The organism is Pelagibacterium nitratireducens (genome assembly GCF_037044555.1).
Lineage (GTDB): Bacteria > Pseudomonadota > Alphaproteobacteria > Rhizobiales > Devosiaceae > Pelagibacterium > Pelagibacterium nitratireducens.
Genome location: NZ_CP146275.1, coordinates 1,170,990 through 1,283,476 on the forward strand (window position 1 = coordinate 1,170,990; position 112,487 = coordinate 1,283,476).

The window sequence follows — 112,487 nt, forward strand, 5'->3', positions numbered from 1 at the left end:
TGGCCATGCCGCTGGCGATGGCGCGTTCGAGAGCGACGGCGCCAATGCCCGAGAGCATGAAACCGGATGCAAGCTTGACGTAGGATTTCATCGGATGGGTCCGCTATACGACTGACAGTGAAGCTAGCATATCGTTCCGGCGCGGGGAAAAAGCAAGATGGCCGGAGCGGTGAACGCTCCGGCCCCTTGTTACGGTTTGGAACCGATCAATTGCCGATGCAGAAATAGCCGTTGGGACCGTTAAAGCACACCTGGCTGTCGGGCCGGGGACGCGGGGGCGGGCCCGGGTTCCAGAGCGGAGGCCGCGGATTGTTCCAGTGCGGCGGGCGGGGCGGATTGTTGCCCCAGAACGGCGGGCGCGGCGGATTGGGGTGCCAGCTCGGCGGCGTGGGGCGCGGGGGCTGCCAGCTGGGCGGGTTGGGCCGGGGCGGCGTCCAGTTGCCGACTTCGCGCAGATAGTTCTGCGACGCCCAGCCGGTGCGGCCGTAGCGGCCCGTATCGAGAAAGCACCAGCCCGAGCGGCAGTACTGCACATCGACGACCTGATTGCGCTGGAGGGTGGTCACCACACCATAATTGGTGCCCGGACCCGAGCGCACGTTGAGGGCGTTTGTCGCGTAGGCTTCCCAGGCAAACGCGCCTGCGGTCATCATCGCGACCATGAGAGCGGCAAGGCCGCCCTTTATTGCTGTTTTTCCGAGAGCCATAACGCTTCTCCCATCGAGTGTTGCCGGCAGGTTTTCCGTCTGCCTTGGCCCTCAATAAAGCCCATTCAAGCTGAACCTTAACTGAATGTAATATTTAGGTTAGAGCCGGGTTTTCCCCGTCTCGCCCATGTCGATATCGCCACCGGTCGCCGCGGCGAAGAGGAGCTTGGCCTTGGCGACGGCGCTGCCGGGGCCGTCCCAGAGTTCGCCGCGCGAGGGGGTGACGGTGAGGAGGCGGATGGCGGGGTCGTTTTCATCGTCCCACCAGGCCTTGGCGAAGTTGGAGAAGATTTCGGCGATCTTTGCGCGGTCGTTGGAGAGTTTGGCTTCGCCGGCGATCACCACGTAATCGTTGGCGCCCTTGTCGACGAAGGCGCAGGAGACTTCGGGGTATTTTTCGATCTCCTCGTTCTTGTGACCGGATTCATCGACGAGGAAATAGAGCGCGTGCACGTCGCGGTCGACATGCGCGGAGAGCGGGCGGGAATGCTGCTCGGAGCCGCTCCAGGTGGTGAGCATGCAGATCCTTATGTCGTTGGCGAGCTTCCAGATCCTGTCTTCGGTCTCGGCGGGGGAAAGCTGATCGGCCTGTTCTGTGTGGTGGGACATGAGCAAACTCCTTTTTGTGTTCGGGGAGAACGGCGTGTGCGCTGAAAAAGTTGCCCGATGGTTCGCTCTTGCTCCCGCGCGTCATCCTCGGGCTTGACCCGGTGATATGCAACGCCGCCACGCTGACGGAAGCAGTGAAACCCGCAATGCCGTCGTCGAAAACGCCTTCAGCGGCTTCCCCACCAAGCGGATCCCCGGGTCAAGCCCGAGGATGACGGTGGGGGAGGTCGGGGTGCTCACCATAGAGGACGGTGGCAGTCGTCAGAACGCGCGGAAGCGGCCGACGGCCGGAAGGCCTCGGGGGACAAGGGTGGGCGATGAACGGCGAAGCAAGCTTCATCCGATTTTTTGTAGTGTGCGAAGCCAGCTTCGCCGTTCATGACCGGGGTTTTTGGCTTATGGCGGCGTCTCGGGCTGGGGTTTGTCGGGATAACCCCATCGCTGGCGTTATCCACGGTGCCCCTCCGGGTTGCCCCGGTATGACGTGGACTCCCATCCTCGCCTGGCCATCCGTCCGCTTTGGGCCTTCCCCGCAGCGACCCGCGAGGAACCCGGACCGACCTGTCGGTTGGGATCGAAATGCCCGGAGGCCGATGCGACATGGGCTCGGTCGCATGCTCCCCCTTTTTCCAATCCCGCCCTCACCGGAAGCTCGTATGCATCTTCGCCCTGGTGCGGTCGTGAGCCAAGATTAGGCGCAGCGGAGAGGGCGGGGATAAGTTTTCGGGCGCGGCCCGGTCTTACCAATCGTTGCCGATGTCGATGCCGTGGCCGAGATAGGCTTCCATGCGGGCCACGAGCGCCGTGTGGGCATCGGAAATGGCCCGGCGTTCGGTCTCGCGGTCCGGGTCGTCATCGGGCACGGGGCAGAGATAGCCGTCGCGAATGCCACGCAGGATGCGGCCATTCATCATCCGCACGAGATCCTCGACGTTCCTTTCATGCTGTGCCTTGGCCTCGGCATCGGCCACGGGCCTGTCGAACCCCTTGCGCCTGCCGAACGCCATGAAGGCGTGATGGGCCTGGGCAAAGGCGATGGTGGCTTGCGAGAAACTTGTGGGCTCGCCGGCGGGCAACACAGGCAAGCCGCGCGCCTCGATGGCGCGGGCCATCAGGCGTGCCATCTGCGCCATGAGATCGACGGCCATGCTCAGGACGGGCTCGGGCATTTCGGCGGTGGCGCGGGTTTTGGCCTGCGCGGAGAGTTCGGCCTGAAATGCAGTGAGCCGCGCCATCAGCGCGGCATAGGCGGCGTGGGTGTCGTGTCTGGAGTGAGGGTCGGCGTGGGCGGGTTTCTTGTGGCGCGGCATGGGCCGGTCTCCGTGTCAGGTCTGGCTCCGGCGGGGCGGAGGGTGACAGGAGAGGATAGGGGAGGTGGGAGGGGTGGGGATAGAGGACCAGGAATTAAAATCGCTAAGAGCGAACTTTAGTCTTGAAAAAACAAATTTTGCTCGCTATATGTATTCTCGGTCTAACGGAAGAACGTCGTTATCTGAAGGTCGGGCTCTATTATCCCGACCGTGGAGGGGTGACCCTCTATCACTTCCCCCAAGAGGCCCCGGTGGGACGGGGACCGACACGGGCGAAGCAGCCGCGATCAACGACTGATCGCGGCTAGAATGAAGGTGAAGTTGCTGTTTCCGACCTCTGTTTGAGACGACCCTAGAGGACTTCCCCTCTAGGCAAACAGAAGGAGAACACCATGAGTGTTTCTGAAGACCAACAGCAACGGCGGCGGTGGACGCGATGGTGCATCTGGCAACGGATGCGCAACCCCAAGGTCCTGACGACGATTATCAGGGCATCATACGCGCTCTATCGGCTTATTCGCTTTATCTTTGAGTGCTTCTGCACTGGGGGATAAACCGCCAACCCAAATTCTATGAAAGGAAAGAGAACATGCTGCAGGAAGCATTACGGCTTATTCGAGTTTTTCACGATCTCAAACAGTTTGAGGTTGCCGAAAAGATCGGAGTATCTAAGTCTTATATTTCTGAACTCGAAAATGGATCGAAGGCGCCTAGCTTGGAGGTGCTCCAAAGGTATTCATCCGAGTTTGGCATTCCAGTGTCATCGCTAATGTTTTTCTCAGAGCAAATAGACGCTGCCAAGAGTGGTGAAAAGGTGCGAACAACTATTGCTTCTAAGGTGATAGACATCCTAAAATTCATCGAAAACAAGTCTAAGGCGGACGCTGCCTGATGAAGGCTGGCCATCGGATTGTCGATAGCGCCCTGTACAAGGTGCGAACCCGCCGGCGGCTTGCTGAGTTACTTTTCACCGAAGTTGGATTTCTTGAAAGCCTTGAGAAAAACCAGCCTAAGTATGTGGTGAAGTACAAACCTAAGTACGATGACAAGGCTCCCTGGCTCGCGATGCCGCCTCCTCCAGAGCTGGCAGATAATTACCGGCCCATTAGCCTGCCTCCCTCTGCCTTGAAGCGGCTGCAAGCTCGTTTGGCCAAGCTACTTGGCATGATAACGGTGCCACCATATGTATTTAGCTCCGTAAAGGGCGTGTCATACGTCGACAATGCCGCCGTTCACGTTGGTGCAAGGGCATTTTGGCTCCTCGATATAGAGGCGTTTTTTCCTTCTTGCACCGCAGAGCGTTTAACGTGGTTCTTTAGGGATAAGTTACAGTGCAGCCCGGATGTAGCGGCGATACTGGTGGAAATTGTGACGTTTGATGGATGCTTACCCCAAGGGTCGCCATGCAGTCCCATTCTTTCATACTTCTGCAATGCGCGAATGTGGTCTGATATCTATCAGCTTGCCGGGGAATACGGTTGCACTCTAAGTATCTACGCCGACGATATTACCCTCTCTGGAGCAGTGGTCCCGAAAAAATTAGTTTGGCGAATAAAAGAAGTATTGAAGAACAATGGATTTAGAACGAGCCGATCCAAGGAAGTCAGCCTGGTCAACGCGCCCGCAGACATTACGGGCGTCATTGTTCGTGACAACAAGCTCTTTTTGCCGAATAGACAATTCAAAAAGCTGAGGGTGGAGCTGGCAAAAAGGCGTGACGCTAAGACGTCGATTGAAAAGCGGAAAATCGACAATCGCATTGCTGGACGCAAAGCGCAGGCCCGCCAAATTGAGAAGCATTCCAAGAGCGGCAGATGATGCCGGTCACGCCAGTTAAGTTTGGCGCTTTCGATCAATTGGATTTTCCGACTACTCCCTCGCTGTCCTAGTGAAAACCAAGGTGTATGTGCGGATGCCACTGGCTAGAGCGGCTGGGAGAAGCCGCTGGGACCCGTGTCGAGCACGGGACAGCGATGGTGGGGGACGAGAGGGTCGATACAATCGCCTTCGCTTCCCCGGCGAAAGCCGGGGTCCATGAGCGGATGCCGCGGGCGACGGGGGCTTTGGGGGGCTGCTGGGTCCCGTGTCGGGCACGGGACAGCGATGGTGGGGTAGTGCGGCGTGGGCAATGAATTTGGTCGTCGTTAGATCAGGGTTTCGGTGAGGTCGCGCCAGTTGGGGTTGGTGGTTTCGATCAACTGGATTTTCCAGGCGCGTTTCCACGCCTTGATACGCTTTTCGCGGAGGTAGGCGCTGTCGAGGGTGGGGTGGGTTTCGTACCAGACCAGACGGGCAATATCGTATTTGCGGGTGTGGCCGGGGACGGCTTTTGAGCGGTGGTCGTGGATGCGGCGGGCGAGGTCGTTTGTCATGCCGGTGTAGAGGGCGCCGTTCTGGTGCTTGGCGAGGATGTAGACGTAGTATTGGCGTTGTTCGTACATCGCGTGTTTTCCCCCAAAGCGGAGTGGATTTTGGGGCGGGGGCGCGGGGAGTGCAAGAGGGGCGGCGCGCACCATCGCTGCCCCGGTGAAAACCGGGGTCCATGTGAATTTCCACTGGCGACAGGGGCTTGGGGAGGCTGCTGGGTCCCGTGTCGGAGCACGGGACAGCGATGGGGGTGGGGGTGCGTTGGGGAGTGACGCTGGGGCTGTTGGCGTGGGTGGGATGCGCGGAGGTACGCGGTCTGCACATCGCTGCCCCGGTGAAAACCGGGGTCCATGTGCGATGCCGCTGGCGACAGGGGCTTGGGGAAGCTGCTGGGTCCCGTGTCGGGCACGGGACAGCGATGGAGGTGGGGAGAGGGCGGAGGACGGAGGACCGGCCCGAGAGGGGCCGGGCGCCGGGGATTAGCCGCCGGGGCCTTCGAGGGTATCCAGCTCCATCTCCCGCAGCTTCTTGATCTCGTCGCGCAGCTTCGCCGCTTTCTCAAACTCCAGATTGGTGGCGGCTTCGCGCATCTGGTGTTCGAGGTCTTTGATGACCGCGGCGAGGTTGGCGCCGACGGGGACGGTGTCCTTGCCGTCCTTGCCCGGGCGGATTTTGACCGAGACGTGGTCGCGCTCATAGACCGAATCCACGATGTCGTTGATGCGGGCCTTGACCGATTGCGGGGTGATGCCGTGTTCTTCGTTGTAGGCGAGCTGTTTTTCGCGGCGGCGGTTGGTTTCGGCGAGGGCGCGCTCCATGGAGCCGGTTTCGCGGTCGGCGTAGAGGATCACCTTGCCATCGACGTTGCGCGCGGCGCGGCCGATGGTCTGGATCAGTGAGGTTTCCGAACGCAAAAAGCCTTCCTTGTCGGCATCGAGAATGGCGACGAGGCCGCATTCGGGGATGTCGAGGCCTTCGCGCAACAGGTTGATGCCGACCAGCACGTCGAAATTGCCCAGGCGCAGATCGCGGATGATCTCGATGCGCTCGATGGTGTCGATGTCGGAGTGCATGTAGCGCACGCGAATGCCCTGCTCGTGCAGATATTCGGTCAGATCCTCGGCCATCTTCTTGGTGAGGACGGTGAGCAGCGTGCGGTAGCCCTTTTCGGTGGTTTTGCGGATTTCATCGACAACGTCATCGACCTGAGTGGTGGCGGGGCGGGTTTCGACGACCGGGTCGATCAGGCCGGTGGGGCGGATGACCTGTTCGGCAAACACGCCGCCGGTCTGGTCGAGCTCCCAGGCGCCGGGGGTGGCCGAGACGTAGACCGTCTGCGGGCGCATGGCGTTCCATTCCTCGAACCGCAGGGGGCGGTTGTCCATGCAGGAGGGCAGGCGGAAGCCGTATTCCGCCAGCGTTGCCTTGCGGCGCAGATCGCCGCGATACATGGCGCCGAGCTGGCCGATGGTGACGTGGGATTCGTCGACGAAGACCAGGGCGTTGTCGGGGAGGTATTCAAAGAGCGTTGGGGGCGGCTCGCCGGGCTTGCGGCCCGAGAAGTAGCGCGAATAGTTCTCGATGCCCGCGCAGGAGCCGGTGGCTTCCATCATTTCGAGATCGAACAGGGTGCGCTGTTCGAGGCGCTGGGCCTCAAGGAAGCGGCCCATGCCGTTGAGCTCCTGCAGGCGGGCGTTGAGCTCGCGCTTGATCTCCTTGATGGCCGCATTCATCGTGGTGCGGGTGGTGACGTGGTGGGAATTGGCGAAGACGCGGACGGCAGTCAATTCGGCCGATTTCTTGCCGGTCAGGGGATCGAATTCGGAAATGGATTCGATCTCGTTGCCGAACAGGGTGATGCGCCAGGCGGCGTCGTCATAGTGGGCGGGGAACACTTCGATGGTGTCGCCGCGCACCCGGAACGTGCCGCGCACGAAGCCGATGTCGCCGCGCTTGTATTGCAGGGCGACGAGTTCGTTCAATAGGGCGCGCTGGTCGATCTTCTGGCCCTTTTCGAGCCAGATGGTCATGGTGGTGTAGTCTTCCACCGAGCCGATGCCGTAGATGCAGGACACCGAGGCGACGATGATGACGTCGTCGCGTTCGAGGATCGCGCGGGTGGCCGAGTGGCGCATCCGGTCGATCTGCTCGTTGATGGTGGATTCCTTCTCGATATAGGTATCGGTGCGCGGGACGTAGGCCTCGGGCTGGTAGTAGTCGTAATAGGAGACGAAGTATTCGACCGCGTTGTCGGGGAAGAAATTCTTGAACTCGCCATAGAGCTGGGCGGCCAGGGTCTTGTTGGGCGCCAGGATGAGGGCCGGGCGGCCGGTCTGGGCGATGACCTGGGCGGCGGTAAACGTCTTGCCCGAGCCGGTGACGCCGAGCAGGACCTGGTCGGTTTCGCCGTTGTTGGCGCCTTCGAGCAGTTCGGCAATGGCGGTGGGCTGGTCGCCGGCGGGGGTGTAATCGGTCTGGAGGCGGAAGGGGATGCCGCCCTTGTCCTTTTTCAGCGCGGCGGGGCGGTGGGGCTTCCACGCATTGGTGCCCTCGACCTCCTTGCGGCCCTCGGCGATGATCTTTTCGAGCGCGGCGACGGTGGCCGATACGCCGGCCGAGGAGTTGGTCACATCCGATGGCGTGTGAAAGCCGGCCTGGGGGGCTTCGGCGAAGCCATCGAGATTGGTGGGGCGCTCGACGGAGTTGGCCTTGGATTTGGGGGCCTTGAGCGACATGCCTGTGGCGGCGCTGCGTTTGCCTTTCGCATCGCTGGCCTTGCGGGCGTTGGCTTTGGCGTTGTCCTTGCCCTTGCCGGCGAGGCGCTCGGTTTCCTGGGATTCGGCGGCTGCTTTTTGGTCCGCACGGTCGAGCGCCCGCTTGTTGCGCATGCGCTCGGCGTAAAGGGGCTTTGAAGCCTGGGCATCCTCGGCCTTTTCGATCTCCTTGATGAAATCATCAATGGAGAAATCGGCTTTGCCGGGGCGACCGGCGGAGGGGGATTTTTTCTCGGAGGTCATGGAGCACCATATCGGGCCGCGGGGGGACTGATTCAATAGAGCGGGTCGCGCGGTCGAACCGAAAAAGTCTGCAACTTTGTCTGACCGCACTCTTACCATCAACGGAACGGAGTGTGAACAGTTGCTGCTGACAGGATGTGTCAGGAGAGGGCCGGTCCGCGATCCTTCTGCTGGGCGGCGCGCTCCTCCCATTTCTTTCGGGCGTAGGCCTGCAGATCGGCGATGGAGTCGCCCTCGTCGACGATTTCCTCGCCCAGCAGGGTCTCGATCAGATCCTCGAGGGTGACGAGCCCGGCGGTGCCGCCGAAATCGTCGGTGACCAGCGCCATGTGGCGGTCCTTGTGGACGAGGGTGTCGAACAGCTCTTCGAGCGGGGTGGTTTCGACGACGCTGGTGATTTCGCGGCGGAAATTTTCCAGCTTGCGGTCGAACTCTTCCTCGAGCGCAAGATTGAGGATGTCGGTCTTGAGCACGAAGCCGGTGGGTGTGTCGATCGTGCCGTCATACACCGGGATGCGGCTGAAATGGAGCTCGTTGCGGCGGTCGATGGCTTGGCGGACCGTCGTCTGCTGGTCGAGGGCGAAGGCGACGGTGCGCGGGGTCATGATGTCCTTGACCGTGAGGCGGTCGAATTTGAGCAGGTTGGCGACGACCTTGGAATCGCCACGGTCGATGATGCCTTCGCGCCGGCCGATATCGGCCAGGGCAACGATCTCCTCGCGGGTGACCGGGGGCTGCGGTTTGCCGCGCGAGAGCAGAACGGTGATCAGTTGGGACATCTTGACCAGAGGCCACATGACCCAGATCAGCACCGGAAGGATGCGCGAGGCGGCCGGGGCAAAGGATTGCCAATAGAGCGCGCCGAGGGTCTTGGGAATGATCTCGGACAGTACCAGGATCAGGAAGGTCAGGACCGCCGAAAACACCGTCACCGCGGCATCGCCGAAAACGATCTGGGCCTGCGCACCGGCGCCAGCAGCGCCGACGGTGTGGGCAATGGTGTTGAGGCTGAGAATGGCGGAAAGGGGGCGGTCGATATCGTCCTTGAGCTGCCTGATGCGGCTGGCAACGCGCGGCTTTTTTTCTTCGATGGTGGCTGTGAAGGTGGGGGTGATGCTGAGCAGCACCGCTTCGAGCATCGAGCACAAGAACGAAATGCCGATGGCCAGCGCGATGTAAAGTATCAGAAGCGTCATTGGCGCCCTTCCATAGTTTCGCCGCACATGCGGCCCTGGCAAGAGGCAATGTCCGGCGGGTGGCATGGTTCCGGCCCAGGACAATTCCGGACACGCTGCATCGGGGGCTGGCGGGACATATATCGGGGATTTGGACGGAGCCAAGGTGTGCTCCGCCATGACACATCTGGGGTCGAAAGAGTTCAGTTCAAGAATTGGCATCGATTTGGTTGGGCGTATTGTCCGGCGCTCTGGTGAGAGCAAGAGGGGAAGGCGGATGACCGAACATGCTGTGGTAATTGCCGGGGGCGGGCCGACGGGGCTGATGCTGGCGGGAGAGCTGGTCCTGGCGGGGGTGAATGTCGCGATTGTGGAGCGGCGGGCGAACCAGGATATGCCGGGCGCGCGGGCCGGCGGGCTGCATGCGCGCACCATCGAGATCATGGATCAGCGGGGCATCGCCGAGCGGTTTCTGGCCGAAGGCACGGCGCTACAGGTGGCAGGGTTCGGTCCGGCGCGGCTCGATATCAGCGATTTTCCGACACGGCACAATTACGGGCTGGGCCTGTGGCAGAACCATATCGAACGCATATTGGCCGGATGGGTCCAGGAGCTCGGGGTGCCGATCTATCGCAGCCGCGCGGTCACTGGATTTGAGCAGGACGAGAACGGGGTCGATGTGGTGCTCGATGGCGGACAGGCTTTGCGGGCGCATTATCTCGTGGGGTGCGATGGCGGGCGGAGTCTGGTTCGCAAGCTGGCGGGGATCGAATTTGCCGGCTGGGAGGCCTCGGTCAGCAGCCTGATCGCCGAGGCGGAGCTGGCCGAGGCGGCCGAATTCGGCCTGCATGCCGACGAGGTGGGCACCCAGGCGATGGGGCCGATGGGCGAAGGGAACAAGGTGCGGATCGTTCTGACCCAGCGCTATGCGGGGCAGAGCGATCCGACGGTCGATGACCTCAAGGCGGGGCTGGTGGCCGTCTTTGGCAGCGATTATGGCGTGCACAACGTCACATGGCTTTCGCGGTTTACCGATATGGCGCGGCAGGCTGTGGCCTATCGCGACGGCCGGGTGTTGCTGGCGGGCGATGCTGCGCATGTCCATTCCCCAGTGGGTGGCCAGGGGCTCAATATCGGGGTTCAGGACGCGGTCAATCTGGGCTGGAAGCTGGCGCAGGTGGTCAAAGGGATCTCTCCCGAGCGGCTGCTCGACACCTATCACGCCGAACGGCACCCGATTGCGGCGCGGGTGTTGCGCAACACGCTGGCGCAGATCGCTCTGGGGCGGGGCGACGAGCGGACCAAGGCGCTCAATGAGATCATGGGGGAGGTGCTGGCCATGGACGCGCCGCGCAAGCGGTTCGCCGGGATGATGTCGGGGCTCGATGTTCACTACGATCTGGGCGAAGGGCATCCGCTGCTGGGGCGGCGCATGCCCGATCTCGACCTGGTGACCGCTGATGGCGCGATCCGGCTCTACAGCCTGCTGCATGAAGCGCGGCCGGTGCTGATCGGGTTCGATGAAAATGGCTGGTCCGACACTGGGCCATGGGCGGATCGGGTGCAGGCGGTGAGGGCCGATTGTAACGGGACATGGGAGCTTCCGGTGCTTGGGACTGTCGAGGCGCCGGGCGCTGTGTTGACCCGGCCCGACGGCTATGTCGCGTGGGTCGGGGATGGAAAGGGGGCTGATCCAACCGGCGCGCTGGAGACCTGGTTCGGACCGCGTTAACCCGGCCTTGGTCCTTGTACTCCTACGATGGGGAAAATTCCCTAGACGCGGGGGAGGGCAGGATGAGCGGATCGATACGGTTGGCCGAGGTGCTTGGGGCACTGAGCCGGGCCCTGGACATGACCGAGGGGCAACCTCCCGGCCATTGCATGCGCTGTTGCTGGACCGGGGTGCAGGTGGGCCGGGCGATGGGCATGGACGAGGCGGCGCTGCGCGATCTCTATTATGCGCTGCTGCTCAAGGATCTGGGGTGTTCGTCCAACGCGGCGCGGATCTGTGAATTGTATCTGGCCGACGATCTGACCTTCAAGCGCGACTTCAAGCATCTCGACGGCAGCCTGCCGCAGGTTCTGCGGTTCGTCCTGTCGCATACGGGGGCCGAGGCGGGGCTGGCCGAGCGGTTCCGCTCGGTGGTCAACATCATGCGCAATGGCGGCGAGATCGTCACCAATCTGATCGAAACCCGATGCCAGCGGGGGGCCGAAATTGCCCGCCAGATGCGGTTTTCCGACACCGTGGCGCAGGCCATTCTCGATCTCGACGAGCAGTGGAACGGTGGCGGCAAGCCACTGGGCAAGGCGGGCACCGACATTTCGCTGTTTTCACGCATCGCGCTGCTGGCGCAGGTGGTGGACGTGTTCTTCATGTCCGGGGGGCCGGAGGCCGCGATGACCGAAATCACCTCGCGTTCGGGGACGTGGTTCGACCCGGCGGTGGTGTTCGCGTTTTCCGACGTTGCCGCGGACGAGACGTTCTGGGCGATGCTGGCGCGCGATGACATCGAACAGGTGGTGCTCGATCTCGAACCGGGGCAGGAGGTGCAGAGGGCCGATGAGGGCTATCTCGACGACATCGCGCGGGCCTTTGCGCGGGTGATCGACGCCAAGAGCCCGTTCACCTCGGGCCACAGTGAGCGGGTTGCTGTGTTTTCCGATCTTATCGCCGAGGAGATGGGGTACAATCCGGCCCGCCGGCGCTGGCTCAAGCGCGCAGCGCTGCTGCACGATATCGGCAAGCTCGGCGTTTCCAACAGCGTGCTCGACAAGCCGGGCAAGCTCGACGATGACGAATGGGTGGCCATGCGCGACCATTCCCGGCTGTCGGAAGACATTTTATCGCGCATCGGGGCTTTTGCCGATCTGGCCGTGGTGGCGGGCGCCCATCACGAGCGGCTGGACGGCAAGGGCTATCCCAACGGCAAGACGGCCGACGAACTCGACCTCGACACGCGGATCATTTCGACCGCGGACGTGTTCGACGCGCTGACCGCCGACCGGCCCTATCGCGCGGCAATGCCGGTGTCCAAGGCGATGGGGATCTTGTGGGAGGGCGCCGGGGCATCGCACGACCCTTTGTGCATCGAAGCACTGGAACGGGCGCTGGCGCGGTCGGAAGAGGCGGTGGCTTAGGCTTTCTTATCGCCCAAGGTAGACAGCCGCGATCTCTCACCACAAAGTCTGCCTGATCCGTTGGGTTGACCCTACCAGTTTCCGGTTGACCTGTGGCGTTAAATTCTGGAACATAATAAGAACACGTCTTGATTCGTGTTACTTTACGTGACGAACTCTCGGTGTTGTGCCAATCCAAGGAGATTGAGATGGCCAAGAATACTGGTGACGGTTACAGGCGCGGCGCGGTTACTGGCCGTACGCAATTTCAGCATGAAAATGGCAATTGGCAAAAGCGCGACGAGCGCACGGGTCAGTTCATGGACCGGAAGCAGAGTGATGGACCGTTCAAGGGTGTCGCTAAAGAGCCGGACGGACGGGATACTCCGAACGCCTGAGCGACCCTAAAGCGCAGTCTCAGGTACTGCGGTGAGTGGGGTGCTAGCCGCCTCACGTCGTCCCATCCCCCGCCGTGGCGGCGTTGACTACGTCGTCGGGGATGTCGTCGAAGCTGGAGTAGTTCATGGTGTAGAGGCGGGCGTAGAGGCCGTTTTTGGCCATGAGCTGGTCGTGGTTGCCCTGTTCGATCAATTCGCCGTTCTGGAGCACGATGATGCGGTCGGCGCCGCGGATGGTGGCGAGGCGGTGGGCGATGACGAGGCCGGTGCGGCCTTCGAGCAGGGTTTCGAGCGCCTTTTGAATCTGGCGTTCGGTGTAGCTGTCGATATTGGCGGTGGCCTCGTCGAGGACGAGGATTTTGGCGTCGGCGACAAGGGCGCGGGCGAAGCTGAGCAATTGGCGCTGGCCGAGCGAGAAGTTCGAGCCGCGCTGTTCGAGGACGGTATCGTAGCCATCGGGCAGGCGGGTGATGAACTCGTGGGCGCCGACGGCCTTTGACGCGGCGATGACGTCATCGAGTGTGGCGGATGCCTTGTTGTAGCGGATGTTTTCAAACACCGTGCCGGTGAACAGGAACGGCTCCTGAAGCACCATGGCGACCTGTTCGCCTAAGGATTCCTGGGTGATGTCGCGCACATCGTGGCCGCCAACGCGGACGGCACCGGATTGCACTTCATAAAAGCGATGCACGAGCGCCATGGCGCTGGTCTTGCCCGAGCCGGTGGGGCCGACAAGGGCGACGGTTTCGCCGGGATTGACGTGGAAGGAGACGTTTTTGAGGACAGGGCGCTTGGGATCGTAACCGAAGGCGACATTGTCGAAATCGACCGACCCATCCATGTCGCGGGTGAGGGTTACCGCGTCTGGCTTGTCGGCGATGGAGACGGGGACGTCGAGCACTTCGGTGATGCGGCGGCCCGAGGTCATGGCGCGCTGCATGATGGAATATTGCATGGTCAGCGAGCGGATGGGATCGAAAAAGCGCTGAATGTAGAACAGGAAGGCGACGATGATGCCGATCTGCATGGAGCCGTTGAGCACAAGCGAGCCGCCGACCACGATGACGGTGGCCATGGCGATGCCGGTCAAACTGTCGACGATGGGGACCATGACCTGGGCGTAGCGCGAGCCGGTCAACTGGGTTTTCAGGTTCGACCAGGCCTTGTCGTCATAGAGGTCGAAATTGACCTTCTGACGGTCGAGGTTCTGGATGGTGCGCACGCCGTTGATGCCTTCGGCCATGGCGCCATTGGTGGCCGAATTGGTCTCGTGGGCGGCCCAGAAGGCGCGCTTGGCGCGCGGCAGCCAGAAGATGCGGACGATGAACAGGGCGGGCATGGTGGCGAGGGTCAAAAGCCCCAGGCCCCAATCGAGGCTCAAAAGCACGACGACGATACCGCACAGCAGGACCAGATCGCCGATGGAGACGATCGAGGTTTCGAGAAATTCCTGCATGGAATTGACGTCGCCCTGCAGCCGGCTCATCAGGCGCCCGACTTCGGTCTTGTCCATGAAACCGAGCGCAACGATCTGCAGGCGCGCGAACATGGCGCGGCGCATGTCGAACAGCACGTTTTCGGCGACGTTTCCGACCTGTTTTTCCTGGATCCAGGAGGCGGCATAGTTGAGGGTGACGACAATGGCGAAGATCGCAACCGACCAGATCAGGCCACCTCCGCCCGCGAGGGGATCGACCAGCGCGGTGTCGATGGCATTGCCGACGATCAGGGGAATGGCGAGCTGGGTGGCGGTAAAGATCAGCACGGCGATGACCGAAAGATAGATGCGCAGGCGATAGGGATGCACGAAGGCCCAGATGCGCCGGATGGTGCGCGGGTCGTAGGCCTTGCCGAACACTTCCTCCTCGATATGGGCGCTGCCCACGGTGGCGCGGGGCGGGCGCTGGCCGGGGAACGTGGCGGTGTCGTGTTCGTCGTCGAGATCGGTCGCGGTCATTGTCCGGCCTCTTTTAGTTCGATGTCTTCGGTGGGCCGGGTCTGGAGATCGTAGAGGGCGCGGTAGCGGCCGCCCAGCGCGAGCAGTTCGTCATGGGTGCCGCGCTCGGCGATGGCGCCGTCCTCGAGGAAGAAGATGGTGTCGGCGTCCATGAGCGAAGAGAGGCGGTGGGCGATGATGATGGTGATGCGGTCCTTGGCAAAGCGGCGGATGGCCGAGCGGATGCGGTGTTCGGTGCCGGCGTCGATCGCGGCGGTGGAATCGTCGAACACCATGACGGCGGGCTTGAGAACCAGGCTGCGGGCGATGGAAAGGCGCTGGCGCTGGCCGCCCGAGAGCGAGACGCCGCGTTCGCCGACGACGGTATCGTAATCGGCGGGCAGGCCCATGATGTAGTTATGGAGTTGGGCGCTTTCGGCGGCCTTTTCGATGCGGGTTTCCTTGGCCCAGGGGTTGCCGTAGGCGATGTTGTTTTCGATCGTGGTGGTGAAGAGGAACGTATCCTGCTGCACGACAGCCACGCTGGTACGCAGGGATTTCAGCGTCACGTGGCGGACATCCTGGCCGTCGATCTTTATGCTGCCTTCTGAGACGTCGTAAAAGCGGGCGATCAGATGGGCGAGGGTGGATTTGCCGCTGCCGGGGGCGCCGACGATGCCGATGGTCTGGCCCTTGCGGGCGGTGAAACTGACGTCCTTGAGGGTGGGGTGGGCGGCACCGTCATAGGTGAAGCCCACATGCTCGAAGCTGAGCGTGCCGTCGGTGACGGCAAGATCGGTGGCGCCGGGCTTGTCCCTGATATCCACGGGGGCGTCGATGAAGGCAAAAAAGCGCGTGCCACAGGTCGAGGCGCGGGCAAAGGAATTGACCATCAGCCCGAGCTGACGCACCGGCATCTGCAGGATGGTCATGAAGGTGAGAAAGCTGGCCAAAGTGCCCACGCTGATTTCGCCGGCGATGACCTTGTTGCCGCCCACCCAGAGCACCAGCCCCATGGCGGCAAAGAAGGAAAAGGTCATCATCGAGGTGTTTTTCACCCGGATGTTGGTGCGCTGATGGGCAAGGCCCAGGGCATCGTCGGAGGCGGTATCGAACTTTTTGAGCTCGTGCTTCTGGCCCGAAAAGGCGCGGACGACGCGGATGCCGCCGAGGTTTTCTTCCATGATGCGGGTGAGCACCGAGAGCTTTTCCTGCAGGGTCAGCCAGGTCTTGCGCAGGGTCAACTGGGCCACCGAGGAGCGCCAGGCGACGAAGGGGACAAAGCTGAGTGCGAGAAGGCCGAGCACGATATCGGTCGAAATCAGCATCCAGGCGCCGACACCGATCAGGATGGTGAGCAGGACGACGCGGATCAGGCCGGTCGAAAAGAACATGCGGATGCCGTCGAGATCGAGCAGGCCGATGGTGATCAGATCGCCCGAATGGACCTTGTCGTGATAGGCATAGGGGAGGCGCTGGACCTTGTCGTAGAAGGCCAGGCGCAACTCATAGCCAACGTGATGGCCCACCGATTCCGCGAAATAGTTCTGGAGCAGGGTGAAAACGCCGCGCAGGATCGAGACGACGAGCAGGGTGATGGCGCTGGCCCAGAGGGCCCGTTCGGCATCCTGGCTGGAGACCGAAAGGATATTTTGCGCCTGATCGATGGCCTGGCCGAGAAGGCGGGGAATCGAAAGCTGGAGCAGGGCGGCGACAATGGTCGCGACGACGGCGATCGCCACCTGCCAGTGGTGGCGGAAGGCCAGAAGGGCGATCCGCAGCAGGGGCCGGCGATTCTTGCCGGAATGGGCGGCTGCAACATGGGCCCTGGCGTCGCCACGCGAACGCTGCCGGCCAGCCGTGAGGGTGGTCACTTGGGTATCCAGACATCAAAAAGCGCCCGATGGTGACGCGGGAATCGGTCTTGAGGAAAATCGGGCAAATCACTCGCCGGTGTATTCAAGGCCGATTTGTAACATGTTGCAAGATGTTACCGGCTGCCAAAGGGCAATTTGACACCACTGAAGCGGCCAACCCGCCGACGAAAAATCAAAAACCCCGCCGGGGAGGATCGGCGAGGGTCTTGATGCATGGGAATGAATGAGTGAGCTTGCCGGTCAGGCGAAGGCGCCGGTGAAGGCCATCACTGTGACCATCATGGTGACCATGACGGCGCCAGCGGCGGTTCCGATGCTCATCTGAATAAGGGTGCGGGCCATTTTCAGCCTCCAGTGTTTGATGCCTCTGTACCGTCCTTAACGAGGCCGATCGATGTTTGGTTTCATCGTTGACGGTTTCGTGTGCGGTGAGGCGATAAAATCATGTGCCGGCTGAACCGGGACTGAATGGTCGGTTCAGGCGGGGCATGAGGGTCGCGGGTTTTGCGCGCCCGGGCGCAATGTGTCGAAAATTTTAAGTATTTCTGCCTAGGGTCGCGACAGCTCCGGCGGTGATCAGGGACGGCATTGGCCGGGGCAACGGGCGGATTGCGCGTTTGGCTGGCACTGTGTTGTCCCTGGCATTCAATCCTCCCTCTCAAAGACAACCTCTCGTCCAGAAGGGCGGAAGGGCTCAGGGCTCGAATTACGGATTGAAAGACAGAATGGTTTCGAAACTCAGCGTTAAATTCAGGGTTTATGGCGCCTTTGGCGTTCTCATGGGATGCCTTGTACTTGTCGGTCTGGCTGGCCAGTTCGGTGTGCAGGCGATGAGTGGACTTCTCGACGGATACCAGAAAAGTGCCGCCAAGACCCAGGAAATCAACGATTATGTTCGCGACCTCGAGGCCGCGCGGCGGCTCAATTTCGACTTCCGGCTCTCTCCGTCCGCAGAGACGGCCGAAGCATTGGTGGTCATGATCGAAGATGTGGCCACCAACGACGCCGACGGGCTTGCCCACTTTGCCGGTGACCCGGAGGCGCTGGCCACGATCGGTGAAGTCGAAGTGCTCGCCCAGCAATACCTGACCGCCGCCGAAGAGATGATTGCCGCCCAGGAGGCGATGAATGTCACGGCGCAGGTCGCCGCAGCACGCACGCTCGATGAGCTGGGCCCGCAGATGCAGTCGCTTTACGACCGTCTGTCCGACCAGGTTACCGATCAGCAGAATGCGCTGGGCGCGCGGATCGACGGCGAGCAAAGCTATTACATGACGATCCTGATCGCCGAGATCGTTGCGGCGCTGCTGATCGGCACCGTGTGCGCGTTTGCGATGGGCCGCTGGCTCTCGGGCGCGATTTCGGGCATGACAGCGATGATGCGGCGTCTGGCCGATGGCGATTTCAATACCGACATTTCGGGAAGCGAGCGCGAGCATGAGCTGGGCCAGATGGCCAAGGCGCTGCAGGTGTTCCGCTCCAACGGGCAGGCCATGGAAGCGGCGGAGGCCGAGCGGCTGCTCAATGCCAGGACCGCCGCAGAGCGGGCCGAGATGATGGAGCGGTTCCAGACGGCGTTCGACGCGGTGATCGAGGCCTGTGTTGCAGGCGATTTTACCAAGCGGATCACCGAGACCTTCGGCGATGAAGACATCGACCGTGTGGCGGCCAATTTCAACGCGATGCTCGAAACGGTCAATGCGGGGCTGGGCGAGGCGGGGCATGTGCTTTCGGCGCTGGCCCGGACCGATCTGACCCAGCGCATGGAAGGCCAGTATCAGGGCGCCTTTGCGGCGCTGCGTGATGACACCAATTCGGTTGCCGAAAAGCTGACCGAGATCGTGGCGCAGCTCAAGACGACGTCGCGCGGCCTCAAAACGGCAACCGGCGAAATCCTGGCCGGAGCCAACGATCTGTCGGAACGCACGACGCGGCAGGCGGCGGCGATCGAGGAGACCTCGGCAGCTATCGAGCAGATGACCTTTACGGTCAAGGGCAACGCCGACAAGGCCGAAATCGCTTATGGCAAGAGCCAGGCGGCGGCCGAACTCGCCAATGCGGGCGGCACGGTGATGGTCAAGGCAACGACGGCGATGGAGCGCATCACGACGTCTTCGGGCAAGATCTCCAACATCATCGGCATGATCGACGACATCGCTTTCCAGACCAACCTTCTGGCGCTCAACGCTTCGGTGGAAGCGGCGCGGGCCGGGGATGCGGGCAAGGGCTTTGCCGTTGTCGCCGTCGAAGTGCGCCGGCTGGCACAATCGGCGGCGTCCGCATCGGCGGAGGTCAAGGCGCTGATCGAGCAAAGCGCCAATGAAGTCGATGGCGGATCGAAACTGGTGGCTGAGGCCGCGTCCAAGCTCAGCGATATCCTGGCGGCGGTTCGGGAAAATTCCGAACTGATGCAGGGAATTTCCGAAGCCAACCGCGAGCAGACAACGGCGATTGGCGAAGTGCGGACCGCCGTCCAGCAGATGGACGAGATGACCCAGCACAATGCGGCGCTGGTCGAGGAAACCAACGCGGCGATCGAGCAGACCGAGGCGCAGGCTTCCGAACTCGACCGGGTGGTGGAGATTTTCACTATCGATAAAAACACCGCGATTGCCAGCGAAACCGCCGCGCCGCAAGCGCGCAAACCTGAAGTGGCCAAGGCGGCGCGCTCGTATCTGACGCAGGGCAATGCCGCGCTCAAGGATGACTGGTCGGAGTTCTAGAGCCGTTCAGGATTTGATTGACTCAAATCCTTGGCTCTAAACCCTTGTCTTGTCGCGTGTCCGAACGGCAAAACCGTTTCCATCCCCGATCGCGTCGAGGACATGTTTTTGCTGGACACGCTTTAGACCGCAGACATCATTGTGAAGAGCCCGCGCGGTAAGCCGCGCGGGCTTTTGCCTTTGTCAGGCTTGCGCGGGGCCGGCTTTATAAATATGAGTTTTGAAATCATGTTATAGCCGTCGCGATCGAAGGAGTTTTGCGGTGAGGATTGCAATCAGAACAGTGTTGGTGCTGTCGATGTGTGGTGTGCCGGCAGGCCCGGCGCTGGCGCAGGATTTTCCGGTGACCATCGCGCACGCCTATGGGCAGACCACCATCGAGGCGCAGCCCGAGCGTGTTGCGACATGGGCGTGGGGAAACACGGACGCGGTCCTCTCACTGGGCGTCAAGCCGGTGGCCATTCCGTTCATTTCCTATGGCGGTGGCGATAACGGCATCCACCCCTGGGCGGAAGAGGCACTGGACGCGATGGGCGGAGAAATGCCCGCTATCCTGGCCGAGGGCGACGAGCCGCCTTACGAACAGATCCTGGCGGCTGATCCCGACATCATCATTGCGGCCTATTCGGGAATCACCGAGGAGCAGTACGAACGGCTGAGCCAGATCGCGCCGACCATCGCCTATCAGGATGCTGCCTGGAGCGCGCCATGGCAGGATGTGACCCTTACGGTGGGGCAGGCACTGGGGCAGGCCGAGGAGGCCGAGACGCTGGTGGCAGAGACCGAGCAATTTGTCGCCGACACCGTCGCCCAGCATGAAGGGCTGGCGGGCACCACATTTATCGGGCTCAACGATTATGACGGCTCGCTGGCCATCTATGCCGGGCTCGACTCGCGGGTGAAGTTCCTGACCGATCTGGGACTGGTCTATGCGCCGAGTCTGGATGCGTTGGGCGGGGACGACGAGAATTTCTATTTCTCGGTCAGCTATGAAAATGCCGACCAACTGGTCTCGGACATTCTGGTTTCCTATTATGAAAACCAGTCAGATTCCGATGCGTTCTTTGCCGAGCCCTACATTGCGCGTCTGTCCCAGACTCAGGCGGGGGCCTATGCGTCGATCGTGGGGATCGAACAGGTGGCCGCCGTCTCGCCGCCTTCAGCGCTTTCCTTGCGCTGGGGACTTGAAGACTATGTCGCGCAACTGGCGGCAGCCGCCGAGAAGGCCGAGTGAGATTGGCCCTAGAGCCGTTCAGGATTTGATTGACTCAAATCCTTGGCTCCAAACCTTTGTTCTGTCGCGTGTCCGAACCGCAATACCGCTTCCATCCCCGATCGCGTCGAGGGCATGGTTTTGCTGGACACGCTCTATGCCGCCAGGGCGCCGGTGACGAAAAGAACCATGGTGAACAGGGCGCACAGCGTTGCGCCCGTCAGGGCGGCGACGGACATCGATACCAATTTCTGGGTCGTCATCTTGTGGGACATGGACAAGCCTTTAGTTGACCGGTTGGCGGACCAGCCAAGGACGTAAACCGCGATGCCCGCGCGCAATTGGCGCAAGCACCGCATTCAATACAGCCCCCAAACCGGCGTGTGCGCATGTCGCCAAACATCCCGCACAACGCCGGCGGCATTTCTGCCGCGGCCGCAAGTGCATCTCAGGAAATGTCCTTGCGGCACCCAGACTATGCGCGGTTAACAGGACGTTTTGGGGAAAACTCAAATTGTCGGTAAATTTTTGGTTTCGGTCTGCGCCCCTCTGTGGAGAACAGGGCGACGCGGTGGCAAAAGCCCAATAAAAACAGGGCGCTCCGGAGGTTCGGAACGCCCTGTGGGAAACCGCTTTGGGCCGGGAAAAATCAGCCGATGACTTCGACGGTAACCTTGGCGGTGCCCGAATTGATCATGTCAATCCGGTTGGCCGCTTCACGCGAGAGATCGATGATGCGTCCACCGGTGAAGGGGCCGCGATCATTGATGCGAACCACGACGCTTTCGCCATTGTTACTGTTTGTCACCACCACTTCGGTGCCGAACGGCAGGTAGCGGTGGGCAGCGGTCAATGCGTGCTGGTTGTAGGTTTCGCCATTGGCGGTTTTTCTGCCGTGGAACTTGCCGCCATACCATGATGCGGTGCCTGACAGGGTCTGAACGATGGCTATCGTGTCCTGTGCGTTGATGGCTGAGGTGGCGAGGGGGAAAGCTCCAAGAGTGAGTGCTGCAACCAGCACTGCAGGCTTGATGAATTTCATGAGGGTCCTGACCCGTTTTGTTTGGCGACGGGAAAGGGTTCTACACGAAGATGTGACAAGAACGAGGACCGAATCGGTCAAAAAATGGGCAGAGCCGTTTCTGCGGCAATTGGTCAGGAACCGTGGCTTTTGGGCAACGCCACGAGACGGGTTGGCAAAACTGCATGCAAAACCCGCCCGGACGGACCGGGCGGGTCTGGATCACGTTGGGTCCGTTGCGATCAGCGGCGGCCCAGATAATAGGACGAGATGTCGTCCGAGAGCATGCCCAGATTGCGCACCGAGCGATCGATCACGGCGCAGCGGCCATTGAAGTTGGAGCTGGTGCAGACCGTGGCGCTGACATTGCCTTCGACGCGGGCCGAGCGGATACGGTCGTTCCAGAAATTGCCCAGAAAGCGCTCGTTGTCGTTGTCCGCTGCGCAGAAGCTGCGGCCGGCGTAATTGTATTCTTCGTAAAAACACACACGGCCGTCGGGGGCGGGTTCGGTCGGGCGATTGTTGCCGATGGTCACGTTGAAATTGGGTGTGTTGATGGAAAAGCCGATATCGGGCTGATTGGGCGCGGGTGACGGAGCCGGCGCCGGTGCGGGCGAGGGGCGTCCGTCATTGACCGGACGCAGATATCGCGCAGAGGCCCAGCCGCGGATATTGGTGGCGGTCACCTGGCACCAGGTGTTGGCGTTGTTGCATCCGGAAACCTCGACAACCTGATTGGTCGAAAGCGCGGCGATGACCGGATAATTGGTGCCCGGTCCTGTGCGCACGTTAAGGGCCGTCGTGGCGAAAGCCTGATAGGCCTGGGCGCCGGTGACAGTTGCCAAAACGCCGGTCACCGCGATGATCGCCGCGGCAGCAATTTTCCTGAAATTCATATTGCTCTCCCTTCGAGAGATTGGGGCTTTGTGGCAAAAATCTGCCAGTGGCCCCTTTGGTTCCATTTGTCCCTGCCGATGCGCGGTTTACCGCGAGGGGGATGCTCGGTTACACAGATTGACGATTTCACTTGAACCGCGAATGAACGGGGTTGATCGGCGAGATGTCTCAAATGCTCCTCGAAAGCGTCAATGTCGGCCAGCCGGTCGCTCTGGATGCCGGGCGGCCGGACAAGCGCACCGGGATCTGCAAGCAGTCCGTGGCGGGGGCGGTGCGGGTGCACGGTCTGGGCCTCGAAGGCGATGCGGTTGTGGACACAAGACACCATGGCGGTCCGGGACAGGCGCTTTATCTCTATTCGCGCGAGGATTACGCGTTCTGGGCGGCGCGCGATGTTGCGACCGGTCCGGGGATGTTTGGAGAAAACCTGACCGTATCGGGGATCGAAAGCGCAGATCTGTGCATCGGAGACCGGCTGGCCGTCGGGGATGTGGTGCTCGAGGTGACCTCCTCGCGCATTCCGTGCGCGACTTTCGCCAGGCGAATGGGCGATCCGGGGTTCGTCAAGAAATTCCGCGATGCGGGCCGGCCCGGTGCCTATCTGCGGGTTGTCGCAGAGGGGTACCTTGAGGCGGGACAGGCGATTGAGTTGATCCCGTTCGCGGGGGACAGGATTTCGCTGGGCGAGCATTTTGCCCTGGTGTTTATGGCAATGAAAAAGCCCCTGCCGCGCGAAATGATCACGCGGCTGCTGGCGCTGCCGCTCGCCGAACGCGATCGGGCCGACAATCTCGAACGGCTGGCGGCGCTTTAGGGCCGAGGATTTGATTGAATCAAGTCCTCGACTCCATACCCTTGTTTATCGCGTGTCCGAACCGCAAAACCGTTCCCATCCCCGATCGCGTCGAGGACATGGTTTTGCTGGACACGCTTAGGACCTGGTTTCGCCAACCAAGCGCTTTTTTCCGTCGTCGGTGAGCGCGACGTAAATGAAGTGGCCCTCGGTCACTTTGGTGCGCAGGGGCAGATCGCGGGACTTGGTCCAGGCTTCCATGCCGACCTTGATGGAGGTGTTTCCGATCCTGTCGATCCAGGTATAGACGCAAAACACATCGCCGACCTTGACCGGGGCGATAAAGCTCATGGCTTCAACGGCGACGGTGGCCACGCGTCCGCCCACGTTCTCGACGGCACAGATCGCACCGGCGATGTCCATCTGGCTCATCACCCAGCCCCCGAAGATGTCGCCGGCAGCGTTTGTATCGGCGGGCATGGGCATTGTGCGGATGGTCATCGCGCCGCGGGGTTGGAGTGTATCGTCTTGCATGGTCATGGTCCTTTTACCGGCCAGCGGCCGACAGCTTCTTCCCAGTGTTTGCGACAGAGCGAAAGGTATACCGATTTTTCGATGGAAACCTGATCGCCGTCGGTCAAGACACGCCCGTTCATATCCTGACGCACGACCATTGTCGCCTTGGCGCCGCAAGTGCAGATGGTGCGGATTTCGCGCAGGGTGTCGGCGGTGGCGAGCAGTTCCATGGAACCGGGGAACAGCTTGCCCTGAAAATCGGTGCGCAGGCCATAGCACATCACGGGAATGCCGAGCCGATCGGCGACGCGGGCCAACTGCCAGACCTGATCGCGGGTCAGAAACTGGGCCTCGTCGACGAGAACACAATCGACTTTGGATTCCTCCTCATGGTCACGGACCGACTGATAGAGGTCATCATCCTGCCCGTAGAGCAGGGCCGGTTCGGCAATGCCGATGCGCGAGCGGATCAGCCCGATGCCGTCCTCGACATAGAGGGCGGATGTGTAGAGCAGGGGGCGCATGCCGCGTTCGCGATAATTGTGGGCCGCCTGCAAAAGCAGGGTGGACTTGCCCGCATTCATCGCGGCATAGGAAAAATAGAGCTTGGCCACGGGGCCGTTCCGGAAACTGTGATCGACAGGCGCTTGTAACCCGAGCAGGCGCCGATGGCGGACCTGTCGGTGGCCTCTTCCACAGGAAAAGAAAACGGTCGCCGGGGTGGGCGACCGAAAAGGTGGTGCCGAATGGGGTATCGGCGTCGGGCGGACCGGCGGGGTATGCCGGCTGCAAGGACAACCCTATTGTCGTCTCATGACGCTGATATGACGGCGGTGCATGGGATGCCGGTTCATCTGATGTTCAGTTGAACCACGCCAAAAAGATCCGACATTGACATATCTCAATCCTGGTGGAGTTTAGCCTCAATGGCGCGTTGTTTTCGCACCCTTCTCAAGCTGGTTCCCTTTGCTCTGGCGATCATGGCGACCGCGCCTTCAATGGCGCAGGACCAATTCAATCCCATCGGCCTGTGGGAGCCCGACAACAGGGAATCGCGCTACGAGTTCACCTATTGCGGCGAAAATGGCGACCGGCTGTGCGCGGAACTGGTGTGGATCCAGCAAGACAAGCAGGACGCGCGCAACACCAAATATCTCAACACCTACATGTTCAAGAACGCGCGGCATGTCCGGCCCAACCGGTGGCAGGGGACCGTAACGCTTGAAGGCTTCAATATCGGGGGCACGGTGACCCAGACCGACAACAATACCATGCAGCTCGAAGCTTGCGCGCTGTTCGTGATCTGCGAAAACATCCGGCTCAGGCGGATCGAGTAGCTCTCGATCGCCCGTTCCAGGCCGCTTGCGGCCGGTGCGGCACCCCTTGTCCGGGTCAGCTCGATATGTATTCGCGCAGCGCTCCGGCTTCCTGCTCGGCCTCTTCGATCTTGCGCTTGACCACATCGCCAATCGAGATGATGCCGATCAGTTCGCCGTTTTCGACGACCGGCAGGTGGCGGAACCGGCCCTGGGACATGATGTTCATTGCCTGATCGACGGTGTCGGATCTTGAGCAGGTCTTGGGCGCACGGGTCATGAGCGTGGAGACGGGCTTGGCCCGGAAGCCCTCGGCGCTGCCGGCAAGATGGCGGACGACGTCGCGCTCGGAAATGATGCCTTCGACCTTGCCATTGTCGACCACGACAACGGCGCCGATGTTGTGCCGGGCAAGCGTGGCGACCAGATCACCAATGGTGGAGTCCGACGGGACCGTCACGACGTCGCTGCCCTTGATGGTCAGGATCGATTCAACAAACATGGCCTCTACCTCCTCATCGCGAACGTTCAGCTTGCCTTGTGCCGGACAAACGCGCAAGGGCCCGGAAAGGTCGACGAATTGGCGATTGACACTGCCGGTGGCATGGCGAGGTTCGCAATCACGGGCTATAGAATGGCACCGTTGGCCATTTAGATAATAGAGAAATGTCATGGGACTTATTTCTGACGCCCTCTCGCGCGTGCAGCCGTCTGCGACCGTGGGGATCAGCCAGCTTGCGCGCCAGATGGCGCAGGCCGGAAAGGACATCATCGCGCTATCGGCCGGTGAACCCGACTTCGACACCCCCCAACATGTGCGCAAGGCGGCAATCGACGCCATCGAGCGGGGGGAAACCCGCTATACCAATGTCGAGGGCATTACCGAGCTCAAGGAAGCGGTGGCGGCCAAGTTCGGGCGCGACAACGGGCTCGATGTGGCGGCCGAGGACTGTTTTGTCTCGGCGGGCGGCAAGCAGATCATCTTCAACGCGCTGATGGCGACGCTCAATCCCGGTGACGAGGTGGTGGTGCCGGTGCCCTATTGGGTGAGCTATCCCGAAATCGTGCGGCTGGCCGGCGCGGAGCCGGTTTTCGCGCAGGCGAGCCAGGAGACGGGATTCAAGCTGACGCCGCAGGCGCTGGAGGCGGCGATCTCGGACAAGACCAAGTGGCTGATCCTCAACACCCCATCAAACCCCTCGGGCGCTGCCTATACCGAGGCGGAACTGGCCGGATTGGCGGCGGTGCTGATGAAATATCCACACGTCCATATCCTGACCGATGATATTTATGAGGTGCTGGTTTACGACGGGCGCCGTTTTGCAACGATCGCTCAGGTGGAGCCAAAGCTGATGGCGCGGACGCTCACCATGAACGGGGTGTCGAAGTCGCATGCCATGACGGGCTGGCGCATCGGCTATTGCACGGGCCCCAGGGAAATTCTCAAGGCCATGCTCAAGCTCCAGAGCCAGTCGACGACCAACCCGCCTTCGATCTCGCAATGGGCGGCCGTGGAGGCGCTCAATGGGCCGCAGGGGTTTCTGGCGGACTGGCGGGCGACGTTTCAGAAGCGGCGCGACTATGTGGTCGGGCGCCTCAACACGTTCGCAGGGCTCGATTGCCTGACGCCTGAAGGGGCGTTCTATGTGTTTCCGTCATGCAAGGGGCTGATCGGCAAGACCAGCGCCGGTGGGCGGGTTCTGGCCACCGACGAAGACGTGGTGATGGCGCTGCTCGAAGAGAATGGCGTGGCGCTCGTCCATGGGTCGGCGTTTGGGCTGGCCGGCCACTTCCGGATTTCCTATGCGGCCTCGGACAGCCAGCTTGCCGATGCGATGGACCGGATCGAAGCGTTTTGCTCGGGCGTGCAGTGAAAAAAAAGAGGCTCCGTCCGAAGACGGAGCCTTGATCGAGGGCAAAGCCCTAATCTCTCAGTTTACGACCCTGCCGAGGGAGGAGGAGACGGCTCAGGTCGGTTGAGCGAAGGATGTGGGAGGAGGATACATCATTCGCTCGGTTGCCGGGAGCGAGGGGCCTAGGGAGGAGGAGAAGGCGCGTCGCTCATCGACAAGCCGAATATGGCCCGCGCCGGCCCGAGCAACAACAAGCAAAAGCGCATACCAGCTATGCATTAGGCACGTTCGTGCTGCTGGTGAAAATTTAGGCAGATGTGGATCCCCCAAAACGAGAGAAGCCCCACCGAGGAGGATCGGCAGGGCTTCTGATCAGTCGGCCGCATTCGAGGGAGGAGGATTCGAATTACGGCCTTAGGAGCGTTCAGGGAGGGAGGAGGAGGAACCCATCCCGCTCTTGTCGTCACGACACAGGGGGCTTTGGGAGGAGGAGGAAAAGCGCGCCGCGTCAGTGACGGTTCGTATATGCCATTCTAATCACGACTTGAAAAGTCGTCTAATGGCATGGCAGCCATGCATTTTGCGCAAGCCCTGCTGGGCGGTCTGCACAAAGGGTGGGCATGGAAGGCGTTTGGGCAAAAAAGAAGCCCCGCTCGAGGGGAGAGCGGGGCCAGGACGAGAAGCAAGCTTCTCGTTAGGAGGGAACATCAAACGCGCCCAAAGGGAGGAGGAAAGACGCGCAATGTCTGGCTGGTAGGTAGAGATTAGACGGCATCTCAACAACCCCATTCCGGTTATGTCAGCCATGCATTGGATGCATGGCAATGCCTATTTGGCGGGCAATGTGCCTGTTTTCCTTACATTATTTTGTATGCACCGGCGCGCGGCGGGTGCCAAAAAAATTCCCGACATCGACGTTTTTTGCCTGTTTGTGCGAAGCGCAGCGGGCTTTGCCGAGGTCCAGGCCGCTCGACAAGCGTCAATAATGCTTTTTCCGCGCGGAATCGGATCGATTTGCTCTGAATGCTTCGCGGCGATTCCGGTTGGAACCGCAGTCGCTAGCTCGATTTGAGCGCAATGCCGATTGCTGCGGCGCGAGCGGTTTCGCGCCGGCGCTTCTAGAGCCGTTCAGGATTTGATTGACTCAAATCCTTGGCTCCAAACCCTTGTTTTGGCGCGTGTTGCGAACCGCAAAACCGTTTCCATCCCCGATCGCGTCGAGGACATGCTTTTGCTGGACACGCTCTAATATTGCCAGTCGCGGGCCTTGTCGACGAGAAAGTCGCGGAACACCCCGACGCGCTTGGAGCTCTTGAGGGCCGGAGGATAGACGAAATAGGTCTCGAACTCGGGAAGGTCGATATCGTCCAGAACCCGCCTCAGGCTTGGCTCTTCCTCGGTGATGTAGTCGGGAAGCATCGCGATGCCGATTCCCTGACGGCAAGCCTGCATCATGCCGTAGATGGCGTTGACCTTCAGCGTGGTCCGCCGGGGCGAGTTGTCGGGGCGCCCGATTCGCTCGAGAAAGTTCACATCGCCCAGATAGGAGGGCGAGGGTTCGCCAAAGGTGATGATCTTGTGGCCATCAAGGTCTTCGATCGATCCCGGAGTACCGTTTTCGGCAAGATAGCTTTCGGAGGCGTAGATGTGGAAGTGGACGGTGAACAGCTTGCGCTGGATCATTTCGGACTGATTGGGCCGGTGCAGGCGTATGGCCACGTCGGCCTCGCGCATGGCCAGATCGAGTTCGGCGTCGTTGAGTTTGATTTCGAGCTGGATGGTTGGATAGAGCGTCACGAATTCGTGGATACGCTTGGTCAGCCAGGTCGAGCCGAACCCAACGGTGGTGGTGACCAGAAGGGGCCCGGTGGGTACGTCCTGGCTTTCGGTCATCTGGGCCTGAACCGACTGGAGCTCCCAGGCCATGCGATGGGCGGTGCGAAAAAGCTGTTCACCCACCTCGGTAAGGACGAGACCGCGGGCATGACGGATGAAGAGTTTGAGGCCGAGGTCTTCCTCCAGCGCCGAAATCTGGCGGGAAACGGCGGACTGGGACATTCCAAGCTTTTCGGCCGAATGGGTAAAGCTTCCCGATTCGGCGGCGACATGGAATATGCGCAGCTTGTCCCAGTCGAGCATCCCCCACGTCCCCTCTTTGTGGCGCCGTTCGCGGGGGATCCGCGAGCGGCGATCAGTCGTTGTGGTTCGCCGCCGTTATTCGGCGGCTTCGGCCATTTCATGGGCCGCGAGATAGCGTTCGGCTTCGAGCGCGGCCATGCAGCCCATGCCGGCGGCCGTTACGGCCTGGCGGTAGATATCGTCGGTCACATCGCCCGCCGCGAACACCCCGGGCACCGAGGTTGCGGTGCTGTCGGGCGCGGTGACGATGTAGCCGCCATGCTTCATCTCGAGCTTACCGTTGAAAATCTCGGTGGCAGGAGCGTGGCCGATGGCAACGAAAATGCCGTCGACCTCGATTTCGTGGGTCTCGTCGTTCGTAACGTCGCGCAGGACGGCGCCGCGCACCGAGGGGGGCATGTTGTCGCCCTTGACCTCGTCGAGCACCGTGTTCCAGCGCACCTCGATCTTGGGGTGCTTGAACAGGCGCTGCTGCATGATCTTTTCGGCGCTGAACTGGTCGCGGCGATGGGCGATGATGACCTTGGAGGCGAAATTGGTCAGAAACAGCGCTTCCTCGACAGCGGTATTGCCGCCGCCGATCACCAGGACCGTCTTGTCGCGGTAGAAAAATCCATCGCAGGTGGCGCAGGCCGAGACGCCGAAGCCCTTGAATTTTTCCTCGGTCGGAAGGCCGAGCCATTTGGCCTGGGCGCCGGTGGCGATCACCACGCTATCTGCGGTGTAGGTCTTGCCGCTGTCGCCGGTGAGGCGGAAGGGGCGGATGTTGAAATCGACGTCGACGATCAGATCGTTTTCGATTTTCGTGCCCATGTGTTCGGCCTGGGCGCGCATCTGTTCGACCAGCCATGGCCCCTGGATGGGATCGGCGAAGCCGGGATAATTTTCGACGTCGGTTGTAATGGTGAGCTGACCGCCCGGCTGGATGCCGGCGATCATGAGCGGTTCAAGCATGGCGCGGGCGGCGTAGATGGCGGCCGTATAGCCGGCCGGACCCGAGCCGATGATTATGGTCTTGGCGTGCATTGTATCGTGCCGATCAATTTGCGTTCGAAACAAATATGGCACGGTGCCCCGCGGTTACAAGCGCGCGTGCCACTTGGCAGGGGAAAACCCGGTATGCTGAGGCGAAATTGCATCAAGGGACGGGCGGACCTGCGATCAAGTCCGCCCGGCCCGATCAAATGAAGACAATCTTGAGGATTTCGTAGCCGCGCGCGCCGCCCGGAGCGGTCACTTCAATCGAATCGCCCACCGACTTGCCGATCAGGGCGCGGGCAATGGGCGAGGAAATCGAAATGCGGCCGGCCGAGGCATCGGCTTCGGCATCGCCCACGATCTGGTAGGTCTTTTCCTCGTCGGTGTCCTCGTCGACCATTGTCACGGTCGCGCCGAACTTGACGGTCGAGCCCGAAAGCTTGGAAACGTCCACCACTTCGGCCATGGCCAGCATGGATTCAATCTCCATGATGCGACCTTCATTGTGGCTCTGCTGTTCCTTGGCCGCGTGATATTCGGCGTTCTCGGAAAGGTCGCCATGGGCGCGCGCTTCGGAAATCGCGTCAATGATCGCGCGGCGTTCGACGCCGGCGCGGCGTTCGAGTTCGGCTTGGAGTGCGGCGTGTCCCGCCACTGTCATGGGGACCTTGTCCATTTCGGCCAATCCCTCCTATCAATTATTAAATACGTTGAAGCGCATATCGAGATCCTCGCTGACTTCACGCCAGCGGACTCGACCTACGCTTTCGGGAAACTTACCTGCGAGAGGTTGCCCGTACCGGCCATTGTGGTCAAGGCCAATCGGTGGGCATTCTCCCGCGCCTCCGCTGTGCACCGGCACATATGGGGCTTTGTGCGGCGGCTGCAAGTGTCCCTTGAAATTCCTGTTTCCCAAAGAAAAGAGCGCAAACCCGCGGTCTGCGCCCTGTTTCCGTTGCCCGGCCAATGAGCCGGGCTAAGCTCATTTGGCGGATGCCGAACTAGTCGGCAGCGACCAGGTTGCCGGCGGCCGATTTGCCGGTGCGCTTGTCCTTGACGATCTCGTAGGAAATCTTCTGGCCTTCATCGAGACCGGTCATGCCGGAATTCTGAACGGCAGAAATGTGAACGAAAACGTCAGCTCCGCCTTCGTCGGGCTGGATGAAACCATAGCCCTTTTGAGTGTTGAACCATTTGACAGTGCCGGTTGCCATGGCTTTGTCCTTTCACGTCGTGCTGTCTGGAGCTCTATCCGGCCCGATTGGTCCGGAGCTCCAAGTCCTTGTTTTGCCGAGGGCGAACCGAAAAAATCGGTAATTTTTCTGGCCGCACTCTGATGGGGGTTTGCCGCCCCCGGGTATATCGAAGTCTTGGTTCAGGACGTCAGCAGGCGTTAAAGACGCACGGCTAGATCAGTCGGCCGCAATTTCGATCCAGTTTTTTTAGAAGAAATGGCCGAAATATTCAAGTACTTGTCAGAATCAGGGCCGGTAAAAAAATTTCGATGGCGATAACACTGTAGTTAGGACTGCAATCGGGTGCCGGCCGGCTGACATGTCAGTATTGCATACCTTTACGATAGAGAAGAGCGTGAGGCCCAAAGTATATCGGCTGGAGAGGCCGGTGTTCAAGTTGGGATGCGGGCGGTTGGCGGCGAACACCGGACGCGCTAAGCATCGGCCGCACTATCGACCACGGGTTCTCAAGGCAAACAGATGACGACCAGACGCTATGATTTTCGCTCCGATACGGTGACACGACCCGATGCGGGCATGCGCGCGGCGATGGCCGACGCCCCGGTTGGAGACGATGTCTATGGCGAGGACGAAACCGTCGCCGCGCTCGAAGCGAAAGTTGCCGAACTGACGGGTAAGGCGCGGGGCGTGTTCCTGCCCTCGGGCACGCAATCGAACCTGATCGCGCTGATGAGCCATTGTGGGCGGGGCGATGAATTCATCGCCGGGCAGGATGCCCATGCCTACAAGTATGAGGCGGGCGGGGCGGCGGTTCTCGGCTCAATTCAGCCCCAGCCGATCGAAAATGGCCCCGATGGCTCGCTGCCGCTCGACAAGGTCGCCGCGGCCATCAAGCCAGAGGATATCCATTTTGCCCGCACGCGGTTGCTGGCGCTCGAAAACACCATTGGCGGCAAGGTGCTGCCGCAGAGCTATGTGGCCGATGCGGTGGCGCTGGCGCGGCGGCATGGGCTTGCCACCCATCTCGACGGAGCGCGGATCGTCAATGCCGCGGTGGCGTCGAACCGGAGCGTCAAGGAGTTGGCCGAGGGGTTCGACAGCGTTTCAGTGTGCCTGTCCAAAGGGCTTGGCGCGCCGGTCGGATCGGTGCTGGTGGGCGATGCCGATTTCATCGCCAGAGCCAGGCGGTTGCGCAAGATGCTGGGCGGCGGCATGCGGCAGGCGGGCATTATCGCGGCGGCGGGACTTTATGCGCTCGAGCACAATGTGGCCCGGCTGGCCGATGATCACGCGCGGGCCCGGCGGCTGGCCGAGGGCTTGGCGCGCCATGAGGCGCTGACCGTGGAAATGCCGCAGACCAATATCATCTTTCTCACCGCCGATGCGTCGGTCGCAAAGGGGTTTGCCGATCACATGGCGGCTCAGGGGATACTGGTTTCGGGTCGCTACGGCCAGCAGCGCTGGGTGACGCACAAGGATATCGGCGACGATGCGATAGAGGCGGTTCTGGACGCAGCGGAAAAATTCTTCGCGGGCCTTTGATCTTGCCGCTTGCTTTTTGCCACGCGCGGGCGCATTTCCCCGCGCGCCGGTATTTGCCGGTTTTTGCGGGTCGCAACACAAATTGACAACAACTTTCCTGTCTTCGGGCGACCTCATCGTCGATCGCCGGGCCCATTATGCCCAGATGCTGGCCGAGGCCGGCGAATTTTCATCCGCCGCGGATCTGATGGAGCAGGCGCTCAACGATGCGCCGGGCTGGGCGGCGGGCTGGATGATGGCCGGGGACTACCATCTCAAGGCCGATGCCTTGGGTCGTGCGATTGCCGCCTGGCAGCGGGCGGCGGAACATGATCCGGCAGGTACGCTCGGCGCACAGATGCATCTGGCGGCGCATGGGGTCGGTGAAGTAGAGCCACAGGCGCAGGCGGCGTATGTCGAAGCGCTGTTCGACCAGTATGCCGGCCATTTCGAAGAAGCGTTGTTGCAAAAGCTCGACTATATCGTCCCGGGCCGGCTGGCAGACCTGGTTGGCGGCACCATGGAAGAGCTCGGCATCGAAGGGTTCGCGCGTGGTCTCGATCTGGGGTGCGGTACCGGATTGATGGGGGAGCGGCTGCGGCATGTGGTGTCGCATCTGAGCGGTGTGGATATTTCGGCCGCCATGGTCGCCGAAACACAAGGCAAAGGGATCTATGACGGGGTGGAACGGGCCGAATTGCTCGATTTTCTCGGAGCGCAAGGACGCATCGCCGATATCGTGACGGCGGCGGACGTCTTCATGTACTGCCCGGCATTGCCACCGATTTTTGCCCTGGTCAGTCAGGTGTTGCGGCCCGGCGGGATTTTTGCGTTTTCTGTGGAGCGCCATGATGGGGCGGACAGTCAGTGGCTCCAGGCTTCGCTGCGTTTCGCGCATAATGGGGAGGCGATCCGGGCCGCTCTTGATGAGGCGGGGCTGGACATCGTGCGCGTGAGCGAGGAGACGATCCGGCGCGATCGCGGCCAGCCTGTGACCGGACTTTTGTTCGTGGCACGCAAGCCCGAAAACATCGAGGGGCTGGAGGTTTCGGACATCGATCTGGGCGTTGAAATGCCGGTGGTGCCGATCAATTGAGCTGGTCCCCGGGGATCGGTTGCGACCCCCGGGGAGGGCTTGTCAGAAGGTCAGGTTGCACGCCTTGCGAATGGCGATCTGGACCGGCGAAGGGGGCAGGGCCGGATCGAAGTCGTGTGCGGGCATCAGCGGTGGCTGGGCCATGAACTTGACGCGGCTCCCCCTGTTGGGCTGGGCTGCGTGAACCAGGAACGGGTGGCACAGATAGACCGTCCCGGCGGGGCCGGTTGCCAGCGCTTCAGGACATTTTTCCGTACCGGCAAAATTGGTGGCCATCATCTGGTGCATGGTCGCCCCTTCCTCGCCGAAGGGCAGGAGAAAGCGGGCCATATCCCTATGCGAGCCCACGCGGATGCGGGTGGGGGCATCGTCTTGTGCGACATCGGAGAACAGGAACAGCATCAGGAGGGCCCGGCCCTTCGATTTGATGTTGGCCCGGATCGAGAAGAAGTCGTTGGGATCGTCGGTCGGCAGCATGTAGCTGGCGTCGATATGCCAGCCATCGTCACCCGGCGCCTGGTCCGAAGGGAAGCGGATCGGGAATGTGCCCAGGCCCTGCGGTGAAAGCCAGCGGCCTTCGCCCACCAACTGGTTGTATGCGAAATGGAGCCGTTCGGTGTTGGCCGCTTCCCGGAAGGGCGCATCGGCATAGCCGCCGAGGCGGATCACCGGTTTTGTCCAGGTCGAGGGGTCGTCGGGGTCGCAACCGGTGTCGCGCCAGAGGATGGCGCGGCCCTGAGCGGCCAGATTTGCGGAAAAGGCATTGTCGATTCTGACGAAACCGTCGGTGACAAAGGTTTCGATCTGCGCCGGGGTCAGCGCGTTTTCTGTTGCAGGCATTTGGAAAGTCCATGAATTCGCAGTGCTGCACGAGGCAATTTGCGGGCCGCCAAGCGGCCCGGCTCAAATGCTTCCGGACGGGAAGCGCCAATCAGGCGCTCAGGAAGACTGCGAATGTGTTGGACATCATCATCATGAGCGCAACATTATCGAATTTGTGATTTCCGTCAACGCTCGACGCCGGCTTGCATCAGGTACACCTGGCCAGCGATTTCGAGGCGGCGGAACAGCATTTCGGAAAGGGCGTCGTCGTTGACCAGTGTTTCGCGCCAGACGCTGTCGATCATTGCGTCCTGGCCCAGATCACGGTCGATGCCGATGAAGCGATAGGGCTGGAAATTGCGGGCCGCTTCGGGATGTTCGCCGCCGGTCCACTGATAGGTGCCCGATTCTGCGCTGGCCCAGAAGCCCATGACGGCCAGTTCCGCAATCGTGTGCGCTGGCGTGGACAGCCCATCCACCGCGTCAGGATATTGAGCCGGCCAGTCGGGCAGGGTGCCGCTCATCTCCTGCCAGTCGGCCATATCTTCAAATGAAGCGTAGGGATCGAGGCAGGGACGACCGGTGCACTCGTCATCGGCAGCGTCTTCGGGCGAAATGATGCGGTTGGAGACCTCGCGTACCATCGCTGCATTGTTCATCAAGGGCGTGAAGACGAAACGCCAGGCCATGTGATAGCCGGTGCCGAAGTCGTCGGGCGAGCCCACATTTTCCGCTCCATAGGCCTCGATTGTATCATTGCGAATTTGCGGACCGAGATTGTAGTGGCGCAGTTCGATGAAGCTGACTGTCCCGGCGTCCCGGTCGATCATCTCGCCGTATGAAATGGCGGTGCGGGTCCGGGTCGAGGGGATGGCGCTGGTGGCCGTCAGCACGGCCTTTTCGATAGGCCCGATCGGGCCGCCGGGGGAAATCGTTTCCAAATCGAGCCAGAAGGCGTTGAGGTCCTGTTCGGTGGTTACAGGATCGAGGCGTTCAAAGCCGGGGGCTCCAACGAACTTGATGACGGCGTCGGAGACCTCGCTGCTCTGGGCGAAGGCCGGTCCGGTGAAAAGCAAAATCGCGATGGCCGAAAGTCGTTTCATTGCGCGTCCCCTGTGCATGAAAACCGGGGCCGACTATTCAGCCTGCCCCGGCATGTGGTCAAGGTCCGGGGCGAAGGTCCAACAAAAAAGGGCGCCGAAGCGCCCTTTGGAAACCTTTGGATCAGGCTGCGAAATAGTCCTGCAGCGCTCTCACCGAGAAATTGCCGCTGCGGTAGGCGAGGATGCCCTGGACGGCCGCAACCGTGCCGGGGATGGTCGTGTAGTAGGGCACCTTGCTCATCAGAGCGGCGCGGCGGATGTCACGGCTGTCGGATACGGCCTTGACGCCATCGGTGGTGTTGATGACCAGTTGGACCTCACCGTTCTTGATGGCATCGACGATGTGCGGGCGGCCTTCGAGCACCTTGTTGATCTTGGTGCATTCGATGCCCTGTTCGGCCAGGAACCGTTGGGTGCCGCCGGTGGCGATGATCTTGAAGCCGGCATTGGCCAGGTCGCGGATAGAGTCGACGATGGTGGCCTTGTCCTCGTCGCGGACCGAGACGAACACCGTGCCTTCACGCGGAACCTTGGTGCCGCTGCCGAGCTGGGATTTGGCAAAGGCGGTGGCGTAGTCGGTGTCGAGACCGATCACTTCGCCGGTCGATTTCATTTCCGGGCCGAGAACCGTATCGACGCCGGGGAAGCGGGCGAAGGGGAAGACTGCCTCCTTGATCGCGATGTGCTTGATTTCGCGTTCTTCGAGATTGAAGGATGCGAGCTTTTCGCCGGCCATGATGCGCGCGGCGATCTTGGCGATCGGGTAACCGATGACCTTGGCGACGAAGGGCACTGTACGCGAGGCGCGGGGGTTCACTTCGAGGACGTAGAGGGTGCCGTCTTTCAAGGCGAACTGCACGTTCATCAAGCCACCGACATTGAGTGCGCGGGCCATTTCGGCGGCCTGGCGCTTGAGTTCGGCGATGATTTCGGGGCTGAGCGAATGGGGCGGGAGCGAGCAAGCGCTGTCGCCCGAATGGATGCCCGCCTCCTCGATATGCTCCATGATGCCGGCAATGAACACGTCCGTGCCATCGCACAGGCAATCGACGTCGATTTCGACGGCGCCCTGAAGGTAGCTGTCGAACAGCAAGGGATTGGCGGCGAGGACCGAATTGATCTGGCCGGTCTTGTCGTTGGGATATTTGTGCCGGATTTCGGGCGGGACCAGTTCAGTCAGGGTGGACTGGACGTAGCGCTCGAAATCATCGGCGGAATGGCAGATGACCATGGCGCGGCCGCCCAGAACGTTGGACGGGCGGATAACCAGCGGGAAGCCCAGCCCCTCGGCGATGATGCGGGACTGCTCGAGCGAATAGGCGATGCCGTTGCGCGGCTGGGTGAGATCGAGCCGGTTGAGAAGCTTCATGAACTGGTCGCGGTCTTCGGCTAGGTCGATCTTGTCGGGCTGGGTGCCCAGGATCGGGATGCCGGCGCGTTCGATGGCATTGGCCAGCTTGAGTGGGGTCTGGCCGCCGAACTGGACGATGACGCCGTGCAGCGTGCCGTTCTGCTGTTCGGTCTTTAGAATTTCGAGAACGTCTTCTTCGGTCAGCGGCTCGAAATAGAGGCGGTCAGAGGTGTCGTAATCGGTCGAGACGGTTTCGGGGTTGCAGTTGACCATGATGGTCTCATAGCCGGCATCGGACAGCGCGAAGGCGGCGTGGCAGCAGCAATAGTCGAATTCGATGCCCTGGCCGATCCGGTTCGGGCCACCGCCAAGGATGACGACCTTTTTTCTGTCGGTGGGGTTGGCTTCATCGGCAACCGCACCGGCAAACGGGGTTTCGTAGGTCGAATACATGTAGGCCGTGGGCGAGGCGAATTCGGCAGCGGACGTGTCGATACGCTTGTAAACCGGGCGCACGCCGAGGGTGTGGCGATGGGTGCGCACGTCCTTTGACGTCTTGCCCGACAATTCGGCAAGGCGAGCATCGGAAAAACCCATGGCCTTGAGGCTGCGCATCTGGCCTTCGGTTTCCGGCAGGCCGTGTTCGCGGACCTTGGCTTCGGTGTCGACGATGGCCTGGAGCTGCTCGAGGAACCACGGGTCAATATGGCAGGCATCAAAGATCATCTGATGGTCATAGCCGCGCCGCATGGCTTCGGCGACCCAGAGCAGGCGGTCGGGGGTCGGCGTGCCCAGAGCGGCCTTGACCGCGTTCTTGTCGTCGCCTTCACCCAGACCGGGGATGCCGATTTCGTTGAGACCGGTCAGGCCGGTTTCGAGCGAGCGCAGGGCCTTTTGCAGCGATTCCGAGAAGGTGCGGCCAATGGCCATGGCTTCGCCGACCGACTTCATCGATGTGGTCAGGCGGTTGTCGGCGCCGGGGAATTTTTCAAAGGCGAAACGCGGGATCTTGGTGACGACATAGTCGATTGTCGGCTCGAACGAGGCCGGCGTGGCGCCGCCGGTGATGTCGTTTTCGAGTTCATCGAGCGTGTAGCCGACAGCGAGGCGCGCGGCGACCTTGGCGATGGGAAAGCCGGTGGCCTTGGATGCCAGCGCCGAGGAGCGCGACACGCGGGGGTTCATTTCGATGACGATCAGGCGGCCATCGGCCGGATTGACGGCGAACTGAACGTTCGAGCCGCCGGTTTCCACACCGATCTCGCGCAGCACCGCCAGCGAGGCGTCGCGCATGATCTGGTATTCCTTGTCGGTCAGCGTCAGGGCCGGGGCGACGGTAATGGAATCGCCGGTATGGACGCCCATGGGATCGATGTTTTCAATCGAGCACACGATGATACAGTTGTCCTTTTTGTCGCGGACAACTTCCATCTCGTATTCTTTCCAGCCGAGGACGGATTCCTCGATCAGGACTTCGTTGGTGGGCGAGGCGTCGATGCCGCTTTCGCAGATGGCGAGGTATTCCTCGCGGTTGTAGGCGATGCCGCCGCCCGTGCCGCCAAGCGTGAAGGAAGGGCGGATGATGGCGGGCAGGCCGATATCTTCGAGGGCCTGCAGGGATTCGATCGTGTTGTGGGCGAGGCGCGAGCGGGGGGTATCAAGCCCGATCTTGGTCATCGCGTCGCGGAACAGCTCGCGATCCTCGGCCTTGTCTATGGCTTCGGCGTTGGCGCCGATCATTTCGACGCCGAATTTTTCAAGCACGCCCATCTTGTTGAGCGAGAGGGCGCAGTTGAGCGCGGTCTGGCCGCCCATGGTGGGGAGCAGCGCGTCGGGGCGTTCCTTTTCGATGATCTTGGCAACGACTTCGGGGGTGATGGGCTCCATATAGGTGGCATCGGCGATGTCGGGATCGGTCATGATCGTCGCCGGATTGGAGTTCACCAATATGATGCGATAGCCTTCTTCGCGCAGCGCCTTGCAAGCCTGAGTTCCCGAGTAGTCGAACTCGCAGGCCTGGCCGATAATGATCGGTCCAGCCCCGATGATGAGGATGGATTTGATGTCTGTGCGTTTGGGCATGTGATACTTCTCGTACGGCAAGCGCGCGGCAGAAAAGCTGTCGCGCGTCGGACGGGGTATGGATTCTGTTGGCTAAGCGGTCTCCTTAGAGCAACCTTGTTCCGATTTCCAGCGTTAAGGAGCGGATTCTTTTACTCCTGATTGCCGCAGGGCGATTTTGCACGCGATCGGGGTGGCACAAACGGGCCATCGCGTTACACTGCCACCGACCCTCCCAACGCCGTGAGTTCGATTGCGGCGCATCATTTTCATATCGAAGCAAGGAGCGCCGCCATGACGCAGCAGAGCTTTATCGAACTTTCCGATGGCAACACGATTCCACAGGTCGGGCTGGGAACCTGGAAGCTTGACGGCGCGAACATGCAGAGTGTGGTGGAAGCGGCCATTGGCGCGGGGTATCGCCATTTCGATACGGCCTATGCCTATCGCAACGAAGCGGCGCTGGGTGCCGCACTCAAGGCGTCCGGCGTTGGCGCGGACGAAGTGTTCATCACCAGCAAGCTGCCGAGCGGGCGGCACGGGTACGACTCGACGCTCAAGACCTTCGATGAAACCATGGTCAATCTGGGGGTCGATGTGCTCGACCTCTATCTGATCCACTGGCCGATGCCCAAGACCGGCAATTTCGTCGATACGTTCAAGGCGTTCATCAAGCTCAAGGAGGACGGCCGGATCAGATCGATCGGGGTGTCCAACTTCCATCAGGCCCATCTGGAAAAGCTGATTGCCGAGACCGGTGTGACGCCTGTCGTCAACCAGATCGAGCTTTCGCCCGCATTCCAGCAAAAAGAGCTCCGGGCCTTTAACGAAGGGCTGGGAATCAAGACCGAAAGCTGGAGCCCGCTGGGCCGGGGCGATGTTCTGGAAAGCTCCATGATAAAGCAGATCGCACAAAAGCATGGCAAAACGCCCGGTCAGATCACCATTCGCTGGCATGTCCAGAACGGGCTGATCGTCATTCCGAAATCGGCCAATCCGCAGCGGATTGCAGAAAATTTCGCCGTGTTCGATTTCGAGCTCGACGCCGAGGATATGGCAAAGATCGAAGGGCTCGACAGCGCGGACGGCCGGACGGGGGTCAATCCCGACGGGGCCGAATTCCTGCAGGTCTGATCCTGTTCAGATATAAAGCTTGAAACCTTCGTGGCTTCTGGAAAAGCCGAGGCGCTCGTAAAAGCGATGCGCGTCGGCTCTTTTCTTGTTGGAGGTGAGTTGCACCATCGTGCAGCCCCGTTCCTTTGCCTTTTGGACGGCCCAAGCCATCATCTTTTCCCCGATCCGCCTGTTGCGGTGATCGGGGGACACGTGAACGCCCTCGATGGTACAGCGCCAGCCGCCGCGGCGGAAAATGCCCGGGGTAAATGTGAGCTGGAAGGTTCCCACCGCCGCAGCGTCGAATTCGGCGATCAACAAGAGCTGGTTGGGGTCCGCAGCGATGGCCTCAAAGGCCGCCAGATAGTCCGGACCGTGCGCATCGGCGGGGTCGTCGATGCGGTCCAGCACCGTATCGTGGGCGATCAGGCCGACGATGAAAGGCAAGTCGTCGGTCGTGGCGTTGCGAATGGCGAGGTCGGACATGAGGCATCTCCCGGATAAGGCGCCCATGTTTCATGATTCGGATCAGCGGGGCAGCTTGCGTGTTGAACGCTATGTTAACCCTAATGGATGATTACTGCGGGCTACACAGGGCGTTGTTGTTCTGCGTTTTTGGGGGTTTTTATGAAAAAGACGGTATCCATATTCACGCTCGCCTGTGGGCTGCTGCTGACCAGCGCCATTCAGGCGGCCGACGTGATCTATCCAGAGTATGATTTGCCCGTTGCGCCTGTTGCGGGCGGGTTCGATTGGGACGGGTTTTATGCCGGCGTTGGCGTTTCGGGCTCTGTGTGGGGCGGTGGTGCGCGGAGCATTGGTGGCGCTCTGTCGGTTGGCGGCAATGCGACGTTCGACAATTTCCTGGTCGGCATCGAGGGCTCGGCCCATTACGGCTATTCCAACGCCACCAACGACTGGGGCTATGTGCTGGGACTTGAAGGCCGAGCCGGCTATCTGGTGGCGCCAGAGGTTCTGGTTTACCTCTCGGGTGGTGCGGCCTATCTCGATCCGGCGCCGTCCGACTGGTACGCGACGGCGGGTGGCGGTGTGGAGTTTGCCGTTACAGACCAGATGTCGGTCGATGTGCAGTACCGCTATCTTTGGGCAACCGGAAGTTCGGCCAATTCAATCGGCGTTTCCGCTCTCTGGCACTTTTAGTCCGGTTGGCTTCAGCCGTTTGCGATTTCGAGTATGAGCGCCCTTTCGGGGCGCTCTTTTTTGTTTTGGATCAGCGGGGCAGCTTGCCGATGCCCATGCGGGAAAGAAGGCCGTCTCGGCGGATGAAATGGTGGTAGAGCGCGGCGCCGATATGGATGGCCAGCAGCGCCATGAACAGCCGCGCCAGCACCCCGTGGATATCGCGGGGGGCGATGTCGTCGAGATCGGGAATGGGCGCGCCCGTTGCAAGGGCCGGAATGACGCCGCCGATGATGTTGGTGGCAATGCCGGTCGATGCCAGAAGGATGATGAACACGTAGGCCAGCACATGCACCGTGGCGGCAATACGCGACTGGAGGGGCGGGATGCCGGCCAGTTCGTCCGGACGCCGGTCGGCGAAGACCCACCAGAAAATGCGAAATATGGTCAGCGCCAGTACGGTCAGGCCCAGTGCGATATGGGGGATCAGGAGGGCGCGCTTTGTGGCATCGGTATCGGCGTCCGCCGCGTTGAGGCCCAGAACGATAAGCGCCAGGACCAACAATGCGGTCACCCAGTGAACGACGATGGCGATTGTTCCGTAGCGGTCGGGTGTGCTCTTGAGGCTCATGATCGCACCTTGTGGCTGAGCGATTGAGGGGGTATATAGCATGCTATGATTATTAAATAGCATGCTATGGATACCGATGCAACGCCGTGATTCCGAAGGCTATCTGACAAATCGTGCGGCAAGGCTGTTCATGCAGGCCATGACGCGGGCCATCCGGCCGCACGGGCTGGCGAGTGCCTATGTGCCGGTGCTGTACGCGCTGAGCGAGATGCCGGAAATGACGCAGGCCGAGCTCACCGATTTTGCCGGGATCGAGCAGCCCACCATGGCGGCGACGCTCGGCCGCATGGATCGCGACGGGCTTTTGACCCGGCGCCCCGATCCGCAGGACAGGCGTAAATTGCTGATCGGGCTGAGCACTTCCGGACGTGAGAAAGTTGCCGCCATGATGGAAGCCGTCGTGCGGATCAACGGGTGTGCGGCGACGGGACTGGACGCGCAGGAACGCAAGCGGCACCGCGAACGCCTGAAAACGATGATCGGCAATCTCGAGATCCTGCTCGCTGAGGAAAAAGAATAACGATGTGCCTCTGGCCCGTCGGCCAAACACTCCTTCCCGTCGGAACCAATGGTCCCGCCTTTCCGTTTCGATGCCACAACAGACTGTGAGGACGGAAAATGGTCGAACGCGAACGCGAAACGGTTGTGGTCAATTCCGGTGGTGGGGGCGGCGGAATGATCTTTGCGGTGATCGTCGCGCTGGTCGTGGTCATCGGCGTCATCTATTTCGTCAACGTCAATTCCGGTGGCGAGGGCGGAACGGTTTCCGTCGATGTTCCGGCGGTGGACGTCACGCAATAATGGCCGGGACGGGCGTCATCGAACGGCTGATCCTGGAGGATGACGGGCGTTTTCCCAACAGCACGCTTGCCGTTCTGGTCTATCGCGCCGCGATCGAACAGGGGTCCTCCGCCGAGGCATTCAAAACCCTGTTGTCGCGAAATGGGTGGCCGGCCCAATGGGTCGGCTCGATCTTTCAATATCATCACTATCACTCGACCGCGCACGAGGCGCTCGGCGTCGCCAGCGGCAGCGCGCAAATCGCTCTGGGCGGCCCGCGCGGTGTTACTGTGAGCGTGAGCGAAGGCGATGCGGTGGTGATCCCGGCCGGGGTCGCACACAAGCTCGAAAGCGCCAGCACCGATTTTGCGGTCGTTGGAGCATACCCGCCGGGTCAGGATTGGGATATCCTTACCGGCGAGCACGGTGAGCGCGAGACAGCGCTTGCCAATATCTCGAATGTTCCGGCGCCCCGAACCGATCCGGTGCAAGGTGAAACCGGACCATTGCTTGAGGCGTGGAGCGAGGAATAATCCATGAAATGGCGGGGGCGTAAGCGATCGTCCAATATCGAGGATCGACGCGGCGCGAGTGGTGGCCTGTTCCGCCGTTCGTCGGGTATGGGCGGATCGGGGTTCCGCATTCCCACGGGCGGCCGATCCGGTGGCATGGGGATCGGGTTCATCGTCCTCATTCTCATCGTCGGGGTCGCGCTCGGCATCAATCCGATGTCGCTGCTCGATGGCAGTCTGGGGACGGGAACCAGCGGTTCGGGTTCGGTCTCGCGGCCGCTGCCCGAGGCGGGGGAGGATGATCTTGCCGATTTCGTCGCGGTGGTCGTTCAGGACACCGAGGATTTGTGGACCGAGGTGTTCATCGAAAACGGCATGACCTACGAGCCGGCCACCGTGGTGCTGTTTACCGACACCGACCAATCAGCCTGCGGGCTGGCCGACGCGCGCACCGGACCGTTCTATTGTCCGGGGGACCAGAACGTTTATATCGACCTCTCGTTCTATGAAACGCTGCGCAGCCAGTTCGGCGCGCCGGGGGATTTCGCGCAGGCCTATGTGATCGCCCACGAGATCGGGCATCACGTGCAGAACCTGGTGGGGGTGCTGCCGGAATATGCGCAGGCCATACAATCGATGAGTGAAGAAGAGGCCAACTCCTATTCGGTGCGGATCGAGTTGCAGGCCGATTGTTATGCCGGCATCTGGGCGAGCTATGTGGGCGAAGAAAACCTGCTCGAGAACGGGGATATCGCGGAAGCGATCAATGCGGCCGAGCAGATCGGGGATGACGCCATCCAGCGCCGGACGCAGGGTGCGGTCGTTCCCAAGACGTTCACGCACGGCACCTCGGCCCAGCGCCAGGACTGGTTCGAGCGCGGATATTCATCGGGCAATGTGGGGGAATGCGACACGTTTTCGGGCGCTATCTGAAAACCGCACCTGATCCGAAAAGTGAAGGGCCTCAAGTTCTGATTCAACTTGAGGCCCGCCTTTCATGTTGAGTCCGGAACGCGGGCCAAGCCCCTGTTCCAGAATCGCTTTCCCTTAGAGCGTTATGCGATAGACGCCGAAGCCCGCTTCGCTGGTTTCGCCGGTCGGCTCGATGGTGACTGCGGTGACATCGGCCAGGTGCTGTTCGGCGGCGGGGCCGGTTTCAAACAACACGGTGGTGTCGCCCAATTCGGCCAGCGACCAGTTGCTGTCGGCGGCCGGATCGATGGTGCCCTGTTCGACGATGTAGCGCACGATCAGGTCGCGGTTGGTGTCGGGTCCCATGAAGATGATCTTGTCGGGGCCGACGCCGGGGAAGCCACCACCACCGCCAGCGCGGTAGTTGTTGGTTGCGACAACGAACCGGGCCTCGGGATCGATGGGTTCGCCGTCATACATCAGATCGACGATGCGCTCGGCCTCGGGGTTTTCCAGAGCGCCGCCATCGGCGGCATATTTGGACGGCTGGGAGACGTCGATCTTGTAGGTCACGCCGTCGATCACGTCGAAATTGTAGGACGGGAAGGACGGATTGATGAGCGTGGCATCGCTCGAACCGGGTTCGACCTGATTGAAGATACCGGCCGAGCGTTCGAGCCATTCCTTGACGTCGGCGCCGGTCAGCAGCACTGCCTGGATGGTGTTGGGATAGAGATAGAGATCGGCAACGTTGCGGATGGCAACCGGGCCGACCGGGACATCGGTATAGTATTCCGGGCCGCCGCGACCACCGGCCTTGAAGGGGGCTGCCGCCGAGATGATCGGAATGCCTTCCCATTCGGTACCGGCCATCATCTGCTCGAGATAGGCCTTCTGGGCGATGTTAACGATCTGGACCGAGGGATCGTCGGCCACCAGCGCGAAATAGGAATGCAGCGGTGCAGCGGTTTCGCCGACCGGGCGGCGGACATAATCCAGCGTTGCCTGGTGTTCTTCATCGACCGCCTCGGTGACGGTGTCTTCGGATTCGACGGTCGGGGTAACCGCTCCATCGACACGCTCATAGATGGGGCGCGCTTCGGAGGTGTGGGACAGGACCGACCAGGTGCCTGCATCGTCGACTTCGAGCAGCAGGTCGACAAGGCCCATATGGCTGCCCCAGAAACCGGCCATGACGGCGGGCGTGCCGTTGAGCGTGCCGGCTTCGATATCGACGCCTTCGATGCCTTCATAGTCAGGGCCGGGGAAGACGAGGTGCTGGTGGCCGGCGAGGATCACATCGATGCCCTCGATCGCGCCGAGCTGGAGCGAAACGTTTTCCATCATCGGGGAGGCTTGGCCACCCTCGATGCCGCCGTGGTTCATGGCGACGATGATATCGGCACCTTCTTCGCGCATGATGGGCACGTAGTGCTCTGCGGTTTCGATGATGTCGCGCGGGGCGACCTTGCCGGACAGATGCGCGGAATCCCAGGTCATGATCTGGGGCGGGACGAAGCCGATCAGGCCGATACGGATTGTGCGGGTTTCGCCAGCGCCGTCGGTCAGTTCCTTTTCGACGATCACATAGGGTTCAAACAGCGTGTCGTCATCGGCAATGTTGTCGGGAAGGGTCTCGCCGCGCACGATATTGGCGAGGACGACGGGAAATTGCGCACCGGCAATGGCGGCTTCAAGAAATTCGAGGCCATAGTTGAATTCGTGGTTGCCGATGGTGCCCGCGTCATAGCCCAGTGCGTTCATGGCCGCGATGGTGGGATGGATATCCTCGTCGTCCACACCGCGCTCGTAAGCGACATAGTCGCCCATGGGGCTGCCCTGGAGCATGTCGCCATTGTCGAGCAGGATGGCATTGCCGGCCTCGGCGCGGATGTTTTCGATGATCGAGGCGGTTCGCGCCATGCCGAGGGTGTTGTCCTCGCGGTCCGCATAATAGTCGTAGGGCAGCAGGTTGACGTGAATGTCGGTGGTTTCGAGGATGCGCAGATGGGCCTGATTGGCCTGCGCCATTGCTGCAAAGGGATGCATGACGATAGCGGCTGCGCCGACCGAAGCCGTGCCCGCAAGAAAGGCGCGGCGGCTGATTGAAAGGTTATGATGCATGATGTCCCTCCGAAAGGACGCTGGGGTTTGTTGAATCACCAAGAATGATGCGAGGCGCTCGTCTCCCCATTGCCGCAGTTTTCTGACGGCCCGATGACGGACGCGTGAATAACGTCCTCCTTTTTTATCGTTTGGTCAAATTATGACAGCGCACTCTGTGGAAATTTCCACTGGGCTGCTGACACCGTGTGTCACGGCCTCGCGCTAAATTCGCCTGAACACCAAGCGGAGAACATCAATGAGCGTGAAAACCTACCATGGCAGTTGCCAGTGCGGAGCGGTGCGGTTCGAGGCCGAAATCGACCTCTCCGAGGGCACGGGGAAGTGCAATTGCACGAGCTGCAGGAAGCGGCGGTGGTGGAGTGCGAGCGTCAAACCGGAAGCGTTCCGGGCATTACAGGGCGAAGAGACGATGGTTCCCAATCGCATGGGAACGGCGATGTTCTGCCCCGGGTGCGGGGTCACGCCGTTCGGGCGGGTTGCCAAGGCGGAATGGAACGATGGAGAGAGCGTTTCGATCAACGTCGCGTGTCTGGACGACGCACCGCCGGACGAACTGATCGCCGCGCCGGTCACCTATTATGACGGACTGAACGACAATTGGTGGGCGGTGCCGAGCGAAACCCGGCACCTATGAAAACTATTCGGCGAGCACTTCCATACCCTTCTGTTCGCGCACCAGGTTGATGAAGCGCTTGAACAGGTAATGGGCGTCGTGGGGGCCGGGGGAAGCCTCGGGGTGGTACTGGACCGAAAAGATCGGCTTGCCTTCCACGGCGAGACCGGCGTTCGATCCATCGAACAGCGAAGTGTGGGTTTCGACGATCCCGGCGGGCAGGCTGTCGCGGTCGACGGCAAAGCCGTGGTTCATCGAGGTGATCTCGACCTTGCCGGTGGTCAGGTCCTTGACCGGATGATTGGCGCCATGGTGGCCCTGATGCATCTTTTGGGTCTTGCCGCCGAGGGCGAGGCCCAAAAGCTGATGGCCGAGGCAGATGCCGAAAACGGGCTTGCCGGACTCGATGATTTTTTTGATGGTGGGCACCGCATATTCACCTGTGGCCGAGGGATCTCCAGGGCCGTTGGACAAAAATATGCCATCAGGATTGTGGGCCATGATGTCTTCAATAGTGGCGGTGGCCGGAACGACAGTCACGCGGGCACCCTGATCGGCGATGCAACGCAGGATGTTGCGCTTGGCACCGTAGTCGATGGCCACGACATGGAAATCGGGGTTTTCGACGCGACCATAGCCTTCACCCAGCCGCCAGCGGGTTTCGTCCCATTTATAGGTCTGGGTGGTCGAGACGTCCTTGGCGAGGTCGAGACCTTCGAGGCCCGGGAACTGGTCGAGTTCGACCTTGAGGGCGGCGTCGTTGAAATTGCCGTCCGGCGCATGGGCGATCACGGCATCGGCCATGCCCTTTTCCCGGATCAGGGCGGTCAGGGCGCGGGTGTCGAGCCCGGCGATGCCGATGATGCCGCGCTTCTTGAGCCAGGCGTCGAGCCGTTCGGCGGCGCGGTAGTTGGACGGGCTGGTGACGTCGGCCTTGATGACGGCGCCGCGGATGCCCGAGGCTGCGGCCATGTTGACGGTCTCGATGTCTTCGTCATTGGCGCCGACATTGCCGATATGGGGGAAGGTGAAGGTGATGATCTGGCCGGCATAGGAGGGATCGGTCAGAATTTCCTGGTATCCGGTCATGGCGGTGTTGAAGCACACTTCGCCGACGGCCGTGCCCACAGCGCCGATGCCCTGGCCCTCAAGGCGCGTTCCATCGCGCAGGATGAGGACTGCGGTGGGGGCGGATTCTTTCCAACCGGACACGGGGCTTCTCCATTTTTCGTACATCAGGTCAGGCGCGCGGAACCTCCGGCCATGATCGCCGTTTGGTGGTTCTCTTCCGCCCTATATTGAATTTGCGCGAACCTATTTGAAGGGCAGGGCGCGGTCAACCGAGTCCTTTGCAATTGAAAATATTGCAAATCAATGACTTAGCGGAAATTGAGCGGGCGATTGGCTTTGCGGATACGCTTGGGCTATAGGAACGGCACCAAAACAGGACAACAAACCTCAAGGGAAACCGATCATGCGCGATCAGATCAGTGCTGCCATGAAGGACGCCATGAAGGCGCGCGACGGCCGCCGGACGACGACGCTGCGACTCATCAATGCCGCCATCAAGGACCGCGAAATCGCGGCGCGGGGCGAGGGTAAGGATGGTATCGGGGACGAGGACATCCTTGCCATCCTGCAAAAAATGGTCAAGCAGCGCGAGGAATCGGCGGCCCTTTATGGCCAGAACGGGCGGCCCGAGCTCGAAGCGCAGGAGCGCGAGGAAATCGAGATCATCAAGGAGTTCCTGCCCAAGCCGCTGACCGAAGCCGAAGTCGATGCGGCGATCAAGGCAGCCATTGCCGAAACCGGGGCCGAAGGGCTGCGCGACATGGGCAAGGTGGTGGGCGTGCTCAAAGCGAAATATCCCGGGCAGATCGATTTCGGGCAGGCCTCCAAGCAGGTCAAGGCACAACTGGGCGCCTGATCTTTTCTCCTTTAGATATCAGGCGTATTGTTCCCGGGTTGTTGCGGCTTAGGGGACTATCATGGCTGATGAAAAGAAGTCGTCTCGCTTTCCTTCTATTCTGACCGGGCTTCGCGGCGTATTGATGCTGCTCGCGGGGATTTATGCCGTGCTGTTTCCCGGCGCGGCTCTTTTGGTGCTTACCACCTTTGCGGCGGCGCTGTTCGTCATCGACGGCGCGCTGGGGCTCTGGGCGATCACATTCGGGGGCGGCAGGACCGGCAATTTCTGGTTCGACGTGGTGCGCAATGCCCTCTCGATCGTCGTGGGCATTCTGATCCTTATCTCGCCGCTGCTGGGTGCGCTGGTTACGGCGACGTTCCTGGTTTATCTCGTGGCCTTTCAGGCCATTTTCGTGGGCGCCATGGAAATCGTCGTGGTCGTCCGCGAACGCCAGCTCTACGCCAAGATCTGGCCAGTGCTGCTCAGCGGCGCTCTTTACTTCCTGTTCGGGCTGTTGCTCGCCTTCTGGCCACTCGAGGCAGCAGTGGCCCTGGTGATGGTTGGCGGGGTGCTGATGATGGTCTTTGCCTTCGGCCTGCTTGGGCTTGCCTGGCGGCTCTGGCAAGCGGGTCATTGAGGCTGTGAATAAGGAGGAAAAGCGCGGCAACAGGTGACAAAGCGCCAACCAGCGCTTACCTAAAACGCATGCGCTTTTCCGATCATTTTCTGGACGAGATTCGAAACCGCCTGCCAATCACGCAGGTGGTGGGCGAGCATGTTGTCTGGGACAAGCGCAAATCCCAGCCCGGCAAGGGCGATATGTGGGCCTGCTGCCCCTTCCACGGTGAAAAGAGCCCCAGCTTTCACGCCGATGACCGGCGGGGGCGCTATCACTGTTTCGGGTGCGGGGCGAGCGGGGATCATTTCCGCTTTCTGACCGACAAGACCGGGATGAGCTTTCCCGAGGCGGTGGAACTCCTGGCCGGACGGGCCGGCGTCCCCATGCCGGCGCGGGACGAAAAGGCGGAAAAGCGGGCCGAGGCGAGACGGTCGCTTCACGACGTCATGGAACTGGCGACAGCCTATTTCGTCGAGGCGCTGGCCCACAATGTGGGCGCACGGGCGCGTGGCTATCTGCTCGAGCGCGGCGTATCCGGCGCCATGCAGCAGCGGTTCAGAATCGGGTTTGCACCTGACAGCCGCAACGGGCTGAAAGAGTTTCTTGCGGCGAACGGTGTTTCGGCAAGGGAAATGGCCGAGACGGGGCTGGTCGTCCATGGTGAAGACATTTCGGTGCCCTATGACCGGTTCCGCAACCGGCTGATGTTTCCCATTACCGATTTTCGAGGGCGGGTTATCGCGTTTGGCGGGCGGGCGTTGAGCGCGGACGTGGCGGCGAAATATCTCAATTCGCCGGAAACCGAACTCTTTCACAAACGCCAGACGCTCTATAACGGGCAGGCGGCACGGCAGGCCGGATATGACGGCAAGCCGCTGATCGTTGTCGAAGGCTATCTCGATGTTATCGCTGCGGTCGCGGCCGGGTTCGAGGGGGCCGTGGCGCCGCTCGGGACGGCGCTGACCGAAGATCATCTCAACCTTCTTTGGCGTATGACCGATATTCCGGTGCTGTGTTTCGACGGCGACAGCGCCGGGATGCGGGCGGCGGAGCGCTCGGTCGATATCGCGCTTCCCCTGCTCAAACCCGGAAAGAGCGTTTCGATCGTCACGCTTCCCGGTGGGCTCGATCCGGACGATCTCATCAAGCAGCAGGGGCGGCAGGCCTTTGCCGATCTTGTCGCCGGCGGCCGGTCACTGGCCGATGCCGTATGGGCCATGGAGACGGCAGGGGGCATTCCCGAAGCGCCCGAGCAGCGTGCGGCGCTGGAAGCGCGGCTGCGTGAACGGGCAGCACGGATCGCCGATGTTTCGGTGCGGCGCCATTACAGCCAGGCGTTCGATGAAAAAATTTCGTCGCTGTTTATCTCGACGCGCGGGCAGTATCGGCGCGACGGGCGAAACAATGGATATGAGCAGCGGCGCACCGGTCAGCGCGGCAACCCCAAGATGCTCGTCTCGGACACGCTGCGCAATTCACGGCTCTTGAAGGGCGCCGCGACGCCCGGTGTGATCCCCCGCGAAGCGGTGATCCTGATGAGTCTGGTCAATCATCCCGAACTGGCCCAGGCCCGGCTCGAGGCGCTGGCGGAAATCGAATTCCAGTCCTTGCCGGCGCGGCAGGTTCTGGCGGCCTTTCTCGACCTTGTGACCGTCCACCCGGACCTGGGACCGAACGGGATCGCCGAGGCGCTGATCGCGCGCGGGCATGGGCCGGTGCTCGACAAAATGCGCAGCCAACTGTCGCGGCAAGGGATATGGCAGGCCGATGCCGAGACTGCACAATCGGACGCTGAAACAGGATTAAAACACTCGCTGGCCTTGCATTACAAATCCGTTCAACTAAATAGGGAACTCAAAGCAGCCGAACTGGCGCTAGGCGAAGACCTGAGCGAAAACGCATTCGAGCGGCTGCGTGACATCCAGAATCAGATTTCCAGTGTCGACGGTACTGAGGCATTGATCGAGGGATTTGGTTCGCTATCCGGGCGTGCGACGCGGAGTCTTTGAAAAAAAGATGATTCGTGTCTGTGCGCTTTTGCGTGTATGGAGCGCTCCTGCAGCAAAAGGATTCGAATCAGAATCAGGGTTGTTTCGCATTACCTAAGCGATTTGTTAACCCTGTGATGTCTTTCAATCCCAGTTCCAGTGCGATCATCGGGTGATGACACCAGTGCCGCAAACCATGGTGCGGCTCAGGAGAGCGAACTATATGGCCACCAAGGCAGCCAACCAGACCAAGACCGAGACCGACAGCAAGCCGGAATCGCAGACCGAAGCACCCGATGGGCCGCTTCTCGATCTTTCCGATGCCGCCGTCAAGAAGCTCATAAAGACCGCCAAGAAGCGCGGTTATGTGACCTATGAAGAGATCAATGCGGTTCTGCCTTCGGAAGAAGTGACCTCCGAGCAGATCGAAGACATCATGGCCATGTTCTCGGACATGGGCATCAATGTCGTCGACGAGGACGAGGTCGAAGAGGCCGAGGCCGACAACAGCAGCGACGACGAAGGCGGCGAGATCGCGACGACGGGGACCACCGCGGTCGCCAATACGTCCAACGCCAAGTCCGGGTCCGACAGGACCGACGATCCGGTGCGCATGTATCTGCGTGAAATGGGATCGGTCGAACTGCTCAGCCGCGAGGGCGAAATCGCCATCGCCAAGCGCATCGAGGCCGGTCGTGAAACCATGATCGCCGGGCTGTGCGAGAGCCCGCTGACCTTCCAGGCCATCATCATCTGGCGCGACCAGCTTGCCGAAGGCGAGATCTTGCTGCGCGACATCATCGATCTCGAAGCCACCTATGCCGGGCCGGATGCCAAGATCGCCGACGCGACCGCTGGCAATGACGACGATGACGAAGACGAGGATGCTCCGGCTCCCGCTGGTGTATCGTCGACAGCTTCCGCTGCCCCGGCAGCGCGCACCGAACGGCCCGGACGGGCCGAGGGTGGCGAAGAAGATGGGGCAGCGGCCAGCGGCGAAGGCGGTCAGACCGACGACGATGACGATGACGACGAGTACGAGAACAATCTCTCGCTCTCGGCCATGGAGGCTGAACTCAAGCCCCAGGTCGTCGAGACATTCGATCGGATTGCCGAGACCTATGGGCGGATGCGCAAGGTCCAGGATCAGCATGTCGAAGACCAGCTTGCCGCCAAGTCTCTGGACGTCGGCGAAGTCAAGGAACTCGATGCCTGGCGCACCCAGGTGATCTCGGACGTCAAGTCCCTCTCGCTCAATGCCAGCCGTATCGAAAGCCTTGTCGAGCAGCTCTACGACATCAACAAGCGTCTCGTGCGCAATGAGGGCCGTCTGCTGCGTCTTGCCGAGAGCTACAAGATCAAGCGCGACGATTTCCTCAACGCCTATTACGGGTCCGAACTCGACCCCGATTGGGCCGACAAGGTGTTCGGGCGGTCCGAAAAGGGCTGGGCGGATTTCGTGTCGCGCGAGCGGGCAACGATCGATGAGCTGCGTGCTGAAATCCAGACGCTGGCCACCGAAACCGGGCTCGATATCGCCGAATACCGCCGCATCGTTTCCAAGGTGCAAAAGGGCGAGCGCGAAGCGGCCATTGCCAAAAAGGAAATGGTCGAGGCCAATCTGCGCCTCGTGATCTCGATTGCCAAGAAATACACCAACCGCGGATTGCAGTTCCTCGATCTTATCCAGGAAGGCAATATCGGGCTGATGAAGGCCGTCGATAAATTCGAATATCGCCGCGGCTACAAGTTCTCGACCTATGCCACGTGGTGGATCCGGCAGGCGATCACCCGCTCGATCGCCGATCAGGCGCGCACCATCCGTATTCCGGTGCACATGATCGAAACGATCAACAAGATCGTGCGGACCAGCCGCCAGATGCTCCATGAAATCGGTCGTGAGCCGACGCCGGAAGAGCTTTCCGAAAAGCTGCAGATGCCGCTCGACAAGGTGCGCAAGGTTCTCAAAATCGCCAAGGAGCCGATTTCGCTCGAGACGCCGATCGGCGACGAGGAGGATTCGAACCTCGGGGATTTCATTCCCGACACCAACGCGATCCAGCCGATCGACGCGGCGATCCAGTCGAACCTGCGCGAGACCACGACCCGGGTTCTCGCCTCGCTGACGCCGCGTGAAGAGCGTGTGCTGCGCATGCGCTTTGGTATCGGCATGAACACCGACCATACGCTCGAGGAAGTGGGCCAGCAGTTCTCGGTCACGCGTGAGCGTATTCGCCAGATCGAAGCCAAGGCGCTTCGCAAGCTCAAGCATCCCAGCCGCAGCCGCAAGCTGCGGAGCTTTTTGGACAACTAGTCCGCTTGGCGTTAGGCTAGAGACAAATCGGGGCGGCCATTGGCCGCCTCGTGCATATGGAGGGTTCGAGATGTCGTTTTGGAAAAATCTGTTCGGCGCTGGCGGTGACAGGCAGCCGGCCGCGGCCAGCATCGACGCTCAGGAAGAATTCGAAGGCTATCTCATCAAGGCGACCCTGATGAAATCGGGCGGCGAATATCAGGTCGCGGGCACCATCGAGAAGGAAATCGATGGAGAGACCAAGACCTATTCATTTATTCGCGCCGACAAATTTTCCGACAAGGACGATTGCGCAGCGGCCACCCTGGGCAAGGGCCGGCAGATCATCCGCGAACAGGGCAAGTTCCTGTTCGATTAAGTCGGCTTTACCGCAAAATCAATCATGGGCTGTCGCCTCGGCGACGGCCCTGTTCAGTTTCAGATTGGATTTATCATGGCCAGAAAGCCAACCATGCGCACGGAATTCGTGCTTTTCGACATCGTTTATGAGGATGGCAGCCAACGGTCCAACCGCAAGGTCGACGCGAGCCTGCTCGGTGGCCTGGACGGCGACGAGCCCGCACTGACCTCCATCATGGATCAGGATCGGGCCATTTCGGAGAAATCGGGCGTGCCGCCGCTCAAGATCACCTCGATCAAGCGCAGCGGCAAAAAATAGGGAGCTTGACGGTCAGGACGTGCTGACTGTCGGTTCGGGAACGATTTCCGGGCGGCCTGTCGAATCCTCGCTGCCCACCGTTAGGGCAAACCACCCAAAGGCCAGGACAATAACGATTGCTGCGACCCGCAGCACGATAGAGCCCGCGCCTGCGTGGCGCGTCTGGTCGGGTTCGAGATAGGTCATGGCAACCTCCCGCTTCCGTGTTCGGTCAATGTTAAGCGTAAAGCCGGCGATTCGTTCCCCGAAAATTTAGAGCCGTTCAGGATTTGATTGACTCAAATCCTTGGCTCTAAACCCTTGTTCTGTCGCGTGTCCGAACCGCCAAACCGTTTCCAATTTTACTGGACACGCTCTAGCGTGCGGCAGCCTTGTGAATCTCCGTGACCAGAGCGTCGGGCAGGCTGAGCCGGTTGGCCAGAGTTTCGAGATAGGCGCGCTCGGTTGCCGTATCGGCCTCGATAGCCACCAGCGATGCCGCATAAATTTCGGCGGCGTGTTCGGGCGTATCGGCACCGCGCACCACCGCTTCGATGTCGAGCGGGGTTGAAAGTTCGTCAAACACGAACGCCTTTTCCTGGGCCGAGAGCTTCATGTCCTCGAGCCGCTGGAAGATGCGCTCCTTTTCATCGGCATCGATGCGGCCATCGGCTTTGGCGGCCGAGATCATGGCGCGCACAAGCGCCTTGCCCAGCGCTTCCTGCGCGGTCTCGTCGGACGGGGCGGGCATGAAGGGGCCTTCGGGCGGGGTTTCGACATCTGGGGCGGTGTTGTCCTGCCGGCTTTTTTGCCAGGCGTTATAGGCAAGACCACCGATTGCTGCGAGGGCGCCGTATTTGGCGATCTTTTTGATGCCTCCGCCGCCCAGCAGCATACCCGCAGCAAGGCCCGCTGCGCCTGCACCCGCGGTGCGCTGCATGTTGGGGTCGGTCTTGAGGGCCGTTACGATCTTGTCGATGTCGAACATTGCGTAAAAAGAATCTCCGATGATTGCCGAAGCCCACAGATGGGGATTGCGGGCAAACTGCGCAAGAATTCTTTCCAATCTTTAAGGGTGGCCCGTATCGTGGCGATGGGACGAGTAGGGAATCTGCAATGGAAAAGGTCGACTTCAAAAAACAGCTCAAAGCGTTGTACGGCCCGACCAGATCCAGGGGCCTCCACGTCGTCGAGGTGCCGACCATACGGTTCCTGATGATCGACGGGCATGGCGACCCCAATGCGGCACGGTCCTATCGTGAGGCGGTCGAGACGCTTTTTGCGGTCGCCTACACGCTTAAATTTGCTTCCAAGACACAGCTCGGTCGGGACTACACCGTTCCGCCGCTTGAGGGGCTGTGGTGGGCAAAGGACCTGCGCAGTTTTGCCGCCCGCGACAAGGATAAATGGCACTGGACCATGATGATCATGGTGCCCGACTGGATCGGTCCGGCCATGATCGCGGCGGCCATCGAAACGGCGCGGGCCAAGAAAGGGCCGGCAGCGCTCGATCTCCTGCGGGTGGAGGCGCTCGAGGAAGGCAGGGCCGTTCAGGTGCTTCATATCGGCCCCTACGATGACGAAGGGCCGATCCTGGCCCGGATGCACGAGCATTACATACCCGACAATGGCTGGGTGCCGACGGGCAGGCATCACGAAATCTATCTGGGCGATCCGCGCAAGAGCGCTCCGGAGAAACTCCGGACCATATTGCGACAGCCGGTAAAGGAAAGGCCGGGGATTAGCCCCGGCCTTGTTGCTTGATCGGTATGGGTCGTGCTTATCCGGCGGCGCCGTTCATCGGGGTGATGAGCGGGGTAATGCGGCGGATTGTAACGCGACGGTTGGTGCGCTCGGCGGCCTGAGTGTTGACCTTGAGGTAGCGCTCGCCATAGCCCTGCGTGGCAAGGTTTTCGGCGGGAACGCCATAGACGCGGGTCAATGCATAGGCAATTGCCTCGGCACGGCGATCGGACAGGGCCAGGTTGGAGACGTCCGACCCGACGGCGTCGGTGTGGCCTTCGATCAGGAAGGTTTCCGCAGGATTTTGCCTGATCAGCGCCAGCATGGCGTTGGCGGTGGCCGAGAGCGTGCCGATCTCGCTTTGCGAAATGTTGGCGCTGCCGGTCTCGAAGGTCAAATCGGCAATCTCGAGACGACGGACCATGTCGCGCAGACGGGACGAGCGCTTGACCTCGTCGATCGTGTAGTAACGCTGGATGGTCTCGACCGGCGGCTGGTCGAGGAAGGTCGCGACCTGCTGCTCGTTGGCGGCCGAAGCGTTGAGCACATATTCACTGGGCGGAATATTGAGCTGCAGCGGCGGCAGTTGACGGCCCGGATCGATCCAGCGGCCCTGTTCGTCATAACGGCGATAGCTGGGGTCGACATAGACGAGCAGGATTTCACGCCCATCGGGTTCGATGCGCGAGCGGCGGATAACATCGCCATACCGGTCGCGGATCGTTACGATGCGGCTGCCATCGGCCCGCAGGATGGTTTCGCGGGTGCGGTCATCGGACAGGTTCTCGACATAATACTGCTGATCGTCGGGATAGATGATCCGCGGCGTGTCGGGCGTGTTGATGAACTGGTTGGCGCCAATTGCAAAAATCGTGGCCAGACCGATGGTGGCGATGACCTCTGCATTGGATGGGCCTTCACGAACCGGGCCAACGAGAACGCCACCCTGCTGATTGGCCTGTGGCTGGCCCGACCCTTCCTGGAGCTGGGCACTGGCCGAGGCCGATTCGGCTTCTTCGACCTCCTGGATCGAGACTTCCTGGCGGCCCTGACCTTCTTCAGTGTCGATCGAGGGAATTTCGGTCACGTCGAGCGGCTCGGCAGCAGGGGCCGGCTCTTGAGGGGTTTCGCTCTGGGCTTCAGCTTCAGCTTCGGCCTCAACGTCGGCTTCGCCTTCACCCTCAGCCGCCGGCTGGTTCTGCTCGTCGTCCATGACGCCCGAGGCCGTGTCCTTGTCGCTGTCGAGCAGCGGGGCGACTTCGCTTTCGTTGGTGCCTTCAGGAACAATCTCGCCCTGAACGTTGCCTTCGAGAACGATATTGTCGTCCATTTCCTGGGCCGGCGCTTCACCTTCGAGCGGCGCTTCACCTTCCGCGGGCGCTTCCTCTTCAGGGGCAGCGGGCGTTTCGGCCATGCCGTCGAGCTCTGCCTGAACGTCGATGATGTCGAGTTCGATGTCAAAGCCGGTCAGGCACGCATCGAGATCGGTTTGTCCAAGTGCTTCACAGATGCCCTGGAGTTCGGCTTCGGCATCGGTCACGGCCTGTGCGGCCGCGCTGGTATCGCCACCAGCGGCAACCGCTGCTTCAAATTCAGCAACTGCGGCTTCGTATGCGGTTACCGCTTCAAGCAGGGAGGCAGGGGCCGAGGCGTCCGCGTCGGCAGCAGGCTGTTCGGCAGGCGTGGCGGGCTCGGCTGCAGGAGCTTCGGGAGCCGCCGGTTCAGGCTCTTCCATGGTTTGGGGAGCAGGAGCGGGCTCTTCAGCCGGAGCAGGTTCGGGCTGAGGGGCGGACTCTTCAGCCGGAGCGGTGGGTGCTTCTTCGACCGGAGCAGGCTCTTCAGCCGGTGCTGGTGTCGGTTCCTCCGCCGGAGCGGGTTCGGCTTCTGCGGGAGCGGCCTCGGCCTCGGCGGGAGGAGCAGGCTCCTCTAAGGGCGCGGGTTCCTCTACGGGCGCTGGTTCTTCAGCGGGCTCCGCTTCAGGTGCCGGGGCCTCAGGTTCAGCGGCGGCTTCTGCTTCGGCTTCGACCGCCATTTCAGCCTCGGGGGCCGGAGCGGCAGGTGCTATCTCGCCACTTTCGAACATGGCGATGCAGGCATCGATATCGGCTTGTCCGATTGCGGCGCACAGGGCGCCCAGTTCATCGCGTGCGGCGGCCAGAGCTTCCTCGGCTGCGGCGGCATCACCGCCAGAGGCCTGGGCTGCCTCAACGGCGGCCTGGGCCTCGAGATAGGTCTGGATGGCGCCGGCCAGGGCCGGAGGCGCGGCCTGAGCCACGGTAAGGTCGGCATTGCCGCTTTGCGCAAAAAGCGGCGCCACAGGGGTGCCGAGCATGAGCATAGCGGTACTGGTCAAGAGCAATTGTTTGAGCTTCATGGGATTTTCTCCTCTGCCCCCCGGCAAATGATGTGGCCGCTCACGCGGTCACACGAAAGGGATGGATAACATCGTCAAAATGACGCCAAGCTGAACAAGAAAAGGGGCGTGCCGTAACGACACGCCCCAAAGTCTGAAATCTTACTGGGCAGGAGCCGGCTCTGCGGGAGCAGCTTCGGCAGGTGCGGCCTCAACAGGGGCAGTTTCAGCCGGAGCCGATTCCACCGGTGCGGTGGCCTCGGGGGCCGCTTCGAGTGCCGGAGCGGGTTCGGTTGCCGGCGCCGTTTCCGTCATGGGTGCGGGCTCGGTCGCCGGAGGCGTGGTTTCAACAGCGGTGGGAACGGTGTTGACGGGGGCGGGTTCTCCGCCGCTCAACGCAATAAAGCCAATAATCAGCACCGCGAGAACAAGCACGCCGCCGATCCACCAGCCGGCGCTGCCGCCGGAATTGACTGCATAGACGCGCTCGCGCTCGGTGCGATTGCGATCCGTGTAGTCGCGATCAATATCAGCCATTTTCTATCTCCATTCATTTCAACACCGAAGGCGGATGGCCGCGATAGGGTGTCTGGGGTCGAGCGCGTGCCGTTCAAGGGCATTGCAGAAGGGGCAGTGCAAACCCACGAGACGGCACGCGCTCGAGATGTCACAAAAACGCGATCAACCCGTTTGGGTTCCGCGCCGCCTTTGCGATAGGGTTGCGCGGACGATTGGAGACGGTGTGCAATGCAGCAATCGAGCGAGATACTGGAGATCACCACGCGCGGGCAGGGACTTTATGAATTTACGCCCGATATCGGGCGTTTCATGGCATCGAATCCCGTTCGCGACGGGCTGTTGACGGTCTATTGCCGGCACACCTCATGCTCATTGCTGATCCAGGAAAATGCCGATCCCGATGTCCAAACCGACCTCAGATCGTTCTTTGCCCGGTTGGTGCCGCCCGGTATGGACTGGGTCGTCCACACAACCGAGGGGCCCGACGACATGCCCGCCCATATCAAATCGGCGCTGACCCAGACCTCGATATCCATTCCGGTGATCGATGGCCGGCCGGTTCTGGGGACGTGGCAGGGTCTCTATCTTTTCGAACATCGCAACGCGCCGCATCGGCGACAGATCGTCATGCACGTCCTGGGAGAAGGCTAGACGGGCTCTGCGCCCGGGGTCGACAGATGCCGACAAGTGCCCGATAGTCTCTGTGTCCGGTCGACGGCGACAGAGTCGGGCGGCCATCAATTTCTTGCATCAGGGCGCATGACTTCCCCGCGCTCAGGAACAGACGTCCTTGTCCGATATCATCACACATTTTCTCCCCTTCGCCATTGGGTTGGCGCTGACCGGGGCGGTGTCCGGCGTCATGGCCGGCCTGCTCGGCATCGGAGGCGGGATCATCATGGTTCCGGCCATGGTGCTTGCCTATCAACTGCTCGGCTACAGTCCCGAAATCATCATGCATGTGGCCGTCGGCACCTCGCTGGCCGTCATCATTCCCACCGGAATGCGCAGCGCGCGCGCCCATAACAAAAGGGGCGCCGTGGACCACAGGATCGTCAGGCTGTGGGCACCCTGGATCGTTGTTGCCTCGCTTCTGGGCGGGCTCATGGCAGGGCTCTACAGCGCTGCGGCGCTCAAGATCATTTTTGGCGTGATGGCGTTGTTCATAGCGCTCAACATGGCGTTGCCGGTTCAGCGCAGGCTGATGGAATCGCTGGCGGGCGTGCCGATGGTCAATCGTATCTCAGCGGCGGTGATCGGCTATATATCGGCACTCATGGGAGTTGGCGGCGGATCGCTGACCGTGCCGACGCTTACGGCGTTCGGAACGCCCATTCACACCGCGGTGGGAACCAGTTCGACGCTCGGCGTCATCCTTGCCGTTCCAGCGGTCGTCGGGTTCGTCATCTCGGGATGGGGCGCGGCGGGCACACCACCCTTTAGTGTCGGCTTTATCAACATCCCCTCGTTCATTCTCATTGGCGGCCTTGCGACACTGACCGCGCCGATTGGCGTGGCGCTGGCCCACAGGCTCGATGCGAGGCTGCTCAAGATCGTGTTTGCGATCTTCCTTGTGGTTGTGGGCGGGCGGATGATCCTGCAGGCGCTCGGCGTCTGACAAAAAAGGCCGGATCCAGAGGACCCGGCCTTTTTCAATGGTCCATGGTATTGGACTATTGGTTGTCGTCCTCGATTTCCCATTCGATGGTCGCAGTGATCGAATAGGACATTTCGCCCGCTTCCACGGGGACCGACCCATCGGCGGCCATTTCCATGGCCTGGGCACGATACATCGGCATGGGCGGCTGCTGGGCATCCATTTCGCGGATCGACTCGATTGAACCCAGGCGCAATCCTGCTGCCCCGGCATAGGTTTCCGCCTTGGCCATGGCATCGGCGAAGGCCAGCTTGCGGGCTTCCTCCTCAAGCTTGGTCACGTCATCGACGGCGAAAACAATACCGTTGATGGTGTTGGCACCCACGGTTACGGCCTGATCGAGGACGGATCCCAGCGCTTCAAGGTCACGCACCACGATGGTGACGGTGTTGGACACCTGATAGCCCTGAATTTCGGGCGGCGGGGTGTATCCATTGTCATCGCGCCGGTCCGAATAGACATATTGCGGGCTGACGGAGAAGTCCGAGGTCTGGATGTCGCGATCTTCCAGGCCCGCTTCGCGCAGGGCGGCGACCAGATCGGCCATGGCAGCCGAATTGGCGTCGAGCGCTTCGCGCGCGGTCTCGGCTTGCGTTGTCACGCCGGTGTTGATGGTTGCCATGTCGGGCGCGGCGCGCACGGTACCTGTGCCGCTCAAGCTCATGGTGTCGGCAAGCGCCGGGCTTGCGAGCAGCACGGCCATCGCAATGGGTGCAAACGTCAGGGGAAAGCGCATGAATAGTCTCCTGGAAATCTCGTTCGTTGGAATTGGTTGTGCCCCAAGCAGAACACTCAAGTTTTCCTGATGCATTGAGACGGATTTGCGGCAGCGGGCAAAGCCGCCGGAAAAAACGGTAAACAGATGCAAAACCCCATGGACCTCAAAGCGTCGACCCGCTAGGAGAACGAAGCGTGGGCCTGTAGCTCAATTGGTTAGAGCCGACCGCTCATAACGGTCTGGTTTCCGGTTCGAGTCCGGACGGGCCCACCATTTTCACCATGGCTTGATGCGACCAAAAAATGTTGAGTCGATTTAAGCCCGGAAATCCGGGAAGCGACCAAAAGTTTTGAGTCGATCCGACCGGGCAACATGAATCTCGTTGCGAGATGGTTGGCCACAGGATCTCGGCAGCATGGGCTGGTAGCTTGCCAGATGCTATGCCATCTTCAGGAGGGAGGCGGCGCTGTGACCCCTAGGGCGTTCTCTTGGATCAGTTAGCGTGAAGTGACGCATGGTAGGATGAGATGGGCGGCAAGCTCACATATAGAGATGATATTCTGCTGCTCTCCGCCAAGGGGCTGGAGCGCTTCGTTCACCGCTGGGTCGCAACGCGCCTGACCGACTATGTCGACCATCACGAATTCGGTGATGCGTCGGACATGGGCCGTGACGTCGGCGGATTCATCAGCAGCGCCAAGCACGAAGGCCCTTGGGACAATTTCCAGTGCAAGATGCTGGCCAAGCCCCTCGATGGCCCCACCATGTTTGAAGAAGTCGGCAAGATCCTCCACTTCGCGTCGGAAGGCCATTTCACCGCACCGCGGAAATATGTGTTCGTCGCCCCCAAGGGCTTCAATCGTGGGGCCGAGCAGCTGCTGCACAATCCCGAGCGCTTTCGGTCGACGATGCTCGCCGAATGGGACGCGCGCTGCTCCCGCAAGATTAGGAGCAACGGGGATCCGGTCCCGATGACGCCAGCACTGCGGCAGTTGATCGAGGAGTTCTCGTTCGCCGACATCGAAGGCTGGGACGTTGACAAGATGCTCGCGCTGCCCGGTATGAACCTCGTTCTGGCCGACACGTTCGGCGATGACCCCGGCGACGCGCCCAAGGGCATCATACCTGGCACCGTGGCCGACGAGGAATCGGTATATGTCGGGCAACTGGTCGTCATTTATTCGGAGCGCGCCGGCGTGCCGTTCGCCGATGCAGATGCGGTACTGGCCGATGCCGAGCATGGCATTCATCTGACAATGCAACGCCGGCGGTACTACGACACCGACGCCTTCCGCCGTCACTTCCGGGACAATCTTGAGCCCGAGCATCTGCAGCTTTTCAACGAAGAAGTGCATGCGGGGGTTTTCGAGACTTATGCCAGTACCAGCGGATTCGAACGACTGACGAGGGTGATTGACCGTGCAGGCAGGGTTGAGGTCACCGGCATCTTCGGTCGGCATCGGCGGGCGTCTGTCCAGGTTCGCCAGGGCACATGCCATCACTTCGCTAACGAGGGGGTCATGCCGTGGACGAAGATGTGACCGCCACACCACGCCTCTTCAACGGCAGCGTCGAGACTGGCGTGCGATCTCTGTTGATCCTCGAGGCTTGTTATCCGGCTGCCCTCGATCTCGACACCATGTCACTGTTTGACTTCTTCGTGGTCCACACGGCCGATATCGGCGGCCCGGTCAGCCTGCATCCAGCCATCGGATCGCGGGTGGGCGAATATCATGTGCGCAGGCGCGTCATCCAGGACGGCTTGGGCCTAATGCGGCGCGCCAGTCTCGTGGATGTGGTCGAGGCCGACGACGGTGTTCGCTTCGCCGCGTCCGAGGACGCGCCGGCCTTCGTCAGGCTCATGGGCACCGACTACAACCGCGACCTCTTAGACCGCTCCAAATGGTTGGCCGAACAGTGGCAGGACATTGGCGACGAATTCCTGACGCGGTTGCGCGCAAGTATCGAGCGCTGGAGTCTTGAGTTCCGGGAAGAAGGCGGTTCTGCGGATGCCTGAGCCTATGCTTGCCAAGCTCCGGCTGGAGCATCTCACGTTCGTCGGCGATGGCCAAGAACCGGCCGGAATCGAGTTCGCGGAAGGTTTGACCCTCATCTACGGCGGATCGAACGCCGGCAAGTCCTATTCCCTTAAGGTGATCGACTTCATGCTGGGCGGAAAACCCCCCGACATCCTGAAGAACCACGGATCGGAATATACAAAAGTGCTGCTCGGGTTGACGCTCGGAAACGGCCGGCAGGTGACCCTCGAGCGTGCGCGCAAGGGCGGTGGCTTTAAGGTCTACGAGGGTTTGGCAAAAGATGGTAGGCTCGCCGGCGGGACTGGCGTGGTGCTGTCCGCCGATCACGGCAAGGGTAAGACGGGCAGCGTCTCCGAATTGCTGCTCGAAAGCATCGGCATCAAGGATGCCAGGATCGCCTCGACCGAGGCGGCGCAGCTCGTCCCGTTCTCCATCCGTCATTTCATGCCTTACGTCACTGTAGACGAGGACCGGATGTTTTCGGAGGACAGCCCGACCATCGTGAGCCCGAAGAACGGGCCCACGCTAAACAAGAACGTCTTTCGATTCATCCTGACTGGGCAGGACGACGGCGACGTTATCGAAGTGCCCAATGAGAAGGCAATCAAGGCCAGTAACAATGGCAAGGTCGAACTTCTGGATGAAATGATCGGGGAGATCGACCGCGAACTCGGCGACGTCGATCTGGCCAGCCTCGATGCCGAAGTCGAACGGCTGACTGCACAGCTAGAGGATTTTGGAGGCTCGCTGGCCGAGCTTCAGCAAGACCTCGACACCGCCACGCGGGAGCGCCGCGGCCTCATGGACACAATGGATGCGGACCGCTCTAAACTCGGTCAGCTGGTTGCAATGAAGGCTCGCTTCCTTGAGCTTCAAGACACTTACCGCATCGATATTCGGCGGCTCGAGGCCATCGAGGAAGGCGGATTCCTGCTGCAGCGCTTCGAGGACCAGCCATGCCCGATGTGTGGTGCGCTGCCCGGCGATCAGCACCTGCCGCACGAGCTCGGGGACCTTGATCGCCAACACGCAACAGCCCAAGCCGAGATCACCAAGATTCGCCGCGACATGCGCGGTCTGGAAACCGCCTTGGCCGGTATCGACGCCGAGCAGACCGCCCTCGACTTGCGGCTGGAGTTCACGGCGAAAGAGATTCGCGCCCGCGAGGCGACGATTTCCCGCCTGAGACCGCAGGAGGCGTCGGGACGCCGGGACTACCAGGCGGCGGCCGAACGACTCGCCCGATTCGAGAACTTATCGGAGATGCGCTCTCGGCGATCGGCAATGCAGGTCAAGCGGGATGCAATATCCGCCTCAACGGTGGGACGCCAGAAGGCCGACGGTCTGATCATCGGCATCGACGGGCCGACGGGTCACGATTTCGCGCAGGTGGTTCGGGACGTTCTCAAGGCATGGGAGTATCCTAGTGTGGAAGCAGTCACGTGGGACGAGAAGCGGCAGGACATTGCCATCAACGGCCAGCCGCGGGGCCAGAACGGCAAAGGCGTCAAGGCGGTGTTTCACTCCGCTTTCGTGGTGGCGGTAATGATCTATTGCCGCACCAACCGTCTGCCGCATCCGGGTTTCGTGGTCTTGGATTCCCCGCTCGTGACCTATCGCAAGCCGGTCCACTACGAACGTCATGGGGAATTGGAGGCAGACGAGAAGGCCATCGCGAGCACAACGCTGGACCAAGCGTTCTACAAGCACCTCGCCGGTTTGCGCGAAATCGGACAGGTCTACGTGATTGAAAACAACGATCCGCCAGGCTCGATGCCGGACGGCGTCAAGATCGAGCTGTTCTCTGGTGAATCCGGTGATGGCCGGCAAGGATTGTTCCCCGTTCGCCGACGTTTGGCGTCGACCTGAAGTCGAAACTTGGCGAGCCATTCCTCCATTTGCGCGATCTCACTCTTTGCCAGGAGAAGGTTGGAACGCCGGAAAGGGGCTTGGCTGCAGGTTAGCAGCGACGTGGCAACGGGGTGGTCGTTTAGCAGCCGTCGTCGCCGCCTCCGCGCCATCGCCGAACTGAACGTGCTGCCACATGGATATGCCGCTTCTGGTAGTCTGATGATGTAAGGCGAGGGCGAATGTCACCGCCGGCCAGGTAAGCCGACCGGAAAGAGTCCGGAAACAACAATTGCGACTTTCGTTATTAAGGGTTATCGTTAAAACCGTTCATAACGAAAGCTTCTGCTATGGTTTTTGGGTCTTTCTTCCTCGATGAGAACCGTGCCTGCTATCGACCCGGTGTGCCGGTCGTGCCTGCCCTCGAAGACGTGGTGGACGGTCTGCAGACGACCACCATTGCATTGGCTGAATTTGACCGTCGGGTATCGAAACTTGGAGTACAGGGTTCCATTGGCCGACTCTTCGCGCGCCTCGATGCCGTACATTCCTCAGGGGCTGAGGGCAGCACGACGACCTTCACCGACCTCATGGAATACGAGAGCATTCCCGACGCAGCGTCAGATCCGGAAGATGCCAAGGTCGTGGCTGCATGCGCCTACGCATTCGAGGCATCGCTTGACACCCCAGACCCGCTGCAGGCCGTTCTTGCAATCCATCGGCGCCTGTTCGAGAGGGATACGAATGCGTTCAAAAAAGGTGGCGCCGGCGCATTCAAGTCGTTGCCTAATTCCACCTATGACCCTGAATCCATCGGCGGACTGTTCTTTTATACCCATCCTTCCCAACTGCCAGATGCGCTGCAAGAGTGGCTCGGATTCACCATGCAAGTCGACTCCCGCACGCCCGAGCTCATCCGGCAGCTCTGCTCGCACTGGATGTTCGAGAGTATTCATCCCGTTACGGACGGCAACGGCCGCATCGGCCGACTGCTCCTGCCGTTGGTGATGAAATGGAAAGGGGCGACCCGTTCGGGTTCCACATTCATTGGCGAAGCCGTCCATGCCGACAAGGATATCTACATAGATGCCTTAAAAGATGTGCGTCGGACTGGGGATTTCACTCGGTGGTGCAACATCGGGTTATCGTTCGTTCGCCAAACGGCCGAAAGCAATATCGAGCGGCTGGACCGATTGTCTGAAATCACCAGCGAATGGAATGGTCAGTTAGAGGGCATTCGCAAGGACAGCGTCCTTCACCGTATGGTTCCGTGGATGCTCACCAAGCCGGCCTTTACGGTCAAGGATGCGAGTAGCGAACTCGGTGTATCGTTCCCGGTGGCAAACAACGCTATCCAGATGCTTGTGGAAAAGAAGATCGTCACCCTAGCGGGGGAGGGTCGTCGAAACCGCTTATTCCTCGCCGGTGACGTGCTCGATGCATTTGATCGGTTCAGAGCTCCTGAGCCCAATAACACTTCCTTTTACCGGTGATTTTGGCAGTCCGAGAGAAAGGGCTTCCAATCTGATACTGCCAAAGCAAGGTAAACGAGACGGCATAGTCTATTCAAAACCGCGTCGGCCCTGCCAATGTCTTGAACGCGCCCTCGCTATATTGGCGCTCAAGCTCCATCAGGAGGTGGTTCAACCTCATTCGCAGGGCCTCTTGATCCGTCTCATCGTCGGTTGCGATGGTCAGGATCGCCTCGGCGATGACACCGGCCGCACCGACATTTCGCCCTCGAGCACTTGGGATCTGGGTCCGCCGAGACTTGCCCTCAATCTCTACTGGTCCAACAGCATGGACAATCCGCATCATCGTATTGCGGATTCTGGTGGCAGATACCTTGGATTCCTCGCTCAGTGCCGTGCCAGGGTTCGCCTTACCCGCGTCCCAATATAGAGCAGACAACCGCGCGAGCACGAGCAGATCCCCGATCGACACATCGGGCTCGAATATAGTCTCTTTTGCCATGCTTCACCTCAGAGGCAAAATGGCAGCTTCCTGATAACAAATCCCTAAATTGAAGTTGTGTGGCCACGGCGCAATGGCAATGTGCCATCGGCGAGAACGGGCAAGCCATTAGCTGATGGCTTATGAGGGCCAAATTCGAGGAAGTATGCACCTCAACATACTGGCTGATGGCCTCAACCAAACAGCTAATGGCGTTAAGCCATCAGCCAGTGTTATTGAAGCGACAGGTAATGGCCTGGAGCCACTGGAAGATGGCGGTAGCGCGATCGGCACTGACGCTCAGGCGAACAGGTATTTGTGCTTCGGGAGTCACGGCGATGATGGGAAAATCCGATCGCAGCCATCCAAGCGCCGGTCGGTGCAGCGGCATCATTTCTTTTCAGATCCGTTCGGACCGACACTTCGCAAACTGTGCCGTCCGTCGAAATCAACAACGTCCTGTGCCTCGCTACGCCGATCGCTTGCTTCGGTTATGGAAAAGTTGTCAGGCGGCACCTGTATTGCTGGCCCAAAATGCAACGTATTTGGCCCTCCGTGCCCCCGAGAACCTCAGGTCGGTCCGAGACGATAAAAGCGGGAAAACGTCCTTGCCCATCCGGCCGCGTGATCAAGGGCATAGACTTCGGACGTCACGATCGGCCCATTGTCCAAATAGGGATGTGCTTGAACGGTCGTAAGCGAGAAGCCCACCCCGTCTGGTGACGGCCGACATCCGGCGGTATTGGCACCCGAGAATTTGTGATGGGTGTTATGTTCTATGTCTACGACTATGCCTGGAGATGGAAGTTTTCATATGATCGAGGCGGTGCCTGATCGTATGGAGGGCGCGCCTGTCGCTCGGCGGCGCCGGTGGTCGGATGCGTTCAAGGCCGAGATGGTGGCGCGCTGTCTTGAGCCTGGGGCCAACGTGTCGGCGCTGGCGCGCGAGATCGGGATTTCTCCTTCGCAGTTGTTCGGTTGGCGCACCGAGGCATTCAAGCGCGGCGAGGTCGCAAAACGCGATGACGATGCAGGAGTGGTAGCCGCCGCAAGGTCTGAGCGCGGTATGATCGAGATCGTGGTCAGTGACACGGTGGTCCGGGTTGGCTCCGATGTCGGAGACGCCCATCTGCGGCGGGTAATCCGCGCTGTGCGGTCGGCATGATCCCTACGGGTGTAAAGGTTTATCTGGCCAGCCAGCCCGTGGACTTTCGCAAGGGGCCAGACGGTCTTGTTGGTCTGGTGCGCGATGCTGGAGCGGACCCCTTCAATGGCGCGCTCTATGTCTTTCGCGCCAAGCGGGCCGACCGGATCAAGATCGTGTGGTGGGATGGCACCGGACTTTGCCTTTACGCCAAGCGGTTGGAGAAGGCGGCGTTCTGCTGGCCGCGGATTGGTAATACTCGGGTGCAGATGAGCTACGCACAGCTGCTGGCACTGATCGAGGGGATGGACTGGAAGCGGGTGCGAACAGTGCCGGTGAACCGGCCGCAATCTGCTGGGTAAACGTCTGCGGCAGACTGACTCAGGGAGCGCAAAAAGCCAGGCAATCGGGGGTGTTTTGTGCCATGATCGCGGCATGAACCCGGCCGATTTGCATGCGCTCCCCGATGACGTCCACGCCCTCAAGGCGATGATCGTGGCGGCCCAGGACAGGGTGGCGTCGGCCGAGCAGCGGCGCCGGGCTCTGGAAGCTGAAATCGCCGCGCATGAGGCCGAGATTGCCGCCATGAAGGCGGACAAGGCTGCCGACGCGGAAAAGATCGGCCGGCTGGAATCCATCATCGCCCTGCTGCAGCGGGCCCAATACGGCACTCGCTCGGAAAAGCTGCGGATCGCCCCCCTTGATGACGAGCAGATGGCTTTCGCCTTTGATGAGTTGCGGACCGGTCTTGGCGAGATCGAGGCCAAACGCGAAAAGCAATCCGGACAAGCCGCGCTCCGTCCTCCGCGTCCCCGGAAAGGGTTTGCACCGCACCTGGAGCGGATCGAGGAGGTGATCGAGCCCGAGGTGCCGGCCGAGTGCGAAGGCCTTGATGCCGTGCGGATCGGTGAGGACGTCACCGAGCGCCTCGATGTGACGCCGGCCAGGTTCCGCGTCATCGTCACCCGTCGCCCCAAATACGCCTATCGCCTGGCGGACGGCCAGGATCGCATCGCGCAGGCTCCGGCGCCCAACCATCTCATTGCCGGCGGCATTCCCACCGAGGCGGTGCTGGCCCAGGTGGCGGTCAGCAAATACGCCGATGGCCTACCGCTCTATCGCCAGGAAGAGATTTACTCTCGTGATGGGGTGGAGCTGGATCGGTCTCTGATGGCGCAATGGATGGGGCGGCTGAGCTTCGAGCTCGAGCCACTCGCCCACCATGTTCTCAAAACCATCAAGCTCGGTGAGCGGGTTTTTGCCGACGAGACCCGGCTTCCGACCCTGGCGCCTGGCACTGGCAAGGTGAAAACAGCTTGGCTTTGGGCTTATGCCCGGGACGACCGGACCTTTGGAGGATCAAGTCCACCGATGGTGGCCTATTGCTTCGAAGACAGCAGATCAGGCGAATGCGTCGCCCGGCATCTGGACGGCTATCGCGGGATCCTGCAGATCGACGGCTATGCTGCCTATAACCGACTGGGCAAAGCGAGTGGCGCCAACGACGCCATGACGCTCGCCGGGTGCTGGGCGCACGCACGGCGCAAGTTCTTCGATCTCCAGGCCAGTGACGGTTCGCCCTTTGCCGGTGCCGTGGTGACGGCGATGGCACCGCTGTGGGCCATCGAAGACGACATTCGTGGTCACGACCCCGATCTGCGCGCCGCCATCAGAGCCGAGAAGTCCGCGCCGATCGTGAGCGACCTGCTCGCCGTTCTGGACCGGGAACTGCCCCGCATCTCGGGGAAATCGAAACTGGCCGAGGCGATCCGCTACACGCTCGCCCGGCGTGCCGTGCTCGAACGCTTCCTCTCGGATGGCCGCATCGAGCTCGACTCCAATATCGTCGAGCGCGCCATCAGACCCCAGACCATTACGCGCAAGAACAGCCTTTTTGCCGGCAGTGACGGGGGCGGCCGCTCCTGGGCAACCATCGCAACGTTGCTCATCACGGCCAAGATGAACGATGTCGACCCACATGTTTGGCTCACCCAGACCCTCGAGCGTATCGCCAATGGCTGGCCCAACAGCGACATCGACGCCCTCATGCCCTGGAACTACGCCGGCTGAACGGTCCTGCCTTCTCGCTTACCGATGAGCTCGTGGCGATGGGGCAGTTCCTGGTCCTAAACAAGCGGCGCGGACGACCGTTCTGGCGATCTTTCTTCAAGGGCGACGCGCTGCCCGGCAGCGGCGAGGACAAGCAGTCCGGCTTCGATTCCGATCTCGGGGGCACCATCAAGTCGGCGACCCGTGGGGTGACTGTACCGTGGACGCTCGTTGGAAGCGCTGCCGTTGGCCTTTGGCTGATGTTCAGCCGTCTAGCGTTCGGTACCGAGCCACCGATGGCGGACAGCGATCATCTGGTCGGCGCGCTCATTGTCACCGTTGCCGTGATGGCTATGGCGGAAGTCGCGCGGCCCTTGCGCTTCATCAACGTAGCCTTTGGGCTGTGGCTGATTGCGTCGCCCTGGCTGCTTATCGGCGCGGCGCCGCTCGCTTCGGGGGCAAGCGTTATCACCGGCATTCTCCTGATCGCCCTTAGCCTGCCGCGCGGTCCCCGTAGTAAGGAGCATTATGGGAGCTGGGACCGCTATGTCGTGTGAGCCGTGAGAATCCGCGGCTTGTCGCGACATGGCAATCATCAGCCCGGCGCCCGGCTGAGCACGTCGATAATCGGGCAGTCGGCAGCCGTTCCGCCCTCACAGCGTGCGGCCGTATCGGCAAGCGTACGCTCCATGCGCCGAAGATCGGCAATCTTGAGCCGAATATGCTTCAAATGGGCCAGCGCCGCCTCCTGCACATCGCCGCAGGCGTAACGTTTAGCCTCGCCTTTGCGCGGCGCCCGGGAATAGGGTCCATCAAGGTGTAGAGAAGGCCAGCGGCGGCAACGTGACGACCTGTCCGTCAGGCCCTTCGAACGGATCAGGTCCGCGGCCCGATCCTGGACTTGCATGGCCGGGAACGACGATCCGCGCCGGTGTGCTGCCGAGGAAGGTACGCCTCATGCGCGACCTGAAATCGGCGGGACCGCAAAATGGAGCGCTGCGCCAGCAATAACCCGCTTGGATCAGCTTGTGCCATAGTTCCCGCAGGTATCTACGGCGCACGCGGTCTCCGTCAGCAGCTGGTCGCTAAGCAAAAACAGATCATTCAGACGTTGATCGCTCAGGCGATAATGGACAAAACGGCCGCGCTGCTCGCCGGAGACGAGGCCGCATTCGCTGAGACACCGCAGATGGTTCGAGGCGTTCGGCTGCGACAGACCCGTGATCGCGACGATCTGGCCGACAGACAACGGCCGCGTGCGCAAAGCATCAAGAATTGACAAGCGCGAGGCATCGGCCAATCCCCGGAATAGCTTCGTACGCAGAGCAAAGGTTGTATCCTTGATCCGCTCCAGCACTTCGACATTACTAGACATATCAGTCACGGATGATATATAGCCTCTCTCGAACAGGAAAGATAGCCATGACAATAGCAGCATCAGCGCACGATGCCGAGACCGCACGCTACCGCGTCACCGGCATGGATTGCCCCTCCTGCGCGGCTAAGATCGAGAAGGCAGTGCGCTCGGTTGGGGTGGACGAGGTAAAGGTTTCGACTGCCACGCAGATCATGACGTTGCACGTCAGCGACCCCGCGTCCTGCCTCCCGGAGGTCGAACGCGCTGTCAGCGGCATCGGATACCGGCTTGACCGTCTGGATGCACCCGAAACCGACACCGAGGGCGACATTGACGATCTGCCCAAGGACCTATCGCACATTACACCGGCCTATAAACGCGCGTTGTGGATCGTGGTCGTACTCAATGTCGGCTACGGAATCATCGAGATGTTCGGTGGCTTTATTTCTGGTTCGCAGGCGCTAAAGGCCGACGCACTCGATTTCCTGGGCGACGGCCTCATTACTTTTCTTGGCATCCTCGCCATCGGGTGGAGCATCGTCTGGCGCGCCCGTTCCGCCTTAATCCAAGGCCTTTTTCTTGGGGCGCTCGGCCTTGGGGTCCTTGTGAATACGGCCTATCGCGTGCTGGTGCAGCAGCAACCCGAGGCCGAGTTGATGGGCCTGTTCGCACTGGTTGCACTCGTCGTCAATGTGGTTGCGGTTCTTCCATTGCTGCCCCACCGAACGGGCGACGCGAATGTGCGGGCGGTCTGGCTTTTTTCGCGCAACGACGCGATCGGAAACGCAGCCGTCGTCGTGGCGGCAGGCCTGGTGGCTTGGACAGGAACGGCTTGGCCGGACCTCGTCGTCGCCGCCGTGATCGCCGGCCTGTTCCTGCAGTCGTCCTGGTCGATCATCCGCGACGCCCGCAGCGATTTGCGGGAAGCTTCGTCGACACGGCGGAGCGCTCCGGCATGATATCGAGCCGCAAACCCGACCGCTCCTTCACGAACCGCGCCTTGTCGATCAGCTCGATCCGGACAACCTGTCACGGAGGAGCATGAGCACTTGGATATGGGCTGCTGTCCTGTTGGCCGCCGTCTTCGCGGCGGCGTGGGGTTCCGATCATCTGGCGGAGCCCCTTCGTAAGTTGCGCAAACAGTGGGGGCTTTCGGCGGCTGCTGGCGGCTCTCTGATTGGCATCGCCACTGCAAGCCCGGAAGTCGGTGTCAACGTTACCAGCGCCGTGCGGGGCGTGACCGATATCGGCTTGGGGGCAATGCTCGGCTCGACCGCCATCGGCATCCCCGCGCTCGTTTCCGTCGGCTATCTCGCAACGCGCAAGCGCGACATTCCGGATGACCCGGGACATCAACAGCACCTGCGCGAGCACCTATTGCGTGTTGATCCGAAAGCAGCAACCGTGCAGGCTCTTCCATATCTCGGCATATTGGCGCTCGCGGCTCTCCTGATCCTTCCTGCGCCCTGGCAGGGGCTACAGCCAATTGATGGCGGGGTCCTGTTGGCCGCCTATGCCGCCTATGCCGCCCAGGCGTTTTTTCGCGGCCGCGAGAAGCCCGAGCAGGTCGAGTGGTCGCGCAAGGGGATATGGATGGCGGTCGCCGGCGTTGGGGTTCTCGCACTCGGCGCCTATTTCACCGTCATCTCGACCCAAAATCTAGTGCAGGCGTTTGGCATCTCGCCGATCATCGGCGGCCTGTTCATCACTGCGCCGGTTGCCGCCCTGCCAGAGATCTTCGCGTCCTGGAAGGTGTCGCGGAGCGGCCAGATCACGCCGGCACTCACCAACATCATCGGCGATCACGCCATGACCATGACGGTCGGATTTCTGCCCTTGGCGCTTGTCGGGACGCAGATCGACAACTTCCGGCTGGTCTGGGTAAGTTTCGTCTTTGTCGCGCTTATGCCTGCGCTCTACGCGGCGTTCGTCCGCTGGGGCGGGTCCGAACCCGGCTTCCGCCGCTGGCAGGTTCTTACCCTGGTTGGCGCCTACGCTACCTATGTAGCCGTCGTTGTCGTCTGGGTGCTGGAGCTGGTCTGATGGAGATTTCCAGTATCGGAATAGCGACAGCCTTCGCCGCAGGCGTGATATCCTTTTTGTCGCCCTGCGTTCTGCCGCTAGTACCGGGCTATATATCCTATGTCGCGGGGCGCACGATCAGCGCCGACGGGGTTCCGGCCCATTCCGGAATAAAGGCGGCGAGCCGAACCCTCGGCCTCAGCCTCTGCTTCGTTCTCGGCTTCTCGACCGTGTTCGTCTTGCTCGGGGCCAGTGCGACCGCGTTGGGCGGACTCCTGCGCACGCATCTTTACGAAGCAAACCTGATCGGCGGTGTGATCGTCGTCATCTTCGGCTTGTTCACAACCGGCCTTGTACCGATGCCTTGGCTCGATCGTGACGTGCGGTTCCATTCCAGTCCGAACAGCGGCGGCGCTTGGTCTGCCTACTTGCTCGGTCTCGCTTTCGCGTTCGGCTGGACCCCATGCATCGGACCTGTGCTGGGCTCGATCCTGGCCCTATCCGCCGCTAACGCCACGGTTGCAAGCGGAACGGCGCTGTTGGCCGTATACTCGCTGGGCCTTGGCCTGCCCTTTATCCTGGCCGCTCTGTTCATGCGCGGATTCATGACACGGATGTTGTCAATGCGCCGAACTGGCCGGGTGCTCAAAATCGTCGCTGGCGGGGTGATGGTGGTCATGGGTATCGCCATGATTACCGGCCATCTCTCCAGCTTTGCAATTTGGCTCCTCCAGACGTTCCCGGCCCTCGGCCGAATCGGCTGAGCCGGGGTTTTTAAGGGATTATGCGATATGCTCAGGCTCGGCCTTCCAATCGTCCTTGGCGGATTTCTCCTTGATCAGGCGACGAAATGGTTGGTCCTGAACCATGTCATGAACCCACCTCAGGTCATCCCTGTCACCGATTTCTTCAATCTCGTGCTCGGCTTTAACACCGGCGTGAGCTTCGGATTGTTCGGCGAGGCTCCGGCTTGGATCCTGATGGCGTTCACGCTTGCCATAGTCGCCGGGCTCCTGGGCTGGATCAAGCGAACCGACAACCGTCTCACGGCCGCCGCCCTCGGGCTTATCGTCGGGGGCGCGCTGGGCAATCTGCTCGACCGGCTGCGGCAGGGCGCCGTGACGGATTTTCTGGATTTCTACATTGGCAGCTATCATTGGCCAGCCTTCAATCTTGCCGACGTGGCGATCGTATGCGGGGCGGGGCTCTTGCTCATCGAGAGCGTCCTAGCCAGAGACGACACGAAAGCCCGTAGCGCCTGAACCAGTGCCTGCCCGACGAAGGACGCTCAATGCCTCAGATCCCCCGCACCGCAACGCCGGACGCCACTCTGGCCCTTATCAATGATCCGTATCGGTTCATATCGAAGCGATGTCGGAAGTATGGGGCAGACCTATTCGAAACACGGCTGATGCTGCAAAAGGCGACCTGCATGACCGGGCCGGAAGCGGCTCGGCTCTTCTACGACAACGACCGGTTCATGCGGCGTGGCGCCATGGTCGGGCGGATTCAAAAGACGCTGCTCGGACGGGGAGGCGTGCAGGGCCTGGACGACGAGGCTCACAAACACCGCAAGCAGATGTTCATGTCGCTGATGAGCGCTGAGCAGCTCGCTCGGCTGGTGGCGGGAACCGCCGAAGAGTGGCAGACCTGCGCTCGCGCCTGGACGCTAAAGGACGAAGTGGTTCTATATGACCAGTTGCACGGCCTTCTCACGCGCGCTGCCTGCGCCTGGGCCGGTGTGTCGCTCGCGGACTCAGAAGTCGCGCAGCGAACGCGAGAGATCACCGCGCTATTCGATTATGCCGGATCTATTGGGCCGAAACACTGGTGGGCTCGCTTGGCCCGCAAGAGGAGCAACCGCTGGATCGAGACCATCATCGGTCAGATTCGAAGCGGCCGGTTACGCCCCGCCGAACAATCCGCTGCCCATGTTATTGCATGGCACCGGGATCTGAACGGTGAGTTGCTGCCGCCTCACTTCGCTGCTGTGGAAGTGCTAAACGTGATCAGACCGATTGTGGCCGTCAGCGTCTACATCACGTTTGTAGCGCACGCCCTGCATCAATATCCTGAGTGTCGGCGCAAGCTCCAGGCCGGCGATGATGAGAGCTACACTGAACTCTTTGCCCAGGAGGTCCGCCGGTTCTATCCTTTCTTTCCTGCTGTCGCGGCACGGGTGCGCCGTGACTTTGAATGGCAGGGGTATCACTTCCCCCAAGGACGCCGCGTTCTCCTCGACCTTTACGGCACAAACCATGATGCGCGCTCATGGGAAACACCCGAAACGTTTCGGCCAGAACGGTTTGGTGATTGGGACAGGAGCCCCTTCAACTTCGTCCCTCAAGGTGGCGGCGATCACCATATGCATCACCGATGCCCAGGTGAGTGGATCACGATCGAACTGATGAAGCAGGCTTCGGAGGTTCTATCCAGAAGCATACGGTATGATGTGCCGGAGCAGGATCTGCGGATCGACTATTCGAGGTTGCCTGCTCTGCCGCGCAGCCGCTTCATCATCAAAAACGTTCGGCAGACTTCGACCCGCATTCCTGCTGCGTCGCCAAGCTGACGCCGTGCGTTCAACGGCAAATTTGGCTGGGTGCATTGGTGCCGGCGACGTCCGGCAACAATAAGCGAGAATGGACATCAAAATCGTTCTCCGCTCGCCGCGACACAAGCTCAACGAGCTGCCGGTTGCCAAAATTGCATAATCATAGCATCTTGAGTATTATGTTTAAAATCAATGGCTTAGTTCCATAATGTTAATTATGCGACAAACATGGATGGCTCGGCTTTAAGCCCTGACCGCGACTTTACGCGTTCCGTTCTCAACGCTTTCGAACGGTCCCAACAATTGCAGGAACCGGACGGAGTCTCACTCCCCACTCCTCAAGCATAGGAGCATTTGAAAGCTCAACTGCGCCGGGCTCAAATATGGTCATCTTCTCGAGATCGTCAGCAAGAGCCCGTAATTTAGAGACCGTCGCGAGGACATCGGCGCGCATGAAGTCGATTCTGGCCATTTCGCTTACTCGGGGTTTGATAGAGAAGGACAGTGTGAGGAGAAAAGCCCCGTTCACCTATGGTTTTGGGCCGTTCCGCTCGAGAATGGACAGAAAGTTCGACCCGTTGAGGAAGCGCTTGTCGATGAGGGCGTCGGCAATTGCACGAACGTCCCGTTTGTGGGTGACAATCAAGTCCTTGCTTTGGCCGTAGAGTTCTCGAAGATGCTTGTCTACCGCAGCGGAGTGTCGCTCACTTCGCGCAAGGATCATCGGCACACTCTCCTTGTCGGCACGAAAAATCATTTCCTCGCCGAGACCGGTGCCAAGGTGAAGCAGGCCGATGTGCATGGTTGCGCGAGCAAGGTCACTCGCAGAACTTCCACCCGAGCCGGTGCCAGGCTCACCGAGCAGCACTTCTTCCGCGGCCCGTCCGGCGAGCGCCTGGATGACGTGGCGTTCCAGGTCGGAACGCGTTGACAGGTAGGGATCAGTGTCGGTTTGGGTGTATCCCCCATGGTTTTGTCCCGAGATGATCGAGATTGCCTTGACCTCTCCCAGTCCAAGGGCGTGGCACACAACAGCGTGCCCGGCCTCGTGAACTGCCACGCGTTCGACATGAGGAGCGGTGCGGCGTTCGTCGGGAACGAGGACCTCCAGAAGGTCGATCATCTCCATGGCTCGCTTTGCGCGACGCGCCGTCCGTCGTGCTGACCTCACCCAGTCGACGACTTGGGCCCCGGTCGCTCCATACGCGAGTTCAGCGATATAGGTAAGGTCTTCGCCGACAAGGTCGCTGCCGAGATGTTGCCTGAAGATCCCCGCGAGAGCGTCGGCGTCCGGAAGTTCGATCTCAATGATCTTCGACAGGCGCCCAGGCCGGACCAGAGCCCGGTCGATACGGTCTCCATGGTTGGTTGCACCAAGGATGATCAAATTGTTGGTGGCGTTCGAAACCGCGCCGTCCAGCGTGATCAGCAGATGGGTGATCACCGGCAACCACCAGTCCGCTCCGCGAGGAGAGATGGTGGCACGATCAGGGACCGCGTCCAGTTCATCGAGCAGCAGAATGGCAGGAGACATCGCGCGAGCCGCCGCAAAGGTTTGGTCGATCTGCTTGATGATGCTGTCGAGATACCCAGGCGAATTTGCGAACCAGGCTCCGACGCTGGTGGCAACCAGGGGCAACCCCGCACTCTTGGCCAGACTGCGTGCGAATGTGGTCTTGCCCATGCCCGGGGGTGAGACCAGGACTGCGTTGCGGTCGATGGCTTCAAATGGGATCTCACCCCGGCGCCAACTTTCCAGGTCCTCCAGAAGATTGACTGCCCATTCTTTCGCTACACCGTATCCGTGGAGGTCGGCGATTTCGGGAACGTCCGCCGAGGTCGTATCGATGCGGCGTTTGGATTCCACAGCGCGTCGCAAGCGATTCAGACACTCCTCGGAAGTGGACCCTTGGCGAATACAGGCCGCAATTTCCTCAAACTCGAGACCTGCGATATCCTTGTTGTGGAGTCCCTCCGGGATAGTGCCGGTCACAGCCTTGATGACGGCCGAGATGACGCGTGCATCCGGAGGTGGGAGTTTAAGCACTTGATCGGCTGAGGCCAACATCGCGGGTGGCAACATTTGCGACGGGTGGTGCGAAACACCGAAAGCACGACCGCCTGTGCCGAGGACGGCGACAAGTTGCTGTGAGGTGGCGTCATCTCGCGAGGGTTTCTTGATGGCGGGCGGGCAATGGTGAAGGTCCCACGAACCCATCGTCTTGAGCGCGCGATGCAGAGGTTCACACCAATCGAATGACGGCGCCTCCACCACAAGGCAGAACCCCTCACGCGCGCTGATATCGCGGATGCCTTCCATCCCGATAACGCTCTCGATCAATGCCCGCGGAAGAAGGTTCTCCACCGTGTGGCCGCGCTTGCGTGGAAACCTTGCGGTGGATGGTTCCAGTTCGAGATCAAGATCGTCCAAATAATCGTCGTTATCGGCCATGATGTCTCCAGAGCACCTCACCTACCGGCAGGCGCGGATTTTGATGGATACCTTGCGATGCGCGGCAGCGAGATTGGCCGGCGGCCCTGTTGGTGAGGACCGGGCCTCACGCTCTCGGCTGAGGGTTGGATCAGTCCTGAACGCTGATGAGATCAATCCGCGAATGCGGAAGAATAGGTTTGTCGAGATCGATCATCAGCGTGCCGTCGCTGATCATTTGAAAAACGGCGGCCACGGGCGGGGCGGACTTGACCTCACGGGCACAATCGATGACCGTTGAGTAGCCATTCTCGATGAGGTGCAGCAGGACGGCCATGCGATCTTCGGGAGGCACCCAGACTTGGGCGGCATTGCTGATATATTGGCTGTTCGAGAGTCTGGGCTGTCGATGAACGACCGATTCCGGTATGATGCAAGTCCGACGGTTGTTGCCATGACGCTCGCGCTTGATGGCGCGGATCCGGAGCATGGGAAGTGGTTCGTGCCAAATGCTGCCCGGGACGACGATAATGGTCATCACGTTGGCCTTGTAGCTTAAGCGATGCGCAATCACAGAAGTTAGGCCCGCCGCATCGAGTGCTTTGCGAATGACGGCATCGTCACCCAAGGAGTGAGAGCAAGGGCAGGCTTTGATGAGTGAGAGAAAGTTGCGCAACAGCCGGGATGGCGGGTGATCCACCGGCAATTCGGCAAGTTGGAACGGGGGCATCTCGGGATCGTGGAAGGCGCAGGACATCGGGTACCCTCGCAATGGTGGGATGGAACGACGCGAGAAAGCACGCGCCGGCCTGATTAGCCGCCGCAGACGCTCGATTGATGATGTTTGGAAGGACGGTGGTGCAGTCACCGTGGACAGGCTTGTTGCACAAAAACGACGAAAGATCAAGAAGAATGTCGAAAAACGATACTTTGGCCGCTGATTTGGTTAATAAATCTTCCTCTGCGACATCATCTGCGGGCAATCGAAAACGTCTACCCAGTGCAGCGCAGGTGCGCGCTGCGAGGGCTATTCTTGACTGGACTCAAGATGACCTCGCTGGCGCGGCGGGTATCACGCCACAGACCGTCCGCCTCCTCGAGACCGGTCAAAGAGTCCCGTTTGATCGCACTTTGCGCGCCATGAAAAGCGCCTTCGAGGCCGCTGGCGTTACCTTCGTCGTCGAGGCCAGGGGGGAGGGCGTAATCCTATTACAGGCAGTTTCCGAACAAGAATGAGAAGGGCATTTTCCGGTAAATGCGGATACCTCCGGTTGTGCGATCGTAGATGCCGCGCGGTTGTGAGGGCCTGGGAGTCGGCAGTGGCACCGAGAGCACCGGGAACGCCGAGACGAAAAAGCAGAAGACGGTTCTGGCAAACAGGTTGTTGAATTAGAAAGCATGCCGCATCGAGAGGGGCAGCGCCCCGGGTGTATTACCGTTCGTCGGGGAGCACGCCCCGGGATAGTCGCTTGAAAGGTCGGGGGTCGGGGTGATCCCGGCCGAAGCTGATTGCAGCAGGAAGATCAGCGTATGATCTGCCAGATTTCGGCAACGGAGGGCAGAAAGATCGCGACTCCGCCGCGCACCACATCGAGTGCAGCCAGCATGGCATTAACCATGGCAATGCCATGCTAAGGTAAGAAGGTGACCGGGATCGCTCCCGGTCACTGCCATTTATCGGGCGTCGAGCCACTCAAGCATTTCGGCGATCTCACGTTCCTGGGCGTCGACGATTTCCTGGGCAATTTCTTTTACCCATTCGTCCTCGGCATACTCGAGGGCCGCGTTGGCCATCGCGAGAGCGCCCTGATGGTGTGGGATCATGCCGCAAATGAAGGCGACATCGAAGTCTTCGGCCATCATGGCCGCCATCATATCGTTATGCATGGCACCCATATCGGCCATCATGGCCTGGTGACCCTCGCTCATCCCCTCCATCATTGCGCCCATATCCATGTCCATCGACATACCGGCCATGTGGCCGGCGTTCTCGAGACAGATTTCGGGTAAATCCGAGCTTTCATTGGCATCGGCATCCATGCTCATCCCGTCCATGGACATGCCATCCATGTTGGAATGATCCATGCCCTGCGCCATCGCAATGGACGCAGTGCTGGCAAAGAGGATGGCGAGGCTGAGGGTTTTGAACGTCTTCATAGGTATTCTCCGGTTTGAAATTGATCGATATCGCGGTTCAAACCAGTGGCTTTGGAGGAGGGGCAGGAACTTTGGGATATTCGCCGCTTCTGTGCAGGACAGGATAGGCATCAACCAGAACAGCCGTTCGTTCCAAGAGTGTGGGGCGAGCTGTGTTGGCAGGCATCAGGCAGCAGGCAATCGCTGCACACTCCTCGTGGCCATTTAAGTCGTGCTCCACGTCGTTGTGGTGCGCGGCCGTCTGATGCCCATCTTGCGGAGGCGAACTCATGGCGCTCGGCGCAGCCAGAAGGCTGAACACGACCAATAACGGAAGAAGGATCAATTTCGCAAATTGGGACATTAGATTGATGAGCAATGTTCCATGGTGGGCGCTTCAGCAGGTGGCGACTTCGGGTGGACCTGATCGATACGGTTCACTATGGTGGTGAAGGTAGCCAGCGTATTGGGGCAAATTGCGGCAGTGATCGGTATAGCGGCGAAAGACATTTCCTGGAAATCGTTCCTACGCCTTTTTGTTGTGGCGTGGGTAATCGTTATTGCGTTGCCTCTCCAGGCGACCCACGCCCCGCTGCATGGCCCCACTGCGGAAACTCTCTTGACGGGAATGGACTGGGCTGGAGATCCCCAGATCGATGAGGCCGGCACACTTGGTGCTGGCCAGCACGACAACACCGACCACGTCCATGAAACGCCCATAATCGTGAACGCCCGCTGGGCGAGTCCACCCGACTGGCTGCGGTCGTGGAAACATTCTCATGTCAGGACTCAGATATCAGATCGTCCTGCACCAATTGATCAGCCCCCGAGACCGGAACAGAGCGCATAACTCTGTTTTCTGACCCGCCGAACATCGGTTTCAGCGGTGACGAGATGTAATCCAACATCAGATTCCGGTATGACCAATGAACCGACCCGTCAATGGGCCGGCGTCAGCTTCTGGCGCGGGCACGCCCATGATGCTTTCGACCGCCTTCGGAAACCCCGACAACAGTTACAATGCCGTGCGCTTGATCGCTGCGTTGAGTGTGGTGCTCTCCCATTCGCTACTTCTGGGCTTGAACTCACCGAGTTACGATCCCTTGAGCTGGGCCGCTTACGATCTGGGGGCAACAGCAGTAAACGTGTTCTTTGTCATATCGGGCGCGATGCTCACCCACAGCGTGTTGCAGCGAGGACTCGGGCAGTTTGTCCGGAATCGATTCTTGCGGATCTACCCGGCGCTGATCGTCAGCGCTGCACTCATTTCCCTCATTATAGGTCCTTTCGGAACAGGTGCACGCCTTTGGGAGTATTATTCCAGCCCACAGACCTGGCTCTACCCTCTCAACGTCGCATGGAACTTCGAGGGGGCCGTCCTGCCGTCCATGTTCGAGCACGGCCGATATCCCGGCGATGTAAACGTACCGCTCTGGACCATAAAATACGAAATCCTGAGTTACATTGTCTTCGGGATTGCTGCGGCTTTGGGACTTCTGCGCCATCCATCCATTGCGTTTGCTGCGTGGGCGGCGTTCGGCTTTGCCCTTCTGGCCGACGTTGGCGTCGATCCCACCGGTGAAACGCCAGTCGAGAGCCTCTTCCGCTTTGGATTTGCCTTTCTCACCGGGGCGGTGGCGCGACGATTCGGCGAAGTAATTCCCCTGCGGTTTGGTTGGGCAATGGCGGCGCTTGCCTTGGCGGTGGCCGGCACGGGAACCCGGTTTGGGGAGGTGACCTGGATCATTGGGATAGGGTATGCAGCGCTCTACGTGGGCGCCAAGAACTGGGGTCGGATCGCCGAGTTCGCGCGGCGGCACGATCTTTCCTACGGCATCTACCTCATGGCATGGCCAATCCAACAGGTCCTGACGCGGGAGCCCATCTGGTTTGGGCCGCAGGTTGCTGTGCTTTTCTTGCTGTCCAGCACCATTTCCGGAAGCCTGGCGTATCTCTCTTGGAAATTCGTTGAGAAGCCAGCCCTTCGCCGCAAAGCGCCAGCCTCGGAGAAGGAACCGTGAAAGCGAAAGGAAAGAGCCGACGCCGGAAAGCGAGCGGAATCTCGTTGGTGATGATCTGGACAGTCGGGACCTTGTTTTTTGGCCTTGTCCTGATCCTTGCGAGCATTCCACTCGTTTCCAATCCCGCTCAGCGTGCGACCGGTGAGGACACCGTCGATACGTCGGGCATCACGGTCAATGTCAGTGCCAGCTTGGCGGACGATAGAACCCTCACCGTATTCATCAGGTCGCCCGTGGATCGAGCCGATATCATCGATCCACGGGTAAAAATTGAGATGCCTGGACATCAGATGACTGTAGATGCCGACGTCTTGTCAGCAGGTCCCGGAGCCTTTCAAGCCAGTGCGATGCTACCGATGGCCGGGCAGTGGGAGGTGCAGGTCAGTATCGGCGACGACGTCATAAGATTGCCGGTAGATGCGAACCCGGCTGGGCCGTAGCCACTAAAACCAACACCGACCCTCACTGATCCATCAAAAATTCAGCCATGTCCTCAATATGCTGATCCAACAAATAGCTGGTGGAGAGGTGAACGACTTCAGCCATCGCACCTCCAAAAGCATCGCCAGTCGGGGTGAGCCCGGTGCGCAGCGCCGCAATCAGGCTTTCCTCGGTCCAGCCCCCCTCGGCAAGCGCCTCGGTGGTGATCGGGGGTGCGGTCCAACCCGCAGTGCCGCCTGAAGCACCAGCGAACTGAGCGTCAGTATCCAAGCCGCCAGCAAAGTTTCTCGGTGTGTGACAGGCAGCGCAATGGGCCGGTCCCTCCACCATAAACCGTCCACGGTTCCACGATGTCGATTTGGTCTCGTCGACGACATAGTCCACAGGCTCGTAGAAAAAGGTGCGCCAGAGCTTCACGCCCTGGCGAATGCTGAATGGCAGTGGGACCTCGTTCTCTTCAGGCACGAAGTTGGATGGAGGAACCTCTTGGACAGCGGCCCACATGTCGGCCATATCGCGATCGGTAAGAGTGGCATAAAATTCGAACGGGAATGCCGGGTAATATGGAGATCCATCGGGCGCAACCCCGTGCCTTACGGCCCGAACGAAGTCTTGGAAGCTCCAGTCGCCGATGCCAAATTCTGGATCAGGGGTAATGTTTGGGGATACGAAGGTGCCGAAATCAGAGGCCAATGAAACTCCCCCAGCCCATGGGTCGCCGTCTTCGATCGTGTGGCAGGTGACACAGCCCGATAGGCGGGCAAGATACGCACCGCGCTTGGCGTCACCGGTAATTTGCTGCGACAAATCGGGAGTGGAGCTAGGCATGAGCATCCAGGTCACCAAGCCCAGGCCAAAGCCGCCCAAGAGCACCGCGGTTACAACGGGCCATTTGAGATCGATTTTTGGCCAGGTCACTTGCGAAACACCGTGTGGCAGGCCGAGCAGGTGCCGGCGATATCGGTTGCAACCGCGGCAGCGCTTCTGATCGATTGTGTTTCCGGGTCAGAGCTTGAATTTTCGGGGTCAGATTTCGGCGCCAGTCCGAGCAGCACCGAGGTATCCATGCTTGTCCAGTCATTTCGCGCCACCCGAGCGGTCTCCAGCGTCGGTTGGTCAGTGGTCCTTTCTAACTCTTGGGCCAGGCTCTCCAGTTGCTGGGCATACTGAGCAAAGAGAGCCCAGTCCTCCCATATTTCCGGACGTGCTTCCGAAGGGAATTCCGTAGTGCCTTGGGGGAACAACTCGGTCATTGCGTTGCCGGAGTGAGCCGCAATCATCGCTGCGGCCTCCTCAATCACCGCAGGGCCTGGATCGGAAGAGCCGTTGATGATTGGCGTCAGGACCTGCATCTGCTCGCCCAACATCATCATGCCCATCATCCTGTCGGCGACTATGCCGGTGGCGCCGTTATGCGCAAATGCGGACGCACAGCCTGTTGCTGCGCCGGCAAAAGCCAGCGCATAAAAACATGTTCGTTTCATAAGATATCTCTCGGTTGGAACTCGAAATTGCTGTCAATCAGACAGCCAAGGAGTCCTTCCGAGGAGGAGGGGGATCGACCACGAATAAATGAACCGTTAGCTCCAGCGCCGCACTGGTCCAAACCGTTGTCGTCGTATCGAGACGGAGCGCTGACGCTAGTGGGTGCGACAGCAGCAGAGGTCCGCAGTGTTTCGATCCGTGGCCCGAATGGGTATCGTCGGCTGCCGATCGGTCAAGAGACGAGGACGTGTGGACGTGGTCACTGATCTCGACATTTTGTGCTGCATGGAGGTGAGCAGTCGAGGCCACCATCAACGCAAGTGCCAAAAAAATGGTTCCCAGCGCCTTCAAACCCGAGCCTTCACGAATCGCCAACCTAATGGCCCATTGATACCGATGATGATGGTTTGATTAGGGCCGTCGGCCCCAATCGTGGCCCATTTACGGAACCGAAATATCGACTGACCCATCCGACGAAAGGAGAACAAGTCCACCTCCATCGGTTGCCGCTACATACCCGCCTTCAGGCATGGATGTGAGATGAAGTAGATAGGTATCATCGAAATCGTCGGCGACAACGGCGAAGTCGAGTTCAGTCTCAGGTGAATGCACCACGCCAACCCCAAGAACGAAGGCATGAACCCCGTTTGCGTCTACATGGACAGAAGAAACCGGCGCGCTTGTTTCATATATCCTGACCCAGGTTCTGCCCGCGTCCTCACTTTTGAAAAGACCTGAATTGGTCGCGGCATAGAGGGCATCCGGAGAGATGCCCGATGCGGCAAGATCGATAATGCCGTCCGGCAGCAGACCAATCTCCTCCCAACTGCGGCCGGCGTCTGTGCTCGTTTGAAGGGAGGCGCCGTGATGTACGCCATAAAGGACTTCCGGATTGGCGCCGCTGACCGTCATCTGGTGGAAATCGACCGGCCCACCGACGCCTTCAGCGATCTTGGACCAGGTCTCGCCTCCGTCGACGCTCTCGATGACACCTATATTGCCGCCCGCGATCGGATGACCGCTGGCCCAGTATCGTTCGTTTTCAGTTGGGTGGGTCGAGAACCCCATGAAGTCGTCGCGGCTGTCTCCTAAAAGCTGGGCAGTCTCGTTGTCGAGATTTACACTCCACAGTCCATGGTGGGTTGCCATAAGGACTTCGGCGGTATTCTCCTGCGACGCCAAGCCGTGGACGTGCGTGGTTTCCAGAACTTCGCTCAGCGGCTGAAGCTCCTGTCCTAGTGCGGCCTGAGAGAGCGTTGCGGAAGCAGCTATCAGAAGTGCGGCCATGCTGCGGTTCGTGATCATGAATATCTCCAAAAATAGTGGACCAGCCCCGCTCGACGGGGTCGGTCGGTTCTGGTTTAGGCCTGGACCCGGAATTCGGTCATCATGCCGGTCGACAGGTGCGGCATGTGATGGCAGTGCAGCATCCATCGAGCCGCCTCGCCTGCGTCCATGGCAATTGTTACGCTGGCCATCGGGGGGACATAGACAGTGTCGCGGACGGCTCCGGAAATCCGGCGAGCGTTAAGGCCGACGACCTGGAAGGCGTGCCCGTGCAGATGCATCGGGTGGCCCATCATCGACATGTTGTGGAACATCAGCTCAACCCGTTCGCCGCTCTTGGCCGTGATAGGCCTATGTTCGCCCCAGCCGCGACCATCGATTGTCCAGACATAGGGCGACATCGACCCGTCCAGCATAATCATCTGGCTGTTGCTCACCTCCCTGTCGGAGAGAGGATTGATCGCGCGGAACCGCCCTTCCTGGGAGAGATCGATGTCGAAAGCGGGTGACGACGTCTCCCCCAAGTCTGACATTTTCGATACTGCCGCCCCTGCCGGTGCAAGCATCAGACCGGTGCGCTCGCGCTCGCCTTCGCGGAGCGCCAGGATGGGGAAGGTGCGCGTCTCGGAAGGGAGGTCGAGGTCGATATCGAGACGCTGTCCCATCGCAAGTCCGAACCGGTTGCCGTTGAGGGGCGAAATCCTGTGGCCATCGACCGCTACTAAACGCCCCCCGATGCCGGTGTCGATCCAGAAGGTGGTCGCCGACGAGGCGTTGATGATGCGCAACTTGACGCGCCCGCCGCGTTCGACCTGAACGACTTCCGGGTCGTCGAGCGTGCGGTCGTTGGTGAGATACGCATCGAAGTTGAAGTCATTGAGATCCATGGCCATGGTCGACATGTTTGCCATATCGCTCATATTCATCTGCCCCATGTCCATGTCGCCATGGTCCATCTGCATCGAACCTTGTGGCGTCGCAACGGAAGAACCGTGATCCATGTCCGCATGCCCGGCGCCCTGGGTAATCTCATCAAGGACCGCTTGTGGATCCTTGAACGAGAAATCGTGCAGGAACATCACCACTTCCTGGCGGTCCTCAATAACGTCTTCTGTGCTGCGCACGATGAGCGGTGCAGCAAGGAGGTTCATTTCCTGGGTCGGCACGTGGCTGTGCATCCAGTGGGTGCCCGCCAGCGGCTCGAAATCATAGTCCCGGGTTTCGCCAGGCACGAGCTTGGGGCGTGGCAGATCCGGAACGCCGTCCTGGATATTGGGCGGTATCTGCCCGTGCCAGTGAACGATGGTTTCAACGTCGAGGGTATTCTCCAAGGTGAGCTTAAATCGTTCGCCGGGATCGAGGATAAGTCCCTGACCGCCGCCAGGGCCGGCGATACCGTAGACGGAGGCGGCCCTTCCGTTGACCTCGATGGTGCGAGTGGCGACCGTGAGTTGGCGAGACGATTCTTGAGCCCGACCTATGCGAGGAAGGGCAGTGGTTGCCGCAAGCGCGGCAGTTGCCGTGAGAAAGCCACGGCGGGTCAGCACGTTTGTCATTTGAATAGTCCGATCGATGCGCTCAAAAGGCGCGACTGTACGTTACCGCTTGTGAGGCGGCGCGTTAGACGAGGATCGGATTGTGCTTCGGAGGGCGCCGGCCAGGTTCGGGAACAAAAGAGGTTGGACCCAAGCCATGAAGCGGGGCAGACCTCAAGGTCAGAGCCAGAGGCGAATGCAAGCTCACCGGCTCAGACAGCGGACCGGCCACTGCACATGCGGTCGCGCACAGCGTATCATGGTGCCGCTCGGACTTGTGGTGATCGGATCCATGATTGGTCATGGACATTCCCAAGTCGGCGCTGACCTGGTGACCTTTGTGGAGTTGCAAACGGCCAATGTCGCTTGACGTCTGTGCCCATGACATCGCCGTTGACGACACCATCAGCGCGAGGATGGTAACGAGCCGCAATATGTGTGACGCGAACATGGACATAAAAAAAGGCTAACCCCGAACGAAAGCGACATCAAGGCGGGTGGGGCTCCCCCGGCGCGACATATCGCGCCGGGGGCAGTTCTTACATGGACTCAGGAGAATATCCTGCTCCCGCGATGACGCGCTTTATGGCGTCACTCGGCTGTGCACTTTCGATGCGCACGGAGTGCGTGGTGAGATCGACATCCACCTTTGCCGCCGGGTCCGCGCTCTTGACGGCCTTCTCGATTGTTCCTGCGCAGTGGCCGCAGGTCATGTCCTGAACTTTGAACTCATGCATGGGTGTATCCCTTCCGGTTCGACTGCGCCAATCATGGAGCTTCCCACCGTTGGAAGGTCAAGCGCGAATTTGCACTTGACCTTACCATGATTGGAAGGATTAGATCATTGTGCAGTTGTCGAACAAGGACTGCAGAAAATGAACCAGGTGAAACAATTAAACGGCATGAAATCCCTCGATTTTACCATCGAGGGGATGACTTGCGCCTCCTGCGTATCACGCGTTGAAAAAGCTATTCGGGCGGTCCCCGGCGTAGCTTCGGCTTCGGTCAACCTCGCCACCGAGCGTGCGCGAATTGAACTTTCGGGTCCGACAGATGTTCGGCAGATCGCCGAGGCGGTGCATAAAGCCGGGTACACCCCAGAGGCCTCGGAGACTATTACACTCGATATCGAGGGCATGACCTGCGCCTCGTGCGTGGGTAGGGTGGAAAAGGCGCTCAAGCGCGTTGAGGGTGTCGTGGACGCCGCCGTCAATCTTGCGACCGAACGTGCAACAGTCGAGGTGCTTGGGGCAACGGCCACAAAAGACGATTTGGCACGCGCCGTCGCGACGGCTGGCTACAGTGTCCGAAGTGTCGCGGCTGAAGCCAAGTCCAACGGACCCAGTCGCGAACAGATCAAGGAAGCCGAAGCCATCTCGCTTCGCAACGCGATGCTTCTTGCAGCGCTGCTCACCGCTCCGCTTTTCGTCATCGAGATGGGCTCGCACTTCATTCCTGCAGTGCACATGTTCATCATGGACACGATTGGCATGCAGACCAATCGCTACGTGCAGTTCATCCTCGCCACGATCGTCCTGTTTGGCCCCGGGCGCCGGTTTCTCGTCAAAGGCTTTCCCAACCTCTGGCGCCGGACACCGGACATGAATTCCCTTGTGGCACTTGGGGCATCCGCTGCGTGGGGGTATTCGGTGGTAGCGACCTTCCTACCAGATTTGCTGCCGGCAGGGACGAGCAATGTCTATTATGAAGCCGCGGCGGTGATCGTCACCCTGATCCTGCTCGGCCGTTATCTCGAGGCGCGGGCCAAGGGACGCACCGGACAGGCAATCAAACGCCTTGTCGGACTGCAGGCGAAGACGGCGCGGATCGACCGCGATGGTGCGATCGTCGAGGTCGATCTCGATGAGGTCGTGGCCGGGAATGTTGTTCACATTCGCCCGGGTGACAAAATTCCGGTCGACGGACGCGTGCTCTCGGGCTCGTCCTATGTCGATGAGGCAATGATCACCGGTGAACCGGTCCCCGTTCAAAAGGCGGCAGGTGCCGAAGTGGTTGGCGGGACAATCAACAAAACGGGCGCCTTCACGTTTGAAGCGACCCGGGTCGGGCGTGACACGGTGCTGGCCCAGATCATTGCCATGGTCGAGGCAGCACAAGGGGCAAAGCTGCCGATCCAGGCGTTGGTCGACCGGGTTACCGGGGTCTTTGTGCCAATCGTCATCGGTTTGGCCGCTTTAACATTTCTGGTCTGGCTGATGTTCGGCCCCTCTCCACAGCTGAGCTTTGCGCTGGTCAACGCCGTCGCCGTGCTCATCATTGCATGTCCATGTGCCATGGGGCTGGCGACGCCCACATCCATTATGGTTGGCACCGGGCGGGCGGCCGAGCTAGGCATCCTGTTCCGCAAGGGCGAAGCGCTGCAAACGCTGCGATCGGCCGAAGTCGTCGCGCTCGACAAGACCGGAACTTTGACATTGGGCCAGCCCGAGTTGACCGATCTGATCGTCGCTCCTGGGTTCGAGGAAGATGACGTTCTCAGGCTCGTGGCAAGCCTCGAGCAGCACTCCGAACACCCGATAGCCGAGGCGATCGTTCGCGGTGCGCATGCCAGGTCTGTGGACCTTTTGGCCGCCGATGATTTTCTGGCCGATCCGGGTTTTGGCGTCACCGGTGACGTGGATGGGCGCAAAGTGCTGGTTGGGGCCGATCGTGCTTTGAGACGCAGCGGAATTGAGGTCGATTCATTTGCAAACCAGGCGGTTGAATTTGCCGAAATGGGAAAGTCGCCACTCTATGCAGCAATTGATGGACGGCTGGCCGCCATCATTTCGGTGGCCGATCCTATCAAGCCCACGTCACGCACAGCGATCGAGCGCCTTCACGCCCTTGGGCTTAAGGTGGCGATGATCACAGGCGATAACGAAAAAACCGCCCAGGCTGTAGCCAAACAACTCGGTATCGACGAGGTAGTCGCCGAGGTGCTGCCGAGCGGTAAGGTCGACGCCATCAAAGCGCTTCGCGGGGCAGGCCGCCACCTCGCCTTTGTGGGCGATGGTATCAATGATGCGCCCGCGCTTGCCGAAGCCGATGTCGGCATTGCCGTGGGAACGGGAACGGACATCGCGATCGAAAGTGCCGATGTGGTTTTGATGTCGGGCGACCTCACCGCCGTCGGCGACGCCATCGCCTTGAGCAAGGCGACCATCCGCAATATCAAGCAAAACCTCTTTTGGGCATTTGCATACAACACTGTCTTGATCCCGGTGGCAGCCGGTTTGCTCTATCCCGTTTGGGGAATTCTGCTCTCGCCGGCCCTCGCTGCGGGGGCCATGGCCCTTTCGAGCGTGTTTGTGCTGGGGAACGCCCTGCGGCTGAGGCGGTTTTCGCCTCGGCCCATCAATCCTCATTCCGTACCTCAGCAACTTTCCCAGATGAATCTGGAGCCCGCACAATGAATATCGGACAGGCAGCCAAAGCTTCAGGCGTATCGGCAAAAATGATCCGCTACTATGAATCCATAGGGCTCATAGCGCCGGTGCACCGAACAGATGCAGGGTATCGCATCTACGATGATCAGGACGTCCACACATTGCGGTTCATCAGCAGGGCGCGGGATTTGGGGTTTTCGGTGGACGACATGCGCGAACTTCTGGCGCTGTGGCGGGATCGCGAACGGGCCAGCGCGGATGTCAAAGCGATCGCATTGGCCCATGTAGAAATACTGGAGGAAAAAGCCAGGGCCCTGCAGCAAATGAGCGAGACGCTAAAGCATCTCGCCTCCCACTGTCATGGAGACGGTCGCCCAGACTGTCCCATCATCGAGGATTTCGCCAAACCTGAATTGGCCAAACAAAGGTTGAAACGCAAGCCTCGCTTTGAGGCAGGAGTTTTGGTTTCCGCGAAACCGGGATGACTGCCTTCTGACTATCAGTTTTGCTCGGACATTTGTTCTTGGTAAGCGCGTGCGCGTTCTGGCCAAGTGCTTTTGATGTAGTCGAGAATTGCCTCGATCTCGTCGTCAGTGAGCAGGTCCCCGAACGCCGGCATGTCGCTTTCATAATTTCCACCAACAATTGCTGCCACGCCATCATGAGTGATGCGAAAAAGTTGCTCGTCGCTGTGATGCCAGGTGTGACCTGTCTCATCATGGGGAGGAGCCGGCATGCGACCGTTAGGCAGACGCTCGCGCCATTGGGGCTGGCCCTCGAGCGTTTCACCGTGACAAGCAGCGCAATTGTCGAGATACAGCTGCCGACCTTCGGTCGAATTCTCGACGGCATGCGAGAGGGTTCCGCCGGTCGCGATGGAGACCGCAAGAATGGCCAAGAGAATACTCACCGATGCGGTTATGACCGCTATTGGAGCCATGGTGGAATTTTTCATTTCTAGGGTTGTGCGCCGGAAAGCATGGCGATGTCGACCAATCTATCCGCAATTTTAGTCATCTTAGGGCGTGCATGAATTTTTGGCGACCTTCTTGATGTTTTCCGTAACTTACGTATAATTCCCGTGGGAGAGGAAGGCGTCATGCAAAAAGTTCCGGCAGCCGAGATCGCGAAGAACTTCGGAGAGTGGCACGATCGTGCCTTGAACGAGCCGGTCTTCGTAACTCGATATGGACGCGAAAGCGTAGTGATCGTTTCTGCACAATTGTATGGTGACCTCGTCTCGACAAACGATATTGCCAAGAGAGACGAGAGGAAGCGCACGCCTCTCTTTTCACCTCATCAGATTCTTCAAGCGTACTCTCGCGGTCACATCGGGTCTGATGAGGCTGCCACGCGACTTGGCCTGGGCGGCTATCGAGACCTTGCTGTCGCCCTGGAGGATGCCGGTCTTCCCCTTCCGGGCACCGACGAAAATCGCATTAAAAGGGAAGCGATCGGCGCGGCGAAACTTTTGGCCCCTTATCTTCTAAGGGACAACGATGCTTAGGCTGGTCCTCCCCGACGCAGGGCCCCTAATCAGTTTGGGGCTGATTGACCGACTGGATCTTCTTGATCGCTTCGACTGTGCAATCGTGGTCACGGATATGGTTCGGTACGAACTTGAGCGTGGTGGGGAAGGTGCTCCGGACAAGCCAGCACTGGATCGGTGGTTCTCAAAGGCGGGCAATCGCATCCAGTCCATCGAAACAACGTATGGGCTCATGTATCAGGCTTTGCCACCGGATGTTCAGCGTCGCATCCGGCTGACGACCGACGCCGGTGAAAACTCCATCAGGGAATTTTCCGATCACGTCCGACACACTCTGTCTCGGGGGGATCAGATATTGATCCTCTACGAGGACGGCAAGGTGCCGACCAAAGATTTCGGGCCACAGGCCCACCTCGTCCACACCTTCGCCTTCTTGTTGGCGCTGGAGAATATGGGCGTCATACAATCTGCTGACGCGTTGCGAGAAGCAATCCATCATAAACGCCGAAATCTTGCACGCGATCTCTTTGAGCGACCGGCAGCGGATGCTGGAGACGAGAGTTGGACGCAAGCCTACGATACGCAGCCAGGTGGTTCGCAAATGTGAGTCGATGCTGAACCCAAGCAAGGCTCAGTCTCAATCCCGCGGCGATGGGAAAGTCTCTTCAGTGAACGCTGCCAGACGATAACTCAAAAGGCCGACCCATTCGTGGGCCGCCAGGTCGGTTGTTGAGAGCCCGTTCGACGCCGTTCCAGGCCAGGTGCCGCCTGCGGATTTGGTCCGGTAATCGACCGGGTAGGGTACAACCGTCAGGTTCGTGGTCCTGAAGCAAGCAACAGCGCGTGGCATGTGACTGGCCGAGGTCACAAGAACCCAGGTGCCGGACGCGCGCCCAGCAAGAGCGGCGGCCGTTTCTCGGGCATTCTCGCACGTGTTGCGGGATAGTTCTTCCATGGTGAGGCGTTCGGCGGCAACCCCAGAACTGATCAAGGCGTGTCGCGCCAGTTCGGACTCGGTGAGGCTACCATCGTTCGACTGGTGTCCTCCACCGCCGGAAAGAAAGATCTGGGCCTCGGGATAGCGCGCTGCGAGCATGCGGGTCTCAACAATGCGCTCGCCGGCTTCATTGAGAACGAGTGTTTTCCGGTCGAAAGAAATGTGCGTGTCGACAGCACCACCCAGCATGATGACGCCTGCAACTTCGTCGGGTAGTGCAGTCCTGGGAAATCTGTTTTCCAATACGCCCAATGCGAACGGGCCAAGAGGTGACCAAGCCGCAAGGGCCAATCCCAAAATCGAAACGATCCCGAATGCGGCAGCCAGTTTCCGGATCTTCATGACCCAAAGCGCCAGCGCCGCCAAAAGGGCCAGCAACAAAACGTTGGACGGCGTGAGAAAGAAGTCGAGAATTTGCGAAAGGGCAAAGAACACCGGAAACCTCCCTTGGTTTCGCCACCTAACACTGGCGGCATCAACAAAGGATTGACGTGAATAGGACTTGACCTTCCCAGCATTGGAAGGAGCACCATACCGTTCGTTTGTCTCACCCGCGATCAGTGCTCGTGGCCGAAAACATGTAGGGCTTTTGCAAGAGCGAAGAGGAATTGGAATGGATCAGCATCAACAACACCGTCATGCCCATGGCACTGCCGCGACCGAAGACACCACGGGACGCGACAAGCATGCGGGGCATTCGGTGGCAATGTTTCGTGACAAATTCTGGCTCTCACTGGCCCTAACAGTTCCGACGGTGTTTTGGGAGCCGATGATCCAGGAATGGTTCGGGTATACGGCGCCACGGTTTCCAGGATCCGAATTCATTCCCGCCCTTTTTGGGACGGTTGTCTTCATCTACGGGGGGTGGGTGTTTCTGAACAGTGCAATCGGTGAGCTCAAGGCGCGGCTCCCGGGCATGATGACGCTGATCTCGCTGGCCATCTCCGTTGCGTTTGTCTACAGCGTTGCCGTCTTGCTCGGGTTCGACGGTCACCCGCTGTGGTGGGAGCTGGCCACATTGGTGACCATCATGCTGCTGGGACACTGGATCGAGATGCGCTCGATTTCCCAGGCGCAAGGCGCACTCAACGAACTGGCGAAGTTATTGCCCGATTTGGCTGTACGGGTAATTGAAGGAGATAGGACCGAAGAGGTGCCCGTGTCGGGCCTCAGGACGGATGACGTCGTTCTTGTGCGACCAGGGGCCTCGATTCCGGCCGATGGCGTCGTCATGTCGGGCAAAAGCGCTGTCAACGAATCCATGATTACCGGGGAATCTCAACTGGTCGACAAGACAGATGGATCCGAAGTGCTCGGCGGCACCGTGAACGGGCAGGGCTCCCTTCGAGTGCGCGTGCTTCAAACAGGTCAAGAGACGGCCTTGGCCGGCATCATGAGGCTGGTTTCTCAAGCACAGTCATCCCGCTCGCGCGCCCAGGCGCTGGCCGACCGGGCCGCCTTTCTGCTCACCGTCGTTGCCATTGTTGCCGGTGTCGCGACCCTTGCCGCATGGTCACTGCTCGGTGCCGAGATCGATTTTACGGTTACCCGGGTTGTGACTGTGCTCGTCATCGCCTGTCCTCACGCCCTAGGGCTTGCCGTTCCACTGGTCACGGCCATTTCAACCACCCTGGGTGCCCGAAATGGTTTGCTCATTCGGGACCGTCGCGGTCTTGAGGAAGCGCGAAATCTCGACACGGTCGTATTCGACAAGACCGGAACATTGACGCTTGGTTCCCACCGTGTGGTCGAGATTGTCGCCGCAAAGGAAAATGATCCGGATACGGTATTGTCGCTCGCAGCAGCAGTCGAACGGGACTCCGAACACCCAATCGCACAGGCATTGCTCAAGAGCGCAGAAGACAAAGGGCTCGCGCTCCCGCGGTCATCGAGTTTCGAGTCGGCAGCTGGCAAGGGCGTCGAGGCTGTTGTCGAGGCACGCCGCTTGTCCGTTGGGGGGCCGGCGTTGTTGCGGGAACGCAATGTCGAGCTCGACAATGACGTGGAGAGCGCAAGCCGTCGCTTTGGTGACAACGGGCAGGCCGCGATCTACCTTCTGGAGGGCGAGAACGTTTTGGCGGTGTTCGCGATCGCCGATCAGGTGCGCCCGGAGTCCAAGGAGGCCGTAGCCAAGCTGCAGTCGATGGGCATCGAGGTCGTTATCCTGACGGGGGACTCCGAGGCCGTGGCGCGATCGGTGGGTCGTGAACTCGGGATCAACACAGTCTTTTCCGGCGTGCTGCCCGATCAGAAGTCCGACAAGATCAAAGAGCTGCAGGCCCAGAGCAAGCGCGTTGCCATGGTGGGCGATGGCGTCAACGACGCGCCCGCTCTCGTCACCGCCGATGTCGGAGTGGCCGTAGGTGCGGGAACCGATGTGGCTGTCGAAGCCGGTGATGTGGTGCTGGTGCGTTCTGATCCCCGGGACATCGCCCGCATCGTAACCCTCAGCCGCGCGACCTATCGCAAGATGATCCAGAACCTGTGGTGGGCCGCCGGATACAATATTGTTGCGATCCCGCTCGCTGCCGGGGTGCTCTATTGGGCCGGTATCGTCCTGGCGCCCGCGGTGGGGGCGGTGCTAATGTCTGCCAGCACGGTCATCGTTGCGATCAACGCTCAGTTGCTACGGCGGCTCGACATGGCGCGATAGACAGATCTTACTCGGACGAGCCCGTCGGAGATGGGTTGCGCGGCCGAGGCAAAGCGGTGTCGGCTATCAATGCACGCGGCAGACGAGGAAGGGCGCGCTGGCTTGCCGGCCCTTCCTCTACCCTTAAGCAGAACAGGCGACGTAGCCGCCATAGCCTACGCGGAGTTCGGATCCGATTTCGAACACCATGGTGGCTTCATTCTGATCAGCATCCCAGCCCTGTGCCTGTTGCTCCGACGTCAGGCTGATCCGAATGTCGCCCGCTTCATACCCAAGGGCTCCCTCGGAATTGCTGGCCAGCGCCAAGCGAACCAATGCTCCGTTGACTTTGATGAGGGCAGCATCTTCCCCGTCAGCGCCCGGGTTAAAAGCGAAAACAGGGTTTCCCTCGCTGGTGTAGCGAAACACGCAGCGACGATCTCCATCCAGACCCTCTTCGATCTGGGCATCATCGAGCGTCGCGGGATCCAGACCGGCGATCTGCGCACCCTCCAGTGCGGCTCCTGCCGTCATGAATTCTGCGGGCTCGTCGCCGAGCGCGGGATCGATTGCATCGTCAGGCGCACCACTATCGTCGCGATCCGCAAGGTCACCGATGAGAAACTTCATTTCTGAAATTTCCCGCTCCTGGGCCTCGATGATTTCGTCGGCGAGCTTGCGGACGCGCGGATCGGTAATCTGGGAGCGTTCAGATGTCATGATGGCAATTGAGTGATGTGGGATCATTGCCTGCATGTATTCGCTGTCGTCAACGCTGACTTGACTACGCACTAACCAGAGCGCCCCCGAAAACACGACGATTGAACCAGCGAAAATGGCGATGTTGAGCTTGGTGTTCTTGTACATCGAGAGCATGTACGCCAGCATGATGACGGCCATGGTGGCACCCATGACCAGCGCCATCCAGGCGCGGGTTTCGCTCCAGAATACGTGCTCGAAAGCATAGGTGTTGAGATACATCAGGCCGAACATGACCAGCGTAGACGTGGCGATCATGGCGGCAAAGCGCCAATACATTTTCATGAAACTTCTCCGATCGAAATGGATCCAAATGATTTGCGGACCTGCTTAGGTCCGGTTCATCTGGGCGGAGGTGGATCAATGCCTGCATTGTTAGCTGGTGGCGCTGGGAAAGCCCAATGATCGACCAATGTCTGCTTTTCGTCGGTATTTATGTTGATACCGGCGGGCAGCACAGCGGAGGTGGCGCAATGGAGATCGAAGGCGTTGCCGGACCCGGCGTGATGGGCCTGGCTTAGTTCACCTGGCGTATTTTGACCGAGCGACTCAGCATCTTGCGTGGGGGCGAGAAGGAATGTGTGTTCGCTTTGGCAAACTGCCCCAATCGCGGGTAGGGCCGTCAAGACCATCATGAGAAAGCCCAGCGATATGGCCCTGCGGAAGCGCATGAGGGTCATAGCATCCTCATCATCCACAGCGCCATGGCGACCATCATCACGTTCTCGGTCAGGGACACGAAGCCCAAGGGGACGTTGCTGTTTCCGCCGACGCAAGCGCATTTGAGATCGCGCTTGTCGATATAGACGGCTTTGAATACTGAAATGGCACCAATGGTGCCGATGACGAGGGCGACGGGGATCGCGATCCAGAGCAGAGCGCCTGCGATCATCAGAACGCCGGCGAGCGCTTCCCCGAAAGGATAGAAGTAGGCGTAAGGGACGTAGCGTTGCGCTACGAGATCGTATCCGAGGAACGTGTTTGAAAACGATGAGATGTCACGGAGCTTGAGGACCGCGAGGATGCACATGGAGATGGCGATGAACCACTCCACGGACCGAATGGTCACAACGGTGCCGAATGCTGCCCAGGTCGCGGCCAACGCCATTGCTGCAGCCATGGCAAAGACCGCGACTACCGGCGTGTAGCTTGTCTCGCCTTCATTTTTGCCTTTGCCAAAGTGCCTTTTGAGGTCGTCGTAACCGCCGACGCGCCTGCCACCAAGAAAGGTTTGCGGCGTGGTATCGACCTGATGCTCTCGCTTGAAAGCGTCGGTTTGCTCCCGAGTTGTCAGCCAGTTGTCCTCAACCTCGTAACCTTCGGACTTCAGCAGATGTCTCGATTTGAGGCCGAACGGACAGATATGGTCGTCCATCACCATCCGATAGAGTACAGCTTTTTCGGCACTTTTACTCATAGGTTCGCACCCCCCTGTTGAAATGTAAACGGCCGAGCGGCGGCATGGTTCACGACTTCATCAAGGATAACTCGACGATTTCCGCGTCGACGGCGCTGCGGCCCGCGCCCTGAACGAGGATCGGCCAAACGGGTGATCTTCCCCAGCTTGTGAGTTCAGCAGGGGGAGTGGGGTTCTCTTCCCCACGTTGACGAACACCGATGTACCTTGCGTTTCCTGATTGCCAGATTGAAACTTTTCGGTCGGGGAAACGTAGCTTCTCCCAGCGGAGACATTTGTTTCTCTCCGTGGCCCTGTTCGGGTCATCTTGACTTCATCAAGGAGAAGAACACCATGCTGAAACAATCGATAGTCGCGTTGGCGCTTGGTTCGAGTGCATTGATGGCGGGTCCTGCACTGGCCGATCATCTCAATATTGCAACGGACGGCATTCAGGTCGATGGCGATACGGTGACTATACCCTCGGTCCTCATCGATGAACCAGGTTTCGTGGTCATTCACGAGGTTCTCGATGGTCAACCCGTGGTGCCGGCCTCGATCGGCAATGCATATGTGGAAGGCGGAACAACGGACAGCGTAGAGATTACGACGGAGTATCCGCTTGAAGATGGCGCCGACTACATCGCCATGCTGCATTATGATACTGACGGAGACGGGAAATATTCGTTCGGTGACGGAATGACCGATGTCGACACCCCGGCGCTCAACACGGAAGACGCTCCGTATGTTCAGCCGTTCACCGCCGGCGACTCCATGATGTAACGTTCGGCAACCGAATGATGGAGGCTCCATCATAGAACCAACATCAGGGTCCGTAGCACCACGCTGCGGGCCTTTTTATCTTTGGGCCGTTTAGTGGTGGGATGGGGACAAAGGTGATTGGCGACAACCGGGATCGTGATTTATGGCCATACGATTACGTTCGGCTCGTCGGCCTCAACGCATGGAAAAGATTCAGACGTGTGGTCGGGTCTCAACCGGCGGCCAATCGTCACCGAAAGGAGCGGGCCTGCGAATGGTGGGCAGGTGAACGCGGCGTTGCTCCAATCAGGCTTGGTCGACGTCAGTCTTAAGTGTCGTTTTTCGACATTCTAATTGACTTTCCGGTCCAATTCAGGCATAAGAGGCAATCTGACTTGTCGGCACTGAACCTGCCAGTCACCTCCCGATGCGAATCGATCACCGCTTTAGAGACATCGATTCGGAGGGAACGAGCGGTTATCGATATCCCTCCCCAAGAGAGAAATGTTTTTTTGCACTCACGATGACGTGATCGCACGCGCTTCTGCATGCGTCACTTTTCCTCATCGAGACATGCTCCCTTTCTTCTGGAAAATTCATGCTCAAGGGAATTGGACTGCGGCGATCCAACCCCGCCAGAATCGATGCGCGCGTCGATTTTACCCGCAACAACAAGCGCCGTCGATTAGTTAATGTAAAACATTAGGAAATGCCGATAGTGGACTCTTTTGACTCCACCAATTCAAAGGCCGGATGGCAAAAAGTTGGTCGCCACCCGTCACTTAGGGCTTTCAATCCCGACTGATTCGGAAAATCATGACATAGAGATTCGCAGCTGCCCTTCGGCGACACATTGCGGGTCAATAGGAAAGGAAAGGTAAAGGGGATAGGGAGCGCCAAGTGCAAGCTACCCCATAAAAGAAAGCGCCCAGGAAATCCTGAGCGCCTCTTTATCAGCATCAACCGTCTTTGCGCCCAAGACGTCGAAATCGAAGCGCAAAGACACAACCAAGTGCCCGAGGAGCATTGCGTACACGTGCGCACATGTCAACCCTCGGGCGCTGGAAGGACTGCCATGTCCAGCGTTATCTCAAGAGAGAGCCTCGGTCGCTTCGACCACCGTTCTGACCACAATGCCCTCGAAGGCACCTATCTCGTTCGTAGCGGTATCGATCCCGCTATCCTGAGCTTCAGCTACGCGAGTGGGGAACACATCTTCTTCCGCGACGGGGCGGGCAGGTTGGTCCATATTGCGGCGCATCAATTCCAGGTCGCTCGCGATGCCGGCGACGTTCTCGATGTGCACTTAAGTTCCCCACCTGTCATGCTTTTCGATGACTGCGGCACGGAGTGGATCGCCTACCTACTGAACTGCGATGATCAGTCTTGGCACTTCATGGTGGAGGCGTCGGGAGAGGTCGTTTCGTTTTCCGACGACGAGTATGAGGCGCTCCTTGACGCGGACCGCATTGTGCCCCTTGCCGATCTGGACGCCTGCTGCTGTTCTGGACCCGGGGGTGCAGCATGACGATGGCGAGCCTGGAGCGTTCTGATGCGGCTTGGGCCGAGATGGCTGCTCCGCCGGGCGAGTTCGTCCCGGAAGCCGTCGCACGGCAGCCGCGTGCACGCGAACGCCTCGACATTCGCCGGCAGCTTGAGCTCGATCGCGAACTCATCTTCGCACACATCTTCGTTTCGCTCGATGGCGGACCAGTGCGCACGATCATCAACGGGCTGCACAACAAGCCGACCGGACGCGAATATATGATCAAGTCCGCGTTTCGCGCTGCACCGTGGGAAAGCATGCGCGGCGAGCGCAGCTTCATGCGCTTGTGCGAAGTTGCGTCTCCTGTTCGCAGTTACCTCGCCCAACCTCATCGCCTCGAAATGCAGATCATCGGCGACATCGACCGGTGGGTCTATTTCCCCGACGCCCGCATCGAAGTCGATGAAGGTTTTGCCGATATGCTGAAGCGCGGCGTCCCGTTCGCGGAGGCTGTCGCCGATTGGCATCCAGACATGACTTTGGGCCGCGATGCCGTTCTGTTGGTCGAGATCAAGACTGACAAGGATCGACGGGCCCAGGATGATCTCTATCGTGCCAAGCTCGGGTTGGCGCGGGAAGTATATGAGAGGCTCGGCTGGCAATTTGCTGAGGTTCTCACGTCGCGAGATCTCGCAGTGCCCAAGATCGAGAGGGCGGTGCATGAGATCTGTCTTGATCACGATACTTCCATTACGGCTGAGGACGTTCGAGTAGCGCGTGAATGCACCGGAAGCGGTGTCGACCTCGGCCAGTTGATTACCGAATTGGGGGGACGACCCCTTGGCATGGCAAAGGCCGCCGCCCTTCATGTTCGGCGTGTGATTTCTCTCGGCCTTGAAGAAGGATTGGCTGAGCATACAGCGGTTCATCTGGTTCCGGCAGGCCAGGATTTGTTCGGAGTCATGCGCAAATGACATTCGATGCAATGACACTCCCGAAGCTCGATTTCGACCTTCGAAAGGATGATCTCTATTGGGTCAAAACAAGCCCTGACGAAAAGCGTGCCCTTCGCTTCCTCCGTATGGATATGAAGGGTCTGTTGGTTTTTCAGGGGGACGACGGGCCGGATATCAAGATTGCCGTGCCGCTGTTCAAAACCATGCGTTCGGACGGGCGCGCGGCACGCGTCCCCAACAAGGTGCGAACCAAGAAGTCTCCATTGGAACTCGGCGACGTCAATCCGACCAATCTCCTCGATCCCGAGGAGCCGGGGATCACCACAACCGAACAGGCCCGTCGGCTCAAGCAAATCCGAATTTTCCAGAAGGCTCGCGACCTCCGCTGGTTCGTCGTTGAGGCAGATTTGGCCCCTCTGACGACCCGCGGGCACGTTGGTGTCGATCGTTTCATTAGTTCGAAACGGGCCGACGCGAAACGGGCGGGTATCAGGTGGACACCTTCCGCGCCCACGCTTTTGCGCGCCATCGACCAATGCGGCGAATTCCAGTCGCGGCCTTTGTCCGCCTTCTTTTACGACTACGGCAAGCACGAAAAGTTGCGTCGCTGGCATCCCTTCGTCATCAGCGAAGCGCAGAAGATGATCGAGGCGTTCTGGCACCCGGACAGAAAGCCCCATCACGAAGTCCGCAACGACTTCTACAACGCGATACTCAATGAGATCGCCCGTCTCAAGGGTGAGGGCCTGGCTATTCCGCCTTCCTTGCGCAAACCGGCCAAGGAGACAACGCGGCAATGGATTAATCTTGCGGAGAGCTGGTATCGCTGGCGGGACCGTTATGGGCAGCCGGCAGCCGATGCCCGCTACCTCGGCCGGGGCAGGTCCATCGAGGCAACGCGTCCGCTCGAATACGTGGTCTTCGACCACACTGTCGTAGACTGTTGGGCCCTCGTTGAAGATGAAGGCGGCAATATTCTGCTCGTCGAGAAGCCGACTCTGACACTTGCCGTCGATCTCAAGACCCGAATGCGTCTTGCGGCTTTTCTCTCTTACGAACCTCCGTCGCTGTATTCCGTAATGGCCTGCCTCAAGCAGGTTGTGCGGGTGAAAGACTGGCTCGTGGAGGAATTCGGCGCTGTCAAAGGGGCGTGTGACGGTTGGGGCAAGCCGAGGACGATTGTGGTCGATAACGGGTGGGAGTTCGCGGGTATGAGCTTTCAGGCCACGTGCGAGGCAGCGGGTATCAGTGTGATTTGGGCCCCGGTTCGCTGCCCGCAGTTCAAGGCAGTTGTCGAGCAGGCGTTTGATGATCTCAATGAGCACGTCTGGCATCGCATGAAGGGTGGCATCCCATTGACACCCCAGCTTCGGTCCAAGTTCAGGATCGATAACAGCACCAAAGCCGCACACACCATCCGTCAGATGGAATATTTGATGTGGCACCATTTCGTCCACGTCCGGCATCTCGAGCCCAACGAGGAGATCGGATGTGCACCGGCGTTGGCTTGGGCGAAGGGGCTTCAAGCCCACGGCAGGCGAACGGTTGATGATGTGACGGTGTTTGATGGCCTTCTGGGTGAGGGTGTGCGTTGCACGCTTACGCCGCAGGGCGTCGCCATCGATGGTCAACGTTTTCATGATCCCTCCATCACCTCGGATCTGCTGAACCGCCTTCTGAGATTCGCGCGAAAGGGAAACCGCACAAAGGATTTTGCACGCGCCGGCTCGATGGACGTCTATGCGACCCGCGATCGCGTTGATGCGAGTTATGTGATGGTTTGGGATTTCGAAGCCAAGAAGTCCATTCGGATGCCCAACGTCCGGAGCAGATACAGTCACGGCATCAGCTGGAAAGTCCTGAAAGAGGTCGAAAGGTTCGCCGCCGAGGAGAATCTCGCGTTCCACAGTGAGGACGAAATGATTGCTGCGCGAGCCGCGTTCAACGCCATGGTCCGCTCGGAATTGCCCCATCAAGGGTTCCGGGCAGCGCGCAAGCGGGCCGCGTTGATCGACAAGGCTCCGAGCCTGGTTCCGGGCGACCGAGTCAAGGAAGTGGCAATCCCTGCCAATCCCACCGGCGCTGTCAACATAGCACACGACACTGCCGCCGTGCATCGCACCGACGACCGCATCCCGCCTGCGGGACCAGACCGGAGCAGGCAGAAGAGAAAAAAGACGTCCAAGGGAACGCAAGGAGCGCGGACGCGGGATGCACCCCTGTCCGGAACTCAGCCACCAGATACCGAGGTTACGGTGATGGAGCCCAGCGCCTTCGCACTCGATGACCCGGCATCGTTCCTTCGACATCTTGCACAAACCGATGAGGACTAACATTCATGGCCAAAAACATCGCCCCGTCCACGACTGCTGTAATCACCGCAACGGTCTGGAATACGTTCGAATCTCTCTACATCCAGCACGGCGCTCTCGAGAAGGCGCATGACCAGTTCGATGCCGTCAGGCTGGCATTTGCCAAGAACAGGGAGTCAAACTCTCCGACCCGCGGCCTGTGCATTTTCGCTCCTTCCCATTCGGGCAAGAGCCATACGATTCGCAGCTACGTTCGGCAAAAAATCGTTCCTGCATTGTTGGCTGAAGATCCGGCCCTTAGCGTCATGGACGTGGAGGATCTCGTGCGGGAACAGAAAAAGGTCGTCCACGTGACGCTGTCGGCGCAGGCGACCCCGAAAAGTCTCGCCGTGGACATTCTTACCGCCTTGGAAGATGACGAGCCGGACCGGGGAACCAAGCAAACGTTGTGGCGTCGGGTTCACAAGCTTCTCAAGTCGGCCGGAACAGAGCTGCTGGTCATCGACGAAGTGCAGCATCTTGCCCACCGTCGCATCCGCTACAAGCAGAATTCCGATGAGATCGTTTATGACCATCAGCAGGACCAGACCGTCGCCGACACGCTCAAAGTCATGATGATCCGCGGGTCGGTCCCTATTGTGTTCTGCGGTATCCTGCAATCGCGCCAGCTTCTGTTCGCGTCTACCCAATTCAAGGGCCGGGTTCTCGACGAAATTCGGTTCGAAACCCTTCGCTGGGCAGTCGAAAGCGAGCGCATGGAGTTCTTCGCCTTCTGCGGTCGTCTTGCTCTGAAACTGAAGCAAACGGGGCTGCTGACGGAAGAGCCGCCCCTGGTTCACGACGATGTTCCCAGTGCACTCTATGCTGCATCAGGGGGACGGCTCGGCCTTGTTTGTCGCATCGTCGAAAAAGCCACCATTCTCGCATTGACGAGTGGATCGACGACCATTTCCCGCGATCATCTAAGCATGGCCGTCGACATCGTTATCGTCGCCCGCGGTGAATCTGCGCACAACCCGTTCAACAACAATCCCGGAGCCACGCTGGTATGAGACGCTTGATCATCGCTACCGACATCTATCCCGATGAGCATCTCCCTGGGGCAGTGGCGCGCGCTGCCGAAGCCAATGGGCGCCAACACTGTTTTGAACTGTTGCAGATGGTGGATGTGAAGAGCCACCATCCCGGAAGCAAGGTAACGGAACTCGACGATAACGAAGCCGAACGCCTGGCGGTGCTGATGCGCACGAGGGCGCCGTCGGTCTTGCAATCGCGGCACCTCGTTGATGACCTCGGGAACTGCGGTTTCTTTGGAACGACGATTCGTAACAGACACCGCGAAGCCCAGATCCGGCGTGTGTCGCCCCGGGCGATGGCGATGAAACCCTATGTGCGGGCGATGTGGCAGCTGAAGCCATTCTCGTTTGATCCGCAGACGAAGGAGGCATTGATCTCGGCGTGTCCGGTGTGCCATCGCGGACTCGGCTTTTCACGCACCCAGGGAATCTGCTTCTGCGACTGGTGCTCCTCTCCCGACGATCTGGGATTCGCACAGCCTACGGTCGATCTTCGAGACTTTCCCCAGCCCATCGTTGAACTCGAGGACATAGAGGCGCTGGACTTTGTTACCGGGCTTGTCGATCCTGATCCCGACGTTCGTTCCAGCTTCTCGCCCCAGCTCGACAATGACCTTTCCGGCTTGTCGAGGGGCGAGGTGTTCGAACTCGCCATGGCGATCACGGGAATCATTGAACAGGATCCTCGGCGCGCCGTGACATCGCCTGCAAAACCCAAGACGAGACAGGACTACGCACGGGTGTTCACCCCGGAGAGGGTTGCAGAGGCCGGCCGCATTCTTCTGAACTGGCCGAAGGGATTCGATGGCCTGTGCGAGAAGGCGCGCGCCACAGCGCCCGACCGTGCAGGGTTCTACGGCATCAAGTCCGAACTCGGCCAAGTCTACGCCCTGACTGTGGATCGCACGCTCTCCGAGCCTGCGCGCGCCCTCGTCCGCGGTGCCGTCGAGCGCAACATGGAGCTCACGTCGTCAGCCGTTCAAGTGCGCCGGGCGGAACATCGTGGCCGCTCGGACCTCATCACGATACAGGAGGCTGCGGAACGACACGGGCTGGATCGCCGCGTCTTCACCAAGCTCCTCCGGTTTCCCGAGGTGACCCGATACAGATCTTCAGGAACGTCGAAGGGACCGGTCCTTCTGGTGTCGGAGGAGATCGCGTCCCTGGTCGCACTGCGCGAAGATCTGGAGAGTTCATCCAGTGTCGGGTTGCGCCTCGGCATCCCCAATGGGTCGGTTTCACAACTTGCCGCGGCAGGCCTGATCGAGAAGGTGACCGGACCCGTTCTGGCTACGGTCACGGGCAAGCACCAATATCGCCGTTCCTCCGTCGATAAGCTGATTGGCGACATCGAGGCCAGGATCGTTCCCCGCGACAAAGGAGAATTTCACATCCGCTTGACGAAGGCGATGTATCGCTTGCCGGCCGGCGAGAAGCCTTGGGTGCCCGTTGTTCAGGCTATTCTAGACGATCGCCTTAAGGTGTTCGCCGTGAAGGGCCGACTGGAAGCCACTCTGATTCGATTGGCCGCGCCCTCCTTCGAAGCGATCACGCGTGTTTTGGATTGTGGGTATCGTCCCCCGATCCCGATCGAGCCGACAGTGACGCGTGCCGAAGCGGCCGATCTGCTCGGCATAACTGTCGCGACGACCATCGCGATGGTCAACGAAGGCATCATTCCCTCCCACGGGTCTGGGGTCTGCACCATTTATCGTCGCGATGTGCTGGCGGTCGCTGAGGCCTACATCACGACTGCCGAGATCTCGAGAATGATGGGTGTCGGCTACCGGTGGGTGAGGACCCGCCTGGCCACCCTTGGCGTCGAGCCACAATTTGAACTTCGAAAAAACCGGGGACTTGTCTACGACAGAAGGCAGGTCGTCGCCCTCTGCGCCCAACTCCGCACAAGGGAGGATGCTGCGTGAACACGACCCCGAAAACAACTGGGACGGCCGATCTGGAAGAACGCAAAAATGCTGCGCGTGCCGAGCTCGATGCGCGGGCGCAAGGCGATCTCTTCCTTGATGGCGAAATCAACCAGGCAGAAACGTTGGCCGAGATCGATGGCCTTGTGAGGTCAAGAAAGCGCAGAAGGCCCAGAGCGACTCGATCTGCAACTGCGACGGAGGCTGTCCAGATGGTGATGGATCTGGAGAAGGTGCCTGCCACGGGTCTCGACCACGAAGATTTCGCACCAGAGCCTTCGGAAGACGTTGCGGACCATCACCAGGACTTGTCCATTGGCGCTGTGGTGATTCAGGGTTCGTCACAATGCCGTTCGTCGCCTTTCAATCGGATTCCATATCGGCAGTGGCGCGTCCCGCCGCACTCAAATCCCGCAGTTAAAGTCGATCTCCGAGCGCGATGGAAATCGGGACCGGTGGATGGCAATTGCCGGAACCCCGTCCGTCATAACAGCCCATCGGGTGGAGTTGGTCCTCGAACGGCAACAATGCGCGGTCCACCGTTAAAATCTCGCTTCTAGATCAGCAATTGAGATGCCGCTTCACCGCGGTGGCTTCGCGCGTGCGGTTTTCGCCGGCAGATCGAAGGATCTGCCGGCTTTTTTTTGCCTCCGACTATTGTGGAGCCGCTGACCTCAAAATCGATTCACAAAACATGGTCGATGGCTGCATATCGACTCACAATTCCCGGTTTCTTCTGATATTCGACTCACAAAATGTGGTCGATGGGACTCAGCGTTTTTGGCCGATGCCTGGTTTTCTGGGATCAAATCGACTCAACTTTTTTTGGTCCCATCATGGCTAAAGTTGCCGCGTCAGGAAACGCGGGCCCAGGCGCCGACCAGGCGCGGGTAGAAAATGCATGGGTCATGGCCCGCCTGGGCTTCTTCGATCAGACGGTCATGGAGCGTCTCGATGTCGATTTCCACCGCACTTGCGATTCCGAGAGCTTCCATCGCCGACATCAGGCTCTTGGTGGATTCGACGATGAACTCGAACCCATCGACATCCTGATCATTGCTGACCCGGGTCAGCCCGATCATGTCGGGCGCAAGGCCCGCGGCCCGGTACGCGGGGTAGAGGGCGGCGCCCATATCGGCGGTTCGACCCGAGCGGCGGTAAACTTCGCCGATCCGCTCGATGCATTTGTGGAGCAGCGGCAGGGCGGGTTGTGCGTAGGAGGTGGAGATATCGAATTCGATGAAGCTGATGAGCGTGCCCGGTTTGAGCCGTTTGGCCAGTTCGGCCATGGTCGCGCCGGGATCGGCCATGTGAAGCAAGAGGAACCGGCCGGTTACCGCATCGATATCGGCCGGGATTTCCGTTTCTTCGAGTGTGCCGGCAACAAAGGAGATGTCGAGCCCCTTGGCCTCGGCCCGCGCCCGGGCAACCGAGAGAGCGGCCTGCGATGGGTCGAGACCGATGACGGCGCCGTCCGGCCCCACAATGTGGGCCGCGATCAGGGAAACGTCGCCAACCCCGCATCCGACATCGAGCACGCGCATGCCCTTTTTCAGCCCCGCCCGCAAAAGGATGTCGCGGGTCAGGTCGGCAAACAGGGCCGCCTGGCGTTCCAACCGCACCAGTTCGCGTTCGGAATGGCCCAATATGTAGGCCTGATCTTGTGCTTGGGGCTGGGGGGTGGTCATGGGCGTCCTCTGGAGATGATTGCCGGCCGAAAATTTGGAAACGTCGCGGGAAGAGCCCGAGTGCGGTGTTAACGCGGCTTACACGCGCGCTCGGATAGAGTGGGTCGGTTGGTATCCTGATCGGAACCCGAGATGTTGTACAGGCGCATACAGACAAGGCAAGCGAGTATCGCTCTGGCCGAAACCCGCACGGACGGGTTTCCGGTCCTGTTTCTGCATGGCAATTCGAGTTCGCGCGACGTCTTTGTTCGGCAACTCGAAAGCGAACTCGCAAGCCGGCATCGCCTGATCGCGCTCGATCTGGCGGGCCATGGCGCGTCCGGCGATGCAGTCGATCCCAAGGCGGCCTACACCATTCCCGGCTTTGCCAGCACGGTTGGAGAGGTTCTCGACGCCCTGGCAATCGACCATCTCGCTATCGTGGGGTGGTCGCTTGGCGGTCACATCGGCATCGAATTGCTCGAGAGGGACCCGCGTATTGCGGGCCTGATGATCATGGGGACGCCGCCTGTATCGCGCGGGATCTTTGGCATACTGCGCGGCTTTCAACCTCAGTTTGACCTTACCCTGACCACCAAGGGCCGGCTGACGCATCGGGAGATGGACCGGCTCGCCCGCCTGTGTTTCGGCGATATGCCGCCCAGCGAACTGCGCGATGCGATAGCGCGCGCCGACTGGCGCATGCGGAAAATCATGGGGCATGGCCTGATGATGGGGGCGGGGGTCGATCAGAAAAAGGTCGTCGAGCACAGCCCGGTCCCTGTTGCAGTGGTCAATGGCGAGTTTGAGCCGTTTGCGCGCCTCGATTATCTCGCTGGCCTCGATTACGCCAATCTCTGGGATGGCCAGTGCCATGTGATTGCCGGGGCGGGGCATGCCTCTTTTCTCGAAGCCCCCGATCGGTTTAACGCGCTGCTGGGCCGGTTCATCGATGACGCCGCAGGGTTTGCCGTGTTCAACGAGGCGACCAGCCTTGGCCGGCGCCACGGTTGACACGCGCGAGCTGTGTTTCGATCCCAGAGCTGTTCAGGAATTGATTGATTCAAATCCCTGGCTCCAAGCCCTTGTTCTGTCGCGTGTTGCGAACCGCAAAACCGTTTCCATCCCCGATCGCGTCGAGGACATGCTTTTGCTGGACACGCCCTAGTGCAGGTTTGCCGGTTCCACGCGCCCCGAAAACACTGCCGTCGCCACTTTCTCGAGTGTCGAGTGCGTGGGGCCAAACAGAAAATCCATCTCGGCGGCCGTTGCATTCATAAAGGGATAGCGGGCAATGACGCTCTCGCGCACCGCGCAGTAGTCGATGCCCATAAGGCTCAACTGCTTTTTGAGACCATGGTACTGGCGCGGCGGGCACAGCGGCCGCATGCCGAAAAGGCGCCGATAGAAAGCCTGGTGTTCTACGCGAACCGAAGCCAGGCCCAGATTGGCGCTGTAATATTCCGACGCGAGAAAGCCCAGCCGGGCGGTGATATAGGGCAATTCGGGGTGCCGGCCGCTCACTGCGGGATGCACGGCAAAGCGCGTCGGATCGACGACGATGTGCCCCTTGTCGATTTCCGGCAGAAGCGTTTCGGGGAACGCGTCGACGGTGGGAGAATGGGGGTTTTCCGGGGTGGCATAATGCACCCGGATGGTGCTCGCCATCTCGCCGTCCATATAGACACCAAAGACATGGCCGTTGTCGGCGTGGTCATAATCGTCGGTCAGCCGCTTTTCAAAGCCGATCGGGATCATGCCTTCGCGGACATAGGCTTCGTAGCGCAAACTGAACGCATGTTCGCGCTCACCATACCCTTCGAGCCGACGATATTCGATCCTGTCAAGAAAATCGATCAGGCGTTGGGAAAACGAAGTTGTCCCGACCGATGATACGGAACTCATGAACTGCCCCCTAAACCATACAAGGGACACCTTTAACCAACTTTTAACCAAGGTCAATTGGTCGAGATTGTCTGCCGGGTCCGGTTAGTCGCTTTGATGGGTGCTTTTGCTGCGATTTGGCCTATCTATACTTGGAATTATCGAAATATTAACCAGTTTCCGATTGGTGCGTTTATGTTGTTTGTCCCATTTTTGCGAAAATGTTCCATAGTTTTTAAGAAAATCAGCGGTAAATTCCTCGTCTCCGCTTGGCGCCAAACTGTCCGTGCACTGGCGACGGAATGGTAAATATTTAAAATTGCCGAGATAAGGGGAGCAAATTTTAAAAACTTTCAATTTATATCGTATTGGTTCTGCAGGGGTATGGCGAATTAACCATGGGTATAGGCTCTCCCGAAAACGCGCCCAACCTGCCTGCCGAGGTCTATATTTCCTCGGTGAGCGCGCTCTACAGGGACAGGCGTTCGCTCTTTTCAGGAACCGCGAGTGCAATCGCGGCGTCGCTGGTGACCGGCTGGATAAGCGGCATCATCTGGCTCGCTCTGTGTGCCTTCCCGCTGGCCCTCACCGGTGTCCTGCGCTGGATGGACATGAACGCCTATGAGCGCAATGCAGGGAGTTCGCAAACCGTAGAGCAGGCCCGCGGTTGGGAGAGGCGCTACATCGTGGGGTCGTCCACCTTCGCGGTGCTACTGAGCCTTTGGTGCTTTCTTGCTTTTGCCCTCTCTTCGGATCCGGCCGTCCACCTTGTGAGCTTTGCGGTTTGCCTCGCCTATATGATCGGCATCACGGGCCGCAATTACTCCTCCGATCAACTTGTTATCTTCACCACGGCGTGTGCCGCCATCCCCATGATCATGGGGCTTCTGCTCCATCTCGAGGCGGCCTATCTGTTTCTGGCGCTGGTGCTGGTTCCGTTTTTCCTGAGCGTCAGAACCATTGCCACCCGGCTGCGGTTCACGCTGTTCGACGCCGTTGTCGCCTCACACGATCTTCGCGCGCTTGCCACCCATTTCGATACCGCCGTCAACAACATGCCGCACGGCCTGTGCATGTTCGACGGGGATCAGAAGCTTGTCGTCTTCAACGACCGCTTCATGAGCCTGCTCAATCTCGACGCAAGCGCCACCTGGAAGGGACAGGATGTCAGGTCGCTGTTGGGAACGGCACTGGCGGCCAACCAGGTTCCGCTGGAAGCGAGCGATGCGATTTTCTCGGCATTCCGGAAATGGACCGGCGCTGCGGGCACCGCGCCTCTCGTCATCGACGCAGCCGGACACAGAATCCTGCAACTGACGTTCCAGCCCATTAAGGCCGGCGGATTTGTGCTGCTGATCGAGGACATAACCGAAAAGCGCAGGGCCGAGGAGCGGATCGAGCATCTGGCCCGTTACGACGCGCTGACCGGTCTGCCCAACCGTTCCCATTTCCAGGAGCAATTCGAAACCGTGATGGCGCGCGGCCGTCCCTGTGCGCTGCTCTTTATCGATCTCGATCAGTTCAAGGTCGTCAATGACACGCTGGGGCATCCGTGCGGGGATGCTCTTTTGTGCCAGGTGGCGGACCGTCTTCGCAAGGTGATGAAACCGTCCGATGTCATTGCGCGTCTGGGCGGCGATGAATTCGTTGTCCTGCGCGAGCTCAAGGGGCCGGCCGATGAAGCGAGCCTGGTGGCCCAGCGGATCGTGAGGACGTTGAGCGAAGTCTTCACCGTCGAAAGCCATCAATTCGTTATTGGTGCGAGTATCGGCATTGCCCTGGCGCCGCGCGATGGCACGAGTTTCGAGCAGATGCTCAAATGCGCCGATCTGGCACTCTACAGCGCCAAATCGGACGGACGCGGCGTCTGGCGCTTCTTCGAGCCTGAGATGGATGCAAGGGTCCAGGCGCGACGCGCCCTGGAGATCGATATCCGCAATGCGCTCGACGATGGAAATTTCGAGGTGTTTTTCCAGCCCATCGTCAATCTGAGGACGGGCAAGAGTTCGGTTTGCGAAGCGCTGGCGCGCTGGCGGCATCCCAAGCGGGGCCTGA

General features: G+C 60.2%; 105 protein-coding genes and 1 tRNA gene (2 of these 106 cut by a window edge). 58 read left to right on the top strand and 48 right to left on the bottom strand.

Annotated features, from left to right (window positions below):
* The 4 genes from V6617_RS05925 to V6617_RS05940 form a co-directional block, all read right to left on the bottom strand.
* Positions 1-91 carry the 5' end (the start) of a hypothetical protein gene (locus V6617_RS05925; protein WP_338609741.1) on the bottom strand. 125 nt of this gene lie to the left of the window's left edge, so 91 of the gene's 216 nt are visible here — the first part of the coding sequence; its start codon is at positions 89-91; its stop codon lies off the left edge, out of view.
* Between the two features lie 115 nt (positions 92-206).
* Entirely contained in the window at positions 207-707 is a 501-nt protein-coding gene (locus tag V6617_RS05930; protein ID WP_338609742.1) for an SH3 domain-containing protein, read from the bottom strand.
* A 99-nt stretch (positions 708-806) separates the two neighbouring features.
* Positions 807-1,316, bottom strand: coding sequence for a pyridoxamine 5'-phosphate oxidase family protein (locus V6617_RS05935; protein ID WP_338609743.1), 510 nt, complete (start codon positions 1,314-1,316; stop codon positions 807-809).
* 740 nt (positions 1,317-2,056) lie between these two features.
* Positions 2,057-2,626 (bottom strand): hypothetical protein, encoded by a 570-nt coding sequence (locus V6617_RS05940; protein ID WP_338609744.1) that lies wholly within the window; start codon positions 2,624-2,626, stop codon positions 2,057-2,059.
* Between the two features lie 589 nt (positions 2,627-3,215).
* On the opposite strand from V6617_RS05940, the gene V6617_RS05945 reads away from it, so the two are divergent.
* Both V6617_RS05945 and V6617_RS05950 read left to right on the top strand, forming a co-directional pair.
* Positions 3,216-3,518 carry a helix-turn-helix transcriptional regulator gene (locus tag V6617_RS05945; protein ID WP_264226922.1) on the top strand — a complete coding sequence of 101 codons (303 nt, stop codon included), beginning with the start codon at positions 3,216-3,218 and terminating at the stop codon, positions 3,516-3,518.
* Positions 3,518-4,444 (top strand): reverse transcriptase family protein, encoded by a 927-nt coding sequence (locus tag V6617_RS05950; protein WP_338609745.1) that lies wholly within the window; start codon positions 3,518-3,520, stop codon positions 4,442-4,444. The genes V6617_RS05945 and V6617_RS05950 overlap by 1 nt, the downstream gene beginning before the upstream one ends.
* Before the next feature lie 326 nt (positions 4,445-4,770).
* On the opposite strand, the gene V6617_RS05955 is transcribed toward V6617_RS05950, so the two are convergent.
* The 3 genes from V6617_RS05955 to V6617_RS05965 all read right to left on the bottom strand — a co-directional run bounded on the left by V6617_RS05955 (position 4,771) and on the right by V6617_RS05965 (position 9,206).
* A complete protein-coding gene (locus tag V6617_RS05955; RefSeq protein WP_338609746.1) occupies positions 4,771-5,067 on the bottom strand; it encodes a GIY-YIG nuclease family protein in 297 nt (98 codons plus the stop codon).
* Between the two features lie 405 nt (positions 5,068-5,472).
* The gene (uvrB, locus tag V6617_RS05960; RefSeq protein ID WP_338609747.1) at positions 5,473-8,010 is read right to left on the bottom strand and encodes an excinuclease ABC subunit UvrB; all 2,538 of its coding nucleotides are present in this window, start codon (positions 8,008-8,010) and stop codon (positions 5,473-5,475) included.
* Positions 8,011-8,150: 140 nt separating this feature from the next.
* Positions 8,151-9,206 (bottom strand): hemolysin family protein, encoded by a 1,056-nt coding sequence (locus V6617_RS05965; RefSeq protein WP_338609748.1) that lies wholly within the window; start codon positions 9,204-9,206, stop codon positions 8,151-8,153.
* Positions 9,207-9,462: 256 nt separating this feature from the next.
* On the opposite strand from V6617_RS05965, the gene V6617_RS05970 reads away from it, so the two are divergent.
* The 3 genes from V6617_RS05970 (at position 9,463) to V6617_RS05980 (ending at position 12,703) form a co-directional block, all read left to right on the top strand.
* Positions 9,463-10,917 carry an FAD-dependent monooxygenase gene (locus V6617_RS05970; protein WP_338609749.1) on the top strand — a complete coding sequence of 485 codons (1,455 nt, stop codon included), beginning with the start codon at positions 9,463-9,465 and terminating at the stop codon, positions 10,915-10,917.
* 62 nt (positions 10,918-10,979) lie between these two features.
* Positions 10,980-12,326 carry an HD-GYP domain-containing protein gene (locus V6617_RS05975; RefSeq protein ID WP_338609750.1) on the top strand — a complete coding sequence of 449 codons (1,347 nt, stop codon included), beginning with the start codon at positions 10,980-10,982 and terminating at the stop codon, positions 12,324-12,326.
* Between the two features lie 188 nt (positions 12,327-12,514).
* A complete protein-coding gene (locus V6617_RS05980) occupies positions 12,515-12,703 on the top strand; it encodes a hypothetical protein (protein ID WP_338609751.1) in 189 nt (62 codons plus the stop codon).
* Positions 12,704-12,755: 52 nt separating this feature from the next.
* Here V6617_RS05980 and V6617_RS05985 read toward each other — a convergent pair whose 3' ends face one another.
* Both V6617_RS05985 and V6617_RS05990 read right to left on the bottom strand, forming a co-directional pair.
* On the bottom strand, positions 12,756-14,660 hold the full coding sequence (locus V6617_RS05985) for an ABC transporter ATP-binding protein (protein WP_338609752.1): 1,905 nt from the start codon (positions 14,658-14,660) through the stop codon (positions 12,756-12,758).
* The gene (locus V6617_RS05990) at positions 14,657-16,513 is read right to left on the bottom strand and encodes an ABC transporter ATP-binding protein (protein WP_338609753.1); all 1,857 of its coding nucleotides are present in this window, start codon (positions 16,511-16,513) and stop codon (positions 14,657-14,659) included. Before V6617_RS05990 ends, V6617_RS05985 begins: the two co-directional genes overlap by 4 nt.
* Before the next feature lie 728 nt (positions 16,514-17,241).
* Here V6617_RS05990 and V6617_RS05995 point away from each other — a divergent pair.
* Positions 17,242-19,239 carry a methyl-accepting chemotaxis protein gene (locus V6617_RS05995; protein WP_338609754.1) on the top strand — a complete coding sequence of 666 codons (1,998 nt, stop codon included), beginning with the start codon at positions 17,242-17,244 and terminating at the stop codon, positions 19,237-19,239.
* A 262-nt stretch (positions 19,240-19,501) separates the two neighbouring features.
* The gene (locus V6617_RS06000) at positions 19,502-20,473 is read left to right on the top strand and encodes an iron-siderophore ABC transporter substrate-binding protein (RefSeq protein ID WP_338609755.1); all 972 of its coding nucleotides are present in this window, start codon (positions 19,502-19,504) and stop codon (positions 20,471-20,473) included.
* 628 nt (positions 20,474-21,101) lie between these two features.
* Here V6617_RS06000 and V6617_RS06005 read toward each other — a convergent pair.
* Entirely contained in the window at positions 21,102-21,494 is a 393-nt protein-coding gene (locus V6617_RS06005) for a septal ring lytic transglycosylase RlpA family protein (RefSeq protein WP_338609756.1), read from the bottom strand.
* Between the two features lie 221 nt (positions 21,495-21,715).
* On the bottom strand, positions 21,716-22,369 hold the full coding sequence (locus V6617_RS06010) for a peptidase inhibitor family I36 protein (RefSeq protein ID WP_338609757.1): 654 nt from the start codon (positions 22,367-22,369) through the stop codon (positions 21,716-21,718).
* 164 nt (positions 22,370-22,533) lie between these two features.
* Here V6617_RS06010 and V6617_RS06015 point away from each other — a divergent pair, with 164 nt between their 5' ends.
* Positions 22,534-23,184: an MOSC domain-containing protein gene (locus V6617_RS06015; protein WP_338609758.1), complete on the top strand. Its 651-nt coding sequence runs from the start codon at positions 22,534-22,536 to the stop codon at positions 23,182-23,184.
* A gap of 117 nt (positions 23,185-23,301) precedes the next feature.
* Here V6617_RS06015 and V6617_RS06020 read toward each other — a convergent pair whose 3' ends face one another.
* Both V6617_RS06020 and V6617_RS06025 read right to left on the bottom strand, forming a co-directional pair.
* Complete coding sequence (locus tag V6617_RS06020) at positions 23,302-23,697, bottom strand: acyl-CoA thioesterase (protein ID WP_338609759.1); 396 nt, start codon at positions 23,695-23,697, stop codon at positions 23,302-23,304.
* A gap of 2 nt (positions 23,698-23,699) precedes the next feature.
* A complete protein-coding gene (locus V6617_RS06025; RefSeq protein WP_338609760.1) occupies positions 23,700-24,293 on the bottom strand; it encodes a thymidine kinase in 594 nt (197 codons plus the stop codon).
* A 312-nt stretch (positions 24,294-24,605) separates the two neighbouring features.
* Between V6617_RS06025 and V6617_RS06030 the strand changes: the two genes are divergently transcribed.
* Entirely contained in the window at positions 24,606-25,016 is a 411-nt protein-coding gene (locus V6617_RS06030) for a hypothetical protein (RefSeq protein WP_338609761.1), read from the top strand.
* A 55-nt stretch (positions 25,017-25,071) separates the two neighbouring features.
* Here the strand turns inward: V6617_RS06030 and V6617_RS06035 are convergent, their stop codons facing one another.
* Positions 25,072-25,497, bottom strand: coding sequence for a CBS domain-containing protein (locus tag V6617_RS06035; protein WP_338609762.1), 426 nt, complete (start codon positions 25,495-25,497; stop codon positions 25,072-25,074).
* Between the two features lie 169 nt (positions 25,498-25,666).
* On the opposite strand from V6617_RS06035, the gene V6617_RS06040 reads away from it, so the two are divergent.
* Positions 25,667-26,869, top strand: coding sequence for a pyridoxal phosphate-dependent aminotransferase (locus V6617_RS06040; protein ID WP_338609763.1), 1,203 nt, complete (start codon positions 25,667-25,669; stop codon positions 26,867-26,869).
* A 1,224-nt stretch (positions 26,870-28,093) separates the two neighbouring features.
* Here V6617_RS06040 and V6617_RS06045 read toward each other — a convergent pair.
* The 4 genes from V6617_RS06045 to V6617_RS06060 form a co-directional block, all read right to left on the bottom strand.
* Positions 28,094-28,987: a LysR family transcriptional regulator gene (locus V6617_RS06045; RefSeq protein ID WP_338609764.1), complete on the bottom strand. Its 894-nt coding sequence runs from the start codon at positions 28,985-28,987 to the stop codon at positions 28,094-28,096.
* A gap of 75 nt (positions 28,988-29,062) precedes the next feature.
* The gene (gene trxB / locus V6617_RS06050) at positions 29,063-30,013 is read right to left on the bottom strand and encodes a thioredoxin-disulfide reductase (protein WP_338609765.1); all 951 of its coding nucleotides are present in this window, start codon (positions 30,011-30,013) and stop codon (positions 29,063-29,065) included.
* 154 nt (positions 30,014-30,167) lie between these two features.
* Positions 30,168-30,641, bottom strand: a complete 474-nt coding sequence (gene greA / locus V6617_RS06055; RefSeq protein WP_338609766.1) for a transcription elongation factor GreA — start codon at positions 30,639-30,641, stop codon at positions 30,168-30,170.
* Between the two features lie 325 nt (positions 30,642-30,966).
* Positions 30,967-31,179 (bottom strand): cold-shock protein, encoded by a 213-nt coding sequence (locus V6617_RS06060; protein ID WP_264226951.1) that lies wholly within the window; start codon positions 31,177-31,179, stop codon positions 30,967-30,969.
* A 501-nt stretch (positions 31,180-31,680) separates the two neighbouring features.
* On the opposite strand from V6617_RS06060, the gene ltaE reads away from it, so the two are divergent.
* Together ltaE and V6617_RS06070 are read left to right on the top strand one after the other, a co-directional pair.
* Complete coding sequence (ltaE, locus tag V6617_RS06065) at positions 31,681-32,703, top strand: low-specificity L-threonine aldolase (protein ID WP_338609767.1); 1,023 nt, start codon at positions 31,681-31,683, stop codon at positions 32,701-32,703.
* 82 nt (positions 32,704-32,785) lie between these two features.
* Positions 32,786-33,778 (top strand): methyltransferase domain-containing protein, encoded by a 993-nt coding sequence (locus V6617_RS06070; protein ID WP_338609768.1) that lies wholly within the window; start codon positions 32,786-32,788, stop codon positions 33,776-33,778.
* A 42-nt stretch (positions 33,779-33,820) separates the two neighbouring features.
* Here the strand turns inward: V6617_RS06070 and V6617_RS06075 are convergent, their stop codons facing one another.
* From V6617_RS06075 to carB, 3 genes are all read right to left on the bottom strand, one after another.
* Positions 33,821-34,618, bottom strand: coding sequence for a phytanoyl-CoA dioxygenase family protein (locus V6617_RS06075; protein ID WP_338609769.1), 798 nt, complete (start codon positions 34,616-34,618; stop codon positions 33,821-33,823).
* A gap of 167 nt (positions 34,619-34,785) precedes the next feature.
* Positions 34,786-35,703 carry a hypothetical protein gene (locus V6617_RS06080; protein ID WP_338609770.1) on the bottom strand — a complete coding sequence of 306 codons (918 nt, stop codon included), beginning with the start codon at positions 35,701-35,703 and terminating at the stop codon, positions 34,786-34,788.
* A 121-nt stretch (positions 35,704-35,824) separates the two neighbouring features.
* Positions 35,825-39,136, bottom strand: coding sequence for a carbamoyl-phosphate synthase large subunit (gene carB / locus V6617_RS06085; RefSeq protein WP_338609771.1), 3,312 nt, complete (start codon positions 39,134-39,136; stop codon positions 35,825-35,827).
* Positions 39,137-39,409: 273 nt separating this feature from the next.
* Between carB and V6617_RS06090 the strand changes: the two genes are divergently transcribed.
* Complete coding sequence (locus V6617_RS06090; protein WP_338609772.1) at positions 39,410-40,249, top strand: aldo/keto reductase; 840 nt, start codon at positions 39,410-39,412, stop codon at positions 40,247-40,249.
* Positions 40,250-40,255: 6 nt separating this feature from the next.
* Here V6617_RS06090 and V6617_RS06095 read toward each other — a convergent pair whose 3' ends face one another.
* Positions 40,256-40,714, bottom strand: a complete 459-nt coding sequence (locus V6617_RS06095) for a GNAT family N-acetyltransferase (RefSeq protein WP_338609773.1) — start codon at positions 40,712-40,714, stop codon at positions 40,256-40,258.
* 141 nt (positions 40,715-40,855) lie between these two features.
* Between V6617_RS06095 and V6617_RS06100 the strand changes: the two genes are divergently transcribed.
* Entirely contained in the window at positions 40,856-41,389 is a 534-nt protein-coding gene (locus V6617_RS06100) for an outer membrane protein (protein WP_338609774.1), read from the top strand.
* A 70-nt stretch (positions 41,390-41,459) separates the two neighbouring features.
* Here the strand turns inward: V6617_RS06100 and V6617_RS06105 are convergent, their stop codons facing one another.
* A complete protein-coding gene (locus V6617_RS06105; protein ID WP_338609775.1) occupies positions 41,460-41,999 on the bottom strand; it encodes a cytochrome b in 540 nt (179 codons plus the stop codon).
* Positions 42,000-42,075: 76 nt separating this feature from the next.
* Between V6617_RS06105 and V6617_RS06110 the strand changes: the two genes are divergently transcribed.
* The 4 genes from V6617_RS06110 to V6617_RS06125 all read left to right on the top strand — a co-directional run bounded on the left by V6617_RS06110 (position 42,076) and on the right by V6617_RS06125 (position 44,224).
* Positions 42,076-42,519 (top strand): MarR family winged helix-turn-helix transcriptional regulator, encoded by a 444-nt coding sequence (locus V6617_RS06110; protein WP_338609776.1) that lies wholly within the window; start codon positions 42,076-42,078, stop codon positions 42,517-42,519.
* A gap of 98 nt (positions 42,520-42,617) precedes the next feature.
* Positions 42,618-42,800 (top strand): hypothetical protein, encoded by a 183-nt coding sequence (locus V6617_RS06115; RefSeq protein WP_338609777.1) that lies wholly within the window; start codon positions 42,618-42,620, stop codon positions 42,798-42,800.
* A complete protein-coding gene (locus V6617_RS06120) occupies positions 42,800-43,312 on the top strand; it encodes a cupin domain-containing protein (RefSeq protein ID WP_338609778.1) in 513 nt (170 codons plus the stop codon). The genes V6617_RS06115 and V6617_RS06120 overlap by 1 nt, the downstream gene beginning before the upstream one ends.
* A gap of 3 nt (positions 43,313-43,315) precedes the next feature.
* Positions 43,316-44,224: a KPN_02809 family neutral zinc metallopeptidase gene (locus V6617_RS06125; protein ID WP_338609779.1), complete on the top strand. Its 909-nt coding sequence runs from the start codon at positions 43,316-43,318 to the stop codon at positions 44,222-44,224.
* A 114-nt stretch (positions 44,225-44,338) separates the two neighbouring features.
* Here V6617_RS06125 and V6617_RS06130 read toward each other — a convergent pair whose 3' ends face one another.
* Positions 44,339-46,327: a bifunctional 2',3'-cyclic-nucleotide 2'-phosphodiesterase/3'-nucleotidase gene (locus V6617_RS06130; protein ID WP_338609780.1), complete on the bottom strand. Its 1,989-nt coding sequence runs from the start codon at positions 46,325-46,327 to the stop codon at positions 44,339-44,341.
* 238 nt (positions 46,328-46,565) lie between these two features.
* Here V6617_RS06130 and V6617_RS06135 point away from each other — a divergent pair, with 238 nt between their 5' ends.
* A complete protein-coding gene (locus tag V6617_RS06135; RefSeq protein WP_338609781.1) occupies positions 46,566-46,964 on the top strand; it encodes a GFA family protein in 399 nt (132 codons plus the stop codon).
* A 3-nt stretch (positions 46,965-46,967) separates the two neighbouring features.
* Here V6617_RS06135 and carA read toward each other — a convergent pair whose 3' ends face one another.
* On the bottom strand, positions 46,968-48,179 hold the full coding sequence (gene carA / locus V6617_RS06140; protein ID WP_422394810.1) for a glutamine-hydrolyzing carbamoyl-phosphate synthase small subunit: 1,212 nt from the start codon (positions 48,177-48,179) through the stop codon (positions 46,968-46,970).
* 235 nt (positions 48,180-48,414) lie between these two features.
* Between carA and V6617_RS06145 the strand changes: the two genes are divergently transcribed.
* The 6 genes from V6617_RS06145 to V6617_RS06170 all read left to right on the top strand — a co-directional run bounded on the left by V6617_RS06145 (position 48,415) and on the right by V6617_RS06170 (position 54,431).
* Positions 48,415-48,870 (top strand): GatB/YqeY domain-containing protein, encoded by a 456-nt coding sequence (locus V6617_RS06145; protein ID WP_264227624.1) that lies wholly within the window; start codon positions 48,415-48,417, stop codon positions 48,868-48,870.
* 61 nt (positions 48,871-48,931) lie between these two features.
* Complete coding sequence (locus V6617_RS06150) at positions 48,932-49,489, top strand: HdeD family acid-resistance protein (RefSeq protein WP_338609783.1); 558 nt, start codon at positions 48,932-48,934, stop codon at positions 49,487-49,489.
* Between the two features lie 68 nt (positions 49,490-49,557).
* A complete protein-coding gene (gene dnaG / locus V6617_RS06155; protein ID WP_338609784.1) occupies positions 49,558-51,480 on the top strand; it encodes a DNA primase in 1,923 nt (640 codons plus the stop codon).
* A 202-nt stretch (positions 51,481-51,682) separates the two neighbouring features.
* Entirely contained in the window at positions 51,683-53,773 is a 2,091-nt protein-coding gene (gene rpoD / locus V6617_RS06160) for an RNA polymerase sigma factor RpoD (RefSeq protein ID WP_338609785.1), read from the top strand.
* A gap of 70 nt (positions 53,774-53,843) precedes the next feature.
* The gene (locus tag V6617_RS06165) at positions 53,844-54,131 is read left to right on the top strand and encodes an HlyU family transcriptional regulator (protein WP_338609786.1); all 288 of its coding nucleotides are present in this window, start codon (positions 53,844-53,846) and stop codon (positions 54,129-54,131) included.
* A 75-nt stretch (positions 54,132-54,206) separates the two neighbouring features.
* Complete coding sequence (locus V6617_RS06170; RefSeq protein ID WP_338609787.1) at positions 54,207-54,431, top strand: hypothetical protein; 225 nt, start codon at positions 54,207-54,209, stop codon at positions 54,429-54,431.
* A 12-nt stretch (positions 54,432-54,443) separates the two neighbouring features.
* On the opposite strand, the gene V6617_RS06175 is transcribed toward V6617_RS06170, so the two are convergent.
* The gene (locus V6617_RS06175; protein ID WP_338609788.1) at positions 54,444-54,617 is read right to left on the bottom strand and encodes a hypothetical protein; all 174 of its coding nucleotides are present in this window, start codon (positions 54,615-54,617) and stop codon (positions 54,444-54,446) included.
* A gap of 169 nt (positions 54,618-54,786) precedes the next feature.
* Positions 54,787-55,398, bottom strand: coding sequence for a tellurite resistance TerB family protein (locus V6617_RS06180; protein ID WP_338609789.1), 612 nt, complete (start codon positions 55,396-55,398; stop codon positions 54,787-54,789).
* Between the two features lie 128 nt (positions 55,399-55,526).
* Here V6617_RS06180 and V6617_RS06185 point away from each other — a divergent pair, with 128 nt between their 5' ends.
* Positions 55,527-56,174, top strand: coding sequence for a GyrI-like domain-containing protein (locus tag V6617_RS06185; protein ID WP_338609790.1), 648 nt, complete (start codon positions 55,527-55,529; stop codon positions 56,172-56,174).
* 16 nt (positions 56,175-56,190) lie between these two features.
* On the opposite strand, the gene V6617_RS06190 is transcribed toward V6617_RS06185, so the two are convergent.
* Both V6617_RS06190 and V6617_RS06195 read right to left on the bottom strand, forming a co-directional pair.
* Positions 56,191-58,527: an OmpA family protein gene (locus V6617_RS06190; protein WP_338609791.1), complete on the bottom strand. Its 2,337-nt coding sequence runs from the start codon at positions 58,525-58,527 to the stop codon at positions 56,191-56,193.
* Positions 58,528-58,668: 141 nt separating this feature from the next.
* Complete coding sequence (locus V6617_RS06195) at positions 58,669-59,043, bottom strand: hypothetical protein (RefSeq protein WP_338609792.1); 375 nt, start codon at positions 59,041-59,043, stop codon at positions 58,669-58,671.
* A 210-nt stretch (positions 59,044-59,253) separates the two neighbouring features.
* On the opposite strand from V6617_RS06195, the gene V6617_RS06200 reads away from it, so the two are divergent.
* Both V6617_RS06200 and V6617_RS06205 read left to right on the top strand, forming a co-directional pair.
* Positions 59,254-59,676, top strand: coding sequence for a secondary thiamine-phosphate synthase enzyme YjbQ (locus V6617_RS06200; protein WP_338609793.1), 423 nt, complete (start codon positions 59,254-59,256; stop codon positions 59,674-59,676).
* Positions 59,677-59,815: 139 nt separating this feature from the next.
* Complete coding sequence (locus V6617_RS06205; protein ID WP_338609794.1) at positions 59,816-60,643, top strand: sulfite exporter TauE/SafE family protein; 828 nt, start codon at positions 59,816-59,818, stop codon at positions 60,641-60,643.
* Positions 60,644-60,698: 55 nt separating this feature from the next.
* Here V6617_RS06205 and V6617_RS06210 read toward each other — a convergent pair whose 3' ends face one another.
* Positions 60,699-61,418 carry an SIMPL domain-containing protein gene (locus V6617_RS06210; RefSeq protein WP_338609795.1) on the bottom strand — a complete coding sequence of 240 codons (720 nt, stop codon included), beginning with the start codon at positions 61,416-61,418 and terminating at the stop codon, positions 60,699-60,701.
* A gap of 178 nt (positions 61,419-61,596) precedes the next feature.
* Here V6617_RS06210 and V6617_RS06215 point away from each other — a divergent pair.
* The 5 genes from V6617_RS06215 to V6617_RS06235 all read left to right on the top strand — a co-directional run bounded on the left by V6617_RS06215 (position 61,597) and on the right by V6617_RS06235 (position 66,780).
* Positions 61,597-61,673: transfer RNA gene (locus V6617_RS06215), tRNA-Ile, on the top strand.
* 254 nt (positions 61,674-61,927) lie between these two features.
* Positions 61,928-62,941 (top strand): ABC-three component system protein, encoded by a 1,014-nt coding sequence (locus V6617_RS06220; RefSeq protein ID WP_338609796.1) that lies wholly within the window; start codon positions 61,928-61,930, stop codon positions 62,939-62,941.
* Complete coding sequence (locus V6617_RS06225) at positions 62,926-63,417, top strand: ABC-three component system middle component 2 (RefSeq protein ID WP_338609797.1); 492 nt, start codon at positions 62,926-62,928, stop codon at positions 63,415-63,417. The genes V6617_RS06220 and V6617_RS06225 overlap by 16 nt, the downstream gene beginning before the upstream one ends.
* 4 nt (positions 63,418-63,421) lie before the next feature.
* The gene (locus tag V6617_RS06230) at positions 63,422-65,308 is read left to right on the top strand and encodes an AAA family ATPase (protein WP_338609798.1); all 1,887 of its coding nucleotides are present in this window, start codon (positions 63,422-63,424) and stop codon (positions 65,306-65,308) included.
* Between the two features lie 329 nt (positions 65,309-65,637).
* Positions 65,638-66,780, top strand: coding sequence for a Fic family protein (locus V6617_RS06235; protein WP_338609799.1), 1,143 nt, complete (start codon positions 65,638-65,640; stop codon positions 66,778-66,780).
* 73 nt (positions 66,781-66,853) lie between these two features.
* On the opposite strand, the gene V6617_RS06240 is transcribed toward V6617_RS06235, so the two are convergent.
* Complete coding sequence (locus V6617_RS06240) at positions 66,854-67,261, bottom strand: hypothetical protein (RefSeq protein WP_338609800.1); 408 nt, start codon at positions 67,259-67,261, stop codon at positions 66,854-66,856.
* A 549-nt stretch (positions 67,262-67,810) separates the two neighbouring features.
* A complete protein-coding gene (locus tag V6617_RS19000; RefSeq protein WP_422394811.1) occupies positions 67,811-67,951 on the bottom strand; it encodes a DUF6634 family protein in 141 nt (46 codons plus the stop codon).
* Positions 67,952-68,054: 103 nt separating this feature from the next.
* On the opposite strand from V6617_RS19000, the gene V6617_RS06245 reads away from it, so the two are divergent.
* The 4 genes from V6617_RS06245 (at position 68,055) to V6617_RS06260 (ending at position 70,990) form a co-directional block, all read left to right on the top strand.
* Entirely contained in the window at positions 68,055-68,405 is a 351-nt protein-coding gene (locus V6617_RS06245) for a transposase (RefSeq protein ID WP_332717534.1), read from the top strand.
* On the top strand, positions 68,402-68,746 hold the full coding sequence (gene tnpB, locus V6617_RS06250) for an IS66 family insertion sequence element accessory protein TnpB (protein WP_332717533.1): 345 nt from the start codon (positions 68,402-68,404) through the stop codon (positions 68,744-68,746). The genes V6617_RS06245 and tnpB overlap by 4 nt, the downstream gene beginning before the upstream one ends.
* A gap of 73 nt (positions 68,747-68,819) precedes the next feature.
* Positions 68,820-70,454 (top strand): IS66 family transposase, encoded by a 1,635-nt coding sequence (gene tnpC / locus V6617_RS06255; RefSeq protein ID WP_338608582.1) that lies wholly within the window; start codon positions 68,820-68,822, stop codon positions 70,452-70,454.
* A gap of 38 nt (positions 70,455-70,492) precedes the next feature.
* Positions 70,493-70,990 (top strand): SPW repeat domain-containing protein, encoded by a 498-nt coding sequence (locus V6617_RS06260; RefSeq protein WP_338609801.1) that lies wholly within the window; start codon positions 70,493-70,495, stop codon positions 70,988-70,990.
* A 38-nt stretch (positions 70,991-71,028) separates the two neighbouring features.
* On the opposite strand, the gene V6617_RS06265 is transcribed toward V6617_RS06260, so the two are convergent.
* Positions 71,029-71,163, bottom strand: a complete 135-nt coding sequence (locus V6617_RS06265) for a hypothetical protein (protein WP_338609802.1) — start codon at positions 71,161-71,163, stop codon at positions 71,029-71,031.
* A gap of 291 nt (positions 71,164-71,454) precedes the next feature.
* Entirely contained in the window at positions 71,455-71,808 is a 354-nt protein-coding gene (locus V6617_RS06270) for a metalloregulator ArsR/SmtB family transcription factor (RefSeq protein ID WP_338610646.1), read from the bottom strand.
* A 47-nt stretch (positions 71,809-71,855) separates the two neighbouring features.
* On the opposite strand from V6617_RS06270, the gene V6617_RS06275 reads away from it, so the two are divergent.
* From V6617_RS06275 to V6617_RS06295, 5 genes are all read left to right on the top strand, one after another.
* Entirely contained in the window at positions 71,856-72,749 is an 894-nt protein-coding gene (locus V6617_RS06275; protein WP_133676200.1) for a cation transporter, read from the top strand.
* Positions 72,750-72,831: 82 nt separating this feature from the next.
* A complete protein-coding gene (locus V6617_RS06280; protein WP_332717520.1) occupies positions 72,832-73,833 on the top strand; it encodes a sodium:calcium exchanger in 1,002 nt (333 codons plus the stop codon).
* Positions 73,833-74,576 (top strand): cytochrome c biogenesis CcdA family protein, encoded by a 744-nt coding sequence (locus V6617_RS06285; RefSeq protein ID WP_332717518.1) that lies wholly within the window; start codon positions 73,833-73,835, stop codon positions 74,574-74,576. Before V6617_RS06280 ends, V6617_RS06285 begins: the two co-directional genes overlap by 1 nt.
* Before the next feature lie 27 nt (positions 74,577-74,603).
* Positions 74,604-75,074, top strand: a complete 471-nt coding sequence (lspA, locus tag V6617_RS06290; RefSeq protein ID WP_332717516.1) for a signal peptidase II — start codon at positions 74,604-74,606, stop codon at positions 75,072-75,074.
* Between the two features lie 29 nt (positions 75,075-75,103).
* Positions 75,104-76,384, top strand: coding sequence for a cytochrome P450 (locus tag V6617_RS06295; protein WP_332717514.1), 1,281 nt, complete (start codon positions 75,104-75,106; stop codon positions 76,382-76,384).
* Positions 76,385-76,895: 511 nt separating this feature from the next.
* Here the strand turns inward: V6617_RS06295 and V6617_RS06300 are convergent.
* The gene (locus V6617_RS06300; protein ID WP_338609803.1) at positions 76,896-78,818 is read right to left on the bottom strand and encodes an AAA family ATPase; all 1,923 of its coding nucleotides are present in this window, start codon (positions 78,816-78,818) and stop codon (positions 76,896-76,898) included.
* A 130-nt stretch (positions 78,819-78,948) separates the two neighbouring features.
* Positions 78,949-79,554 carry a hypothetical protein gene (locus V6617_RS06305; protein WP_338609804.1) on the bottom strand — a complete coding sequence of 202 codons (606 nt, stop codon included), beginning with the start codon at positions 79,552-79,554 and terminating at the stop codon, positions 78,949-78,951.
* 155 nt (positions 79,555-79,709) lie between these two features.
* Between V6617_RS06305 and V6617_RS06310 the strand changes: the two genes are divergently transcribed.
* On the top strand, positions 79,710-80,033 hold the full coding sequence (locus V6617_RS06310; protein ID WP_332717508.1) for a helix-turn-helix transcriptional regulator: 324 nt from the start codon (positions 79,710-79,712) through the stop codon (positions 80,031-80,033).
* Between the two features lie 438 nt (positions 80,034-80,471).
* Here the strand turns inward: V6617_RS06310 and V6617_RS06315 are convergent, their stop codons facing one another.
* Positions 80,472-80,954: a DUF305 domain-containing protein gene (locus V6617_RS06315; protein ID WP_338609805.1), complete on the bottom strand. Its 483-nt coding sequence runs from the start codon at positions 80,952-80,954 to the stop codon at positions 80,472-80,474.
* A gap of 956 nt (positions 80,955-81,910) precedes the next feature.
* Between V6617_RS06315 and V6617_RS06320 the strand changes: the two genes are divergently transcribed.
* Both V6617_RS06320 and V6617_RS06325 read left to right on the top strand, forming a co-directional pair.
* Complete coding sequence (locus V6617_RS06320; protein WP_332717500.1) at positions 81,911-82,954, top strand: acyltransferase; 1,044 nt, start codon at positions 81,911-81,913, stop codon at positions 82,952-82,954.
* A complete protein-coding gene (locus V6617_RS06325; RefSeq protein WP_332717498.1) occupies positions 82,951-83,394 on the top strand; it encodes a FixH family protein in 444 nt (147 codons plus the stop codon). Before V6617_RS06320 ends, V6617_RS06325 begins: the two co-directional genes overlap by 4 nt.
* 22 nt (positions 83,395-83,416) lie before the next feature.
* Here V6617_RS06325 and V6617_RS06330 read toward each other — a convergent pair whose 3' ends face one another.
* The 5 genes from V6617_RS06330 to V6617_RS06350 all read right to left on the bottom strand — a co-directional run bounded on the left by V6617_RS06330 (position 83,417) and on the right by V6617_RS06350 (position 88,439).
* Positions 83,417-84,313: a cytochrome c gene (locus V6617_RS06330; protein ID WP_332717496.1), complete on the bottom strand. Its 897-nt coding sequence runs from the start codon at positions 84,311-84,313 to the stop codon at positions 83,417-83,419.
* A complete protein-coding gene (locus V6617_RS06335) occupies positions 84,310-84,879 on the bottom strand; it encodes a c-type cytochrome (protein ID WP_319019399.1) in 570 nt (189 codons plus the stop codon). Before V6617_RS06335 ends, V6617_RS06330 begins: the two co-directional genes overlap by 4 nt.
* Positions 84,880-85,321: 442 nt before the next feature.
* Positions 85,322-86,185, bottom strand: a complete 864-nt coding sequence (locus V6617_RS06340) for a WD40/YVTN/BNR-like repeat-containing protein (RefSeq protein WP_338609806.1) — start codon at positions 86,183-86,185, stop codon at positions 85,322-85,324.
* A 56-nt stretch (positions 86,186-86,241) separates the two neighbouring features.
* A complete protein-coding gene (locus tag V6617_RS06345; RefSeq protein ID WP_338609807.1) occupies positions 86,242-87,723 on the bottom strand; it encodes a multicopper oxidase family protein in 1,482 nt (493 codons plus the stop codon).
* 518 nt (positions 87,724-88,241) lie between these two features.
* The gene (locus tag V6617_RS06350) at positions 88,242-88,439 is read right to left on the bottom strand and encodes a heavy-metal-associated domain-containing protein (protein WP_338609808.1); all 198 of its coding nucleotides are present in this window, start codon (positions 88,437-88,439) and stop codon (positions 88,242-88,244) included.
* A gap of 138 nt (positions 88,440-88,577) precedes the next feature.
* Between V6617_RS06350 and V6617_RS06355 the strand changes: the two genes are divergently transcribed.
* Both V6617_RS06355 and cueR read left to right on the top strand, forming a co-directional pair.
* Positions 88,578-91,118: a heavy metal translocating P-type ATPase gene (locus tag V6617_RS06355; protein WP_338609809.1), complete on the top strand. Its 2,541-nt coding sequence runs from the start codon at positions 88,578-88,580 to the stop codon at positions 91,116-91,118.
* Positions 91,115-91,576, top strand: coding sequence for a Cu(I)-responsive transcriptional regulator (cueR, locus tag V6617_RS06360; protein WP_090599157.1), 462 nt, complete (start codon positions 91,115-91,117; stop codon positions 91,574-91,576). Before V6617_RS06355 ends, cueR begins: the two co-directional genes overlap by 4 nt.
* 14 nt (positions 91,577-91,590) lie before the next feature.
* Here cueR and V6617_RS06365 read toward each other — a convergent pair whose 3' ends face one another.
* Complete coding sequence (locus tag V6617_RS06365) at positions 91,591-92,046, bottom strand: c-type cytochrome (RefSeq protein WP_332716575.1); 456 nt, start codon at positions 92,044-92,046, stop codon at positions 91,591-91,593.
* A gap of 144 nt (positions 92,047-92,190) precedes the next feature.
* Between V6617_RS06365 and V6617_RS06370 the strand changes: the two genes are divergently transcribed.
* Together V6617_RS06370 and V6617_RS06375 are read left to right on the top strand one after the other, a co-directional pair.
* Positions 92,191-92,598 (top strand): hypothetical protein, encoded by a 408-nt coding sequence (locus V6617_RS06370; RefSeq protein ID WP_338609810.1) that lies wholly within the window; start codon positions 92,191-92,193, stop codon positions 92,596-92,598.
* Positions 92,599-92,632: 34 nt separating this feature from the next.
* Positions 92,633-93,187 (top strand): hypothetical protein, encoded by a 555-nt coding sequence (locus V6617_RS06375; protein ID WP_338609811.1) that lies wholly within the window; start codon positions 92,633-92,635, stop codon positions 93,185-93,187.
* Between the two features lie 30 nt (positions 93,188-93,217).
* Here the strand turns inward: V6617_RS06375 and V6617_RS06380 are convergent, their stop codons facing one another.
* Complete coding sequence (locus V6617_RS06380) at positions 93,218-94,012, bottom strand: YdcF family protein (protein ID WP_338609812.1); 795 nt, start codon at positions 94,010-94,012, stop codon at positions 93,218-93,220.
* Positions 94,013-94,079: 67 nt separating this feature from the next.
* Here V6617_RS06380 and V6617_RS06385 point away from each other — a divergent pair, with 67 nt between their 5' ends.
* A complete protein-coding gene (locus V6617_RS06385; RefSeq protein ID WP_338609813.1) occupies positions 94,080-96,230 on the top strand; it encodes a copper-translocating P-type ATPase in 2,151 nt (716 codons plus the stop codon).
* A gap of 123 nt (positions 96,231-96,353) precedes the next feature.
* Here V6617_RS06385 and V6617_RS06390 read toward each other — a convergent pair whose 3' ends face one another.
* Together V6617_RS06390 and V6617_RS06395 are read right to left on the bottom strand one after the other, a co-directional pair.
* Positions 96,354-97,247 (bottom strand): DUF305 domain-containing protein, encoded by an 894-nt coding sequence (locus tag V6617_RS06390; RefSeq protein ID WP_338609814.1) that lies wholly within the window; start codon positions 97,245-97,247, stop codon positions 96,354-96,356.
* A gap of 397 nt (positions 97,248-97,644) precedes the next feature.
* On the bottom strand, positions 97,645-98,385 hold the full coding sequence (locus V6617_RS06395; RefSeq protein ID WP_332716559.1) for a glutaredoxin: 741 nt from the start codon (positions 98,383-98,385) through the stop codon (positions 97,645-97,647).
* Positions 98,386-98,718: 333 nt separating this feature from the next.
* Between V6617_RS06395 and V6617_RS06400 the strand changes: the two genes are divergently transcribed.
* The 6 genes from V6617_RS06400 to V6617_RS06425 all read left to right on the top strand — a co-directional run bounded on the left by V6617_RS06400 (position 98,719) and on the right by V6617_RS06425 (position 106,881).
* Positions 98,719-99,147: a DUF7282 domain-containing protein gene (locus V6617_RS06400; protein ID WP_338609815.1), complete on the top strand. Its 429-nt coding sequence runs from the start codon at positions 98,719-98,721 to the stop codon at positions 99,145-99,147.
* 1,054 nt (positions 99,148-100,201) lie between these two features.
* The gene (locus V6617_RS06405) at positions 100,202-100,654 is read left to right on the top strand and encodes a hypothetical protein (protein WP_332716555.1); all 453 of its coding nucleotides are present in this window, start codon (positions 100,202-100,204) and stop codon (positions 100,652-100,654) included.
* Positions 100,651-101,586 (top strand): hypothetical protein, encoded by a 936-nt coding sequence (locus V6617_RS06410; protein ID WP_338609816.1) that lies wholly within the window; start codon positions 100,651-100,653, stop codon positions 101,584-101,586. The genes V6617_RS06405 and V6617_RS06410 overlap by 4 nt, the downstream gene beginning before the upstream one ends.
* A complete protein-coding gene (locus tag V6617_RS06415) occupies positions 101,583-103,901 on the top strand; it encodes a transposase family protein (RefSeq protein WP_338609817.1) in 2,319 nt (772 codons plus the stop codon). Before V6617_RS06410 ends, V6617_RS06415 begins: the two co-directional genes overlap by 4 nt.
* 5 nt (positions 103,902-103,906) lie before the next feature.
* Positions 103,907-104,932, top strand: a complete 1,026-nt coding sequence (locus V6617_RS06420; protein WP_332716549.1) for an ATP-binding protein — start codon at positions 103,907-103,909, stop codon at positions 104,930-104,932.
* Complete coding sequence (locus V6617_RS06425) at positions 104,929-106,881, top strand: hypothetical protein (protein ID WP_338609818.1); 1,953 nt, start codon at positions 104,929-104,931, stop codon at positions 106,879-106,881. Before V6617_RS06420 ends, V6617_RS06425 begins: the two co-directional genes overlap by 4 nt.
* Before the next feature lie 854 nt (positions 106,882-107,735).
* On the opposite strand, the gene V6617_RS06430 is transcribed toward V6617_RS06425, so the two are convergent.
* Positions 107,736-108,569, bottom strand: a complete 834-nt coding sequence (locus V6617_RS06430) for a class I SAM-dependent methyltransferase (protein WP_338609819.1) — start codon at positions 108,567-108,569, stop codon at positions 107,736-107,738.
* A gap of 132 nt (positions 108,570-108,701) precedes the next feature.
* Between V6617_RS06430 and V6617_RS06435 the strand changes: the two genes are divergently transcribed.
* Positions 108,702-109,562, top strand: a complete 861-nt coding sequence (locus V6617_RS06435; RefSeq protein WP_338609820.1) for an alpha/beta hydrolase — start codon at positions 108,702-108,704, stop codon at positions 109,560-109,562.
* A gap of 150 nt (positions 109,563-109,712) precedes the next feature.
* Here V6617_RS06435 and V6617_RS06440 read toward each other — a convergent pair whose 3' ends face one another.
* Positions 109,713-110,453 carry an N-acyl amino acid synthase FeeM domain-containing protein gene (locus tag V6617_RS06440; protein ID WP_338609821.1) on the bottom strand — a complete coding sequence of 247 codons (741 nt, stop codon included), beginning with the start codon at positions 110,451-110,453 and terminating at the stop codon, positions 109,713-109,715.
* A gap of 377 nt (positions 110,454-110,830) precedes the next feature.
* Here V6617_RS06440 and V6617_RS06445 point away from each other — a divergent pair, with 377 nt between their 5' ends.
* A protein-coding gene (locus V6617_RS06445; protein WP_338609822.1) for a putative bifunctional diguanylate cyclase/phosphodiesterase crosses the window boundary here: on the top strand, positions 110,831-112,487 show its 5' portion. The gene runs 635 nt beyond the window's last position; only the first 1,657 of its 2,292 coding nucleotides appear in the window; its start codon is at positions 110,831-110,833; its stop codon lies beyond the right edge, outside the window.

What these genes read in the sequence shown, in the direction of transcription:
- V6617_RS05930 (WP_338609742.1), bottom strand. Translation starts at nt 707, where the DNA reads ATGGCTCTCGGAAAAACAGCAATAAAGGGCGGCCTTGCCGCTCTCATG.
- V6617_RS05935 (WP_338609743.1), bottom strand. Translation starts at nt 1,316, where the DNA reads ATGTCCCACCACACAGAACAGGCCGATCAGCTTTCCCCCGCCGAGACC.
- V6617_RS05940 (WP_338609744.1), bottom strand. Translation starts at nt 2,626, where the DNA reads ATGCCGCGCCACAAGAAACCCGCCCACGCCGACCCTCACTCCAGACAC.
- V6617_RS05945 (WP_264226922.1), top strand. Translation starts at nt 3,216, where the DNA reads ATGCTGCAGGAAGCATTACGGCTTATTCGAGTTTTTCACGATCTCAAA.
- V6617_RS05950 (WP_338609745.1), top strand. Translation starts at nt 3,518, where the DNA reads ATGAAGGCTGGCCATCGGATTGTCGATAGCGCCCTGTACAAGGTGCGA.
- V6617_RS05955 (WP_338609746.1), bottom strand. Translation starts at nt 5,067, where the DNA reads ATGTACGAACAACGCCAATACTACGTCTACATCCTCGCCAAGCACCAG.
- uvrB (WP_338609747.1), bottom strand. Translation starts at nt 8,010, where the DNA reads ATGACCTCCGAGAAAAAATCCCCCTCCGCCGGTCGCCCCGGCAAAGCC.
- V6617_RS05965 (WP_338609748.1), bottom strand. Translation starts at nt 9,206, where the DNA reads ATGACGCTTCTGATACTTTACATCGCGCTGGCCATCGGCATTTCGTTC.
- V6617_RS05970 (WP_338609749.1), top strand. Translation starts at nt 9,463, where the DNA reads ATGACCGAACATGCTGTGGTAATTGCCGGGGGCGGGCCGACGGGGCTG.
- V6617_RS05975 (WP_338609750.1), top strand. Translation starts at nt 10,980, where the DNA reads ATGAGCGGATCGATACGGTTGGCCGAGGTGCTTGGGGCACTGAGCCGG.
- V6617_RS05980 (WP_338609751.1), top strand. Translation starts at nt 12,515, where the DNA reads ATGGCCAAGAATACTGGTGACGGTTACAGGCGCGGCGCGGTTACTGGC.
- V6617_RS05985 (WP_338609752.1), bottom strand. Translation starts at nt 14,660, where the DNA reads ATGACCGCGACCGATCTCGACGACGAACACGACACCGCCACGTTCCCC.
- V6617_RS05995 (WP_338609754.1), top strand. Translation starts at nt 17,242, where the DNA reads ATGGTTTCGAAACTCAGCGTTAAATTCAGGGTTTATGGCGCCTTTGGC.
- V6617_RS06005 (WP_338609756.1), bottom strand. Translation starts at nt 21,494, where the DNA reads ATGAAATTCATCAAGCCTGCAGTGCTGGTTGCAGCACTCACTCTTGGA.
- V6617_RS06010 (WP_338609757.1), bottom strand. Translation starts at nt 22,369, where the DNA reads ATGAATTTCAGGAAAATTGCTGCCGCGGCGATCATCGCGGTGACCGGC.
- V6617_RS06015 (WP_338609758.1), top strand. Translation starts at nt 22,534, where the DNA reads ATGTCTCAAATGCTCCTCGAAAGCGTCAATGTCGGCCAGCCGGTCGCT.
- V6617_RS06020 (WP_338609759.1), bottom strand. Translation starts at nt 23,697, where the DNA reads ATGCAAGACGATACACTCCAACCCCGCGGCGCGATGACCATCCGCACA.
- V6617_RS06030 (WP_338609761.1), top strand. Translation starts at nt 24,606, where the DNA reads ATGGCGCGTTGTTTTCGCACCCTTCTCAAGCTGGTTCCCTTTGCTCTG.
- V6617_RS06035 (WP_338609762.1), bottom strand. Translation starts at nt 25,497, where the DNA reads ATGTTTGTTGAATCGATCCTGACCATCAAGGGCAGCGACGTCGTGACG.
- V6617_RS06040 (WP_338609763.1), top strand. Translation starts at nt 25,667, where the DNA reads ATGGGACTTATTTCTGACGCCCTCTCGCGCGTGCAGCCGTCTGCGACC.
- V6617_RS06045 (WP_338609764.1), bottom strand. Translation starts at nt 28,987, where the DNA reads ATGCTCGACTGGGACAAGCTGCGCATATTCCATGTCGCCGCCGAATCG.
- trxB (WP_338609765.1), bottom strand. Translation starts at nt 30,013, where the DNA reads ATGCACGCCAAGACCATAATCATCGGCTCGGGTCCGGCCGGCTATACG.
- greA (WP_338609766.1), bottom strand. Translation starts at nt 30,641, where the DNA reads ATGGACAAGGTCCCCATGACAGTGGCGGGACACGCCGCACTCCAAGCC.
- V6617_RS06060 (WP_264226951.1), bottom strand. Translation starts at nt 31,179, where the DNA reads ATGGCAACCGGCACTGTCAAATGGTTCAACACTCAAAAGGGCTATGGT.
- ltaE (WP_338609767.1), top strand. Translation starts at nt 31,681, where the DNA reads ATGACGACCAGACGCTATGATTTTCGCTCCGATACGGTGACACGACCC.
- V6617_RS06075 (WP_338609769.1), bottom strand. Translation starts at nt 34,618, where the DNA reads ATGCCTGCAACAGAAAACGCGCTGACCCCGGCGCAGATCGAAACCTTT.
- V6617_RS06080 (WP_338609770.1), bottom strand. Translation starts at nt 35,703, where the DNA reads ATGAAACGACTTTCGGCCATCGCGATTTTGCTTTTCACCGGACCGGCC.
- carB (WP_338609771.1), bottom strand. Translation starts at nt 39,136, where the DNA reads ATGCCCAAACGCACAGACATCAAATCCATCCTCATCATCGGGGCTGGA.
- V6617_RS06090 (WP_338609772.1), top strand. Translation starts at nt 39,410, where the DNA reads ATGACGCAGCAGAGCTTTATCGAACTTTCCGATGGCAACACGATTCCA.
- V6617_RS06095 (WP_338609773.1), bottom strand. Translation starts at nt 40,714, where the DNA reads ATGTCCGACCTCGCCATTCGCAACGCCACGACCGACGACTTGCCTTTC.
- V6617_RS06100 (WP_338609774.1), top strand. Translation starts at nt 40,856, where the DNA reads ATGAAAAAGACGGTATCCATATTCACGCTCGCCTGTGGGCTGCTGCTG.
- V6617_RS06105 (WP_338609775.1), bottom strand. Translation starts at nt 41,999, where the DNA reads ATGAGCCTCAAGAGCACACCCGACCGCTACGGAACAATCGCCATCGTC.
- V6617_RS06110 (WP_338609776.1), top strand. Translation starts at nt 42,076, where the DNA reads ATGCAACGCCGTGATTCCGAAGGCTATCTGACAAATCGTGCGGCAAGG.
- V6617_RS06115 (WP_338609777.1), top strand. Translation starts at nt 42,618, where the DNA reads ATGGTCGAACGCGAACGCGAAACGGTTGTGGTCAATTCCGGTGGTGGG.
- V6617_RS06120 (WP_338609778.1), top strand. Translation starts at nt 42,800, where the DNA reads ATGGCCGGGACGGGCGTCATCGAACGGCTGATCCTGGAGGATGACGGG.
- V6617_RS06125 (WP_338609779.1), top strand. Translation starts at nt 43,316, where the DNA reads ATGAAATGGCGGGGGCGTAAGCGATCGTCCAATATCGAGGATCGACGC.
- V6617_RS06130 (WP_338609780.1), bottom strand. Translation starts at nt 46,327, where the DNA reads ATGCATCATAACCTTTCAATCAGCCGCCGCGCCTTTCTTGCGGGCACG.
- V6617_RS06135 (WP_338609781.1), top strand. Translation starts at nt 46,566, where the DNA reads ATGAGCGTGAAAACCTACCATGGCAGTTGCCAGTGCGGAGCGGTGCGG.
- carA (WP_422394810.1), bottom strand. Translation starts at nt 48,179, where the DNA reads ATGTACGAAAAATGGAGAAGCCCCGTGTCCGGTTGGAAAGAATCCGCC.
- V6617_RS06150 (WP_338609783.1), top strand. Translation starts at nt 48,932, where the DNA reads ATGGCTGATGAAAAGAAGTCGTCTCGCTTTCCTTCTATTCTGACCGGG.
- dnaG (WP_338609784.1), top strand. Translation starts at nt 49,558, where the DNA reads ATGCGCTTTTCCGATCATTTTCTGGACGAGATTCGAAACCGCCTGCCA.
- rpoD (WP_338609785.1), top strand. Translation starts at nt 51,683, where the DNA reads ATGGCCACCAAGGCAGCCAACCAGACCAAGACCGAGACCGACAGCAAG.
- V6617_RS06165 (WP_338609786.1), top strand. Translation starts at nt 53,844, where the DNA reads ATGTCGTTTTGGAAAAATCTGTTCGGCGCTGGCGGTGACAGGCAGCCG.
- V6617_RS06170 (WP_338609787.1), top strand. Translation starts at nt 54,207, where the DNA reads ATGGCCAGAAAGCCAACCATGCGCACGGAATTCGTGCTTTTCGACATC.
- V6617_RS06175 (WP_338609788.1), bottom strand. Translation starts at nt 54,617, where the DNA reads ATGACCTATCTCGAACCCGACCAGACGCGCCACGCAGGCGCGGGCTCT.
- V6617_RS06180 (WP_338609789.1), bottom strand. Translation starts at nt 55,398, where the DNA reads ATGTTCGACATCGACAAGATCGTAACGGCCCTCAAGACCGACCCCAAC.
- V6617_RS06185 (WP_338609790.1), top strand. Translation starts at nt 55,527, where the DNA reads ATGGAAAAGGTCGACTTCAAAAAACAGCTCAAAGCGTTGTACGGCCCG.
- V6617_RS06190 (WP_338609791.1), bottom strand. Translation starts at nt 58,527, where the DNA reads ATGAAGCTCAAACAATTGCTCTTGACCAGTACCGCTATGCTCATGCTC.
- V6617_RS06195 (WP_338609792.1), bottom strand. Translation starts at nt 59,043, where the DNA reads ATGGCTGATATTGATCGCGACTACACGGATCGCAATCGCACCGAGCGC.
- V6617_RS06200 (WP_338609793.1), top strand. Translation starts at nt 59,254, where the DNA reads ATGCAGCAATCGAGCGAGATACTGGAGATCACCACGCGCGGGCAGGGA.
- V6617_RS06210 (WP_338609795.1), bottom strand. Translation starts at nt 61,418, where the DNA reads ATGCGCTTTCCCCTGACGTTTGCACCCATTGCGATGGCCGTGCTGCTC.
- V6617_RS06220 (WP_338609796.1), top strand. Translation starts at nt 61,928, where the DNA reads ATGGGCGGCAAGCTCACATATAGAGATGATATTCTGCTGCTCTCCGCC.
- V6617_RS06230 (WP_338609798.1), top strand. Translation starts at nt 63,422, where the DNA reads ATGCTTGCCAAGCTCCGGCTGGAGCATCTCACGTTCGTCGGCGATGGC.
- V6617_RS06235 (WP_338609799.1), top strand. Translation starts at nt 65,638, where the DNA reads ATGGTTTTTGGGTCTTTCTTCCTCGATGAGAACCGTGCCTGCTATCGA.
- V6617_RS06240 (WP_338609800.1), bottom strand. Translation starts at nt 67,261, where the DNA reads ATGGCAAAAGAGACTATATTCGAGCCCGATGTGTCGATCGGGGATCTG.
- V6617_RS06245 (WP_332717534.1), top strand. Translation starts at nt 68,055, where the DNA reads ATGATCGAGGCGGTGCCTGATCGTATGGAGGGCGCGCCTGTCGCTCGG.
- tnpB (WP_332717533.1), top strand. Translation starts at nt 68,402, where the DNA reads ATGATCCCTACGGGTGTAAAGGTTTATCTGGCCAGCCAGCCCGTGGAC.
- tnpC (WP_338608582.1), top strand. Translation starts at nt 68,820, where the DNA reads ATGAACCCGGCCGATTTGCATGCGCTCCCCGATGACGTCCACGCCCTC.
- V6617_RS06260 (WP_338609801.1), top strand. Translation starts at nt 70,493, where the DNA reads ATGGGGCAGTTCCTGGTCCTAAACAAGCGGCGCGGACGACCGTTCTGG.
- V6617_RS06270 (WP_338610646.1), bottom strand. Translation starts at nt 71,808, where the DNA reads ATGTCTAGTAATGTCGAAGTGCTGGAGCGGATCAAGGATACAACCTTT.
- V6617_RS06275 (WP_133676200.1), top strand. Translation starts at nt 71,856, where the DNA reads ATGACAATAGCAGCATCAGCGCACGATGCCGAGACCGCACGCTACCGC.
- V6617_RS06280 (WP_332717520.1), top strand. Translation starts at nt 72,832, where the DNA reads ATGAGCACTTGGATATGGGCTGCTGTCCTGTTGGCCGCCGTCTTCGCG.
- V6617_RS06285 (WP_332717518.1), top strand. Translation starts at nt 73,833, where the DNA reads ATGGAGATTTCCAGTATCGGAATAGCGACAGCCTTCGCCGCAGGCGTG.
- lspA (WP_332717516.1), top strand. Translation starts at nt 74,604, where the DNA reads ATGCTCAGGCTCGGCCTTCCAATCGTCCTTGGCGGATTTCTCCTTGAT.
- V6617_RS06295 (WP_332717514.1), top strand. Translation starts at nt 75,104, where the DNA reads ATGCCTCAGATCCCCCGCACCGCAACGCCGGACGCCACTCTGGCCCTT.
- V6617_RS06300 (WP_338609803.1), bottom strand. Translation starts at nt 78,818, where the DNA reads ATGGCCGATAACGACGATTATTTGGACGATCTTGATCTCGAACTGGAA.
- V6617_RS06305 (WP_338609804.1), bottom strand. Translation starts at nt 79,554, where the DNA reads ATGTCCTGCGCCTTCCACGATCCCGAGATGCCCCCGTTCCAACTTGCC.
- V6617_RS06310 (WP_332717508.1), top strand. Translation starts at nt 79,710, where the DNA reads ATGTCGAAAAACGATACTTTGGCCGCTGATTTGGTTAATAAATCTTCC.
- V6617_RS06315 (WP_338609805.1), bottom strand. Translation starts at nt 80,954, where the DNA reads ATGAAGACGTTCAAAACCCTCAGCCTCGCCATCCTCTTTGCCAGCACT.
- V6617_RS06320 (WP_332717500.1), top strand. Translation starts at nt 81,911, where the DNA reads ATGATGCTTTCGACCGCCTTCGGAAACCCCGACAACAGTTACAATGCC.
- V6617_RS06335 (WP_319019399.1), bottom strand. Translation starts at nt 84,879, where the DNA reads ATGAAACGAACATGTTTTTATGCGCTGGCTTTTGCCGGCGCAGCAACA.
- V6617_RS06340 (WP_338609806.1), bottom strand. Translation starts at nt 86,185, where the DNA reads ATGATCACGAACCGCAGCATGGCCGCACTTCTGATAGCTGCTTCCGCA.
- V6617_RS06345 (WP_338609807.1), bottom strand. Translation starts at nt 87,723, where the DNA reads ATGACAAACGTGCTGACCCGCCGTGGCTTTCTCACGGCAACTGCCGCG.
- V6617_RS06350 (WP_338609808.1), bottom strand. Translation starts at nt 88,439, where the DNA reads ATGCATGAGTTCAAAGTTCAGGACATGACCTGCGGCCACTGCGCAGGA.
- V6617_RS06355 (WP_338609809.1), top strand. Translation starts at nt 88,578, where the DNA reads ATGAACCAGGTGAAACAATTAAACGGCATGAAATCCCTCGATTTTACC.
- cueR (WP_090599157.1), top strand. Translation starts at nt 91,115, where the DNA reads ATGAATATCGGACAGGCAGCCAAAGCTTCAGGCGTATCGGCAAAAATG.
- V6617_RS06365 (WP_332716575.1), bottom strand. Translation starts at nt 92,046, where the DNA reads ATGAAAAATTCCACCATGGCTCCAATAGCGGTCATAACCGCATCGGTG.
- V6617_RS06370 (WP_338609810.1), top strand. Translation starts at nt 92,191, where the DNA reads ATGCAAAAAGTTCCGGCAGCCGAGATCGCGAAGAACTTCGGAGAGTGG.
- V6617_RS06390 (WP_338609814.1), bottom strand. Translation starts at nt 97,247, where the DNA reads ATGTATTGGCGCTTTGCCGCCATGATCGCCACGTCTACGCTGGTCATG.
- V6617_RS06395 (WP_332716559.1), bottom strand. Translation starts at nt 98,385, where the DNA reads ATGAGTAAAAGTGCCGAAAAAGCTGTACTCTATCGGATGGTGATGGAC.
- V6617_RS06400 (WP_338609815.1), top strand. Translation starts at nt 98,719, where the DNA reads ATGCTGAAACAATCGATAGTCGCGTTGGCGCTTGGTTCGAGTGCATTG.
- V6617_RS06405 (WP_332716555.1), top strand. Translation starts at nt 100,202, where the DNA reads ATGTCCAGCGTTATCTCAAGAGAGAGCCTCGGTCGCTTCGACCACCGT.
- V6617_RS06410 (WP_338609816.1), top strand. Translation starts at nt 100,651, where the DNA reads ATGACGATGGCGAGCCTGGAGCGTTCTGATGCGGCTTGGGCCGAGATG.
- V6617_RS06415 (WP_338609817.1), top strand. Translation starts at nt 101,583, where the DNA reads ATGACATTCGATGCAATGACACTCCCGAAGCTCGATTTCGACCTTCGA.
- V6617_RS06420 (WP_332716549.1), top strand. Translation starts at nt 103,907, where the DNA reads ATGGCCAAAAACATCGCCCCGTCCACGACTGCTGTAATCACCGCAACG.
- V6617_RS06425 (WP_338609818.1), top strand. Translation starts at nt 104,929, where the DNA reads ATGAGACGCTTGATCATCGCTACCGACATCTATCCCGATGAGCATCTC.
- V6617_RS06430 (WP_338609819.1), bottom strand. Translation starts at nt 108,569, where the DNA reads ATGACCACCCCCCAGCCCCAAGCACAAGATCAGGCCTACATATTGGGC.
- V6617_RS06435 (WP_338609820.1), top strand. Translation starts at nt 108,702, where the DNA reads ATGTTGTACAGGCGCATACAGACAAGGCAAGCGAGTATCGCTCTGGCC.
- V6617_RS06440 (WP_338609821.1), bottom strand. Translation starts at nt 110,453, where the DNA reads ATGAGTTCCGTATCATCGGTCGGGACAACTTCGTTTTCCCAACGCCTG.